The organism is Salirhabdus sp. Marseille-P4669, from assembly GCF_900240405.1.
Lineage (GTDB): Bacteria > Bacillota > Bacilli > Bacillales > Alkalibacillaceae > OEQK01.
Window position 1 is genome coordinate 173,014 of the sequence record NZ_OEQK01000001.1, and the last position, 115,343, is coordinate 288,356.

General features: G+C 38.1%; 103 protein-coding genes and 1 pseudogene (1 of these 104 running past the window's edge). 59 read left to right on the top strand and 45 right to left on the bottom strand.

What is annotated here, in order from left to right; all coding sequences use genetic code 11:
* A protein-coding gene (gene guaA / locus C1A05_RS00800) for a glutamine-hydrolyzing GMP synthase (RefSeq protein ID WP_102026272.1) crosses the window boundary here: on the top strand, positions 1–691 show its 3' portion. Its footprint begins 848 nt before the window's first position; only the last 691 of its 1,539 coding nucleotides appear in the window; the start codon falls outside the window, past its left edge; its stop codon occupies positions 689–691.
* 18 nt (positions 692–709) lie between these two features.
* Positions 710–1,180: a DUF3052 domain-containing protein gene (locus C1A05_RS00805; RefSeq protein WP_102026273.1), complete on the top strand. Its 471-nt coding sequence runs from the start codon at positions 710–712 to the stop codon at positions 1,178–1,180.
* 20 nt (positions 1,181–1,200) lie between these two features.
* Here the strand turns inward: C1A05_RS00805 and C1A05_RS00810 are convergent, their stop codons facing one another.
* Positions 1,201–2,691 (bottom strand): peptide MFS transporter, encoded by a 1,491-nt coding sequence (locus tag C1A05_RS00810; RefSeq protein ID WP_102026274.1) that lies wholly within the window; start codon positions 2,689–2,691, stop codon positions 1,201–1,203.
* Positions 2,692–3,001: 310 nt separating this feature from the next.
* Between C1A05_RS00810 and rlmN the strand changes: the two genes are divergently transcribed.
* Positions 3,002–4,075: a 23S rRNA (adenine(2503)-C(2))-methyltransferase RlmN gene (gene rlmN, locus C1A05_RS00815; RefSeq protein ID WP_102026275.1), complete on the top strand. Its 1,074-nt coding sequence runs from the start codon at positions 3,002–3,004 to the stop codon at positions 4,073–4,075.
* Between the two features lie 88 nt (positions 4,076–4,163).
* Here rlmN and C1A05_RS00820 read toward each other — a convergent pair whose 3' ends face one another.
* Entirely contained in the window at positions 4,164–5,057 is an 894-nt protein-coding gene (locus C1A05_RS00820; RefSeq protein WP_102026276.1) for a DMT family transporter, read from the bottom strand.
* Between the two features lie 204 nt (positions 5,058–5,261).
* On the opposite strand from C1A05_RS00820, the gene C1A05_RS00825 reads away from it, so the two are divergent.
* Positions 5,262–6,434: an iron-containing alcohol dehydrogenase gene (locus C1A05_RS00825; protein WP_102026277.1), complete on the top strand. Its 1,173-nt coding sequence runs from the start codon at positions 5,262–5,264 to the stop codon at positions 6,432–6,434.
* Between the two features lie 100 nt (positions 6,435–6,534).
* Here C1A05_RS00825 and C1A05_RS00830 read toward each other — a convergent pair whose 3' ends face one another.
* Both C1A05_RS00830 and C1A05_RS00835 read right to left on the bottom strand, forming a co-directional pair.
* Positions 6,535–6,924 carry an acyl-CoA thioesterase gene (locus C1A05_RS00830; protein WP_102026278.1) on the bottom strand — a complete coding sequence of 130 codons (390 nt, stop codon included), beginning with the start codon at positions 6,922–6,924 and terminating at the stop codon, positions 6,535–6,537.
* Positions 6,925–7,068: 144 nt separating this feature from the next.
* The gene (locus C1A05_RS00835) at positions 7,069–10,323 is read right to left on the bottom strand and encodes a DEAD/DEAH box helicase (protein ID WP_234998236.1); all 3,255 of its coding nucleotides are present in this window, start codon (positions 10,321–10,323) and stop codon (positions 7,069–7,071) included.
* Positions 10,324–10,853: 530 nt separating this feature from the next.
* On the opposite strand from C1A05_RS00835, the gene C1A05_RS00840 reads away from it, so the two are divergent.
* The 8 genes from C1A05_RS00840 to pyrE are packed head-to-tail and all read left to right on the top strand — an operon-like array spanning position 10,854 to position 20,265.
* Positions 10,854–11,777, top strand: coding sequence for an aspartate carbamoyltransferase catalytic subunit (locus C1A05_RS00840; protein WP_102026280.1), 924 nt, complete (start codon positions 10,854–10,856; stop codon positions 11,775–11,777).
* Entirely contained in the window at positions 11,734–13,020 is a 1,287-nt protein-coding gene (locus tag C1A05_RS00845) for a dihydroorotase (protein WP_102026281.1), read from the top strand. Before C1A05_RS00840 ends, C1A05_RS00845 begins: the two co-directional genes overlap by 44 nt.
* A complete protein-coding gene (locus C1A05_RS00850; RefSeq protein WP_102026282.1) occupies positions 13,013–14,110 on the top strand; it encodes a carbamoyl phosphate synthase small subunit in 1,098 nt (365 codons plus the stop codon). Before C1A05_RS00845 ends, C1A05_RS00850 begins: the two co-directional genes overlap by 8 nt.
* Complete coding sequence (gene carB / locus C1A05_RS00855; RefSeq protein WP_102026283.1) at positions 14,103–17,303, top strand: carbamoyl-phosphate synthase large subunit; 3,201 nt, start codon at positions 14,103–14,105, stop codon at positions 17,301–17,303. The genes C1A05_RS00850 and carB overlap by 8 nt, the downstream gene beginning before the upstream one ends.
* Positions 17,300–18,055, top strand: coding sequence for a dihydroorotate dehydrogenase electron transfer subunit (locus C1A05_RS00860; protein WP_102026284.1), 756 nt, complete (start codon positions 17,300–17,302; stop codon positions 18,053–18,055). Before carB ends, C1A05_RS00860 begins: the two co-directional genes overlap by 4 nt.
* A 2-nt stretch (positions 18,056–18,057) precedes the next feature.
* The gene (locus C1A05_RS00865; RefSeq protein ID WP_102026698.1) at positions 18,058–18,972 is read left to right on the top strand and encodes a dihydroorotate dehydrogenase; all 915 of its coding nucleotides are present in this window, start codon (positions 18,058–18,060) and stop codon (positions 18,970–18,972) included.
* Positions 18,969–19,667, top strand: a complete 699-nt coding sequence (gene pyrF / locus C1A05_RS00870) for an orotidine-5'-phosphate decarboxylase (RefSeq protein WP_102026285.1) — start codon at positions 18,969–18,971, stop codon at positions 19,665–19,667. The genes C1A05_RS00865 and pyrF overlap by 4 nt, the downstream gene beginning before the upstream one ends.
* Entirely contained in the window at positions 19,651–20,265 is a 615-nt protein-coding gene (gene pyrE, locus C1A05_RS00875) for an orotate phosphoribosyltransferase (protein WP_102026286.1), read from the top strand. Before pyrF ends, pyrE begins: the two co-directional genes overlap by 17 nt.
* A 255-nt stretch (positions 20,266–20,520) precedes the next feature.
* Here the strand turns inward: pyrE and uraA are convergent, their stop codons facing one another.
* Together uraA and pepT are read right to left on the bottom strand one after the other, a co-directional pair.
* Positions 20,521–21,801, bottom strand: a complete 1,281-nt coding sequence (uraA, locus tag C1A05_RS00880; protein ID WP_102026287.1) for a uracil permease — start codon at positions 21,799–21,801, stop codon at positions 20,521–20,523.
* Between the two features lie 1,029 nt (positions 21,802–22,830).
* Positions 22,831–24,063 carry a peptidase T gene (gene pepT / locus C1A05_RS00885; RefSeq protein ID WP_102026288.1) on the bottom strand — a complete coding sequence of 411 codons (1,233 nt, stop codon included), beginning with the start codon at positions 24,061–24,063 and terminating at the stop codon, positions 22,831–22,833.
* Positions 24,064–24,198: 135 nt separating this feature from the next.
* On the opposite strand from pepT, the gene gndA reads away from it, so the two are divergent.
* Complete coding sequence (gene gndA, locus C1A05_RS00890) at positions 24,199–25,608, top strand: NADP-dependent phosphogluconate dehydrogenase (protein ID WP_102026289.1); 1,410 nt, start codon at positions 24,199–24,201, stop codon at positions 25,606–25,608.
* 238 nt (positions 25,609–25,846) lie between these two features.
* Here gndA and C1A05_RS00895 read toward each other — a convergent pair whose 3' ends face one another.
* Together C1A05_RS00895 and zwf are read right to left on the bottom strand one after the other, a co-directional pair.
* Positions 25,847–26,461: a cyclase family protein gene (locus C1A05_RS00895; RefSeq protein WP_102026290.1), complete on the bottom strand. Its 615-nt coding sequence runs from the start codon at positions 26,459–26,461 to the stop codon at positions 25,847–25,849.
* A gap of 26 nt (positions 26,462–26,487) precedes the next feature.
* The gene (gene zwf / locus C1A05_RS00900; protein ID WP_234998237.1) at positions 26,488–27,996 is read right to left on the bottom strand and encodes a glucose-6-phosphate dehydrogenase; all 1,509 of its coding nucleotides are present in this window, start codon (positions 27,994–27,996) and stop codon (positions 26,488–26,490) included.
* Between the two features lie 184 nt (positions 27,997–28,180).
* Here zwf and C1A05_RS00905 point away from each other — a divergent pair, with 184 nt between their 5' ends.
* The 3 genes from C1A05_RS00905 (at position 28,181) to C1A05_RS00915 (ending at position 32,124) form a co-directional block, all read left to right on the top strand.
* A complete protein-coding gene (locus tag C1A05_RS00905; RefSeq protein WP_102026291.1) occupies positions 28,181–29,104 on the top strand; it encodes an ABC transporter ATP-binding protein in 924 nt (307 codons plus the stop codon).
* Positions 29,097–30,338, top strand: coding sequence for an ABC transporter permease (locus C1A05_RS00910; protein ID WP_102026292.1), 1,242 nt, complete (start codon positions 29,097–29,099; stop codon positions 30,336–30,338). Before C1A05_RS00905 ends, C1A05_RS00910 begins: the two co-directional genes overlap by 8 nt.
* A gap of 463 nt (positions 30,339–30,801) precedes the next feature.
* A complete protein-coding gene (locus C1A05_RS00915) occupies positions 30,802–32,124 on the top strand; it encodes an amino acid permease (protein WP_102026293.1) in 1,323 nt (440 codons plus the stop codon).
* Here C1A05_RS00915 and C1A05_RS00920 read toward each other — a convergent pair.
* Positions 32,107–32,739 carry a LysE family translocator gene (locus C1A05_RS00920; protein WP_102026700.1) on the bottom strand — a complete coding sequence of 211 codons (633 nt, stop codon included), beginning with the start codon at positions 32,737–32,739 and terminating at the stop codon, positions 32,107–32,109. The two genes, C1A05_RS00915 and C1A05_RS00920, sit on opposite strands and share 18 nt — an antisense overlap.
* Before the next feature lie 101 nt (positions 32,740–32,840).
* On the opposite strand from C1A05_RS00920, the gene C1A05_RS00925 reads away from it, so the two are divergent.
* Positions 32,841–33,098, top strand: coding sequence for a hypothetical protein (locus C1A05_RS00925; protein ID WP_145997273.1), 258 nt, complete (start codon positions 32,841–32,843; stop codon positions 33,096–33,098).
* A gap of 29 nt (positions 33,099–33,127) precedes the next feature.
* On the opposite strand, the gene C1A05_RS00930 is transcribed toward C1A05_RS00925, so the two are convergent.
* Entirely contained in the window at positions 33,128–33,394 is a 267-nt protein-coding gene (locus C1A05_RS00930; protein ID WP_102026295.1) for a hypothetical protein, read from the bottom strand.
* 200 nt (positions 33,395–33,594) lie between these two features.
* Between C1A05_RS00930 and C1A05_RS00935 the strand changes: the two genes are divergently transcribed.
* From C1A05_RS00935 to C1A05_RS00950, 4 genes are all read left to right on the top strand, one after another.
* On the top strand, positions 33,595–34,026 hold the full coding sequence (locus C1A05_RS00935; protein WP_102026296.1) for a hypothetical protein: 432 nt from the start codon (positions 33,595–33,597) through the stop codon (positions 34,024–34,026).
* A gap of 180 nt (positions 34,027–34,206) precedes the next feature.
* Entirely contained in the window at positions 34,207–35,109 is a 903-nt protein-coding gene (locus C1A05_RS00940) for an EamA family transporter (protein ID WP_102026297.1), read from the top strand.
* Between the two features lie 84 nt (positions 35,110–35,193).
* A complete protein-coding gene (locus C1A05_RS00945; RefSeq protein ID WP_102026298.1) occupies positions 35,194–36,006 on the top strand; it encodes a glycoside hydrolase domain-containing protein in 813 nt (270 codons plus the stop codon).
* A gap of 166 nt (positions 36,007–36,172) precedes the next feature.
* Positions 36,173–36,760 (top strand): DNA-3-methyladenine glycosylase, encoded by a 588-nt coding sequence (locus tag C1A05_RS00950; protein ID WP_102026299.1) that lies wholly within the window; start codon positions 36,173–36,175, stop codon positions 36,758–36,760.
* Between the two features lie 83 nt (positions 36,761–36,843).
* Here the strand turns inward: C1A05_RS00950 and C1A05_RS00955 are convergent, their stop codons facing one another.
* The 3 genes from C1A05_RS00955 to ectA all read right to left on the bottom strand — a co-directional run bounded on the left by C1A05_RS00955 (position 36,844) and on the right by ectA (position 39,123).
* Positions 36,844–37,236, bottom strand: a complete 393-nt coding sequence (locus C1A05_RS00955) for an ectoine synthase (RefSeq protein ID WP_102026300.1) — start codon at positions 37,234–37,236, stop codon at positions 36,844–36,846.
* Positions 37,237–37,258: 22 nt separating this feature from the next.
* Positions 37,259–38,536 (bottom strand): diaminobutyrate--2-oxoglutarate transaminase, encoded by a 1,278-nt coding sequence (gene ectB / locus C1A05_RS00960; RefSeq protein ID WP_102026301.1) that lies wholly within the window; start codon positions 38,534–38,536, stop codon positions 37,259–37,261.
* Positions 38,537–38,646: 110 nt separating this feature from the next.
* Positions 38,647–39,123: a diaminobutyrate acetyltransferase gene (gene ectA / locus C1A05_RS00965; protein WP_255398288.1), complete on the bottom strand. Its 477-nt coding sequence runs from the start codon at positions 39,121–39,123 to the stop codon at positions 38,647–38,649.
* Between the two features lie 504 nt (positions 39,124–39,627).
* On the opposite strand from ectA, the gene araD reads away from it, so the two are divergent.
* A complete protein-coding gene (gene araD, locus C1A05_RS00970; RefSeq protein ID WP_102026303.1) occupies positions 39,628–40,314 on the top strand; it encodes an L-ribulose-5-phosphate 4-epimerase in 687 nt (228 codons plus the stop codon).
* Between the two features lie 48 nt (positions 40,315–40,362).
* On the opposite strand, the gene C1A05_RS00975 is transcribed toward araD, so the two are convergent.
* The 3 genes from C1A05_RS00975 to C1A05_RS00985 form a co-directional block, all read right to left on the bottom strand.
* Positions 40,363–41,412, bottom strand: coding sequence for a DUF4179 domain-containing protein (locus tag C1A05_RS00975; protein ID WP_102026304.1), 1,050 nt, complete (start codon positions 41,410–41,412; stop codon positions 40,363–40,365).
* Positions 41,405–41,929 (bottom strand): sigma-70 family RNA polymerase sigma factor, encoded by a 525-nt coding sequence (locus C1A05_RS00980; RefSeq protein ID WP_102026305.1) that lies wholly within the window; start codon positions 41,927–41,929, stop codon positions 41,405–41,407. Before C1A05_RS00980 ends, C1A05_RS00975 begins: the two co-directional genes overlap by 8 nt.
* Before the next feature lie 143 nt (positions 41,930–42,072).
* A complete protein-coding gene (locus C1A05_RS00985) occupies positions 42,073–43,269 on the bottom strand; it encodes an MDR family MFS transporter (protein WP_102026306.1) in 1,197 nt (398 codons plus the stop codon).
* A 227-nt stretch (positions 43,270–43,496) separates the two neighbouring features.
* Between C1A05_RS00985 and C1A05_RS00990 the strand changes: the two genes are divergently transcribed.
* Positions 43,497–45,647 (top strand): type IA DNA topoisomerase, encoded by a 2,151-nt coding sequence (locus C1A05_RS00990; protein WP_102026307.1) that lies wholly within the window; start codon positions 43,497–43,499, stop codon positions 45,645–45,647.
* A gap of 82 nt (positions 45,648–45,729) precedes the next feature.
* Here C1A05_RS00990 and C1A05_RS00995 read toward each other — a convergent pair whose 3' ends face one another.
* A complete protein-coding gene (locus C1A05_RS00995) occupies positions 45,730–46,212 on the bottom strand; it encodes an NUDIX hydrolase (RefSeq protein ID WP_102026308.1) in 483 nt (160 codons plus the stop codon).
* A 146-nt stretch (positions 46,213–46,358) separates the two neighbouring features.
* Between C1A05_RS00995 and purU the strand changes: the two genes are divergently transcribed.
* From purU to C1A05_RS01030, 7 genes are all read left to right on the top strand, one after another.
* Positions 46,359–47,255: a formyltetrahydrofolate deformylase gene (gene purU, locus C1A05_RS01000; RefSeq protein WP_102026309.1), complete on the top strand. Its 897-nt coding sequence runs from the start codon at positions 46,359–46,361 to the stop codon at positions 47,253–47,255.
* A gap of 167 nt (positions 47,256–47,422) precedes the next feature.
* The gene (locus tag C1A05_RS01005) at positions 47,423–48,238 is read left to right on the top strand and encodes an ABC transporter permease (protein WP_102026310.1); all 816 of its coding nucleotides are present in this window, start codon (positions 47,423–47,425) and stop codon (positions 48,236–48,238) included.
* A gap of 22 nt (positions 48,239–48,260) precedes the next feature.
* Entirely contained in the window at positions 48,261–49,037 is a 777-nt protein-coding gene (locus tag C1A05_RS01010) for an ABC transporter ATP-binding protein (protein WP_234998241.1), read from the top strand.
* 38 nt (positions 49,038–49,075) lie between these two features.
* Positions 49,076–50,173, top strand: a complete 1,098-nt coding sequence (locus tag C1A05_RS01015; RefSeq protein ID WP_102026311.1) for an ABC transporter substrate-binding protein — start codon at positions 49,076–49,078, stop codon at positions 50,171–50,173.
* 376 nt (positions 50,174–50,549) lie between these two features.
* Complete coding sequence (locus C1A05_RS01020) at positions 50,550–51,683, top strand: hypothetical protein (protein WP_102026312.1); 1,134 nt, start codon at positions 50,550–50,552, stop codon at positions 51,681–51,683.
* A 77-nt stretch (positions 51,684–51,760) separates the two neighbouring features.
* Complete coding sequence (locus tag C1A05_RS01025) at positions 51,761–53,479, top strand: ABC transporter ATP-binding protein (protein ID WP_102026313.1); 1,719 nt, start codon at positions 51,761–51,763, stop codon at positions 53,477–53,479.
* Positions 53,480–53,702: 223 nt separating this feature from the next.
* Positions 53,703–55,103, top strand: coding sequence for an MDR family MFS transporter (locus C1A05_RS01030; RefSeq protein ID WP_102026314.1), 1,401 nt, complete (start codon positions 53,703–53,705; stop codon positions 55,101–55,103).
* Positions 55,104–55,477: 374 nt separating this feature from the next.
* On the opposite strand, the gene C1A05_RS01035 is transcribed toward C1A05_RS01030, so the two are convergent.
* A complete protein-coding gene (locus C1A05_RS01035) occupies positions 55,478–57,583 on the bottom strand; it encodes a hypothetical protein (RefSeq protein ID WP_102026315.1) in 2,106 nt (701 codons plus the stop codon).
* Positions 57,584–57,830: 247 nt separating this feature from the next.
* Between C1A05_RS01035 and C1A05_RS01040 the strand changes: the two genes are divergently transcribed.
* The 5 genes from C1A05_RS01040 (at position 57,831) to C1A05_RS01060 (ending at position 63,494) form a co-directional block, all read left to right on the top strand.
* Positions 57,831–58,751 carry a 1,4-dihydroxy-2-naphthoate polyprenyltransferase gene (locus C1A05_RS01040; RefSeq protein WP_102026316.1) on the top strand — a complete coding sequence of 307 codons (921 nt, stop codon included), beginning with the start codon at positions 57,831–57,833 and terminating at the stop codon, positions 58,749–58,751.
* A gap of 82 nt (positions 58,752–58,833) precedes the next feature.
* On the top strand, positions 58,834–60,180 hold the full coding sequence (locus C1A05_RS01045; RefSeq protein WP_102026317.1) for an MATE family efflux transporter: 1,347 nt from the start codon (positions 58,834–58,836) through the stop codon (positions 60,178–60,180).
* 149 nt (positions 60,181–60,329) lie between these two features.
* Positions 60,330–61,334: a pyridoxal-phosphate dependent enzyme gene (locus C1A05_RS01050; RefSeq protein ID WP_234998242.1), complete on the top strand. Its 1,005-nt coding sequence runs from the start codon at positions 60,330–60,332 to the stop codon at positions 61,332–61,334.
* Positions 61,331–62,311: a cyclodeaminase gene (locus C1A05_RS01055; RefSeq protein ID WP_102026318.1), complete on the top strand. Its 981-nt coding sequence runs from the start codon at positions 61,331–61,333 to the stop codon at positions 62,309–62,311. The genes C1A05_RS01050 and C1A05_RS01055 overlap by 4 nt, the downstream gene beginning before the upstream one ends.
* A 13-nt stretch (positions 62,312–62,324) precedes the next feature.
* Complete coding sequence (locus C1A05_RS01060; RefSeq protein ID WP_102026319.1) at positions 62,325–63,494, top strand: M24 family metallopeptidase; 1,170 nt, start codon at positions 62,325–62,327, stop codon at positions 63,492–63,494.
* 84 nt (positions 63,495–63,578) lie between these two features.
* On the opposite strand, the gene C1A05_RS01065 is transcribed toward C1A05_RS01060, so the two are convergent.
* Positions 63,579–64,061: a CarD family transcriptional regulator gene (locus C1A05_RS01065; protein WP_102026320.1), complete on the bottom strand. Its 483-nt coding sequence runs from the start codon at positions 64,059–64,061 to the stop codon at positions 63,579–63,581.
* 225 nt (positions 64,062–64,286) lie between these two features.
* Between C1A05_RS01065 and C1A05_RS01070 the strand changes: the two genes are divergently transcribed.
* From C1A05_RS01070 to C1A05_RS01085, 4 genes are all read left to right on the top strand, one after another.
* Complete coding sequence (locus tag C1A05_RS01070; protein ID WP_102026321.1) at positions 64,287–65,234, top strand: fumarylacetoacetate hydrolase family protein; 948 nt, start codon at positions 64,287–64,289, stop codon at positions 65,232–65,234.
* 182 nt (positions 65,235–65,416) lie between these two features.
* A complete protein-coding gene (locus C1A05_RS01075) occupies positions 65,417–66,175 on the top strand; it encodes a threonine/serine exporter family protein (RefSeq protein ID WP_102026322.1) in 759 nt (252 codons plus the stop codon).
* A gap of 24 nt (positions 66,176–66,199) precedes the next feature.
* Positions 66,200–66,655, top strand: a complete 456-nt coding sequence (locus C1A05_RS01080; protein WP_102026323.1) for a threonine/serine exporter family protein — start codon at positions 66,200–66,202, stop codon at positions 66,653–66,655.
* A gap of 65 nt (positions 66,656–66,720) precedes the next feature.
* Positions 66,721–68,223, top strand: coding sequence for an amidase (locus C1A05_RS01085; protein ID WP_102026324.1), 1,503 nt, complete (start codon positions 66,721–66,723; stop codon positions 68,221–68,223).
* Between the two features lie 41 nt (positions 68,224–68,264).
* On the opposite strand, the gene C1A05_RS01090 is transcribed toward C1A05_RS01085, so the two are convergent.
* The 3 genes from C1A05_RS01090 to C1A05_RS01100 all read right to left on the bottom strand — a co-directional run bounded on the left by C1A05_RS01090 (position 68,265) and on the right by C1A05_RS01100 (position 71,849).
* Positions 68,265–70,181, bottom strand: a complete 1,917-nt coding sequence (locus C1A05_RS01090) for a TRAP transporter permease (RefSeq protein ID WP_234998292.1) — start codon at positions 70,179–70,181, stop codon at positions 68,265–68,267.
* Positions 70,182–70,221: 40 nt separating this feature from the next.
* Positions 70,222–70,743 carry a DUF1850 domain-containing protein gene (locus tag C1A05_RS01095; protein ID WP_159461951.1) on the bottom strand — a complete coding sequence of 174 codons (522 nt, stop codon included), beginning with the start codon at positions 70,741–70,743 and terminating at the stop codon, positions 70,222–70,224.
* A gap of 131 nt (positions 70,744–70,874) precedes the next feature.
* Complete coding sequence (locus C1A05_RS01100) at positions 70,875–71,849, bottom strand: TAXI family TRAP transporter solute-binding subunit (RefSeq protein WP_102026327.1); 975 nt, start codon at positions 71,847–71,849, stop codon at positions 70,875–70,877.
* 348 nt (positions 71,850–72,197) lie between these two features.
* Here C1A05_RS01100 and helD point away from each other — a divergent pair, with 348 nt between their 5' ends.
* The 5 genes from helD to C1A05_RS01125 all read left to right on the top strand — a co-directional run bounded on the left by helD (position 72,198) and on the right by C1A05_RS01125 (position 80,586).
* Complete coding sequence (gene helD, locus C1A05_RS01105) at positions 72,198–74,528, top strand: RNA polymerase recycling motor HelD (RefSeq protein ID WP_102026328.1); 2,331 nt, start codon at positions 72,198–72,200, stop codon at positions 74,526–74,528.
* 105 nt (positions 74,529–74,633) lie between these two features.
* Positions 74,634–76,364, top strand: coding sequence for an ABC transporter ATP-binding protein (locus C1A05_RS01110; RefSeq protein ID WP_102026329.1), 1,731 nt, complete (start codon positions 74,634–74,636; stop codon positions 76,362–76,364).
* A complete protein-coding gene (locus C1A05_RS01115) occupies positions 76,354–78,177 on the top strand; it encodes an ABC transporter ATP-binding protein (protein ID WP_102026330.1) in 1,824 nt (607 codons plus the stop codon). Before C1A05_RS01110 ends, C1A05_RS01115 begins: the two co-directional genes overlap by 11 nt.
* Before the next feature lie 334 nt (positions 78,178–78,511).
* A complete protein-coding gene (locus C1A05_RS01120) occupies positions 78,512–80,086 on the top strand; it encodes a BCCT family transporter (protein WP_234998243.1) in 1,575 nt (524 codons plus the stop codon).
* Positions 80,087–80,250: 164 nt separating this feature from the next.
* On the top strand, positions 80,251–80,586 hold the full coding sequence (locus C1A05_RS01125) for a DUF2680 domain-containing protein (RefSeq protein ID WP_159461952.1): 336 nt from the start codon (positions 80,251–80,253) through the stop codon (positions 80,584–80,586).
* 131 nt (positions 80,587–80,717) lie between these two features.
* Here C1A05_RS01125 and C1A05_RS01130 read toward each other — a convergent pair whose 3' ends face one another.
* Complete coding sequence (locus C1A05_RS01130) at positions 80,718–80,897, bottom strand: small acid-soluble spore protein H (RefSeq protein ID WP_102026333.1); 180 nt, start codon at positions 80,895–80,897, stop codon at positions 80,718–80,720.
* Between the two features lie 125 nt (positions 80,898–81,022).
* Positions 81,023–82,207 (bottom strand): MFS transporter, encoded by a 1,185-nt coding sequence (locus C1A05_RS01135; RefSeq protein WP_102026703.1) that lies wholly within the window; start codon positions 82,205–82,207, stop codon positions 81,023–81,025.
* 227 nt (positions 82,208–82,434) lie between these two features.
* On the opposite strand from C1A05_RS01135, the gene cysK reads away from it, so the two are divergent.
* The 4 genes from cysK (at position 82,435) to treC (ending at position 87,237) form a co-directional block, all read left to right on the top strand.
* The gene (gene cysK, locus C1A05_RS01140) at positions 82,435–83,364 is read left to right on the top strand and encodes a cysteine synthase A (RefSeq protein WP_102026334.1); all 930 of its coding nucleotides are present in this window, start codon (positions 82,435–82,437) and stop codon (positions 83,362–83,364) included.
* Positions 83,365–83,588: 224 nt separating this feature from the next.
* Positions 83,589–84,083, top strand: a complete 495-nt coding sequence (locus C1A05_RS01145; RefSeq protein ID WP_102026335.1) for a PTS sugar transporter subunit IIA — start codon at positions 83,589–83,591, stop codon at positions 84,081–84,083.
* A 45-nt stretch (positions 84,084–84,128) separates the two neighbouring features.
* On the top strand, positions 84,129–85,541 hold the full coding sequence (gene treP, locus C1A05_RS01150; protein WP_102026336.1) for a PTS system trehalose-specific EIIBC component: 1,413 nt from the start codon (positions 84,129–84,131) through the stop codon (positions 85,539–85,541).
* A gap of 16 nt (positions 85,542–85,557) precedes the next feature.
* Positions 85,558–87,237 (top strand): alpha,alpha-phosphotrehalase, encoded by a 1,680-nt coding sequence (treC, locus tag C1A05_RS01155; RefSeq protein WP_102026337.1) that lies wholly within the window; start codon positions 85,558–85,560, stop codon positions 87,235–87,237.
* Between the two features lie 68 nt (positions 87,238–87,305).
* On the opposite strand, the gene C1A05_RS17910 is transcribed toward treC, so the two are convergent.
* From C1A05_RS17910 to C1A05_RS01180, 6 genes are all read right to left on the bottom strand, one after another.
* Positions 87,306–87,473: a hypothetical protein gene (locus C1A05_RS17910; RefSeq protein WP_159461953.1), complete on the bottom strand. Its 168-nt coding sequence runs from the start codon at positions 87,471–87,473 to the stop codon at positions 87,306–87,308.
* A gap of 106 nt (positions 87,474–87,579) precedes the next feature.
* On the bottom strand, positions 87,580–87,948 hold the full coding sequence (locus C1A05_RS01160) for a hypothetical protein (RefSeq protein WP_102026338.1): 369 nt from the start codon (positions 87,946–87,948) through the stop codon (positions 87,580–87,582).
* 131 nt (positions 87,949–88,079) lie between these two features.
* Positions 88,080–88,703 (bottom strand): YpmS family protein, encoded by a 624-nt coding sequence (locus tag C1A05_RS01165; RefSeq protein WP_102026339.1) that lies wholly within the window; start codon positions 88,701–88,703, stop codon positions 88,080–88,082.
* Positions 88,704–88,743: 40 nt separating this feature from the next.
* Positions 88,744–89,628, bottom strand: coding sequence for an SGNH/GDSL hydrolase family protein (locus tag C1A05_RS01170; RefSeq protein ID WP_102026340.1), 885 nt, complete (start codon positions 89,626–89,628; stop codon positions 88,744–88,746).
* A gap of 354 nt (positions 89,629–89,982) precedes the next feature.
* Positions 89,983–90,891, bottom strand: a complete 909-nt coding sequence (locus C1A05_RS01175; protein ID WP_159461954.1) for a DUF4097 family beta strand repeat-containing protein — start codon at positions 90,889–90,891, stop codon at positions 89,983–89,985.
* A gap of 254 nt (positions 90,892–91,145) precedes the next feature.
* Positions 91,146–92,012, bottom strand: a complete 867-nt coding sequence (locus tag C1A05_RS01180; protein WP_102026342.1) for a cell division protein FtsZ — start codon at positions 92,010–92,012, stop codon at positions 91,146–91,148.
* Positions 92,013–92,359: 347 nt separating this feature from the next.
* Between C1A05_RS01180 and C1A05_RS01185 the strand changes: the two genes are divergently transcribed.
* From C1A05_RS01185 to C1A05_RS01195, 3 genes are all read left to right on the top strand, one after another.
* Positions 92,360–92,560 (top strand): cold-shock protein, encoded by a 201-nt coding sequence (locus C1A05_RS01185; RefSeq protein WP_102026343.1) that lies wholly within the window; start codon positions 92,360–92,362, stop codon positions 92,558–92,560.
* Positions 92,561–92,754: 194 nt separating this feature from the next.
* On the top strand, positions 92,755–93,645 hold the full coding sequence (locus tag C1A05_RS01190; protein WP_102026344.1) for an NAD(P)/FAD-dependent oxidoreductase: 891 nt from the start codon (positions 92,755–92,757) through the stop codon (positions 93,643–93,645).
* 83 nt (positions 93,646–93,728) lie between these two features.
* Complete coding sequence (locus tag C1A05_RS01195) at positions 93,729–93,935, top strand: DUF1657 domain-containing protein (protein ID WP_102026345.1); 207 nt, start codon at positions 93,729–93,731, stop codon at positions 93,933–93,935.
* Positions 93,936–94,034: 99 nt separating this feature from the next.
* Here the strand turns inward: C1A05_RS01195 and C1A05_RS01200 are convergent, their stop codons facing one another.
* Complete coding sequence (locus C1A05_RS01200) at positions 94,035–94,439, bottom strand: DUF4363 family protein (protein WP_102026346.1); 405 nt, start codon at positions 94,437–94,439, stop codon at positions 94,035–94,037.
* Positions 94,440–94,515: 76 nt separating this feature from the next.
* Here C1A05_RS01200 and C1A05_RS01205 point away from each other — a divergent pair, with 76 nt between their 5' ends.
* Entirely contained in the window at positions 94,516–95,379 is an 864-nt protein-coding gene (locus tag C1A05_RS01205; RefSeq protein WP_102026347.1) for a DUF421 domain-containing protein, read from the top strand.
* A gap of 34 nt (positions 95,380–95,413) precedes the next feature.
* Here C1A05_RS01205 and C1A05_RS01210 read toward each other — a convergent pair whose 3' ends face one another.
* The 8 genes and pseudogenes from C1A05_RS01210 to C1A05_RS01240 all read right to left on the bottom strand — a co-directional run bounded on the left by C1A05_RS01210 (position 95,414) and on the right by C1A05_RS01240 (position 103,437).
* Entirely contained in the window at positions 95,414–96,949 is a 1,536-nt protein-coding gene (locus C1A05_RS01210) for an FAD-dependent oxidoreductase (RefSeq protein WP_102026348.1), read from the bottom strand.
* A 123-nt stretch (positions 96,950–97,072) separates the two neighbouring features.
* Complete coding sequence (gene rarD / locus C1A05_RS01215; RefSeq protein WP_102026349.1) at positions 97,073–97,999, bottom strand: EamA family transporter RarD; 927 nt, start codon at positions 97,997–97,999, stop codon at positions 97,073–97,075.
* A gap of 114 nt (positions 98,000–98,113) precedes the next feature.
* Entirely contained in the window at positions 98,114–98,932 is an 819-nt protein-coding gene (locus C1A05_RS01220; RefSeq protein WP_102026704.1) for a VanW family protein, read from the bottom strand.
* 30 nt (positions 98,933–98,962) lie between these two features.
* Positions 98,963–100,138, bottom strand: a complete 1,176-nt coding sequence (gene megL / locus C1A05_RS01225; RefSeq protein WP_102026350.1) for a methionine gamma-lyase — start codon at positions 100,136–100,138, stop codon at positions 98,963–98,965.
* 183 nt (positions 100,139–100,321) lie between these two features.
* Positions 100,322–101,005: a CPBP family intramembrane glutamic endopeptidase gene (locus C1A05_RS01230; protein ID WP_200816456.1), complete on the bottom strand. Its 684-nt coding sequence runs from the start codon at positions 101,003–101,005 to the stop codon at positions 100,322–100,324.
* A 224-nt stretch (positions 101,006–101,229) separates the two neighbouring features.
* Positions 101,230–102,810 (bottom strand): annotated as a pseudogene (abc-f, locus tag C1A05_RS01235) (ribosomal protection-like ABC-F family protein); the annotation flags it as partial.
* 172 nt (positions 102,811–102,982) lie between these two features.
* The gene (locus C1A05_RS18470; protein WP_304528539.1) at positions 102,983–103,093 is read right to left on the bottom strand and encodes an RAxF-45 family protein; all 111 of its coding nucleotides are present in this window, start codon (positions 103,091–103,093) and stop codon (positions 102,983–102,985) included.
* Between the two features lie 98 nt (positions 103,094–103,191).
* On the bottom strand, positions 103,192–103,437 hold the full coding sequence (locus C1A05_RS01240; RefSeq protein WP_102026352.1) for a stage VI sporulation protein F: 246 nt from the start codon (positions 103,435–103,437) through the stop codon (positions 103,192–103,194).
* 291 nt (positions 103,438–103,728) lie between these two features.
* Here C1A05_RS01240 and C1A05_RS01245 point away from each other — a divergent pair, with 291 nt between their 5' ends.
* Together C1A05_RS01245 and C1A05_RS01250 are read left to right on the top strand one after the other, a co-directional pair.
* Complete coding sequence (locus tag C1A05_RS01245) at positions 103,729–104,922, top strand: glycine C-acetyltransferase (protein ID WP_102026353.1); 1,194 nt, start codon at positions 103,729–103,731, stop codon at positions 104,920–104,922.
* 30 nt (positions 104,923–104,952) lie between these two features.
* Positions 104,953–105,888 (top strand): L-threonine 3-dehydrogenase, encoded by a 936-nt coding sequence (locus C1A05_RS01250; RefSeq protein ID WP_102026354.1) that lies wholly within the window; start codon positions 104,953–104,955, stop codon positions 105,886–105,888.
* Between the two features lie 55 nt (positions 105,889–105,943).
* On the opposite strand, the gene C1A05_RS01255 is transcribed toward C1A05_RS01250, so the two are convergent.
* The gene (locus C1A05_RS01255; protein WP_159461955.1) at positions 105,944–106,984 is read right to left on the bottom strand and encodes a peptidylprolyl isomerase; all 1,041 of its coding nucleotides are present in this window, start codon (positions 106,982–106,984) and stop codon (positions 105,944–105,946) included.
* A gap of 175 nt (positions 106,985–107,159) precedes the next feature.
* Between C1A05_RS01255 and C1A05_RS01260 the strand changes: the two genes are divergently transcribed.
* Positions 107,160–107,684 carry an acyl-CoA thioesterase gene (locus C1A05_RS01260; RefSeq protein WP_102026356.1) on the top strand — a complete coding sequence of 175 codons (525 nt, stop codon included), beginning with the start codon at positions 107,160–107,162 and terminating at the stop codon, positions 107,682–107,684.
* 40 nt (positions 107,685–107,724) lie between these two features.
* Here the strand turns inward: C1A05_RS01260 and C1A05_RS01265 are convergent, their stop codons facing one another.
* Positions 107,725–108,180, bottom strand: a complete 456-nt coding sequence (locus C1A05_RS01265) for a hypothetical protein (RefSeq protein ID WP_102026357.1) — start codon at positions 108,178–108,180, stop codon at positions 107,725–107,727.
* Positions 108,181–108,187: 7 nt separating this feature from the next.
* Positions 108,188–110,254, bottom strand: coding sequence for a glycosyl hydrolase family 18 protein (locus C1A05_RS18475; RefSeq protein WP_102026358.1), 2,067 nt, complete (start codon positions 110,252–110,254; stop codon positions 108,188–108,190).
* Positions 110,255–110,451: 197 nt separating this feature from the next.
* Here C1A05_RS18475 and C1A05_RS01275 point away from each other — a divergent pair, with 197 nt between their 5' ends.
* The 4 genes from C1A05_RS01275 (at position 110,452) to C1A05_RS18140 (ending at position 112,087) form a co-directional block, all read left to right on the top strand.
* Positions 110,452–110,892, top strand: coding sequence for a GNAT family N-acetyltransferase (locus C1A05_RS01275; protein WP_102026359.1), 441 nt, complete (start codon positions 110,452–110,454; stop codon positions 110,890–110,892).
* Positions 110,893–110,900: 8 nt separating this feature from the next.
* The gene (locus tag C1A05_RS01280) at positions 110,901–111,356 is read left to right on the top strand and encodes a DUF6884 domain-containing protein (RefSeq protein ID WP_102026360.1); all 456 of its coding nucleotides are present in this window, start codon (positions 110,901–110,903) and stop codon (positions 111,354–111,356) included.
* A gap of 33 nt (positions 111,357–111,389) precedes the next feature.
* Complete coding sequence (locus tag C1A05_RS01285; RefSeq protein ID WP_102026361.1) at positions 111,390–111,764, top strand: PH domain-containing protein; 375 nt, start codon at positions 111,390–111,392, stop codon at positions 111,762–111,764.
* Between the two features lie 149 nt (positions 111,765–111,913).
* Positions 111,914–112,087 carry a hypothetical protein gene (locus C1A05_RS18140; RefSeq protein WP_200816457.1) on the top strand — a complete coding sequence of 58 codons (174 nt, stop codon included), beginning with the start codon at positions 111,914–111,916 and terminating at the stop codon, positions 112,085–112,087.
* Positions 112,088–112,111: 24 nt separating this feature from the next.
* Here C1A05_RS18140 and C1A05_RS01290 read toward each other — a convergent pair whose 3' ends face one another.
* The 3 genes from C1A05_RS01290 to C1A05_RS01300 all read right to left on the bottom strand — a co-directional run bounded on the left by C1A05_RS01290 (position 112,112) and on the right by C1A05_RS01300 (position 115,335).
* Positions 112,112–113,821 (bottom strand): GGDEF domain-containing phosphodiesterase, encoded by a 1,710-nt coding sequence (locus C1A05_RS01290; RefSeq protein WP_102026362.1) that lies wholly within the window; start codon positions 113,819–113,821, stop codon positions 112,112–112,114.
* A 436-nt stretch (positions 113,822–114,257) separates the two neighbouring features.
* A complete protein-coding gene (locus tag C1A05_RS01295) occupies positions 114,258–114,440 on the bottom strand; it encodes an SE1832 family protein (RefSeq protein ID WP_102026363.1) in 183 nt (60 codons plus the stop codon).
* A gap of 121 nt (positions 114,441–114,561) precedes the next feature.
* Positions 114,562–115,335 carry a zinc ribbon domain-containing protein gene (locus tag C1A05_RS01300; protein ID WP_102026364.1) on the bottom strand — a complete coding sequence of 258 codons (774 nt, stop codon included), beginning with the start codon at positions 115,333–115,335 and terminating at the stop codon, positions 114,562–114,564.
* Between the last annotated feature and the right edge of the window lie 8 nt (positions 115,336–115,343).

Sequence of the window (115,343 nt, forward strand, 5' to 3'; positions counted from 1 at the left end):
ATTTTTGGATAAGCTAAAAGGGGTTTCCGACCCGGAACAAAAGCGTAAAATTATCGGAAATGAATTTATCTATTTATTTGAAGAGGAAGCAAATAAGCTAGAAGATATGGATTTTCTTGCACAAGGAACCCTTTATACAGATATTGTAGAGAGCGGAACAGCCACTGCACAAACGATTAAGTCGCACCATAATGTTGGTGGACTTCCCGAGCATATGAAAATGGAATTAATTGAACCATTAAATACTTTATTTAAAGATGAAGTGCGAAAGCTAGGCGAAGAATTAGGCCTTCCAAAAGAAATTGTGTGGAGACAACCATTCCCTGGCCCTGGACTTGGTATTCGTATTTTAGGTGAGGTTACGGAGGAGAAGTTAACCATCGTTAGAGATTCAGATTATATTTTACGCGATGAGATTGCGAAGGCTAATTTAACTGATTCCATCTGGCAATATTTCACAGTCCTGCCTGATATCCGTTCTGTTGGTGTCATGGGGGATGCAAGAACATATGATTATACCATTGGCATTCGAGCCGTTACTTCTATTGATGGAATGACTGCAGACTGGGCACGAATCCCTTATGATATACTAGAGAAAATTTCCACTCGAATTTGTAATGAAGTAAAGGATGTAAATCGTGTTGTTTATGATATTACTTCTAAGCCACCAGCAACGATTGAGTGGGAGTAGGCTTAAGGGAGGTTTCACGTGATGGATGTACATCCGATTTTAAAGAAGCTTCAGTTTAAAGATCAAGGACAGCCTGTTCTACTTATTCAAGCACCAGCTTCATATGAACAGGTTCAAAAAGCATTTCAAGGTGTAGTACACACAGAACCACGATTGGAAAGCTATGATTTCATTCAAGTTTTCGGTGCTACAAACGTAGCCTTACAAGATGCAGCAAAAGGTGCTGTAAAATACGTAGCTGAAGATGGTTTGCTTTGGCTCTGTTATCCAAAAAAATCATCGAAAAAGTATAAAGGCTCTGATTGTAGTCGAGATACTGTAACAGGAATGCTACGTGAGGAAGGCTATGAACCAGTTCGCCAGGTTGCGATTGATGAGGATTGGTCTGCCCTTCGGTTCCGAAAAGTAGAGCAAATAAAGAAAATGACTAGAAACTTTGCCGTGACAGACAAAGGTATCGAGCGAACAAAGAAAAATGGACAAGCATAAACGCTTGTCCATTTTGTTATTTACTTTATACCCTTCATGAATTTTTCAATTTTAGGGGAAATCGCAAATAATAGGATACTTAGGATAATGGCAATACCACCTATAATTCCAAAATAAAGAATTTCTGATTCTTCGTTATAAAACTTAACGATTTGTGCATTAATTGCTTGTGCTGCAGCACTTGATAAGAACCATAGACTCATGGTTTGAGCAGAAAATGCTGCTGGAGCAAGCTTAGTTGTTGCAGATAGTCCAACTGGAGATAGTAAAAGCTCTCCTAATACAACAATCAAATAACTTAAAACAAGCCATAAAGGACTAACCAATGAATCTGTTCCAGCAAGATAACCTGGGATTAAAATAACGATAAAGGATAGACCAGCTAATAGAATACCTAAGGAAAACTTTTTCGGTACAGATGGCTGACGATCCCCTAATTTCACCCACATACCTGCAAATACAGGAGCTAGGAGGATAATGAACAATGGATTTAACGACTGGAACCACGCTGGTGAAATATCAAATCCTAAAAAGTTTAAGTCTGTTCGATTATCTGCGTAATGGGCAAGAATAGTTGATCCTTGTTCTTGAATAGCCCAGAACATTACGGCTGCAATAAATAATGGAATATACGCGAGAACTCGTGAGCGCTCTTCAGGTGTCGTTTTTGGACTGCGATACATTAAAGTGAAATAGAAGATTGGTAAACCAATTCCTAATATACCAACTAATGCGATAAAGCTATCAAAGGTTAAAAAGCCTAATGGAATGAGGATAGCTGCTAAAATACCAATGACAATAACACCGATTGTTGCGATAGTATATACTTTTTTCTTTTCTTCAGGTGCCAACGGGTTCGGTACATACGTGCCTGCTAGACCAAGATTTTTCTTTTTCGTAACCACAAATAAGATTAAACCAATTAACATACCAAATGCCGCTATACTAAATCCTAAGTGGAAGCTATAATCCATTAATTCTCCAACGATTAGTGGAGAGATGAATGCACCTAAGTTTATTCCCATGTAAAAAATACTAAAGCCTGCATCACGACGATCATCTGTTTGACTATATAAGTCCCCAACGACACTAGAAACGTTTGGCTTTAATAAACCAGTTCCGATAATAATGAGAACCATGGAAACTAGGAACATGGTTAAATTTCCTGGGATTGCTAGAGCAATATGACCTAGCATAATTAAAATACCACCATAGAAAATAGCCTTTGAAGTACCAAATATCCGGTCTGCTAACCATCCACCAATAATACCAGACATATAGACTAGTGAACCATAAATAGACATAATGGAAAGAGCGGTTGATTCAGGAAGACCTAAACCACCTTCCGATACTTCATAATAAATATAATAAACAAGGATTGCTCTCATGCCATAGTATGAGAAACGTTCCCAAAACTCTGTAAAGAATAGTGTGAACAAACCTTTCGGGTGCCCAAAAAACCCTTTTTGTGGGACACTTTCTACGATCTTCTGTTTATCGATTGATGCCATACGTAAACCTCCAATGTTTAAACAAAACTTTAAATTATCAAAATATTTTCTATAAAACGTGTCAAAAAATGTCTAACACATAGTTTTTAATTATAAAACTTTTTTTATTCTTATGCATTAATTAAAAAATTTCAGAAATGTATACAGGTTACATAATTGTTAATTTAAGGGAATATAACTGGGAAATATTCGATTTGCTACATAGCGTTATTTTCAGTAATATAGAAGAAGTGAACTTTAATATTAGATAGGGTTTTTTATGCCCATTTATTTGGATAAAGGAATGCACATTAGGAAAGAAGGTTTTAAAATGACAAAACAGTCCATATATGGTCTTACCTTTGATCAATTAACAGATTGGTTAGTAGAACATGGACAAAAGAAGTTTCGGGCTTCTCAAGTGTGGGATTGGCTATATAAGAAGAGAGTTACCGATTTTCAAGAAATGCGAAATGTAAATAAAGAATGTATTGCTTTGTTGGAAGAACATTTTTATATACAATCGTTAAGCGAAGAAATAAAACAAACCTCAGCTGATGGTACGATTAAATTTTTATTTAAATTAGAAGATGGCAATTTAATTGAAACGGTTTTGATGCGATTTAATTATGGCTTATCTGTTTGTGTTACCACTCAAGTAGGTTGTAACATCGGCTGTACATTCTGTGCAAGTGGTCTTTTACGTAAAAATCGTGACTTATCAGGTGGAGAAATTGTAGAGCAAATTATGAATGTACAACACCATTTAGACGCCCAAGGCAAGGGAGAAAGAGTAAGTCATATTGTCGTGATGGGTATCGGGGAGCCATTTGATAACTATACGAACCTTACAAACTTTTTACGTGTGGTGAACGATCAAAATGGATTATCTATCGGTGCGCGTCATATTACCGTTTCTACTAGTGGTATTGTGCCGAAAATTTACGAATTTGCAGATGAAGGGATTCAAATTAATTTAGCGATTTCCTTACATGCACCAAACAATGAATTGCGTACAAATATTATGAAGATTAATCGTGCTTATCCAATTGAAAAATTAATGGATGCGGTAGATTACTATTTAGAAAAGACAAATCGACGGATTACGTTTGAATATATTTTATTAAATGATGTCAACGACCATAAGGAAGAAGCGATACAACTAGCAAAACTGCTTCGGAATAAGCGTCATTTATCGTATGTGAACCTCATTCCTTACAATCCGGTTGATGAGCATATTCAATATGAGCGAAGCCTGCCAGATAACATACAAGTTTTCTACGATACGCTGAAGAGTAGAGGAATTAATTGTGGGGTTCGTTTAGAGAACGGTACAGATATTGATGCTGCATGTGGCCAGCTAAGAAGTAAACAAATTAAGAAAGAAAAAGCTACTGCAAAATAACGTAGTACAAATAAAATCCGAACCTTGAATACGATCCTCTCCATCGAGGCATCGTATTGGTTCGGATTTTTTGCTTTGTAGAAATTTATTACAGTTTCTCAGCCGTTCGTTGGAGGCTTTTTGCTTTACTTTGCGCTCTTAAAAATAAAAATACGCCAACTAATACGAACAACCCACCTACCATTTGTAACCATTTCAAGCGTTCTCCTAACAAAAGGACTGCTAGTATTGTAGCGCCTACAGGTTCTCCTAATATACTCATGGAAATGGTTGTTGTATTAACATAGTTTAATAGGTGGTTGAAAATCATATGTGCAATGGTTGGGAAAATCGCTAATAATAGAAAAATACCCCATTCAGATGCTTCGTACCTAGTAATTGAGATCCCTGCAGTAAAGTTGTAAAGATGTAAAAATAGACCTGCAAACAAGAATACACAAAAACTATAAATCCAATGGGAAATCCTTTTTACCTTTGCTTGTCCGATTAACAAATAACATACTACTGCAATAACGCTTAGGAAAGATAGCAGATCCCCGATAATGACGGACGCATCGTTAAATTGAACATCTCCCCATCCAATTAGGACGACCCCAATAATGGAAATACATATGGTTACTAGAGAAGAAAGGGTTGTCCTCTCCTTGTAAATTAGAAAACCACCTACTAAGGCTACAATTGGTTGTAAGGCGAGTATAATGGTAGAGCTTGCTACTGTGGTCAATTTTAAAGAGCCAAACCATAAGGCAAAATGCAAGGCCAGAAAAAATCCGGATAAGGCTAAAAATAGCCAATCATTTTTTGATAGCTTGGCAATTTCCCTTCGTTTTATCCAAATGATTGGAAGTAGCAGAATACAGGCAAAATACATTCGGTACATACTTGAAATAGTGGCAGGTGCATCAGACCATTTTACAAAAATAGCTGCAAAGGATACGGTAATAATGGATATGGTTAAAAGTGTACCAACAGACGTTTTCATGTTCTCCTCCAAATGGTTTGGTTAAAAGTAGTTTGCAAATAGGTTTAAACGAAACATATTTTAATGTGAAATCCGAATTTGTACAACATAAATACTTGCAGGCGCTTTTTGTATTAGAATACTAATTATATAGATTCTGCGTAAACAAGGAAAACTCCCCCTTTACGTTTAATAGAATAAGTAAGTGAAGGAGGAGGGAATAATATGAATCCATTTGTATCGCCGCAAACGTTGATTACAGGTGAAGGTGTATTAACCGAAGTAGTGGAGCAAATACGAAAGTTTGGTGCATCTAAAGCGATGATTTATGCAGATCCTGGTGTAGTAAAGGCAGGTCTCGTTACTCGCTTAGAGCATACATTACAGCTAGGCGAGATAGATTATGAATTGTTTACTGATGTAGTACCAGAGCCACCGTTAAATATTGCCAATCATGCGGTTCAAGTATTACGAAAAAGTAATGCAGATATCATTATTGGAATTGGTGGGGGAAGTACATTAGATATTGCAAAGGCATGTGCCGTTTTAAGCAGTCATGAAGGAAAAGTAGAAGACTATTTAAACTTAACCGGTACAAAAAAGCTCGTGCATAAAGGATTGCCTAAAATCCTAATCCCAACTACAGCTGGTACAGGTTCAGAGGTAACCGATATAGCAGTTTTTTCACTTGATACGACAAAGGATGTCATCACCGATCCCTATCTACTTGCAGACACGGCAATTGTTGACTATGAACTCACCTACTCCCTTCCACCGCGAATAACAGCCTCGACAGGAGTTGATGCTTTAACACACGCCATTGAGGCCTACACTTCTATACGCGCTTCCGAATTAACAGACACGCTCGCATTAGATGCAATAAAAAGAATTGGCAAAAACATTCGAACTGCTGTATGGAATGGTTCTGATAATGAAGCCCGTAAACAAATGGCTTTAGGTAGTTTGCAAGCTGGTTTAAGCTTCTATAATGCGGGAGTTGCAGGAGTTCATGCGCTTGCTTATCCATTGGGAGGTTTATTTAAAATACCTCATGGAGAGTCGAATGCCGTTTTGTTACCTTATGTATTTGAGTACATATGGCCATCTTGTCTAGGTAAGATGGGAAATGTAGCGGAAGCATTAGGACTTAAAGTAGATCATCTATCTGATAGAGAAGCTGCTATCAAAGCAGTGGAAGAGTTATACAATATCGTTAAAGATGTAGGTATACCTACAACAATTAAAGAATTTGGAATTAAAGAAAGCGATATAGAACAGTTAACTAGAGATGCAGTAAAACAAACCAGATTACTAGCAAGAAGCCCAAAAGCATATACAGAGAAGGACATTCGAGCAGTATATGGAAAAGCATTTGAAGGAAAACTAAAACTAAACTAGAGAATAGAGCGGGTGCCAGGCATTTGCGCATTTTCCAAAGGAAAATCGACAAGTGCCTGGCACCCCCAAAAACTACAAGCACAAACAAACCAAATCAAAATCAAACCAAATGTCCGCTCATCCACTCTCGAATCTCCTCTGGAATCGGCTCTGTAGCTTGCTTATCTAAATTATAATTCACATACACTGCAGTGCTTTTCGCACATAAAGTGTTTTCTTGATAAAGTTCTTCATACAAAGTAAAACTTGTATTACCAATTCTTTTAACCCATGTCTTAATCTCAACATCTTTCCCGTAATAAATCTGACTAATAAATTCAATATTCGAATTAATAATAACGCATTTCCAATTGTTGAAATTATCGTCAGGTGTAAACCTATGAAAAATCTCTTCCCGCCCCGCCTCAAACCAAACCGGCAGCGTCGTATTATTTATATGCCCAACAGCATCCGTTTCCGAAACCCTCGGCCGAATACAAGTTTTAAGCACAAAACCCCCTCCTTTTACACCTAGTACGAAGCGCAGAATCAAAACCAAACTCCCTGCACTTAAAACTGCAAAGCTGCTTGTTTTGGTGCCAGTCACCTGGCGAATTTCCCGGACAGGTTGACTAGCACCCGTTCTTTGCCGTTTTTATACACTTAGCAGTTCACGTATATCTTCTTCGCTCAAACTATTAAACATTGTTTCGCCTGGCTGGATGATTTTTTCAATTAATTCCTTTTTCTTTTGTTGTAAGGCGTATATTTTTTCTTCAATCGTACCTTTCGCAATTAGGCGGAATACTTGAACGACCTTTTTCTGACCCATTCGGTGGGCGCGGCCTGTAGCTTGTTCTTCAACTGCTGGGTTCCACCATAAATCGTAAAGAATGACCGTATCGGCTCCAGTTAAGTTCAGACCTGTTCCTCCAGCTTTTAAGGAAATTAAGAAGATTTCCTTTTCACCATCGTTAAACCGATTCGCCATTTCTACCCGATCTCTAGATGGGGTGCTTCCGTCAAGATAGAAGGAATCAATTCCATTCTTTTGTAATACTTCTCGAATGAGCTTCAGCATGCTTGCAAACTGGGAAAATACAAGAATACGCTGGTCATTTTCTATGGCGTTTTCCACCATTTCAATAAGCTGTGTTAGTTTGCCGGATTCACCGTGGTAGTTTTCGATAAACAAGGATGGGTGACAGCATAGCTGACGTAGTCTTGTGAGTCCTGCTAGAATTTTCATCCTGCTTTTTTGAAATCCTTCTGTCGCAATCGCATCGGCAGCTTCCCCTTGTATTTTTTCAAGGTAACCCACATAAAGCTGTTTTTGTTCTTTTGTAAGGTCGGACATATGCACGGTTTCGATTTTATCAGGAAGCTCTTTTAATACATCCTGCTTCAATCGACGTAAAATAAAGGGACGACTCATCCGAGCAATTTGCTCTTGCTCTAAATTGTTAAAGGTCTTTTTATTTGGGAAAAAGCCAGGTAAAATGGCGTCAAATATAGACCAGAGTTCATTAAGAGAGTTTTCGATTGGTGTTCCACTAAGTGCAAATCGTTTTCCGGCGTTCACCATCTTTACTGCTTTCGAGGTCTTTGTCGCATCGTTTTTAATCGCCTGTGCCTCATCTAATATGAGTGAAGAAAATTCTATTGGCTCATATATTTCAATATCTTGACGAATAAGTGGATAAGACGTTACGAGTACATCAACTCCACTTAGCTCTTCAAGCTGCTTTGCACGTTCCTCTTTGCTTCCACTAATCACTTCTACATGTAAGCCAGGTGCAAACTTATCAAACTCACTTTTCCAGTTATAAATTAAGGAAGCTGGTGAGATAACGAGTGCTGGCAGCTTCTCGCCTTTATTTTCTTTATGCTCAGAAAGCAAATACGTAATGGTTTGTAACGTCTTCCCAAGTCCCATATCGTCGGCTAATATTCCGCCAAAACGATAATGACTGAGTGCTTTTAACCATTGAAAACCTACATATTGATATTCTCTTAAGTCCGCCTGTAATCCTTCTGGTAAAGGATATTCCTGTTCATCTGGATTTTTAATGTCCTGAATTAGCTGACGGAATGCCTTATTGTATTTTGCCCCAGTTTCTTTGTTCATGAATTCTTCCACTTGCAGGCCTCGGAAAGCTGGTAATTTGAGATTGCCATCTTTTACTGCATCGACATTTATGTTAAGCTCCTCGAAAAGCTTTGAAATAGGTGCAAAGGATTCCTCCTCTAATGGTACAAAAGCGCCATCAGGCAAACGGTAGTACCTTTTCTTTTCGGTTAAGGAACGAAAAATATTGGTGATTTCATCCTGATCAATATCGTCGAAGTCAAAATTGATTTCTAGGAAGTTTTCATGTGTATCCAAATCGATTTGAACCTTTGGATATTGTCTTTCTTCTAAAAGCATGGTTTTAACTTGATTTGTCATAAAAATATCAAGATGATTTTCAAGCTTTGGCAATATATCAAAAAGGAAAGAGAAGACTTCTTCCTCATCCTCGATATAAAGCTCACTACCATTGTATTTAAATGAGGCATTTTCAATTAAGTTCATAAATTCTTGCTCTTTTTCAATATCTCGGATTAAAATTTCATTTGTCTTTTCTGGACTATCTGTTTTTGTACCAAATGGGTAAAATACATAGTCATCGTAATGATACTCTAATCGAGCGAACAGCCTTTCCTCCGTTAAATCGAGATAAAGCTTCGCTTGTAACGGAGGCTGAATAATTTCATTAGACACCTCTTCAGATATTTTTAAATCCCCGAGCTTTTTTAGCCCAGGAATAACGTGAGAAAGGAAGTCATCAATACGCTGTCTCGGAATTGGAAGAGTACGGTGCTGGGTTTGGTTCACAATGGTTTCCATTTCCTTAATCATGTTATATTGGGTGTTATTTAACTTATAAAAATGATTATCGATTAATAGATACTTATATTCCTTAATCACGGTAACATTATTCAAGAAGTGCAAGTCTAATTGAAAGCTATCCTGATTATATTCCTCTAATTGGAAGGTAAAAGGTAAAGAGCCATTGCTCCAGTCAAAGCTCGGGAAATTTCGTCGCCCATGCTCTAATTTGCTATTTCTTGATTTCAATAAGTTTAATAAACGGTCCACAAATAATGGTGGAATGGTCAACCCTTTTTGCTTGCTTCCAGAATAAGAGGAGTAATACATTTGGCTGTGAAAAAACTGTTCGCTCTCATTGATGTCCATTAATAGGTCGATAATTTCCTTATCTTCTGGACTAAAGTAGTGTAGGGCTGGGTCGTAAATAAAGTTTTTCGTAAACTCTAATTCCTGCTGATGTTTGACATGTTTTACAAAATCCTTTGTATTCTTAACAACATAAAGCCGGTCCTCTCCAATTCTCATTTCCAGGTCAAGATATTTTGGCCAATTATAATCAAGCTTTAACGTATATTCGCATTTTAGAATTCTTTTTGAAAGACTAGATGCAGCAGGGGTTGTCATATCTGTTGTATCGATATAATTTGAAAATAGATTGATCATTTGTGCAGTTAAATCAGGAGTGCGATTTAATATATGCGCTGCTTCTGGAAAGTCAAACTGATTTAAAAAGGAATCCATTACCTCTTTTTTTGGTGTGTCTTTGATTTCATCTAGTATTTCCAGTGCCACTGCTATAACGTGCTTGCAGCCGTCGTACTTGGAGTGTGCAGGGCAATCGCAATAATGGGAAATGCCACTGTTTAATAGTTTAATATCGACCTCATATGTTTCACTGCCCATAACATCTGCATACCATTTATCTTCTTCCTCGTTATAATATAAATCACGAACACGTCCTTGGTTATAGTACGTTAAACCTCTTCTATATATAGTATCTCCAAACATCCCTTTTAAAGAATTTCGATTTATCATTTGGTACATCCTATCTATCCGTTTTTATAATACTAGCATTCTACTTTTTACAATAAAATATACAAGGATTTATGTATATTTTAAACCATTTGATTGTATGATGAAGTAGGAAAAAATGTTTATTCTTCCATCTTATCATGTTTAGCAAAATTGTTAAGTTTCAAAAAGATATTTAATTCCTATTCGATTTTCATTGACAGATGCAGAAGCGTTTGAAATAATAAAGCAAATGAATAAAGACCTTTAAGATAGCCCCGTGAGGCTAGCAAGGAACCGGTTAAGGATGTATTGGCATAACTATGCCTAATAACCCCCTTTTTTCCTCATGGAGAAAAGGGGGTTATTTTATTAGAAAATTAGTTTGAATCCGGTCCCGCTAATGGAGAACCTTTAATTGATATCCAGAGAGATACAAAAGGTTTGTGAATGAGCTTATTGTGTATATGTAAGTGTGATACTACATGTATGCCTCTTTGCAACCTTTTGCAAGGAGGCATTTTTTTATGCCCATACATGAAGGAGGTATGAGGATGAGGGATTTTATCTCGGTTCATCAGCTATCTGAAATGGAAATTTTCCAGCTTCTACGAAAAGCAGAATATTACCGCAAACAGGAAGTGCAATTTAATGAGAAGCTGTTTGTTGCCAATTTATTTTTTGAGCCTAGTACTCGTACGAAAATGAGTTTTACTGTTGCAGAGCAGAAATTAGGATTACATGTACTTGATTTTCATACCGAAACTTCCAGTGTCCAAAAAGGAGAATCTTTGTATGACACAGTCAAAACCTTTGAAGCAATCGGTGCTAATTTAGTCGTTATTCGTCACGAGTCTGATCATTGGTTTGAGGAGCTAAAAGGCAAACTATCGATCCCAATTATTAATGCTGGCTCTGGAAAAGAAGAGCATCCAACCCAATGCATGCTCGATTTACTTACCATTTATCAAGAGTTTGGTAGATTTGAAGGCTTAAACATCGTCATTGCAGGAGATATCAAGCATAGTCGTGTGGCACGCTCAAACGCCTATGCGCTTCAAAGGCTAGGGGCAAATGTATACGTTAGCTCTGCTCCTGGATTGGAGGATGAAACGTTACACATCCCCAATCTGCCAATGGATGAGGCGGTGGAGGTGTGTGATGTATTAATGCTCCTTCGAATCCAGCATGAAAGACATACGAATCAAGCAGAAACGGCAAATTACTTAACCAATTACGGCTTAACGAAGGAAAGGGAAAGCCGAATGAAAAACGAGGCGATTCTGCTTCATCCTGCACCAGTAAATCGTGGGGTAGAAATAGACTCCGATTTAGTAGAATGCGCGCGCTCGAGAATTTTTAAGCAAATGAACAACGGAGTTTATATGCGTATGGCCATCATTTCCGAATTACTACAAAACAGGGGGGTTAATCATGAAGACACTTTTAACAAACGCGAAACGGTTGGGGCTTTCTAAAGAAATGGAGGTTTGTGAAGTTTTAATAGATGGGCAATTTATCGAAACAATTGCTCCTTCCATTGGGGTAGAGGCAGATCAAGTAATCGACTGCCACGGAAATTTAGTATTCCCGGGATTTATTGATGTCCATGTTCACTTGCGGGAGCCTGGTGGGAAGCATAAAGAAACAATTAAAACGGGAACAGAGGCGGCAGCAAGAGGAGGCTATACCACCATTTGCTCTATGCCGAACACAAATCCAGTGCCAGATAACACGGAAACAGTGAAACAGCTATTGAAAAAAATAAATGAGGATGCTGTTGTCCGTGTATTACCTTATGCCTCTATTACAGAGGGCTTAAAGGGCGAAACATTAACAAATATAAAGGAACTAGCGGATATGGGAGTTTTCGCCTTTACAGATGATGGTGTGGGAATCCAAACAGCCGATTATATGCTGCAGGCAATGAAAGAGGCGGCAGCAGTTGGGGCATCGATTGTAGCCCACTGTGAAGACAACTCCATCGTTTATGGCGGAGTAATGCATGACGGTAAAGTGAGTAAACAGTTAAACTTACCTGGGATTCCATCATTAAGTGAGTCGGTACAAATTGCAAGGGACGTGCTACTTGCTGAGGCTGCAGGCTGTCATTACCATGTGTGCCACGTAAGCACGAAGGAATCGGTTCGTGTCATAAGGGATGCGAAGCGAGCTGGAATTAATGTGACGGCAGAGGTAAGTCCACACCATTTACTGTTAAATGAAGAGGTGATTTCAGAAGACGATGCAAACTTCAAAATGAATCCACCATTACGGGCAAAAGAAGATCAAGAAGCACTCCTAGCAGGATTATTAGATGGAACGATTGATTTTATTGCAACAGACCATGCTCCACACGCAGTAGAAGAAAAAGCAAAAGGATTTCTCGGAGCACCATTTGGAATTGTCGGGTTGGAAACAGCATTCCCATTACTTTATACAAATCTAGTAGAAGCAGGAAAAATAACACTATGCCAACTAGTAGAATGGCTAACGATTAAGCCGGCAAAAGTATTTGGTCTACCTTATGGAAGATTAGCTGAAAAAGCTTTTGCAGACATTACGGTCGTTGATTTAAACAAGGAATTTTTAATCGATAAAGAAACGTTTCGCTCAAAAGGTAAAAACACACCATTTCACAATTGGAAGGTTCGTGGCATGCCTATTTTAACAATCATAGAAGGAAAAGTAGTCTACCAAGAGGAGGATGTATATGCCTAAACGTCAGTTAATTTTAGAGGATGGCACCGTATTTAGTGGAGAAGGCTTTGGAAGTGAGCGAAACACTGTTGGAGAGGTTGTGTTCAATACGGGAATGACTGGTTATCAGGAAGTAATCTCCGACCCATCGTATTGTGGGCAAATCGTGATGATGACCTATCCTCTCGTTGGGAACTACGGGATAAACCGAGATGACTTTGAAACGGTAACACCATTTATTCATGGGTTTATCGCAAAAGAAGTGGCGGACGCACCTTCCAATTTCCGAAGCGTTGAGACGTTGGATCAGTTTTTAAAGGCTCATGATATCCCGGGGATTCGTGGGATTGATACAAGGAAGCTAACAAAGAGGATTCGAAAGCGTGGAACGATGAAGGCGATTATTACGTCTGTAGAACAATCCGCAGATGAAGTCGTAAAAGAACTGCGAGCAACAGCCTTACCAACAGATCAAGTAAAACAGACATCAACAAGCAAACCATACGTAGTACCAGGTAGAGGACACCACATCGTAATGGTGGATTTTGGTGTGAAGCATGGTATTTTACGGGAGTTAACGAGGCGGGATTGCCATGTTACGGTCGTTCCTTATCACTATAGCGCCGAGCAAATTCTACGTTTAAAGCCAGATGGCATTATGCTAACAAATGGACCTGGGAACCCAAAGGATGTTCCAGAAGCAATTGAAATGATTCAACAAGTTATTGGAAAAACACCAATTTTCGGAATCTGTTTAGGGCATCAGCTACTTGCTTTAGCTTGTGGAGCGGATACAGAAAAGCTAACGTTCGGACATCGTGGAGCAAATCATCCAGTAAAAGATTTACAAACAGGAAAAACATATTTAACATCGCAGAACCATAGCTACGCTGTTAACAAAGCTTCTTTAGAACATACAAGGCTTCAGTTAACACAAATTGCCTTAAATGATAAGACGGTGGAGGGTGTATCACACGAAGAACACCCTGCTTTCTCTGTCCAATACCATCCAGAAAGCTCACCAGGACCAGAGGACACGAACTTTTTATTTGATGCATTTTTACAAATGGTGAAAGACAACAAGGAAAAAGAGGTGGTTGCATATGCCTAAAAATACAGCAATTGAAAAGATTTTAGTAATCGGCTCTGGACCAATCGTAATCGGTCAGGCAGCAGAGTTTGACTACTCTGGAACACAAGCATGCCAAGCTTTAAGAGAAGAAGGCTATTATGTTATTTTGGCAAACTCCAATCCAGCAACCATTATGACGGACAATACCGTTGCAGATAAAGTTTATATGGAGCCGTTAACAACTGAATTTTTAATAAAAATCATTCGTAAAGAACAGCCGGATGCTCTTTTACCAACACTAGGTGGGCAAACAGGATTGAATCTTGCGATGGAGCTTGAGAAGACTGGCATTTTGGCAGAATACAATGTGAAGCTATTAGGAACCTCTTTAGAGGCAATTGAAAAGGCAGAGGATCGAGAGCAATTTAGACAATTGATGAAGGAACTGAACCAACCAGTCCCTGAAAGTAAAATCGTAACGTCCGTTGATCAGGCGGTAGCCTTTGCGGCAGAAATCGGCTATCCCTTAATTGTTCGTCCAGCTTACACTCTAGGTGGAACTGGTGGAGGTATGTGCTATAGCGAAGCGGAATTAAAAGAAATTACCAAGAACGGTTTAGCAATCTCACCTGTGCACCAATGTTTAATTGAGCGCAACATTGCTGGATTTAAGGAAATTGAATATGAAGTAATGCGTGACTCAAACGACCAAGCAATTGTGGTATGTAACATGGAAAATATCGATCCAGTCGGAATTCATACAGGAGATTCCATCGTAGTCGCACCATCTCAAACGCTTAGCGACCGAGAATATCAGCTTTTGCGTAATGCATCCTTAGATATTATCCGTGCGTTACAAATTGAAGGGGGCTGTAATGTACAGCTTGCGCTAGATCCGAATAGCTTTACCTATTACGTCATTGAGGTTAATCCAAGGGTAAGTCGCTCCAGTGCACTGGCATCGAAAGCAACAGGTTACCCAATCGCAAAAGTAGCCGCAAAAATTGCAGTAGGTTATACATTGGATGAAATCATCAACCCAGTTACAGGTAAAACCTATGCGATGTTCGAACCAGCGCTAGACTACATCGTAACCAAATTCCCTCGTTTTCCATTCGATAAGTTTGTGTCTGGGGACCGCCGTCTAGGTACACAAATGAAAGCAACGGGCGAGGTGATGGCAATTGGACGTAACTTTGAAGAATCGCTGTTAAAAGGAATTCGTTCTCTGGAAATTGGTACAGAAGAGCTTTGGCTGAAGAGCTTAGTTGAGGCAACAAATGAAGAATTGGAAAAACGATTAGTGAAAGCCGATGACGAGCGAATCTTTGTAATAGCGGAGTGCTTCCGTAGAGGGCGGACGGTGGAAGAGCTTTACCAACTGACAAAGATGGACCGTTTCTTCCTTGTAAAAATTCAAAAGCTTATTGACTTAGAGCGTGTACTTGAAGGGAACCCATTCTCAAAGGAGCTTTTGGAAAAAGCAAAGAAAACGGGCATTTCTGATTCGCAATTAGCAAGGCTATGGAACACAACAATCGACGAAATATATGAAATGCGTACGAAGGAAAATCTAACCCCAGTTTACAAAATGGTAGACACGTGTGCAGCAGAATTTGAATCGGAGACACCATACTTTTACAGCACGTATGAAGAGGAAAATGAATCCGAGGTTACGAGTAAAAAGAAAATTCTTGTCCTTGGCTCGGGTCCAATCCGTATCGGGCAAGGAATTGAGTTTGACTACGCAACGGTGCACTCTGTTCTGGCCATTCGAGAAATGGGCTATGAAGCAATTATTATGAACAACAATCCAGAAACGGTTTCTACCGATTTCAGCATTTCCGACAAGCTATATTTTGAGCCATTAACACTTGAAGATGTGATGCACGTAATGAATCTAGAGAAGCCAGAAGGGGTAATTGTGCAGTTTGGTGGACAAACGGCGATTAATTTAGCGGAGGGCTTGGAAAGACGGGGAGTGAAGATTCTAGGGACGAGTCTAGAAGCGATTGACCGAGTAGAGGACCGAGATAAATTTGAAATGCTACTAGAAGAATTAAATCTACTTCGTCCAGGGGGCAGAGGGGTGCGCTCTCAGGCAGAGGCTTTACAAGTAGCGAATGAAATTGGCTATCCCGTGCTAGTGCGACCATCTTATGTGATTGGTGGTAGTCGGATGGAGATTGTCTACAGCGATGAAGAGCTTAACAGCTATTTGGAAAAGTCAGATGAAATGAACGACAAGCATCCGATTTTAGTAGATAAATATATTACCGGAATAGAGGTTGAAGTAGATGCGATAAGTGATGGAGAAACGACAATTGTTCCAGGAATTATGGAGCATATTGAGCGATCTGGTGTTCACTCTGGTGACTCCATGGCTGTTTATCCACCACAACGTTTAAGTGAAAGTGTGAAAAATCAGTGCTTACATGCTGCAGTGAAAATTTCACAAGCTCTAAATGTAAAAGGACTTATCAATATCCAGTTTATCGTTTGTGGTGAGGATGTTTACATTTTAGAAGTTAATCCTAGAGCAAGTAGAACGATTCCGTTTTTAAGTAAAATTACTGGCGTTACGATGGCGAACATTGCAACAAAGAGTATTTTAGGCAAAAAATTAGTGGATCTTGGCTACGAAACTGGCATTCTTCCGGAAAACGATTATGTTTCCGTAAAAATCCCAGTATTCTCCTTTGAGAAGCTACGTAGTGTGGATACTATTTTAGGACCGGAAATGAAGTCAACAGGAGAAGCAATTGGCTATGACAGAACCTTAGAGAAGGCACTATACAAAGGACTTATTGCATCGAAAATTAAGGTGCCACAGGAAGGTGCCGTTCTTATTACCGTTGCGGATAAGGATAAAGAAGAAGCACTGGAAATTGCAGAGAAGTTTCATCAGCTTGGCTTCAAACTTTTTGCAACAAAAGGTACAGGAGAATTTCTGAGCAAATTCCGTATTCCAGTAACCGTCGTTGGAAAGGTTGGTACAAATGAACCAAACGTATTGTCCATCATTGAAAATGGTCATGTTCAAGTTGTCATTAACACCTTAACATCTGGGAAACAGCCAAGATCGGATGGGTTCTTAATTCGGAGGGAATCGGTTGAGCACGGCATTCCTTGTCTTACAAATTTAGATACAGCGAATGCAATCTTGAATGTGATTGACTCTACTACATTTAGCGCAAAGCCCATGCTGAAAAAAGAGGTTGTGTTTTCATGATGAAACGAGAGAAGGTACTGATTGAATCTTCCGAAGTGATAGCAAAAGATACGGTAGAAATGGTTTTGTATAGCATGTACATTAGTGACGTTGCAAAGCCAGGACAGTTTATCCACATTGCAGTTGAAGGTCATACATTGCGTAGACCGATCTCCATTGCAACTGTAGACCGGGAAAGGGAAACGATTACCATTCTGTTTAAAATCGATGGATCTGGTACGAAGCAGCTAGCGGAATATAGCGTTGGAAAAGAACTAGATGTGATTGGTCCGCTCGGAAATGGATTTCCTGTTAACGAGCGGGACGGTTCTACCATTTTGTTAATAGGTGGTGGAATTGGAGTTCCTCCTTTATACAACTTGGGTAAGTTGCTTGTTAAGGAAGGCTTTAACGTGAAGTCCATATTAGGCTTTCAAACGGGTGCGAGTGTATTTTATGAGGATTACTTTAAACAGCTTGGGGAGACATATGTTGTGACAAATGATGGTTCTTATGGGCATCAAGGCTTCGTAACAGATGTAATGTCAGAGGTGGGAGATTTTGATACGTACTATTCCTGTGGCCCGATTCCAATGTTAAAAGCTATAAAAGAACGACTTCCAGAAAAACATGGGTTTCTATCGCTAGAGGAGCGGATGGGCTGTGGTGTTGGTGCTTGTTATGCTTGTGTTGTTAAAACTCGTGACGAGCAAGGCTATAAAAAAATTTGCCATGATGGCCCTGTGTTTACGAGTCAGGAGGTGATTCTATGAGCATCGATTTGTCTGTAGAATTACCAGGATTACATTTGAAAAATCCAGTAATGCCAGCCTCCGGTTGTTTTGGATTCGGTAGAGAATATAGTAGATTTTATGACTTAAGTAAGCTCGGTGCCGTCATAATGAAGGCGGCAACTAAAGAAGCACGGTTAGGAAATAATACACCAAGGGTAGCCGAGACCTCTTCTGGTATGTTAAATGCAATCGGCCTTCAAAACCCAGGTGTGCACAAAATTATCGAAGAAGAGGTACCGTTTTTAGCAAGCTATGATACTTCTATTATTGCGAACATTGCTGGAAGCTCTATTGAAGAGTACGAGCTTGTTGCCCGCACCTTTAATGAAACCGAAAACGTACATGCACTTGAACTGAATATCTCTTGTCCAAATGTAAAAGAAGGTGGCATCCAGTTTGGAACAGACCTGAATATGGCTGCAAAGGTTACAGAAAGAGTAAAGCTTGCAAGTCGTCTACCAGTCTATGTAAAGCTATCCCCAAATGTTTCCAACATTGTAGAGATGGCTAAGGCTGTAGAGGCTGCAGGTGCCGATGGATTATCGATGATCAATACATTAACAGGTATGCAAATACATTTACCATCCAAGCGTCCACTCTTGGCCAATCGGACAGGTGGCTTATCTGGACCTGCAATTAAACCTGTTGCGATTCGGATGATTTATGAGGTGAGTCAGCACGTTTCCATTCCGATTATTGGGATGGGTGGCATTGAGACGGCTGAGGATGTGTTGGAATTTTTGTTAGCAGGAGCAAGTGCCGTTGCGGTTGGTACAGCAAATTTCCAAAATCCTTTTGCATGCCCTGACATTATTGATGCTTTACCAGCAACATTAGCAACATACGGTTTTGATTCCGTTCAGGATGCGATTGGGAAGGGGGTTCTTTCTTTATGATTTATGTAGCATTAGATTTTCCAACTTGGGAAGCTTCGAAGCAGTTCATAGAACAAAATGACCTTCACGGTATACCGGTAAAGGTAGGGATGGAGTTATTTTATCGGGAGGGTCCTAGTGTCGTAGAAAGATTGAAAGAAAGGGAACATCCGATTTTTCTAGATTTAAAGCTTCATGATATTCCAACAACAGTGAAGCGGGCAATGCAGAATCTAGGGAAGCTCGGTGTGGATCTTGTAAATGTGCATGCACTTGGTGGTCGTACGATGATGGAGGCTGCAAAAGAAGGGCTTTTAAGTAGTGGAAGTAATGCGAAGCTGATTGCGGTAACGATTCTGACATCTATGGATAAGGAAACGATGAATGGTGAACTGACACTTGGTGGAGACGTTACAGAGAAGGCTGTACATTTAGCGGGATTAGCAAGACAAAGTGGTGCTGATGGAATAGTTTGCTCGGTTCATGAAGCTCGTGCAATTAAGGAAGCCTGTGGACCAGCATGTTTATCGGTGACACCAGGTATTCGTTTAGCGGATTCAAAAGCGGATGACCAAAAGCGCGTTGCAACACCTGAATTTGCTCGTGAACAAGGTGTGGATACGTTAGTAATTGGTAGAAGCATAACGAAAGCAGAAAATCCGAAATCAGCATACAAAAGAGCAGTGGAGGAGTGGGGATATGACAATAAAGAGTGAGTTAGTAAGAGATTTATTAGCAATTAAAGCAGTTCAAATAAATCCAGAAGCTTATTTTACTTGGACATCTGGAATAAAGTCCCCCATTTATTGCGACAATCGACTGACAATGTCCTATCCAAAGGTTCGGGTTAAGATTGTAGAGGCATTTGTGGAAATGATGGAGGAGCTTAATGTTAAGCCGGACGTGATTGCGGGATGTGCAACAGCAGGAATCCCCCATGCAGCCTGGCTTTCCGCTAGGTTAGGGCTACCAATGGTTTATGTGCGCTCCAAGCCTAAAGGACACGGGAAAGGGAATCAAATTGAAGGAGAGCTTCATGATGGACAAAACGTCCTTGTTATAGAGGACTTGATCTCTACAGGTGGGTCGTCTATTGAATCGGCAAAAGCTATTCGAGCAGCTGGGGCAAATGTAATTAGTGTATTTGCGATCTTTACATATGGGTTGAAGAAGTCTGTTATGAATTTTGAAAATACGGATATTCCGTTTCGAACGATAACTAATTTTGATGCACTTTTGGAAGCTTTGATTGAGGATGGGAAACTGGATTCCAGTAAAAAGGCAGAGTTATTGGAGTGGCGTGAGCGGTTGTAAATCTATTAAAACAACCTACAAAAGCCACTTTTATCACAAAAGAAAAAGCTAATCTGATATAACCTCAGATTAGCTTTCCTTCGTTATTTAGGAAATTATAATTTTAAAAAACAATGGATAGCCTAACTAGTAAAAATGGACACGTCCAGCTCCAGCGCCTAGCCCATCGGGACATAATCCGATCTCAACGACGCGTCGGTGCTTGGCTTATGCCTTTTAGGGCTGACCAAGGCACTTCCGCTTTTGTTCTTAACCTTATTCATTTGATAGCTTTAATACATCTAATAGCTTAAAGAACAAGCTCAATACAATCGCCACGATGGAAGCAAGGCCCATCCCTTTCAATTCAACCTCTCCAATTTGAATCGTCGCTCCACTAATACCAATTACGAGCACGACACAAGTTAGTATTAAATTTTGGGAGCGATTATAGTCAACCTTTGCTTCTACCAGCATCCGAATTCCGCTAGCAGCAATGATACCGAAGAGAAGTAAGGAAACCCCACCCATTACTGCTGTTGGAATGGACGAAATAAGTGCTGCTAGTTTTCCGCAGAAGGATAGAATGACTGCAATTAATGCGGCTCCACCAATAATCCATGTAGAATACACCCTTGTGATTGCTAGAACCCCAATATTTTCTCCATAGGTTGTATTTGGTGTAGATCCAAAGAAACTGGAAATAATAGTAGAAATCCCGTTACCAGCCATGGAACGGTCAAGACCAGGATCCTTTGTCAGGTCTTTTTGTACAATATTGCCAGTTACATATAAATGTCCAATGTGCTCTGGCACCAATACTAGTACTGCTGGAAGAATGATTAATATATCAGCCCAATTGAATTTCATTTCATAAAACTGTGGCATTTGAATCCAAGAAGCTTCGTTTACTGCGGCGAAATCAACCATACCAAATGCAGCAGCTATTATATATCCACCGACAATCCCAATTAGGATTGGAATAATCTTTAAGAATCCACGTAAGGTTACCCAGCATACAACCGTAATGGCTAAGGTTAATAAGGAAACAATAACCGTATTCGTATCCATCGCCCAAGTATCTGCTGCATCGGCAGGCTTAATTAAACCAGCCATTTCGGCAGCTGTTGGTACTAGCTCAAGACCAATAACGGCAACGATTGCGCCCATTGCGGCAGGTGGGAAAATAACATCAATCCAACCGGTTCCTGCATATTTCACGATTATCGCAATGAGTGTTAAAACAATACCAACAACTAGGAACCCACCCAAAACATAACTGTATCCCTCGCCACCTGAATATTTACCCAACACGGCAAAGACTGGTGAAATAAAGGCGAAGCTAGAACCTAGATACGCGGGAATTTTACCCTTTGTAATAAAAATATAAAGGAGTGTACCAATTCCATTCATTAATAGAATCGTAGCTGGATCTACTCCAAACATAATTGGAACTAATACCGTTGATCCAAACATCGCAAATAAGTGCTGTAAGCTTAAAGGTAAGCTTTGAAGTAAAGGTAATCGTTCATCAACTTGAATTTCACGTTGTTTCATTTGCTTTTCTCCCCTTTTTAGATGAATAATGCGACGAGTAAGAACGGTTACCTAGGAAAAATAAAAAATGCATCTTACTAGAATACTAGCAAGATGCATGAAAGCACATGGTGATACACCTAAGTGTAAGCAAAAGTTTACACTAAGAGCCATCATTAAACACAGAACGCTTCTGTGTTCCACCTTGCCAGTCTCACAGGACTGAATTAAAGGTAACCCGTATTTACTTATCTTAGCTATTATTATCTTTTTTTGAACATATGTCAAGGGGTGTTATTATAGGATGTACCTATTAGGGATCGTTTAAATGTATATCATAATAATTCGAGCACTAATGAAGCCGATGCCGACTAAAATGATGAAAGTTATTACAACATTTAAAGGGATTTTTCAGTCATTTAAAAAAGCTTCGATTTAATTAACTCCCTCGTACCAACAGCGCTGTTATCTATGTAATATTCCCTATTTCGTTGGAGTAGATAGAATTAAAAGTCCACATAAGATAAAAATGCTGCTGATAAACAGTGACATGCTTTAACTTATTAAGTAGATTGTTCCCTTGCATGGAAAGTTGTTTCGGCATGTAAATTAAATGCAATGAAAAAACATTGATCACCGGTGTCAGCGACTTATTTTTTTGTTTACTCGTCTTTCTCTCGTACTTATTCGTTGAACTAATAAATTTATTCTTCGAGTTAAGGATAATATTCGTCTAAATCCGATATATTCGTCTAAATGGTTAAAATACTATTGAACTTAAATATTTGCTCGTATGTATTAGCATTTTATTCGCCCTATTAAAAAGTACTCGTGAAACTAGCAGAAATACTCGTCTATTTCGAAAGAATACTATACACACTCAATGCTTTATTCGTCTAAAAAAAACAAAAAAATAATTACTCGTTAATTTAATAGGAATACGAGTTAACAATCTTACAATATTCGTGTAATAAGGAATTTACTTGTATACTCTTCACACCATACCAATACAAAAAAAGAACACAGCCTAAGCCATGTCCTTCTTATAAATTATGCGCGTTCTTCAAATAGTTTTACAACCTCTACAATGGTGTTCGTAGCTTTCTCCATATCATCTACGGATACATATTCAAATTTACCGTGAAAATTTTCCCCGCCTGTAAAAATGTTTGGAGTAGGTAGTCCCATGAACGATAATTGAGAGCCATCTGTTCCACCGCGAATTGGCTTAACGTCCGGTTTTATACCTAGGTTTTCCATTGCCTGCTTAGCAACCTCGACAATTTCAAAAACAGGCTTGATTTTTTCACCCATGTTGTAATATTGATCCTTTAAATCCAGTAGTACGGTATCCGCACCATATTTGTCGTTTAGCTCCTTCGCGATTGCTTCCATCGTTGCTTTTTTAGCAGTAAATTTCTCACGATCGTGATCGCGTATGATGTAGTACATTTTTGTTTGCTCTACATCTCCACTCATTTCGAGTAAATGATAAAACCCTTCATAGCCCTCTGTATACTCTGGTGCTTCCTCAGCAGGTAATTTGCTATGTAATTCCATTGCAATTTTTGCGGAGTTTACCATTTTGTTTTTGGCAGATCCCGGGTGTACATTGCTACCTTTTACCGTAATTTTTGCGGCAGCAGCATTAAAGCTTTCGTATTGCAATTCGCCAAGTGGGCCACCATCAACGGTATAAGCAAATTCTGCATTAAATGCCTCTACATTAAATTTATGTGGTCCACGACCTATTTCTTCATCAGGTGTAAAGGCTACTCTTACTTTTCCGTGCTTTATTTCTGGATGTTGAATCAAGTAATCCATTGCCGTCATAATCTCGGTAACACCTGCTTTGTTGTCTGCACCTAAAAGGGTAGTCCCATCTGTTGTGACTAAGGTGTGTCCTTTATAGTTTTTAAGCTCTGGAAATTCACTTGGGGATAACACAACCTTTAATGCTTCATTTAAAACGATGTCTCCACCATCATAATTTTCAACAAGCTGGGGTTTTACATTTTTGCCAGTGAAATCTGTTGCCGTATCCACGTGTGCTAAAAATCCCATTGTTGGAACGTCTTTGTCTGTATTCGCAGGAAGTGTTGCGAATACATATGCATGTTCATCAATCGTTACATCTTCCATGCCAATTTCCTTTAGCTCTTCCATAAGCATTTTTGCGAGTTCCCATTGTCCCTCAGTAGATGGACAATTTTCATTTTCTTCATTTGACTGGGTGTCTACTTTAACATAAGAGGTAAAACGTCTAATTAAATCTTCTTTCAATGGATTCACCTTCTTTTATAATATATCGTTATTTTACCATATTACGGCTTTCACATATTCCATTTGAATTTTTACATACTATATAATAGGATTTGTATGACGTACATTTTTAGAAATTAGAAAGGTAGGAACAACATGGCAAAACAACAAATTGGTGTTGTAGGTGTAGGTGTAATGGGGAAGAGTATTGCCTTAAACTTTGAAAGTAGAGGATACTCTGTTGCGATATATGATATTTCTAAAGAAACGGTTAATAAAGTATTATCGGAACATCAAGATAAAAATATAACAGGCACAAGCGATATGGAGGAGTTTATTAATGCTTTAGAATTACCTAGAAAAGTATTATTAATGGTAAACGCAGGTGAAATTACGGACAAGGCCATTGAATCGTTGCTTCCATATTTGGACAAAGGTGATATTTTAATCGATGGTGGAAATACATATTTTGAAGATACGATGCGCCGAAACAAGTATCTTGAAGAGAAAGGGATCAACTTCATTGGTACAGGTGTATCAGGAGGGGAAGAGGGTGCATTAAAAGGGCCTTCTATTATGCCTGGTGGACAAAAGGATGCCTATGAAAAAGTAGAGCACATGTTAAAGGACATTTCTGCGAAGGTAAATGGCGAGCCTTGCTGTGATTATATTGGTCCAAATGGTGCAGGGCATTATGTGAAGATGGTACATAACGGAATTGAATATGGTGACATGCAGCTAATTTGTGAAGCTTACTTTTTCTTGAAAAACACATTGAATCTCTCAACAGATGAGCTTCATGAGGTTTTTGCAGAATGGAATAAGGGTGAGCTCGATAGTTATTTAATTGAAATTACTGCAGATATTTTCACGAAAAAGGACGATGAAACTGGCAAGCCGATGGTAGATGTGATACTAGATACAGCTGGCCAAAAGGGTACAGGCAAGTGGACAAGTAATAGTGCACTAAACCTAGGTGTTCCGTTACCAATTATTACGGAATCTGTATTTGCGCGATTCCTGTCTGCTCTAAAGGATGAGCGCGTGGCAGCGAGTAAAGTATTGAATGGACCGAAAAATGTGCCAGCTCTCACAATGGATAAGGAACAGTTAATTGAAGCTGTCCGTCAAGCATTGTACATGAGTAAAATTTGCTCTTATGCACAAGGATTTGCACAGCTACGTGCAGCATCGACGGAATATAATTGGGAGCTAGATTATGGTAACATCGCCATGCTATGGAGAGGTGGATGTATCATTCGAGCAGCCTTCCTTCAAAACATTAAGGATGCATATGATAACAATAAAAATTTAGCTAACCTTTTGTTAGATCCTTACTTTAAAGAGGTAACCGATAACTATCAAGCAAGCTTACGCCAAATTATTGCAACAGCAGTCGGACAAGGAATTCCTGTTCCATGCTTTTCTGCAGCACTGGCTTACTATGATAGCTATCGCACAGAGACATTACCTGCTAACCTTTTACAAGCACAGCGTGACTATTTTGGTGCACACACTTATCAACGTGTGGATAAAGAAGGAACGTTTCACACGCAATGGTATTAAAAAGAAAAAGAGTGATTGGACTTGGTCCAATCACTCTTTTTTGGGGTTGTGTAAATAATTGTGGAGTTTTTTGGAATATTTCAATAGATAATGGCATCCATTCACGAGGAATAGACGTGAATTCACTAGTGCATGGAGTTAATTCCACAGCATTCCAGGTTAATTCAACAATTGTGAGAGATAATTCAATAGAATGTCACAACAATTCCACAACATACGGATTTAGTCTTCTGAAACATTACTTCTCAAACAGCAAAACACGTGCTGGAGCAGCGTCAATACCGACTAACTTTAGAGGTGCAGCTACCATATGATAGGTTCCTGGCTCCACATCTTTAAAATTAAGTCCTTCAATAACAATAATGTTGTTTTGAAATAGTGTTTTGTGTGTTGGGTGTCCTTCTTGTGCACGCTCTACTCCAAGTGCATCGATTCCTACCCCGCGAACGCCTTTCTCTGCTAAATAGCGCGCGCCGCTTTCTGCCAAATAAATAAATTCAAAATTAAATGCTTCGTCAAAGGTATTTTTCGTTTTAAATAAAACAAAATCTCCTTCTTCAATTTGGAATTTTTCAAGGTCTTGAGCAGAAATTCCTGTTTCTACATCGGTTAAATCGAAAACCTTAGCGTCCCCGATTAGTTGCTCTAAATCAATGGATTCAAATGTTTCTCCATCATTGATCATGTGCAATGGAGCATCAATGTGTGTTCCTGTATGTGCATCCATACTCAATCTTGATTCAGTTACATGACCATTGGTAACAGTTTGGAATTCAGGTTGTTTTTCTGGTTTGTTTTTGTAAACTGGCATCCCTTTATATATGGGCAATGAAATATCATACATTTTAGCCATTTGATGTTCCTCCCTTGTGTTTCAGGTTAAATGGAATAATCGCTGTCTTCAATAACTGGCCACCAGTGGAAGCCATCCTCTTTTAATAGCTCATCCGCAGCTGTTGGTCCCATGGTTCCCGATTCATAATTTGGAAAATCCGAAGCCTTCTTTTTCTCCCAAGCATCATAAATGACATCTACGTACTTCCACGATAAAGCAACCTCATCCCAATGGGTGAAGTTTGTAGCATCCCCTAAAATAGCGTCATGTAGCAGCTTTTCATACGCTTCTGGTGTATTCATTTGATCCACACAATTCTCGCAATAGTCGAGTTTAACAGGTGCGGTGTTCAAAATATTTTCGGTTTTCTTTCCATTAATAACGATGGAAATGCCTTCATCTGGTTGAATATGAATAATCAATAGGTTCGGGTGCATTTTATCCTCTGTTCGATAATACAAATTCATCGGCATATCCTTGAACTGTACGACGATTTTGGTTGATTTTTCCGTCATTCGTTTACCGGTACGAATGTATATTGGCACACCAGCCCAACGGAAGTTATCAATTAACAATTTTCCAGCAACAAATGTCTCTGTATTGGACTGCGGATCAATATTTCCTTCGCTTCGATATCCAGGTACTTCGTTATCGTTGATTTTACCTGGACCATATTGACCGCGAACAAAATAGTTGTCTACCTCTCCTAATTCTAGAGGACGCAATGCTCGTAGTACTTTAATTTTTTCGCTTCTAATTTCATTTGTTGTCAATCGAATTGGTGGTTCCATCGCAAGAAGTGCAACCATTTGAAGCATGTGGTTTTGCACCATATCGCGCAACGCACCAGATTTATCATAATAACCACCACGTTCTTCTACTCCTAGTGACTCACTAGAGGTAATTTGGATATTTGCAATATAGCGATTGTTCCATAATGGTTCGAATATCGCATTAGCAAAACGGATTACCTCAATGTTTTGTACCATTTCTTTTCCTAAATAGTGATCAATACGGAAAATCTCATCCTCTGCAAATGCCTCACGTATTTCACTATTTAATTGTCGAGCAGAAGGCAAGTCATGACCAAATGGCTTTTCAATAATTAATCGGTTCCAGCCAGTTTCATTTGTAATACCTTCCGATTTTAAAAAGCTCGCAATCGTACCAAAAAATTGAGGAGCCATTGCTAAATAAAACATGCGGTTCCCAGGAATTTCATATGTATTTTCAAGAGTTTGCAGCAAGCGATTTAAATTCTGATAGGCCTCCTTACTCGTAACATCAAGGGGCGTATAATGAAAATGATCTAAAAACGACTCTAAATGAGATGGGTCTATTTGAATTTTCGAATCCCTTAAAGAAGCCTCAACATTTTCTCTAAAGGTTGTATTATCCCACTCGCGCCGAGCACAACCTATTACTGCAAAATGCTTGGATAAATGCCCTTTTTTAAAAAGGTTATAAATAGACGGATATAATTTTCTCTTTGCTAAATCACCAGTTGCTCCAAATAAAACAATTGTACAGTTTGTATCTGACTTGTTGCTCAAAGTAAATATCCTCGCCTTCATTTTAAATGTTGCTTTTAGTATTCCACGATTATTAAGTTTACCATTCATTTGTTTATTTAACATCAAAATCGAAATTGTAAAGTTTTTATAAAATAGTATGAACATTAAGGATAATTTTGGTAATATAATAGAAGTGTCTGTTTACAGAAAGGATGGAGATTGAGTGGGGACGATATTAACAGTTGAAAACTTAGGGAAATCGTTTAAAAATACACAAATCATCAAGGATATCTCGTTTGATGTTAAGCAAGGGGAAATTATGGCGGTATTAGGCCCGAATGGTGCAGGGAAGACAACAACCATTCGTAACATTATGGGAATTATGTATCCGGATGAAGGTTCGATTACCTTTCATAATCATGAGCAAAATGAAATACCGCGCCATAAAATTGGTTATTTACCTGAAGAAAGAGGTTTATATAAAAACGTAAAAGTAATGGATATCTTACTTTATTTTGCGGAGTTAAAAGACTATCCATTGCAAAAAGCAAAAGTAAGAGCACTTGAGTACTTAGAAAAGTTCGGACTAAAGGGCAAGGACAAATCCTCTATTGAAGAATTATCAAAGGGGATGGGGCAAAAAGTTCAATTTATTGCCTCCATTATTCATGAACCAGAGCTTCTTATTTTAGATGAGCCGTTTTCTGGTTTAGACCCTGTAAGTCAAGAGGTTTTTAAAGAGGAAATCATTGCGTTAGCTAAAAAAGGCACGGCGATTTTATTATCCTCGCACCAAATGAACTTAGTGGAGCAGCTTTGTGACCGATTGTTTATGATTCATCAAGGTAGAAAAGTGATTTATGGAACAATAGATGATGTTAAGCGTGAATATGCGAACTTTAAATGTACGATAAATGGCAAAAATGACCGTGCTACATTAGAAACCATTCCAAATGTTGTTCGAGTGGAGCAAAATGAGGATATTTCCATTCTCTATTTGTCTCATGATGTAGAAGCAGGAGCTTGGCTGAAGCAGCTGCCAGATCATCTGGAAATTAAGGAGCTCTCGATAGACCGTGTCTCCTTGCACGAAATCTTTATTGATATTGCTACAGGCAAAAAGGAAGTAGGTGTTCAAAATGCGTAATAGTATGAAGGTTGCAAAATGGGAATATCGCCGAAACATGAAAAACAAATCCTTTATTATTGGGCTTTTTGTTACACCACTACTTTTTCTACTGTTTTTCAATTTGCCTTCTTTATTCGATGATTCAGAGGAGGAAGAGGCACCGGTAAGTGTTTATGTATATGATGAATTAAATGTTTGGGATAGTGTACAATCTGCGCTTCCAGAAGATGAGCTTTCCAATTGGAGTTTAATGTCCGATCCAATGGAGGAAACGGAGATTCTAGATGAATTAGCAAATTCCGAAAAAACAGCTTATCTTTTATTAACAGAAGAAGCAATCCAAAATGGTAGTGTAAAGGTTTATATGTCTGAAGATGTGGATGAAAATTTAGTTTATCAAGCAAGGGTGTTTGAACAACCACTTGTAATCAAGCAACTAGAAAGCTTAGGTTTATCAGAGGAAGAAGTGGCAGTAGCATCTCAAGGAGTGACCTTTGAGTCTGTCGTACCCGGTGAAGAATCATCAGGTACAGCAATAGAGCTCGAAGAAGAAACACCAGAAGAGATGTTACAGCGTATCGTTCCAATTGCTTTTGGTGGTGTCATTTTATTTTCCATTCTGATTACAGGAATGATGATTTTCCAAAGTGCCTCACAGGAGAAAAAGGAAAAGGTAGCGGAAATTGTGTTATCCTCCTTAACCCCAGAGGAATTAATGAAGGGTAAAATTTGGGGCTATTTTGCCTTAGGAATTACTCAAGTGGCTGTATGGATGGCTCTTATTCTGCCATTCCTAATGTGGAAAATCGATCTACCGTTACTAGAATATATTCTTGTTCCAGAAACATTGCTGTCTGTCGCAATCGCAATCTGTGGATATTTGCTATTTGCGTCCATCTTTGTAGGTATCGGTGCAACAGTTGAGGACATTAGCAGCACAAGTAATTTCCAGGGTATTTTATTTATGTTTCCGTTTTTACCATTTGTTTTAATTGCACCAATTATGGGAGACCCGAGTGGAATTATTGCACAAGTAGGAACATTCTTCCCACTAACCACTCCAGGTGTATTGCTACTTCGGCTAGCGGTACTAGATACATGGCCTTGGATTGAAATTATTATTGCACTTGTTGTTTTAGTGATTACCATTTGGTTCTTTATGAAGCTGGCAGGAAAAATATTCAAAACAGGTATACTAATGTATGGTAAGGATGCTACACCAAAGGAAATTTGGAAGTGGCTCAGACAATAGATTATAGGGAATGGTCGACCTTTCGGGTCGACCATTTTTTTATTGTTGAGGGTGTGTGGTGTGGCGGTGTGGTGCAGTTGTGGTGGAACACAACTGCGGATTAATGGAACATAAGCAGCTATCTTTGGGACATAATGGGTGACTTTTGGAACATAAAATCCGGTTTGGAACATAAAACGTGAATCATGCAACAGAAAGAGACAATATTAAGACATACAAATTAAATTCTGGTTAATAAATTAAATAAATTGAAACATAACCAGGAAAATGTGCAACATAAAGCTCAGCTCTATAAAAAGCCCTTCCTTATGTTTCAATTGTTGAATCATAAAATGCTAAGTCTGGTTCATAATACAAGAGAAGTGAACGATAAAAACGAATTAAGGAGTTCCGTTCGACAAAAAAGCACAAAATTCGGGTGGTGCCAGGCACTCCTAACCCGGTCCACGGAGGAAATCATACAATGAGTGAAAACCAAAACAACATGAAATGGTGGCAGCTTTCTCTTTTTGGAATCGGCAGTACAATTGGTACTGGCTTTTTTCTTGCCTCTAGCTTAGGGATTAAAATTGCTGGTCCATCTATCCTTATCGGTTTATTATTTGCGGGACTTGCAACGTACACGGTTTTTGATGCATTAGCAAAAATGACTGTTAAAGATCCTCAAAAGGGCGCGTTTCGAATTTATGCACAAAAGGCATTTGGTCATTGGGCGGGATTTAGCGTTGGCTGGGCTTATTGGGTCTGTGAAACGCTGATTATGGGAAGTCAGCTTACCGCCTTATCGATTTTTACACAATTATGGTTTCCGAAACTGCCGCTATGGATGCTAGCCTCTGGATATGCCGTGTTAGGCTTGCTCGTACTGCTTCTTGGCAATAAACGTTTAAGTAAAGCGGAAAATATATTTGCGGTCATGAAGATTGCCGCAATTCTCATGTTTATTATCATTGGACTTACCTTTGTATTTGGTTGGATGGGGGATAATGTCCAAGTCAATACACCTAGTAGCATTGGTGACTTCTTCCCAAACGGGCTACTTGGATTATGGTCTAGTTTCATTTTTGCCTTTTATGCTTTTGGTGGTGTAGAGGTCATGGGGTTAATGGCGATTGAGCTAAAGGATAAAAAAGAAGCCCCTAAGGCAGGGTCATTTATGGTATTGCTCCTTGTCATTATCTATGTCGTCTCCATAGGTTTAGCCTTATTGCTTGTAAACTGGGATTCCTTTAATACAGACAAAAGTACGTTTGTCGTGGTACTTAATCAATTTGACTTGAATGTAATATCGAATATTTTTAATGGGGTCCTTATTATTGCTGGTTTTTCCACAATGGTTGCCTCCTTTTTTGGAGTCACGACTGTTTTGATCAATTTGGCGGAAGGAAAGGATGCACCAGCTATCTTTGCGAAAAAGGGCAGGCTTGCGATTCCCCTTGCTTCCCTTGGTTTGTTGATAGCTGGGCTGATTACTTCTATTGTGATGTCCCTGCTATTGCCAGATAAAATTTATGAGTATATTACAACAGGTGCTGGATTAATGATTTTGTACAATTGGTTTTTCATCATTCTTTCCGCTACACGAAATTTACAATTAAAGACCTTTGATTACATTAAATACTATGTAGGGATGGCGCTCATTTTACTAGGTGTAAGTGGGACATTGTTAGATAAATCGAATCGAATGGGATTCTTTATTAGCTTAGGGTTTGTTTTTGTTATCGGTGTGATTACGATTGTGATGTCCCGTATTTGGAAAAAGCAGGGTTTACGTGAGACCAATTAGCAATTTTAGTCCTTCCACGCCGAAATAGATTCCAAACCCAATTAGGGATAAACCAGATACAACGGATAGTAATTGCAATGCTCTGCTTTTCAAAAAGGTTCGGAAGCTACTAGATACGATAGCCATTGTAAAGTCCCAAGCAAGTAATCCTAGGAATATGGCACCACTATATAGGATGAGCTCCTTTGTCCCAAAAGAGGATGCTGTTTTCGCCAATACAGATCCATAAATCCCTAACCAAAATAAAATCGTTAGGGGATTTGTAATAGACATCATAAACCCAGAAAAGAAGGACTTCGATAACGATTCTGTATTTCTTTGCTTGGATAGCTCTATTTTCTTTGCGCTAATAATACTTTCCAAGCCCGTATAAACTAAAACGAAACATCCAAATAGCCAAAGAAACGTTTTGACAAAAGGTGTATCAATCATATGGAAAATACCAAAGTACACGATGAGCATATAAATACCGTCTGCTACAATCGCTCCTAGGCCAACAAACCATGCTGGGAAGAACCCACCTTTTATTCCTTTATCTAATTGTGCTGCGTTAATAGGACCAATAGGTATCGCTAAGGATAACCCTAATAATACGTAACTGAAAAAAATGCTCAACATCCATACCCTCCTAAAAAAAGCTTGTCTTAAAAATATCTATTCAGAATAGGGGACTTGTACTACTTTTTCCGAAATTTCTTTTTAAAAAGGTGGTTTTAATGATGAATGGCAATCCATATGATTCTGTTTTGCAGACTGTTTTTCGTGCGGAAGAAGCAGTTGTCCATGCCCAGGCTAATAACAATCCACAGCTGTTTCAGCATGCACATAATGCACTCCTACAGGCGCAGCAGGCTGTGAATGAAGTGCTACGAAACGATGGCTCAAAATCAGCAGAAGAAACACATCAATTGAAACGTGCCCAGGAACTCCTTAAGCACTTATTTGAAGCATACGATTCGATCCAAATAAAATAACTTCGGACAACATGTGTCCGAAGTTACAATCACTCTTGTGTTTTATTTTCAATCAGCAGCTCCTTAATGTGGCTATCATTGATTGAAATGGTTACTTCGTGCTTCATTGCCGCTGCTAGTAACTCCTGTAAATGCTCGATATCCTTCTTATGGTTCGCCTCTAAGTGAGATACCCTTTCTTCTAAATGTTTATATATTCGTTTACTATCTTGAACGGTTTCCTTTAGTTTCCTTGTTCGTTTCGTTAATTGTTTTATGTTTCTATTTATTTCATTAAGCACTTCGTGTTGGCTCAAAATAAGCACCCTCTCTATTAATAGATTCTATTCTATTAAATGCAAAGATGGTAAAAAACGTTAAGGCTATCCCTTGAAATAAGTAGTTTGTGGAATTCTATGAAAACTAGTCAAAACTCCATTCACCTTTTACGTATTCTCATATATTTAGTAGAGAAGATAGATAATATCTTCAAAAAAAATAGAGGAGGAGTTTGATTATGGCTTTAGGTAACGGTGGTGCAGCTCCATTTCAAGTCAACTTGCAATTTAAGAGAAACTTCATTGGAAAGCTTGTTGTAAACAATGCAGCTGCTGAAGAACCACTTGCTCCAGCACCGGCAGACATGGTAGCAGGTGCAGCTGTAGGTGATGATGCTGCAAATGCACTAAACGGTGGAAACGGAGGAAATGGTGGAGATACGATTCAGCTTAACCTAGCAAATCAGGAACAAATGCAAGATGTAACACAAACGAATGATTTAGTTGGTGTAATTGGTCAAGATTCTGGAGATGCCTTTTCTTTAGCGATTGACTTTGGTGGTGGAGATGCTATTGCTGTTTCTGACACTAGTCAAAGAGCTAGAATTAGACAGGATGCAGCTAATGTCAATGTTCAAGAGCAGCAAATAGATCAAGAAAACCGCAACTAAACCTAAAGGTATTCGGGGCTGGCATATGTCAGCCCCTTTTTTTATAAATGAAAAAATTCTAACAATTAGCATTGGTTTATGCTACATTTGTAATAAACTACAGCATGTAACATCTTGAGGAGTCTTCTACATGTTAATGTCACTGGGCGGTTATTTACAAAGCTACAAGGAGGATTAGGAATGAAACCAAAAGTACCATTTCTCTTCGTACTCATGGCAGCGGTTTTATGGGGAACAACTGGAACAAGCCAAACCTTTGCTCCAGCTAGTGCCCATCCAGTTGCGATTGGCACTATTCGGTTAGTTATTGGGGGAGTAACGCTTCTTGCCATCGTACTGAGCTTGAAGAAATTGTCGTTAACGAATTGGCCGTATAAACGTACGCTTATTGCCTCCTTGTGTATGGCCTGTTATCAACCATTATTTTTCTCAAGTGTAAGTATTACTGGAGTTGCTGTTGGAACAGTTGTTGGAATTGGCAGCGCACCAGTTTTATCGGGAATATTAGAGTGGCTTTTTTGGAAAAAGAACCCGTCAAAGGTTTGGTGGAGTGCCACACTTTTATCTATTTTCGGATGTGTTTTGCTTTTTGTAAATAAAGAAGCGGTGAGCATAAATCCGTACGGTATTATTATGGCAATCGGAGCGGGGTTATCCTTTGCTTTGTTTACATTAGTAAGCAAAGATTTAACAGCAGAAAAAGAGCCATTACCTGCCATGGCAGTCATTTTTACAATTAGTGGTTTAATGCTGGCACCGCTTTTATTTTTCTTTGATATAACATGGATTTTTGAAGCAAATGGTGCACTTGTAAGCTTAGAGCTTGGAATTTTTGCTACGGGTATTGCTTACTGGCTATATGCGAAAGGTCTTAAGAAAATCCCATCCTCCACAGCAGTCACTTTATCATTAGGGGAGCCATTAACTGCTACAGTACTTGGGGTCTTTGTAGTAGGGGAAGTACTTTCTGTTCCTTCATGGATTGGGGTCTTTCTCATTCTGTTAGGGCTATGTGTCCTATCTTTTGTAAAAGAAAAAACGGTCCAGCAGGTAAGTTATCGGGAGAATCAATTATTACCATAGTGTTTCAGGTTTCATCTCTAGGCGTATGTCTTACACTTTTTTACTACTAAAGAATAAGGTAGTTAAAAAAAGTGAGTGGACCTTATGTTTAAAGGGATTGCGCGTTATGTTATTACGGCACTAGCTTTCTTGCTCGTTATTGTTACTGGCTGTAGTATAGAAACAAATCAGAAACAGTCTAGTAATCAAGAAAATAAAAATGAGAATCATAAGCATATAAAACAGAAAGAAGTGGAGAAGCAGACGATTTACTGGGGAATTGACACGGCTAGTGTGGTGGAGGAAGAGCAATTAATGTGTGTTCGTGAAAATTATGGCGAGCCTTCCTATGTGGGAAGATATTTAGAAACGAAAGAGGATGTTTCCTTTGGATTAACTAAGGAGGAAGTGGATTTCCTTCGCAAGGAAAACCTAAAAATTGTTTTAATTTATAATCACTTTACAGAAGCAATTTCTAAGGAAAGTGGTAGGAAGGAAGCACAAGAAGCGATTTCCTACGCTAAAGACCTTGGTGTGCCAGAAGGTGAATATATATTTGCAGACATAGAACCAACCTATCCTGTTGATCCCCATTTTATCGTAGGCTGGACGGAGACAATCCAGGATTCTCCTTATAAACCAGGGCTATACGGTGTGTTTTCGGAAAGTACGGAGAACAACTTAGTAGAAGCCTATTTAAAATTTAAGGAAGATAACAGTGATGCAAGTAAACAGCTCGTATTATGGGTTAGTGAAGTAAATGTTGGTATCACATCAAAGGAAGAGTCGCCTACGGAATTTAATCCAGATATCCCAGATGGTATAACGGCACACATCTGGCAATATGGAATCGATGATGAGACTTGTAATATAGATACAAATTTAACGGAAACCGATATGTTTGAAAGTCTATGGTAATAGATCCTCCATGATGGGGATCTATTTTTGTAAAGGAAAGTAGCTGAAAAGGATTCAAATCGAATGCATGTTCTTGCCGGACTTGCCCAGTGAAATTGAAAATTTTCTAATCCAAAATAAATGTACTACCCCCAGGTTAATAATAATACAAAATAGGAGTGATTCAATGAAGCGTCAACCCTTAAATCCACCGTTTTTTGCTCAACCGACTCTGGAACTCGCTAAAAATTTGCTTGGTAAATTACTCGTAAAAGAGACCGATGAGGGCATAGCTGCTGGATGGATTGTAGAGACGGAAGCATATCTCGGCGCAATGGACCGGGCGGCACATAGCTTTGGCAATCGACGAACGAAGCGGACGGAAGTAATGTTTGGTAAACCGGGGCTTGTCTATACATATGTCATGCATACCCATTGTCTTGTGAATGTGGTAAGTGGGGAAGAAGGGATTCCAGAAGCGGTTTTAATTAGAGCAGTTGAACCATATATTGGCATTGACTTAATGTATCAGCGTCGTGGGGACAAGAAAAAAGAGATAGAGCTTACTAATGGTCCAGGAAAACTAACGAAAGCATTGGGAATTGTAAAGGAGGATTATGGCAGAACCTTCTTTGAGCCACCTTTGTATATTGCAGACGGGCCAAAACCAGATTCAATCTCAAAGGGTCCGCGTATTGGAATTGATAATAGTGGGGAGGCAAAGGACTATCCTTATCGATTTTGGGTTACGGGGAATCGGTTTGTGTCAAGATAGAAAGCCTCCAAAAAATATTTTGGAGGCTTTTCTTAGAGTTTCGGTAATGAGTATGATTTCATGTGAGGCTCCGATTTTGTTTGTCAATCCTCATCAACCGGATAGACTCCATTCTCATCATGTACTTCTTTCCCAGAAAGCGGAGGATTGAATACACAAACCATGCGCATATCTCCTTTTTCATTTGCGCGAAGAAGATGCTCATCATGCTGATCTAATGCATATAGAGTACCTGCCTTTATTGGCCATACTTTGTTGTCCTTTAATGTTACTACTTCCCCTTCTCCTTCAATGCAATAAACAGCTTCTAAATGATTTTGATACCAAATATGTGTTTCTGTTCCTGCCTTAATAATCGTATCGTTAACAGAGTAGCCCATGTTGTCCTTTTTTGTTAATAATCGTCTACTAATCCAAGTACCTCCGTCTACATCATGTTCTGTTCCAAGGATGTCTTCTAGTTTTACTACTTTCATTTTTAATAGCCTCCCCTAATGGTTAATTGGTAACTGGTATTTTTATTAATTTATTCACAGCATGTTCGATTATGTCAAAACCTTTTTTAAGTCCCTCTTCGTCAATGGTTATTGGTGGGAACAGTTTAAAAACTTCATCCTTTGGACCGGATGTTTCCATAATTAATCCTAGTTCAAATGCTTCAGCGGCAATTTTAGAGGCTAGGCCGTCAACATCACAGGCAATCCCGGCCATTAAACCACGACCACGAACTTCCCCTTTAATTTCAGGGAATTTCCTGCATAACGCTTGCAGGAACGCCTTCGTCATGTCTCCTTTGCGTTGAACCTCTTTTTCGAAGTTTTTATCTTCCCAATATGTTAACGCTTCTGTAGCGGTTACAAAAGCATGGTTATTTCCTCGGAATGTTCCATTATGCTCACCTGGGGACCATATATCTAAATCTGGTCGAATTAAGGTAATTGCTAAGGGTAATCCGTAGCCACTTAAGGATTTGGATAAGCAGACGATATCTGGCTTAATGTCCGCAGGCTCAAAGCTAAAGAACGTTCCGGTCCGTCCAACTCCTGCCTGTACATCATCAATAATAAGTAAAATTTCAAAGCTATGACAGATTGCTTCAAGTCGTTTTAGCCATTCAAAGCGAGCAACATTGATGCCACCTTCCCCTTGAACGGTTTCTACAATGACTGCTGCTGGTAAGTCTAAACCACTACCGCTATCTTCAAGGAAGCGTTCAAAGTAATCGAGTGTATCCAGATCTTCATGAACATAGTTATCAAACGGCATCGTAACGGTATTTTGTAGTGGGATTCCTGCTCCCTTTCGTTTGGAGGCGTTACCTGTTACAGACAATGAGCCAATCGTCATACCATGAAAACCATTTGTAAAGCTAACAATATTGGTTCGACCCGTAACCTTACGTGCTAGCTTCAAGGCACTTTCGACAGTATTTGTTCCCGTTGGTCCTGGAAACATCATTTTATAGTGAAGCCCACGTGGCTTTAAAATTACGTCATTAAATTTTTGAATAAATTCTCTTTTGGCATCTGTTGCTTTATCCAGGGAATGGGTAATGCCATCATGTTGGATGTATTCGATTAACTTCTCTTTCATTTTGTCATCATTATGTCCATAGTTCAGTGCTCCTGCACCGGAGAAGAAATCGATGTATTCCATTCCTTTCTCATCCCACATTTTATAGCCTTTTGCCTTCGTGAAAACGGTTGGGAAACTTCTTACATAGCTACGTACTTCCGATTCATATTTTTCAAAAACGTTAAGGTCTGTAAAATTCAAACCATGTCCTCCTTAATTTATATACCTTTTTTGGTATTGCAATGGTTTAAGACTCTCTCAAATTCTGTATAGTACATTTATTATTTGAAAAGTTGTATCTCAAATTTCCGTTACGTGTGAAAAGGTCCAACACGGAAACATAATTCTTCTTCATGCTCCTCACTTGGAAATAAATCCTCTGAAAAGCATTCTGATATAAAGCAATTTGTTTCTAACTTTCGTGCAAATCCTTTAAATAGAGCTTGAGACGCTTTATTAGATGGAGTAACAGTTGCTTCTAGGTAACGAACGTTACGGCAAGTGCTTCTATTTATTAATTCATGGAGTAGCTTTGATGCGATTTGTTTGCCTTGGTAATTGGGATTTACCCCAATTTGCCAGACGAACACAACATCTTGCTTTTCTGGAGGTATAAATGCAGTTACAAATCCGACTAGTTTTTCGTCTTCCTTTGCTACAACGCATGTGTTGGCAAAGTATTCACTCATCATAATGTACTTGTATGCAGAGTTTTGATCTAATGTGGATTCTTGCACGAGCTCCCACATGGATCTCCCGTCCTCAACCCTAGGCTTACTAAAGGTAATTTTACCGGTCTTGTCGGGATCGATGGTTACTTGACTACTAATGATAAAATCTCCTTTCACAAACTTGTTTTTTAATACAGTATTTATGTTAAAGTGGTCTGAAAATTAAGGCAAATGAGTTAATGGAGGATATGTAAGGATAAAACATCTTAATCATTGGTTAAACAAGTAAGGCCATAAAATCATTAAAAAATGCTCCGGTATTGTTAGTTTTTCTTCCGAATATTCAAGATTTGCTTTTTGGTCCCAATAAATAAAATTCGAATAAATCCTTATACATAAAGGGTTTTTCCTGTAAATAAAAATTTTATCGTAGAATAATGAAAATGGAGAAAACGGGTCAAAAGTAGCAGTGGTTGTTAATGGTCAGACTCTATATGGTCAATGGGGCAGGAAGGGGAGCCAGAAAAATAACCTTTCATCTGAACATTAGAAAAAGAAAAATAAGTCTAAAAATATGATAGAATGAATCTATAAAACCGTTAAAAGAGAGGAGAAATGAACATGTTGGAGAAATTAAAGCAAGAAGTACTGGAAGCAAACCAAGCACTTCCGAAAAACAACCTAGTTACGTTTACGTGGGGAAATGTAAGCGGTTTAGATAGAGAGAGTGGCCTGATGGTAATAAAGCCAAGCGGCGTACCTTATGAAGAGTTGAAATTAGATGATTTAGTTGTACTCGACTTACAAGGCAATGTTGTAGAGGGGAAGCTGAAACCGTCTTCCGATACTCCAACACATCTTGTGCTATATCGTAATTTCAAAGACATTGGAGGGATTGTTCATACCCATTCCCCTTATGCAACAAGCTTTGCACAAGCGGGAAAAGGAATACCGGCGTTAGGTACAACTCATGGTGATTACTTCTATGGTACGATTCCTTGTACAAGACCGATGACAGAAGTGGAGATAAAAGGGGACTATGAGTTGGAAACAGGCAATGTAATAGTGGAAACCTTTGAAAATATCGATCCAAACCAAGTGCCAAGCGTACTACTCCACAGTCATGCTTCCTTTAGCTGGGGTAAAAATGCAACCGATGCCATTCATAATGCAGTTGTATTAGAGGAAGTGGCAAAAATGGCGCTCTGGACCTATCAAATAAATCCAAATACACAAGCAATGGATCAGCAATTACTAGATAAGCATTATTTAAGAAAACACGGTAAATATGCTTATTATGGACAGTGATAAAAAGGAGCCTTAGAGTTAGGAAGATAGACTCTAAGGCTCTTTGTTCTATTTAATTTCCACCCCATCTTTACTATAAAACGTAATCGTGTAAGGTAGCCCATCAATATGTGGTTTAAACCGATCGGACTCAAATATAGCTACAATGTTCTCTTGGATTCCGTTAGCAAGCTCCTCAATAGATGAATCAGAGCTATTTAAATCCAGGTCAATCCTTAAATGTAAGGTGCCATCTGTGATCTTATGTCCAACATTTCGAACGTGGTAGTCTGTTTTGCCATACAATTCATTGCCAATAAAGGAAATTACTCTTGATTCCATCCATTTTCGTTCCGCTTCTGGAAGCTCCTTATGTGATATTACTTGGACAAGGGGTTCATCGGAATGCTTTACTTCTAGTTCTTCATAGATAAAGACGGTATCTTTCGTTGCGTTTGCTACGATTTCCTTCACGTCATCCTTAACCGATTTGAAATATTCCTCTGTCCCGATAATCCACACTTCCATACTTTTTTGTTCATCAATATAGCGAATCTCAATTTGTTCCTTATTGATATTTTCAGCACTTAAGGCTTGGTGTATTTTATCTAAATCCTTGCTATATTGTTCTTGGTATGCCAATTCTTCGTAATCAATCTCTATCCTATCTACAACTACTGTATAGGCGTCATACCCTTCCGAATGTAGTGCATTTTCAGCGATTGTTTTAATTTCATCTTGTACGGTTTGTAAATATTGTTCTGTACCATCCACTGAAATTTGTACTATTTTATCGGGTTGAAATTGCAGCCCTACAGAAGCAATTTGAAAGCCTTTTTTCTCTAGCTTTTCGGATATCATTTGAATCGGATCTTCTTTTTCAAATAAAGAACCGATCACCGGTAATTTGGCGAAGGTGCTTGCCATAGCAGGTGAGAAAAAGGCTGACCCAAACAAAATACTTAAACCAAGGATGGCTGCAGTAACAGCGTAAATAGCGGGCTTCTTAAGTCCCTTTTTTTCTTTGCCCTTGGCGGCCTTCATAGCTTTCGTAAGACGCTCCTTGGGAATTGCAATCTTCTCTATTTCTTTATGAAACTGTTTTCGAAAATCAGCCATTCATCCAATCCTCCTCTTTTAGCTCTTTTTTCAGTTGATTTGTAGCCCGATGAAGATATGTTTTTACCGTTCCTTCAGGGCAGTCTAGTATTTCAGCTATTTGTTTTACTGTGAAATCCTTATAAAATCGGAGAATAATTACTGTTTTGTAAGTAGCGGATAGCTTATCAATCGCAGCCATTAAATCCATTCGTGCCTCTAGGGGATTCCCCTCAGTTTTGGCGTAATCCTCTACATTTTCAAAAGGAATCACCTTTTGATTTCTTTTAATAAAATCTAACGATGTGTTGATTAAAATTTTTGTTAACCAGGTATGAAAAAAGTCAGGTTCTTTGAGGTTATGAATCGATTTAAAGGCTTTATAGGTGGTTTCTTGGAAGATATCAATTGCATCGTTTTCATTTTTTACATAAAGATAAGCAATACGATACAGCTTGTCTCGTTGCTCATCAATTAATTCGTAAAGGGCAGACCTATTGCCGGATATAGCTTTTTTAATTTTTCTCTGAAATGTCACTCAACCGACCTCCTTTCTAACCTTTAGACTGAAGTGAATAGGAAAACGTTTCAATTTTATTGGAAGCTTTAACAGATAAGTCTTAACTCTATTAAAACAAAAAAATGACGTGTGTCTATACACACGCCATTATACATCCTAATTTAACTCATGGAGACTTCTTCGGTTTGCTTCTGTTGTTGTATCAGCTTTCGATCGTAGCTGTAGGTTGTAACATATGGGATAAAATACAAAACAATTAAGATTCCAAATAAAACATGGATATTGGAGTAATCTACTACTAAGCCACCTAATACTGGTCCTGTCATTCTACCAGCTGCGCCAACACTGTTAATGATACCTTGATAAAATCCTGTTTTTCCCTTTGGAGCTAAATCATTGGCTAAGCTTGGGACCGCTGGCCAAACGAGTACTTCACCAATTGTTAAAATTGTCATTGCGATGACAAAGTCGATAAAGGTGTTTGCAAACAATAAGTAAACAAAGGAAATTAAAAAGATTGTATTTCCGATATAAATTTGTGTTTTCGTAGAAGGAATTTTGTTTCCAACAAATTTGACGATAGGTTGAGCTAGAATAATCAATAATCCATTAATGGTCCAAAGCAAACTGTATTGGCTGACCTCCATACCTAGGTCTTGTGTGTAGGAAGAAATCGTTCCTTGCCACTGGGAATATGCAATCCAACAAACTAGGAAGCCAATACTTAAAATGATGAGCGAGTACAAGGATGCTTTATTGGCAATTTTCTTACCTTGATCAATAACAGTCGTGTAGCTTTGAGCGTTTGCTAATTTATCCATTGGTTTAAATGCAAACACGACAACAATAAAGAATATAAAGAAGACACTCGCATTTCCAATAAATATATAATCAAATGAGTAGCTGGCAATAAAGCCGCCTAAAGCTGTCCCTAAGGCTACCCCTAAATTTTGGGCTACATACACCGCATTAAAGGCTCTTCGACCACCTTCTGGCCATAGAGATGCGGCCATTGCAAACATAGAAGGACCGATTACTCCTGAGCTAAATCCAATTAAAATTAATAGAATAATATATGGAACAATACTATGATGAAACGCTAGCGTAATAGTGAATACAATAGCAGAGGATGTTCCGAATAGTAGCGTTTTATAGCCGCCAATTTTATCAAATAAATAGCCACCAACTAAGTTTCCTAAGATGGCAAATCCTTGGTTGAACATTAACACGATGCCAGCAAATGTTAGTGATGTACCTAATTCATTATGCATATAGATCGTATTCAAAGGCCAAAGAAAGGAGCCACCTGTTACATTAATGGCAGTTGCAATAACTAATATCCATATATACTTAGGCACAAGCTGTCATCTCTTTTCTAGAGGTTATTAAAATTCTAATGAATCATATTACGAAACGTAAAAATTTGCAATCCTTTTGTATTGGATTGATAGTAAAACTCTTCCTATTTCGAAAAACAGACTTATCCGTATAAAGAAAACTGTGATATAATACTTCGGAACCTACCTTAAATGCTTCTTATTTTCCCTCTGAAAACCTCACTAATTTCACAAATGGAGTGATACATATGAGATTAATTCTTGCCGAAAAACCTTCAGTAGCAAAAAACATTGCCGATGCCCTAAATGTAAAGACGAAAAAAGACGGTTATTTTGAAGGAAATAACTATATTATTACGTGGGCGTTTGGTCATCTTCTCCAGCTATACGATGCAAAGGATTATGATCCAAAAATGCGAAGCTGGAAAATGGAGAACTTCCCCTTTATTCCGGAATCCTTTAAATATAAAGTGAAATCGAATCCCAGGAATCGGGACCAGGCGGATGGTGGAGCGCAAAAGCAGCTCAAAACAATCCATTATTTAATGAGTCGAAAGGATGTAGATATGATTATATCTGCATGTGATTATGATCGAGAGGGCCAATTAATTGGGGATAGTATTATTTATAAGCAAAAGCCTTCAAAGCCTGTATATCGCCTACTGTTAAATGAATGGACGAAAAATGGAGTATTGGAAGGCTTAGAAAACATGAAATCCAATCAAGAGATGCGACCTTTACTGGATGCTGGAATGAGTCGCCAATGGGCGGATTGGATTATTGGCATCAATTTAACATCTGTTGCAACGTTAAAGTATCAAAAAGGAAAAGGGAAAGCGCTCAATATTGGAAGAGTGCTGCTACCAACATTAAAAATCATTTACGATCGGGATAAGGAAATTGAACAATTTGTCCCAGAAGACTATTTCAAGTTAACTGCAACCTTTCAAACAAAAAGTGAGGAAACCTATGAAGGGGTATATGTAGAGGATGCGGTAGAAAAGTTCAAAAAGAAAGAAACGCTCGAGGCTATACAAAACCTATTAGCGAACCAAGCAGCTACAATAGTAGAAAAAGAAGTAGAGAAAAAGAAAGAATATGCACCACCTTTATTTAATCTAACAAACTTACAAGGTTTTATTACGAATAAATATAAAGGCTGGTCCGCAGATAAAGTACTAAAAGTAGCCCAAACTCTCTATGAAAAAAAGTTTATTACCTATCCAAGGACATCTAGTATCGCATTAGATGAGAGTTTAGTAGGGAAGATGGCGAATGTATTAAAGGCTGTTTCCGCGAATCTTGACTTTAAGGATGAGATTCGGTTCACGAAGTCTAAAAGGGTGTTCAACAATAGTAAAGTAGAGAGCCATAGCGCCATCACTCCGACGTATGTGTTGCCAAAATCCCTCAGCAGGGACGAGCAAATTGTCTATAATGCAGTAAAGAATCGATTTATCGCCCAGTTCATGCCTGTTGCGGAGTATGAGCAAACAAAGATTATGACGAAAGTAAACCATGAAGAAATAAAAGGGGTTTTTGTTTCGAAGGGGAAGGTACAGCTAGAAGAAGGCTGGAAAAAGGTGGAGAACATACAATCCAAGGATACCCTTTTACCGAATGTGGAATTAAAAGAGATCGTAAATCTAGTAAATTCCGATCTTTCTACCCATACCACCAAGCCACCGAAAAACCATACAGAGAAAACATTATTAAAGGTAATGGAAACGTGTGGAAAGAGCTATAAAGACAATGATACAGATGAGGAACTGCTGGGGAGCATATTAGCAGGCTTTAGTATAGGTACGCCGGCAACAAGAGCGGATACGATTAAAAAACTAAAGGATGTCGGCTATATTACGTCACAAAGCAAATTTCTAACCTGCACAGAGCTTGGAAAACGTCTAGTAGAAACATTCCCTGTAAAGGATCTGTTTGACTTAGAGTTTACCGGTAAATTGGAGAAGACGTTATACGATATTGAAAAGGGGCACGTGCCTAAAGTAGAATTTCTTCAACTAATTAACAGGTTCACGAACGAATCGGTCAAAAAAATAAAGGTAGAAAAAGACGTAATCCTAAAAGAAGTCCAAGCGACTCGAAGAACGAATGAAGTGCTTGGTAAGTGCCCTGCTTGTGGGAACAATGTTGTGGAGACCTCGAAAGGGTTCGGCTGTAGCAATTGGAAAAATGGCTGCACCTTTGTCATATGGAAAAATGATAAATTCTTAAAAGCACTCAAGAAAAAGCCAACTAAAACGATGGTAAAAGCAATTCTGAATCAAAAATCTGCTTTTGTAAAAGGACTTACAAGCAAAAAAGGCACCAAATTTAATGCTTACTTAAAATATGAGAAGAATTCAGAGAATGACTACTTTAGCTGGAAGATGGAGTTTTGAGTTGGGGGGGTGCAGGGTGCCTGTCACTCCCCGGATTATGTCGTATTATGTCGAGGGGTTTTTATAATCTGTCTCTAGCCCTCTACTCTGCAATAGAAACCATCCCACTTGCTACTTCCTTTATTTCCTCCACCGTATTCTCCTTAATTTGACCGGAGTCATCATAATAAAAGTGATGAACCTTTGGCGGCAAGGATAAATCTAATACAAATGGAAGAAAGTAGTGGATATTCCGAACGACTTCATGTGAAGTAAGAATCCAATCAATCTCCTTCCACTCAACATTCCCCTCATTTGAGGAGGCTAATTCTCCATCAAATTCATTGGAATAATAAACATACATCCCGTCTGTATTATTCCACTTTACAATCCCTCGAAATTGAATGTTATGTATCGTAAGGCTCGTTTCTTCTTCTGCCTCTCGTTTCGCGGCGTCGATAATTTTTTCATCTTGTTCAATTTTGCCTCCAACAAAATTCCATTTGTTTTTATTGGGGTGCTTCTCTCGAAAAAGCATCGCAAGTTTATTTTGCTGTTGGATGATGCAAAGCGTGTAAGATAGCATTCTATTATTTCTCCTCTCATTTTCAACGTTTACCTTAACCGATCCTTTATTTCGCACCTTTAATCTCTTTTTAACGAAAAACTCATTGCTTATGATAACCCGTATCCCTCATAATGTAAAAAACTATATATGGAAAGGGGTATGGTATGCATATTCAGGAACGCATTAGACAATTTAAAGAGCAACAAAAAAATCGAGGGAGGCTTTTAATTAGTTGTCCAGATAAACCGGGTATTGTTGCTGCGGTTTCTCAATTTTTACTGGAATTTGATGCAAATATTTTGGACTCCAATCAGTATTCCACTAATCCAGAAGGTGGGACCTTTTTTATTCGAATTGAATTTGAGTGCCCGCGGTTAGAAGAAAAGAAAAAAGCGATGCAAACCCGCTTTCATCCTATTGCAATGCAATTTTCGATGGAATATGAATTTAACTTTGTATATAACGTGAAAAAGTCTGCTATTTTCGTGTCAAAGGAGCTACATTGTTTACGGGAGCTATTATGGGAATGGCAATCAGGGGATTTGATGACGGAAATCGCAATTGTCGTTAGTAATCATGAGGATGCTAGAGAAATTGTAGAGTCTATGGAGATCCCGTTTTATTATATCCCTGCAAACAAAGATATTCGTAAAGAAGTAGAAGCACAGCAGCTCCAACTACTTCAAGATTATGATGTAGATGTCATTATACTAGCCCGCTATATGCAAATTTTAACCCCGGCTTTTGTAAAGGCTTATCAAAACAAAATTATTAATATTCATCATTCCTTTTTACCAGCATTTGTTGGAGCAAGGCCATACGAAAGGGCTTATGAGCGAGGGGTGAAATTAATTGGCGCCACCTCTCATTATGTGACAGATGATTTGGATGAAGGCCCAATTATTGAACAGGACATCATGCGGGTTAACCACCAGGATAATGTTCGAGATTTAAAGAAAATTGGGGCAAACATTGAGCGTGATGTCCTAACAAGAGCAGTAAAGTGGCATCTAGCCGATCGAATTATCGTACACGGAAATAAGACAATTGTTTTTCCGTAATCTAAGAAGCTTAGGAAAAGTAATCCTAAGCTTTTTTTTATTTCCCAAGCAAAACGAAGAATAAAATGGGTACTAATTTTCCACAAAATTTCTAGGCGAATTTCCTAAAAAATCGTTCACACCTTTTTGGGCAAACACATACTATGCCGTTGAGAGGTGGTTTTCGAATGGAAGAGAAACACGTAAATAAATCTGCATTATTAGTGGAAAAGGAAGATTGGAAAAAACGACAACGAAATAACCGACTGAAAAAGATCCTTACCATTTCATCTCCAATTTTCGTTTTGCTATTATGGGAAATTCTTTCGAGAACAGCAATCATTGATCCAAGATTTTTCCCGCCTCCAACCGTAATATTATCCACACTATATGATATGGCAGCAAGTGGAGAACTATTGGAACATGTAAAAATTAGTTTGTATCGGATTTTGGGAGGATTTTTACTTGGGGTAATACCTGCGATTGCCCTTGGTTTACTAATCGGAATGTATTCGCCATTTCGTCATTTCTTTCAACCACTTATTATGGCCTTAATGCCAATACCAACATTAGCGATGCTACCAATTATCATCATTATCTTTGGTATTGGAGAGTTTTCAAAAATCGCAACCATAGCCATTAGTGTCTTTTTCCCTGTCGTCATTAATACTGCAGCCGGAGTTATGAACATTGACAAAATTTATACCGATGTAGCTCGCAACTATGGAGCAAGTCCACGAAACTTTTTCTTTAAAATTGCGCTTCCAGGCTCTTTGCCAGTAATGCTGGAAGGAATCCAAATGGGGCAGGCCATTGCATTGCTAACGATTGTTGCGGCGGAAATGCTAGGTGCTAATTCTGGTATTGGATATTTGATTTGGATGAATTATAAAGCATTTCTACTTCCACAAATGTATGTAGGTCTCGTATTGATATCGTTCTTCGGATACTTATTCTCCCTTGTAATTCGAGGCTTACAAAGTAAATTAGTTCCATGGAAGTAATGTTTGGAAAGGTGGCGATTCTTTGAATACAAAAATTGAGGTAAACCAACTAACGAAGGTCTTTTTCAAACGAAACGAGAGTGTAGAAGCGATAAAAGATGTAAATATGAACATTACAGATGGGGAATTTGTATGTATTTTAGGACCGAGTGGATGTGGAAAGACGACGCTTTTACGAATATTAGCAGGTCTAGAAACACCTAGTACAGGTCAATTTACTATACACCAATCCAGTAAAGAGAAACCACTTCAATCCATGGTTTTTCAGGAACAGGGTGTTATTCCATGGTTAACAGTGGAGCAGAACGTTTCCTTTGGCTTAAAAATGCGGCATGTACCAAAGAAAATCGTAAAGGAACGGACAAATTATTATTTAGAAAAGGTAGGCTTAAGGAAATTTGCTAAGCTTTATCCGAAAGAATTATCTGGGGGAATGAAACAGAGAGTCAGTATTGCGCGAGCTTTTGCAAATGATCCGGAAATTTTACTTATGGATGAACCATTCGCCGCGTTAGATGAGCAAAACAAATTCATTCTACAAGAAGAATTACTTAGTATTTGGGAGGAGTCCAAAAAGACTGTTTTGTTCATTACACATAGCATAGATGAGGCAATTTTATTAAGTGACCGTATCTTCCTCATGAGCTCCCAGCCTGGTACAATCGTGCAAGAGAAGAAAATTGATTTGCCAAGGCCTAGAAGGATGGAAGAAGTTCGAGCCAATGAGGAAATGGCGAAAGAATTTGTGGAAATATGGCAGCATCTACAAACAGAAGTGCAAAGCTCGCGTTTGAAATAAATAGTATTAGAATCTATGAAAAAGGAAGATGATGGTTAATGAAAAAAGGCATTTTAAGGTGGGTATCTATTCCTTTTCTAGTATTTATCCTGATAATAGCAGGTTGTGCGAAGGAGGAGGAGCCAGCTGAAAAGGAAACATCAGAGGAGCCAACTACATCGGAAAATGGCGATCCTTTAGCACCACTTAAGGAAACGGCAACTGTAGTCATAGCGGAGGATGGCTCGGCATCTGGTGCAGGCTTTTATATCGCGGATGCTTTAGGATATTTTGAAGAATACAATATTGAAGTAGAATTTGCTACATTTGCCAACAGTGATGAAATGCTACCGGCTGTTGCAGCAGGTGAGGTGGATGTAGCAGGAGGAATTTCCTCTGCATCCTTCTTCAATTCCATCGCCCAAGGAATTGATGTTAAATTCATAGCAGATAAAGGACATAATATTCCAGGTAACTCCTATTTTACCTTTGTCATTCGAGAAGATTTACAGGATGAAATAGTAGATTATGCTGATTTAGAAGGGAAAAAAATTGCGGTTTCAACGCAAAATGCAGTAGATGATTATATTTTTGAGCAAATGTTAAACCACGCTGGGCTGACAAGAGATGATGTGGAATTTGTATTAATGTCAGACTTCGGTAATATGTTATCGGCGATGGCGAATAAACAGATTGATGCCGCTCTCCAAATTGAGCCCCTCATTACACAAGGGGAAAGTGAAGGGATTCATGTAAGATTTCATGATGCAACGGATTTTGCACCAGAGGCACAGATTGCGATGGTGTTAGGGTCACCAGTATTTTTAGAAGAGCGTCCAGAAGTAGCGAAGCGTTTTATGGCAGCTTATATTCGAGCAGTCCGAGACTATAATGATGCGTTTGTAAAAGATGGGGACAATAAAGATGAAATTATTGACGTGATGACAGAATATACTGCCTTAAAAGACCCTGAAATTTGGCAAGACGTCGGGGTAACAGGTTTAAATCCAGATGGTCAAATGTTCATTGAGGACATTCAAAAACAATATGAGATGTACAAAGCAAACGGTGCAATCCAAGGTGAAATTGATTTTGACAAAGTTGTAGATCTGTCTGTAACAAATGAGGTTGTAGAAATTTTAGGGGAATATGAGTGAAAATAGATGAAGGATGCTCACGAAATGGTGTGCATCCTTTTTTACGTTGGCTTTCTGTTCCATATAACGCTCCTTATGACTCGCAGCTTTATTCTTTTGTTCCATTTAATCGTGTTTCTGTTTCATGCAGCGATACATAAAATACCTGAAGTCCCTTCTGTTTCAAAATAAGCCCCTTCTGTTTCATGTGGATCGCTATAGGGTTCAAAACTCTCGGTTTCTGTCTCATGTCAGCTGTCTTCTGTTTCAGAACCAGCATTTTCTGTTCCAACAGTATAAAGCACTAGGGAAAAAAGACTTGTCCTAAATTTTAAAGGGATTATTAAAAAAGTCGATAATATAAATATAGGAAGGTGTTCATGGAAAGGAGAGAACAATGAAACTAGTAAAATACGTAATGATTGCAAGTCTCTCTTTAGTATTAGTTGGATGCTCGTTTGCGGATGAATACACTGCTAATTTTTTTCAGGATGCAGAAGAAGTACTGGAGGATATGCACGAAGCTGATGAGGGGGAATACGCATCTGAAATAGATCCAAAAGTACATACGGACAATAGTATCGGGGAAGAGGAACAGGCGGATAAGGAACGACAAGAGCCAGTGGCAGAAGAAGGTTTCTGTCTTGGGGAAATGGGTACGTGTGAGGAAGTGGGGAATCGATACTTAGAGGAATTGGGACTGTACGCCTCTTCTATTTTGGAAGGACCGGTATCGGACGGACTTACGAAAAGGCAGTTCTATGAACCAATCGTTTCGTATTTAGTAGATGGAGAACAAATTGTAGATCCGATTCCAGAGACGGATGATACTGCATACGATACGTTTATTGAGAACACCGCAGAGCATGAGCGTATTTGGGAGCAGATCAATGCAGTTATTCCAAAAGATAAACGGGATATGTTAGAAGTGCTTATCTTTTACACGGATGGAAAAATGAATGAATTGGCGTCTGTAGAACCAACGGAATACGATCCAACGAAGTGGATGCTGAACATAGATATAAAAGATGTGGATGATCCATACATTTTTATTAATACAATTGTTCATGAATATGGTCATCTCGTAACATTGAATGACTCGCAAATTGATACTATTGAGGATACTTATTTAGCTACTAACAATCCTGACCAATATGAGGCGCTACAAAGTAGCTGTCCAACCTACTTCACGGACTTTGGTTGTGCACGGCAAGGGTCGTATCTTCATGATTTTTATGAACAGTTTTGGCAAGGAGAAATAGAAGATGAATGGTTAACCCTAGATCCATTTAATGAATGGGAAGTATATGATTTTTTTGAACGCTATTATGATGAATTTTTACATGATTATGCCGCAACAAGCATTTATGAGGATATTACCGAATCGTGGACCTTTTTTGTGTTTTCGGAGAAACTGTATTATCCAACTGAGGTTTGGGAGGAAAAAGTCAATTTCTTTTATCAATATCCTGAATTAGTACAATTAAGGGCAGAAATTTTAAAAAATGTAGCGGAACTATTATCTACTTAATGAATATGAAAATAGTAAACGACTGCTTCTCTTTTTGGTATAATCGAGAATAGTTTAATGAAAGGGAGAAGCTAGCAATGATCAAACGTTTTTTATCCTATTATATTCCACATAAGAAACTATTTTTAGTAGATTTCACTAGTGCAGTAATTGTAGCAATATTAGAATTGGCTTTTCCACTAGCGGTTCAATGGTATATCGATGAGCTGTTGCCAGATGAAAACTGGTCGATGATTGTTTCTGTTGGGGCAGCATTACTTGTGCTGTATTTGGTTAGTACAGGGCTACAATACGTCGTGAACTACCTAGGGCATAAGCTCGGCATTAATATTGAAACAGATATGCGGAAAGAGTTATTTGTCCATGTGCAAAAACAATCTTTTCGATTTTTTGATAATACCAAAACGGGCCACATTATGAGTCGGATTACAAATGACTTATTTGACATCGGAGAGCTTGCTCACCATGGTCCTGAGGATATGTTTATTGCGTTTATGACATTTATTGGCGCCTTTTGGATCATGCTTTCGATTAATGTCCAATTAGCATTAACCATTATTTTAATCGTGCCTATTTTAACTTGGGTTATCGTCGTATGTAACATGAAAATGAATAAGGCTTGGCGGAAAATGTACGGTAAAATAGCCGATGTAAACGCCCGAGTAGAGGATAGTGTATCTGGAGTTCGTGTTGTTCAATCCTTTACAAACGAAGGCTTTGAAATTGACCGTTTTACGGTTGATAACAATAAGTTTCGTAAAGCCAAGCTTGGTGCTTATAAAGTGATGGCTTATACGAATTCAAGCATTTATATACTAACCCGTTTGATAACACTTATTGTACTAGTATTTGGTGCTTGGCTAACATTTAATGGTGAGCTGAAATATGGGGAATTAGTAGGATTTGTCCTGTATGTGAATGTACTGCTAAAGCCAATTGATAAAATTAGTGCCCTTATGGAATTGTATCCGAAGGGGATGGCGGGCTTTAAACGGTTCACTGAATTACTAGATGCAGAACCAGAAATTAAAGATACGAAAGACGCGGTGGAAGTTGCAAATCTTCAAGGAAATATCCATTTCAACGACGTGTCCTTTCATTATGAACCGAATAAACCAGTACTTGAAAATATTCATTTGCAAATTAAGGCTGGGGAAACGGTTGCTTTTGTCGGGCCTTCTGGTGCTGGGAAAACAACCATTAGTTCCTTAATTCCAAGGTTTTATGATGTGAATGATGGAAGTATTACGATTGATGGTATCGATGTTCGAAATATGACGCAGCAATCGTTAAGGTCCCAAATTGGAATTGTGCAGCAGGATGTCTTTTTATTTACTGGAACCATCCGAGAAAATATTGCGTATGGGAAATTGGATGCAACAGATGAGGAAATTGAAGAAGCGGCACGACGAGCGCATTTGCAATCCTTTATTGAAGGATTAGCAGAAGGGTATGAAACCCAAATTGGAGAGCGAGGGCTTAAATTATCTGGTGGTCAAAAACAACGGTTAGCTATTGCTAGAATGTTTCTGAAAAACCCACCGATTCTTATATTAGACGAGGCAACCTCAGCGCTTGATACGGAAACGGAAATGATTATTCAGAAAGCATTAACAGAGCTTTCCCAAAATCGGACGACATTGGTGATTGCCCACCGATTGGCTACGATTCGAAATGCCGATCGAATCGTAGTCGTGACAGAGGATGGCATTGCAGAAGAAGGAAAACACGATGAATTAATTGCACGAGGCGGCATTTTCGCAGGCTTGCACCAAGTGCAGTATCAGCATCAGTAATTAGGAAGAAGAATGTAAAAGCTCTCATTTACATTCTTCTTTTTTTTCGATGAGGAGAACAAATTAGGATAAAGTAACTATCGTATTTCCAACCCATTCCCTAATGCATAGTTGATATCGATTAGGATACATTAATTAATTGACATGGGTACTTAGAGTGGTAGAATATGTTTTATGCTAAAAAATAACAACTTGTGGATTTTATAAAGAAAGAAGGATACAAATGGAGGGAACTGCACAACAAAATAAACCTGCTTTCAATCGAACGACATTAGTAGCAGTGTTATTATCCGGAGCATTTGCTGCGATTTTAAATCAAACGCTACTTGCAACAGCACTTCCGGAAATTATGGCAGATTTACATATAGATGAAAATACAGCCCAATGGCTACAAAGTATTTTTATGCTCGTGAATGGAATTATGATCCCAATCACAGCCTTTTTAATTGAAACATTTACGACAAGAAGACTATTTTTAACGGCAATGGGGCTGTTTGCACTTGGGACATTGCTATGCGCTATTGCTCCTAGCTTCCTTGTTTTATTAGCTGGTAGAGTGGTTCAAGCTGCCGGAGCGGGTATCATGATGCCGTTAATGCAAACGGTTTTTCTTTTCATCTTCCCATTTGAAAAGCGTGGCTCTGCAATGGGAATGGTAGGGTTGATTATTGCCTTCGCACCAGCTATTGGCCCAACTTTATCAGGCTGGGTTGTGGAACATTTTGACTGGAGATATTTATTCTATATCATTTTACCAATCGCTATTTTAGATTTAATTATTGCTTACTTTGTATTGAAAAATGTTACAAAACAAACCTTCCCTAAAGTAGACGTTCTATCCATTATCCTATCTACATTAGGCTTTGGTGGTATTTTATACGGATTTAGTATTGCAGGTAATGCAGGATGGTCTAGTGTAGAAGTATTGATTGGTATGGTTGTAGGAGTCCTGTCGTTAATCTGGTTTATTATTCGCCAATTTCAATTGGAGCAGCCAATCCTGGAGTTTCGAGTATTTAAATACAATATCTTCACATTAACGACGATTTTAGGCTGTGTTGTGTTTGTATCAATGATTGGGGCAGCGGTAATTCTTCCGTTGTATATGCAAAATATGCATCACTTTACGCCATTGGAATCAGGGTTAATGTTGCTACCAGGAGCCATTATTATGGGAGCCATGTCCCCAATTACAGGAAGGATTTTCGATAAGGTAGGAGCAAAATGGCTAACCATCGTTGGGTTATCCATTGTAACGATTACGACATTCCTATTTACGAATCTCTCAACAACAACATCCTTTACATTTCTGACGATCGCACATGCTTTTCGGATGCTTGGTATTTCCATGGTAATGATGCCTGTAACAACAGCTGGACTTAACCAATTACCAAACCGTTTAATCCCTCATGGTACGGCAATGAATAATACGATGCGTCAAGTTGCCGGTTCAGTGGGGACTGCGCTCCTTGTTACAATTATGACAACAGGAGCAACGAGCCAAACACCTGAAGGAATGATTGATGGGGTTAATTTATCCTTTATTGTAGCAGCAGCCCTATCCGTTATTGCGTTAATCATGGCATTCTTTATTAAACGCACGACACCTGAAGAGGAAAAATAAATAAAAGTAAAAAAATCAAACGAACACTATGAAAAAAGTGTTCGTTTGGATTTTTTGATTAAAGCATTTAATTTACTATAGTGGAAGAGGTGTTGTTGGGTTGATAGTTAAGATCTATGCACCCTATTTTAAATCATTTGCTCAATAACGGAAAGATAGCAGTCGCTATGTGCCCGAATTGATTTCATTTACTCAATAACGGAAAGATAGCTCACCCCTATGTGCCCGATTTTATCTCATTCCTACAGTTTCAGTCTGATAACTCCCCGCTATCTGCCCAATTATCCACTAGGGAACTGAGGACGTGCCCTAAGGTTATGCGAAGCATTTTGCGACAGCGATTTTCGCACCCACAGACTATGAAAGTACATATTTTATACGCTGTTTGACGAAAAGGCTCGCTCACTCCATTTTTTACCGTTGTATGTCAACAACGTATTGCTTATTTCATTCGAGGAGATGGTCACGATTCCGATATTATTGTCCGTTTCTACAACATTTCCGTTATCCGTGCTTTTATATTGAATGGTTTCCTTCCAACGAACACCCTTTGTATTAACTAATTCCTTTTTGCTTTCTAATAAATGATAGTCCTGATTGCAGGAGCGATAGAATATTTTCTTTTTCTTACGTAAGGCATTAAACCAGATAGCGCTTTTTAATAAAACGCCAAAGAAGCCTGAGAAACTCATGTTTTTAATGGGACTACTTGTGAATTGGTGGATGTTAAATTTTCGCTTGCGTTGATACTCTATTTTAGAATGTACATTGGACGCTAAATGAGTATCACCAGATAGGATAAAGTAATTGTCGCCACCCCATTCTTCTAAGTGCTCCATAAAGGTGTGGAACCCCTTACCGTTAAATTTCCATGCCTCCATATCGAATTGATAATGAACGGGTATTCCAAAGCTTCTCAATGGTTCCACATATTGTAATAACACCGATTCAATTAGATCTATTCCATATAAAGGTACAGGGGAAATTATAAATAAAGGCTCCTTCTTATCCCAGTTACTTGATTGTAAAAGGTTGGTTATTCGTTCCCAAGCTTCGCCTCGTATTAGTTCTGGGCTATTAGGAGTTTCTTCTATTTTCCTGCCTATTTTTACTGGCTGTGGAGCAGTGCTGAAATGACGCATTGTTCGTGTATCTAAAAATAAACTTTCCGGTTTTGTTGGAACAATATAGAACCAAGAGTCAAAACTCCACATATTTTGGTTCCACTCTTTATAAATCGTCTCGTTAACCAATGGAATCTGGTCTTCTAATGCCATAAAATAGGCGGATGTACGATCGAGGAATTCTTGATCAAAAGCAGTTGGATCATTTCCCCATCCTTGGAAGGCCCAATAAGCCGTTAAACCATTTGCAATGACATGGGATCCTAAGGGAGATGTCTGAACAAGGCTTCGCCAGTTTTCTGATAAATTCCAGTCATCGGTAATGTCATGGTCATCAAACATCATATATGTTGGTGTATTTGCCATGATGCGCCTCGCGCAATACACTCCTTTTTGAAACTGTTCGATCATTTCCACTTGCTTTCGGTACCGAAGCTCATGCTCTTCTAACTCTTTAATACGCTCTTCTTCATTGTGATTTATATCCTTATAGATAAAATAAATCTTATCTTCTTCACGGAGTTCTTCAAATGTAGGTATCTTTGTTTCTTTCCATACCTCAGGGCTCCAATTTAAAATATACATGGCTGCATATTCCCCAAATGTAAACAGGTGATTACCTGCATTGTTCGATGTGAATTTACAAAACTTCTCCGATATATATTGCCTTCCCTGGAGCTGATGAAGTGCATCATCAAACGGCTCTTTCTCTAGCCGTTTATCGATATGTGAAAGGTTTTCCTGCCAATTTCCCATAATCTTTTCTGCTAGCTCATGGACTACAGAAAACATTGGATCAGCCACATCATCTGCATATATTTGGTCGCCTAATAAAAATAGATTACTAGGGCGTTTTGCTAGATTGTCATAGTGTTGGTTCATATAAAGGTCCGCACCTATAAATAAATCTTCTCCTTCACCATGGGTTTTTCGACAGGAGCCATACAGTCTTTGATGTTCTGCCGAATCTGCTATGAAAAAGGTAGGATAGCGATGATTTCCATATACAATGGACTGAAGGTTATTTTGCATAAGTAAATCAAAGGAACCTAAATCCATTACGCCACTCTTCGTTTCAAAATATAGGTTATATGCTAACAGCGAGTTCGTTGGAAAAGAATCGGTTTCCGGTAGGAGCATAACCAGACTAATATACAAATTTTCTCCTAGCTGAATGGTGTTGGTTTTGGAGTACTCGCTTATTATTTTGTAGTTATATCCATCTTTTTGGTTAAAGGTGGCGTTAAACAGCACCCCATTTATATCCATTCTTTCGCTTGTTGCAATCCAAATATGAATTTGGTGCTTACTTACTCTACGGAGAATAGGCCCCGCTAATAGGACTGGGATCTTCATGAAAACACCCCATTTTTGTGGATTGTATGAGGTAGTGTATTCATTAAGACGCCTATCTGTTAGTAGAGGAAAATAGTAGAGTAACATATGGAGATAGTACCTTTGTTTTAGAGGTTGTGATTTTAGAAGCTTCATGCCCAAAATCTACTTGTAATAAAATGCATAAAAATATGGTATGATGTTACGTGGTAATTATCTTGTATACTAAGAATGTGAAATAAAATAGATTTGTTGGAGGAGCGATTTTATGGGTAATACAATGAACCAATCTGACCAACAAAGTATGGGTAAGGTTTTATGGCAACTAACGAGACCGCATACGTTAACTGCCACTTTTGTGCCTGTTTTAATAGGAACAGCGTTAGCCATGCATTATGTTGAAATTGATTTAGGGTTGTTTTTCGCGATGTTATTTGCTTGTCTTTTGATTCAAATTGCAACCAATATGTTTAATGAATACTATGATTTTAAACGTGGATTAGACACGGAGGAATCGGTTGGTATTGGTGGAGCGATTGTCCGAGACGGCTTGAAACCGAAAACGGTATTACAGTTAGCACTAGCGTGTTACGGTGTTGCCCTACTGATTGGCATCTATATTTGTATGAATAGTAGTTGGATTCTTGCTCTCATTGGGCTTGCTGGTATGGCGGTAGGTTATCTTTATACAGGTGGACCACTTCCGATTTCTTCAACCCCATTTGGAGAACTAATGGCTGGTTTGTGTATGGGTTCTGCATTCATTTTAATTTCATTTTTTATACAAGCTAAGGAAATCAATGTAGATAGCATATTAATTTCGATACCTGTTGCGATTTTAGTTGGAGCGATTAATATGTCGAATAACATAAGAGATCGGGAAGGAGACCAAAAATCCGGTCGTAAAACATTGGCGATTCTACTTGGTCATGACAAAGCGGTTAGTGCCTTAGGTGTTATGTTTGTTATTGCTTATTTATGGATTGTAGGGCTCGTAATCATGGGAGAGATAAGTCCTTGGAGTTTAATCGTATTTTTAAGTGCACCTAAGCCAATTAAGGCAATCAAAGGTTTTATCGGCAAAAGTGTGCCGATGCAAATGATGCCGGCTATGAAAGCAACGGCGCAAACGAATACGATTTTTGGCTTCTTGCTAACAATCGGTTTATGTATTAGTTATTTTTCTTAATTGGATAAGTAAGCTAAAATGGGATTGCAGTCGTGCATCCCATTTTCTTATAAAGTGTACTTAATATAAAGGAGTCTTTGTTATGCGTAAGGCCAAGCAAGCGGATTTTACGAGTGGAAATATACTGAAGCAGCTTTTCTTTTTTTCCACACCGATTATTTTTGCGAATCTGTTGCAAACCTCCTATCAATTTATCGATAGTCTGTGGGTTGGTAATTTAATTGGAGCGAATGCTTTAGGAGCAGTCGCAATTGCCAGTACCGTTATCTTTACGATGTTGTCTTTCATTATTGGGATTAACAATGCAACGTTAACCGTCATTTCGCAACAAAAGGGTAAGAAAGATGAAGAAGGGTTAAAGCGGTACATTAATGCCTTTGTGATTGTATTAACATCGATTAGTCTAATATTAGGGATGATTGGATTCTTTTTTGCAGAAGCAATCTTGTCATTTCTTGGTACGCCGGAAAGTATGATGGCTAGTGCAAAGGCTTATTTGCAAATCAACGCAACTGGTATTCTATTCCTAATGGGCTATAACTTTATTGGAACTATTTTGAGAGCACTTGGGGATAGCCGTACCCCGGTTCAGTTTGTAGTCCTAGCTGTGATTCTCAATACGATTTTAGACCCACTCTTTATTGAAGTATTTCATCTTGGGGTAGAGGGTGCGGCCTATGCAACCATCACTTCTCAAGGTATCGCTTTTCTGTATGGTTTCTTTCTAGCGTTAAAACGAAAATTAATTCCTTTCACCGTTCCAACGATGCCGAAATTGGCGGAAGTAAAATTAATCTTAAACCTAGGAATTCCAGCTGGATTGCAAATGGCTGTTATTTCGGCAGGCTCTGCAGCAATTCTAAGTGTGGTGACATCCTTTGGGGAGGACGTTGTAGCGGGGTTCAGTGCTGCACAAAGGTTGGATAGTGTGCTCATGCTACCTGCACATGCCTTAGGAACTGCTGTAAATAGTATGGCAGGTCAAAATATCGGGGTAAACAAATGGGGGCGGGTTTCCAAAATTGCTAAGTATGGATTTTTCTATAACTTGATTTTTATGTTATCTATTGCATTGATTCTCGTTCTATCTGCGGAGTATTTGGTTCGACTCTTCATTCAAGATGAACAATCGGTACAGTTTGGAACGGAGTATTTGAAAATGATTGGATTTTTCTATCCGTTTTTAGGTATTAACTTTATTCTTAATGGAATTGTTCGAGCATCTGGGGCAATGTATCAAGTATTGGTTTTAAACCTTATTTCATTTTGGGTGCTACGTTATCCGTTAACCTATGTATTCTCATCCTTTATAGGAGATAAAGGGATTGCGCTTGGAATGGGCGTAAGCTTTGTCATTAGCAGTGTATTTGCGTTTTTATATTTTCGATATGGAAAATGGCGTAACAAGGAAATATTCGCAAGCAAATAGGAAAAAGAACACAATCGAATGGTTGTGTTCTTTTTTAATCTAAAAGTGAAATATAGTTTGGGAGATACCTTTTTGCTTTTGTACTTTTCTGAATGAAAATGACTTTTTATACATATTTTTTAAAAAAGCATTTTCAGGAGGGATCCTTTTTGGCGACTTGGAAGGAATGGGATATGCATAACATTTGGGAAGCAAAGCATCGGTTGTCCACAATTGTGAATAAGACGCCACTTATCAAATCTCACAAATTATCAGCGTATACGGGACGGAACATCTATTTAAAATTGGAAACAGCAACAGATATTGGTTCATTTAAAATCCGTGGTGCAGCCAATAAGATTTTATCCTTATCCCAATTAGAGCGGAGTAGAGGGGTAACCACGTTTTCTACAGGGAATCATGGATTGGCAGTTGCGTACGTAGCACAAAAGTTAGGGATAAAAGCGGTTGTTTGTATTTCGCATAATGTTCCAAAAAACAAGCGACAAGCATTAGAAAACATGGGTGCGGAAGTGAAAATAGTTGGGGATAGTCAAGAAGAAGCTGGGGAGTTTTGTGAGAATTTAAAGGAAACATATGGAATGACGATTATCCATCCTTTCGATGATTTATATGTCATTGCTGGTCAAGGTACAATTGGTCTTGAGCTGCTTGAGGATTTACCAGAGCTAGATCATGTAATAGTACCTTTGTCTGGAGGTGGTTTGCTTTCTGGAATTGGGATCGGGTTAAAAGGTGCAAGTGAGCATATTCGAATTTCTGGTATTTCCATCGAAGGTGCATCGGCAATGGAGAAGAGCTTACAGCGTGGTGTGCCAGTGGATACTCCTGAAAAAGCTACATTAGCGGATAGCTTACTAGGTAGTATCGGAAGGGAAAATCAATATACATTATCCATAGTATCGGAAGTAATGGATGATATGACATTGCTTGATGAGGAAGCCATAGCTAAAGGGATGTTGCATTTACTGAAAGAGGAGCGCCAAATTGCGGAAGGTGCGGCAGCTGTTGGGGTTGGTGCTATTTTGAGTGGGAGGTTCAGCCATCTAGGGCAAAATGTAGTGTTGATCATTACAGGTAATAATGTAGATCCAACAATTTATGAAACTCTTTCCCTTACCGAATTGGATCGTATTAAGGGTGCATGCCTATGAGAATTTTCACAGAAAAAGAGATTAAGAGCGTCATAAAAATAGATCAGGAGATTATTCGAGTTGTAGAAGAGGGTTTTACGAGTCTTGCGACAAAGCATGTGCAAATGCCCCCAATTATGCGTATAGACATTCCAGAATATAAAGGGGAGTTGGATGTTAAAGCAGCTTATATACCAGGGTTTAATCAGTTTGCGGTTAAACTATCTTCTGGCTTCTTTCTAAACCAACAGCTAGGCTTGCCAAGCGGAAATGGAATGATGATTTTAATCAACAGTAAAACAGGAATTCCAGAAGCACTCTTACTAGATAATGGGTATTTAACCCATGTAAGAACAGCAGCTGCTGGAGCAATAAGTGCGAACTATTTGGCAAAGAAAGAGATCCATAAAGCTGGAGTGATTGGGACAGGAAGTCAAGCTAGATTTCAAATGCACGCATTATATTTAGTCCGGCCGTTTCAAAAACTATTCGTTTATGGGAGGGATGAAAAACGATTAGAAGCATTTATACAGAGGAGAAAAAGGGAACTACCAGTAGAAGTAATTGGTTGTACAACAGCCAAAGAAGTAGTGACGAATGCGGAAGTTGTTGTCACCACAACACCATCCGAGGAGCCAATTATTCAAAAGGACTGGCTGCATCCTGGATTGCATATTACAGCAATGGGATCGGATGCAGAGCATAAGCAAGAGATTGATGTAGAAGTGTTCCGTGAGGTAGATAAAATTGTTTGTGATGTAAAGAACCAATGTGCGCGCTTAGGGGAACTCCACCATGCCTTTGAGCAAAACGTCTTGAATTCCGGTACAGACATTATCGAGTTAGGTCACCTAACGAGTATGAAACGTAGTGGGAGAGCAACTGAAGAAGAAATTACCATATGTGATTTAACTGGTACAGGAGTTCAAGATACAGCCATTGCACTTGTTGCTTATGAAAAGCTAGTAAATGTAGGAGCTGGAATCGTCATGGAATAGAAAGGGAGGAGGGATGGCGATGTTTCCAATTATGGAGTATAAAGAGCGGATTAAAAAAGTGAAAGAGAAGATGGCGCTGGAAGGGTTGGAGGTTCTGTTCATTACTAATCCTTCCAATATCAATTATTTATCAGGCTATGATGCCTGGTCCTTTTATGTCCATCAAATGCTCGTTGTCCAATTGGAAGAGGATCAACCGATATGGATTGGACGTAAACAGGATGCAAATGCAGCCAAGGCTACTACTTGGTTAGACCACGGTAATATTTATTTTTATAGCGATGATTATGTTCATTCTATTTTAAAGCACCCAATGGATGAAATAGCTCGAGTGTTAGCTGGAAAGGGACTTGATAAAAAAACAATAGGGGTAGAAAAAGAAAATTACTATTTTACGGCTAAGGCATATGAGCAATTGCAAAAGGGGCTCCCAGATGTTCTATTTAAAGATGCGACATTGCTCGTGAATTACGTACGTTTAATAAAATCTCCATTAGAGATTGCTTTTATGAAAAAGGCCGGTAGAATAGCAGAAATTGCAATGAAACGAGCAATTGAAGAAATTAATGAAGGGGTTCGGGAAAACGATGTTGTTGCTAGTATTTATCAAGCTCAAGTGCAAGGTACAGTCGAATTTGGAGGAGATTATCCTGCGATTGTACCCCTTCTTCCTTCTGGTGAAAAAACATCTTCCCCGCATATTACATGGTCTGATCAAAGATACAAAAAGGGAGATACTGTCATTATGGAGCTAGCAGGCTGCTATAAACGATATCATGCTCCATTAGCAAGAACGTTAGTAATAGGCGAACCAGATCAAAAGGTAAAGCTACTTGCTGAGGTAGTGTTAGAAGGGATAGAAGAGACATTAACCTTCATTCAACCTGGTGTAACGTGTGAAGAAGTGGAAGAAGTATGGCGTACTTCCATAGCAAAATACGGATTTATGAAAGACTCAAGAATTGGCTACTCCATGGGTTTAAGCTATCCACCAGACTGGGGAGAGCATACTGCTAGTTTGCGCTATGGAGATAAAACCATTTTAAAACCAAATATGACCTTTCATTTAATTCCAGGAATATGGTATGACGATTATGGGGTAGAAATTAGTGAATCGTTTATTGTTACCGAGGACGGAATGGACACATTATCGAAATTTCCTCGACATCTGTATGTGAAATAGATGTATCTGCCGTTATTTTTTGGCAAAATAAAAAACTGTTACATTTTATATTTATCCGTAACAGTTTTCATGTAAGGAATTTACCTATTGATTTATTACTTGGTCTAAATATTGTGTTGCTTGATCCTCATTCATATTTTTAGCCATAGCCAATTCGCTAATTAAGATTTGCTCGGCATTGGCTAACATATTTTTATCAGCAGCACCTAAATTTTTCTCCTTACTAATGCGCTTTAGGTCACGAATGACTTTTACGCCTTCTAAAAAATCCCCGCTCTTAATTTTGTCTAAGAATATCCGGTGTCTTTGATTCGGATGCACCGGTTGGTCTTCATCTCTCATTGCTAATAAGGATGAAATAAGATTTTCAAAACTGTCAGGATCTATAACTTTTCTAAGGTGTAATTGGTCTTCTTTCCCTTTAGGTACCATTACATTCATATTTTTGCTTGGGATGTTTACAATGTAATATGGTCTTTTTTCTCCTAAGAAGTCCTTGTCCTCGATTGCTTCAATGATACCGGCTCCATGCATTGGATAAAAAATCTTATCGCCAATATGAAACATTCATTCACCCCCAAGTAATATCATACATCTCCATTATAACATATTGAAAAAATAAATCAAAATTTATATTTTATAACACATTAAAAACCATGTCAACAATAAATTATGCTGTAATTTTAGGGGATTAGCATCATTTGTCTGAATTTTCCCATAAATGGATTGACATGGACCAGCTTTTTCGTTAGATTAAGGACAAAATCATGTTTCTAGGGAAGAGGGTTTAAGATGAGACTGGTTGCGTATAAGCAAAAAAACACATTGGGTCCTTATCGGATGGGTGTGGTGCACCATGAAAATGTTTTGGATTTACAGGAAGCATATCGCCTTTATCTTTTGAAAAGAGATCAAGTAGACTTAGCCAATGCAATCGAACATGTTCTACCTAGTGATCTCACTTCATTTTTTAAGCTAGGAGAGCAATCGATTCAACATGCCCAAGTTGCGCTGAACTTTGCAGAGGAACATGACGTGTCCGCTATTTCATTTTTATTTCATGATGTGACGTTAGCTCCGCCTGTTCCGAATGGCGCTAAGGTGATTTGTATTGGTACGAATTATAAAAATCATGTAGCTGAAATGAAAGCCAATATTCCGGAATATCCTGTGTTGTTTTCAAAATTTTCCAATGCGTTAATAGGTGCGAATGATGATATTCAAAAATCTCCTTACACAGAAAAGTTGGATTATGAAGGAGAATTTACCGTTGTTATTGGAAAAGAAGCGTCCCATGTTAAAAAGGAAAATGCACTGGATTATATAGCAGGGTATACAATTGGCAATGATATATCCGCTAGAGATTTACAAAAACGTACACCACAGTGGTTACAAGGAAAGTCGTTAGATAAAAGTACACCAATTGGACCGTGGATTGTAACCGCCGATGAATTAACAGATCCTTCCAATGTACAAATTGAAACGTATGTGAATGGGGAAAAAAGACAATCTTCCAACACAAAGCATCTTATCTTTAATATTCCAACTTTAATTGAATTTATTTCAAGTCTCATTACATTGCAGCCAGGAGATGTCATTTTAACAGGAACGCCTGATGGAGTAGGATTTGCAATGGACCCACCACAGTTTTTAAAAGCTGATGATACGATACGGATTGAAGTTGCTGGTGTTGGGGTATTAGAAAATAAAGTAGTAGACATGGAGACGCCGGACCAATAATGGTTCGGTGTCTCTCTGTTTTGATTAGGCGTTTACTAGTAGGAATGGCGTCTAGCCCTAGCGCCTAACCTCTAAGCGCTGACCAAGGTGCTTCCGCTTTTGTTCTTCATTGAGGTTAGAGTTGATTATTGTCTTTTCATTCCTTTAAACTATAGGATATTACAATGACATGGAGAGACAAGATGGAAAGAAATGAATCGAAAACCTATGACGTGATTGATGTGTGTTTATTAGCAGGGAAAATTATGCTTATGTGTGGTGCAGAAACGTATCGGGTTGAAGATACAATGATGCGTATGGCTGCTGCATACGGTATGGAGCATTCCCATAGCTTTGTAATGCCAACAGGAATTATTTTTTCGATTGATGGCAAAGATCCAACAAAATTGGTTCGTGTAACGGAACGGTCTACCGATTTAAGTAAAGTGACAAAAGTAAATAGCATTTCTAGGCAAATTACGGCAGGAAGTATATCTGTTCAAGAGGCTTATCAACAACTCAAGGCTGTTGATGAGAAAAAAGAAATGTATGCGGGTTGGATTCAGACTACAGCGGCTGCTATATCTAGTGGATGCTTTCTCATTATGTTTCAAGGTCAATGGCAAGATTTCTTTAGTGCTGTATTAGCAGGTGGGTTCGGATTTATCTGTTTCCTATATATGAGTAAATTGCTACAGCTAAAGTTTTTTGCAGAGTTTTCAGCGGCTTTTGTTATTGGAATCATATCGTTACTTTTGGTATATGTTGGGTTAGGAAATCAAATAGATAAAATAATCATTGGTTCAGTGATGCCGTTAGTACCTGGACTATTAATAACGAATGCTGTACGAGATCTACTAGCAGGTCATCTTATATCTTGCTTATCGAAGGGAGCAGAGGCTTTTTTGACTGCTTTTGCTATTGGTGCAGGAATTGCGCTGGCCATTGGTTTTGCAATATAACATAAGGAATTGGAGAGGAACAGGATGCTACAACAACTCTTTACAAGTTTTATCGCTGCTGCGGCTTTTGGCATTATCTTTAATGCTCCGAAGCAATCGTTGTGGAAATGTGGCGTTATTGGCTCAATTGGATGGGGTGTGTACTACTACTTGTACTATTTTCAAGAGCTCAATATTATTGGTGCGACTTTTATTGCCTCGTTTATGATAGCGGTAATTAGTCAATTCTTTGCAAAATGGTATAAGACTCCTATGATTATTTTTAGTGTTGCAGGAATTATCCCACTTGTGCCAGGAGGCTTATCCTATGATGCAATGCGAAAGTTTGTAGAAAACGATTATAATCAAGCGACACAGCTTGCAGCGAAAGTATTTATGATTTCTGGTGCTATTGCAATGGGACTCGTATTAGCGGAAGTAATCAATCAAGTTGTAAAACAATCGACGATTCAGCGATATAAGCAGAATGTAGGGGACTAAAAAGGGTTTTATCAGACTTTGAAGAATATCTAAACCATAACGGATATTGTAAATGGAGTGGAGATATGAAGACGTCTGAATACAAACGTTACGATGGTTTAGGTTTAGCGGAATTGGTTCGCAAAAAGGAAGTAAAGCCCATTGAACTTGTCGATGCAGCAATTCAAGTTATTGAGAAGGAAAACCCGACATTAAATGCAATCATACATAAAAGGTATGAGCAGGCTAAACAACAAGCTAGGGAACAATGGACAGGGCCTTTCGCAGGGGTGCCTTTTGTACTAAAAGATATTACCCAAGAAATAAAAGGGGAGCCTTTAACATCTGGCTCAAAAGCATTGCAAAATTATCGATCAAGTGAGGACTCCAATTATGTAAAGCGGATAAAAGAATCTGGCGTAATCATTTTAGGGCAGACGAATGTACCGGAATTTGCGTTAATGGGAATAACAGAACCAAAGCATTATGGACCAACGAGAAATCCATGGAATCAAAAAGTTACGCCCGGTGGCTCAAGTGGTGGTTCTGCAAGTGCTGTGGCATCAGGGATGGTGCCAATAGCAGGAGCAAATGATGGCGGGGGATCGATTCGAATTCCTGCTGCCTATACAGGATTGTTTGGATTAAAGCCGACACGAGGAAGAACCCCAGTTGGACCTAAATTCGGTAGGCATTGGCAAGGCGCATCAGCTGAGCATATTTTATCCAAAACCGTTCGAGACAGTGCGGCGATGTTAGATGTATTAAAGACATATGAAAAAGGAGCTGCTTTTCACGCATTACCATACGATCAAGATTATTTGAGCATCATTCAAACACAGAATTCGGATAAAAGGTACCGATTCGCATTTTCTCTTACCTCACCTTTAGGGACAGAGGTAGACGAGGAGTGTAAACATGGTGTGCTTAAAACGGTGAAGCTATTAGAAAGTATGGGTCACATAGTAGAAGAAAAAGAACCGTCTATAGATGGTAGTAAACTAGCTGCTAGCTATTTAACCTTGTATTTTGGCGAAGTGGCAGCTAGTATTCAAGAACTATCACCAGTGCTTGGAAGGCAGCCAAAATATAAGGATGTAGAGCCAACGACATGGCTATTAGGTTTACTAGGGAACTCCGTATCTGCAAAGGACTTTGTTTTAAGTATAAGAGAATGGGATGTTGCTGCCTATAAAATGGAGCAATTCCACGAGGAGTACGACTTTTTTATTACGCCAACAACTGCCTTTTTGCCGTCTCAGATTGGAGAGCAGGATATAACAGCGATGGAAAAACTACTTATCTCCTTAACAAGTAAATTGAAGTTAGCGGGTGTGTTAAAAAGGGTTGGGATGGTAGATCAAATTGCAAAAGCAAGTTTAAAAAGAACCCCATTTACTCAGCTAGCCAATTTAACGGGGCAACCTGCTATGTCTGTTCCTTTACATATTACAGAAGCGGGATTGCCGGTAGGAGTGCAATTTATGGCTGCTAGAGGACGAGAGGACTTATTACTTGAACTAGCTACCTGTTTGGAGCAAACCGATAACTGGATAGGTATGCGCGAAAATCCATATATGAAAGAATAAAAAGAGGGAAGTCTATTTGAGACTTCCCTCTTTATTCATTGTTACGCCTGAAGCGGCTTTTGGGTTTTGTCATTTTTAAAGAAAAACTGACAAGCGAAAAGAATAGCTAAAAGCGCTCCACCAATTAAATCTGTGTACCCTCCTGGAATTAAAAGCATAATTCCGAATACAATGGCCAAAATTCGTTCAAACCAATACGCTTTTCTCATCCAGAAACCAATCATACCTGCCCCGATTGCAATCATACCAATCAACGAAGTTATGATAATCATAATAACCTCTAATGTATTCGTGTCTATTAACAACATTTGAGGTGAATAGACAAAAATGTACGGTATGATAAAGGCGGCAATGGCAAGCTTAGCAGAGTTGAGTCCTGTGCGAATTGGCTCGCCGCCAGAGACCCCCGCGGCAGCAAAAGCAGCCAAAGCAACAGGTGGTGTGATATCTGCAACAATACCAAAGTAAAATACAAACATATGCGCAACTAATTCTGGCTGTCCTAATGCTATAATTGCTGGTGCAGCAATGGTTGATGTAATAACATAGTTTGCAGTTGTAGGAGATCCCATTCCTAAAATGATGGATGCAATCATCGTAAAGAATAGTGTTAGGAACAGCTTTTCATCGGCTAAATCAATTAAGCCGTTAGCAAGCTTTAATCCTAAGCCAGTACGTGTAACAACCCCTACAATCATACCTGCAGCAGCAGTTGCAACGGCAACGGCTAAAGCAGTTCTAGCACCATCCACTAAAGCGCCTATAATATCTTTAAATCCGAATGTTGATTTTGGATCAACAAGTCGGTTTACAAATCCAACTACAACAGTAAGTAAAATGGACAGTAGAGCAGCTCTCGTAATCGTCATTCCGCTCATAAGGAATAATACGACACCAACGAGTGGAAGAAGTAAGTAAATTTTCTTTAATGTTTCCTTCTTATTTGGCAACTCTTCTTTAGTTAAACCACGTAATCCCAACTTTTTCGCTTGGAAGTGAGTCATTATCCAAATTCCAGCAAAATAGAGGATAGCAGGGATAAGAGCAGCCATAGCGATTTCCCAGTAGGAAACCCCTCCAATAAATTCTACCATCAAGAACGCTGCAGCCCCCATAATAGGTGGCATTAGCTGTCCCCCAGTAGATGCGGCAGCTTCAACAGCACCTGCAAAGTCCTTGTTATACCCAAGTTTTTTCATCATTGGAATCGTGAAGGAACCAGAAGTAACGACGTTTGCTACGGAACTTCCGGAAATGGTTCCTTGTAATGCGCTAGAAAAGATAGCAACCTTCGCAGGTCCACCAACACGTCTACCTGCTATTAGTAAGGCGAGATCATTAAAGTATTGTCCTACACCAGTCCTTACTAAAAATGCCCCAAATAGTAAGAATAAGAAGATAAAAGTAGAGGATACCTTTAATGGTGTTCCTAATATACCTTCAGTTGTGAAGAACATGACGTTAATAATATCATCCATATTCATACCAGCATGCTGTAAAAATCCAGGCATGTAATATCCGTAATAGGCATAAGCAATAAATGCTGTAGCTATGATTGTAATAGGTAAACCTACTGCTCTTCTAACAGCCTCGAGCACTAATACAATAGCTAAACCACCTATCACAATATCAAGGGCTTGAAGCTCTCCACCGCGTGTCACGAGCTCCTCATAGAATAACGGCCAATATGCACCTACGCCAATACTTAGTACCGACAATACAACATCTAACCAGGTTACTTTGTTATTGCCTCGATTTTTCTTTCTAGCTGGGAAAAATAGAAAGACTAAGGTTAAAGCAAATCCTAGATGGATTGTACGTAAAATTTGGGCAGGAGGCGGTATTGCGATCGATGTATATAATTGAAAAATAGAAAAAGCTAGTAAACCAATAACGGCAATGCGACCTATAAGGCCACCTAATTTTCGGAAGCCGGCCTCAGGGTCATACTTCGTCATAAGTTCGTCTAATTCTTCTTGTGTTAACGCTTCTTGAGTTTTATCCGCCACTGATTTCATCTCCTCTCCAGTACTGTAATGCAGTTAGCTTACGAAATTTGATTCTCACCCATGTTCCGGGTTCGACAAAGTTATGAAATGGTATTACCTTATCATTCATGATTAACCGATGATTGGCGACGATTTCTCCAACGCTTAAATCAATGAATGGGAAACGTCTGTCCATATTTTTAATGTGAAATTTCCCATTTTCCTCCACGAACTTTTCGCCTTCTTCTACGTTGGAAGGCATTCCTACATTGTAGCTTTCATAAATGAGCTCATATTGCTTAATTGTATGTTCGTCAGTCATCACATATTTCTCTTGAACGGGAGTTAAATGGACGGAGTGTGTGTATAGTATATCGAATTTTTGCTTTTTTTCTATTGGTAAAAAAGCAAGGATTTCCCCAGTGTTTTCAAACTCAAAACTTAACGTAGGGAACAAAGGAATGAAAAGAAAAGACAACAGAAGTGTCAATAGGAAGATTGGCAAAAGGACAAATTTTCGTAATCGTTTCAAAAGGAACACTCCATGTTAAAAATACTTCATTCGAAGCTTTAATAGATTGTTGTTTTTTGCGATAAAAAAGTGAAACGTAGCCGAGGCATCTACCTCGGCTACATGAATGAAACAATCATTTAATTTGGTTGTTATTCACCTAGTAAACCTTTTTCTTCAAAGTACTTTTTAGCACCTGGGTGGAAGTCAATACCTACACCTTCTACTGCTGCCTCAGCAGAAATCTTTTCACCCTTGTCGTGAGTGATGTCCCCTTCATTATCAAAGAATGCTTTTGTAAGCTCGTAAACTTGATCTTCAGATAAATCGCCATTTGCGATCAACATTGCAAGAACTGCAACTGTTTGTGTGTCTTCAGCTAAGCCATACGTGCCAGCTGGAATCACTTCTGTAGTATAGTATGGATACTTCTCGATTAATGCATCAATTTTATCATTTGCAATTGGAACAATTACAACATCAGATTGAACAGATAATTGCTCAACAGATGCAGTTGGAGCACCTGCAGTTACAAATGCAGCATCAATTGTTCCGTCTTGAATGGAATCCGTAGACTCATCAAATGGTAGATATTGCGCATCTAAGTCCTCTAAAGTTAATCCGTGAACTTCAAGGATTTGTTTTGCGTTTTCTAAAGTACCACTACCAGTATCTCCTACAGATACAACCTTACCCTTTAAATCTTCAACGCTTTCAATACCACTATCAGGAGTTGTTACGATTTGGATTGTTTCTGGGTAAAGAGCCCCAACAGCTGTAACTTTATCTAATTTTTCTTCAAACATTTGTGTACCTTCCACACCGTAGCTTGCGATGTCCGTTTGTACTAATGCAAGATGTCCTTCACCACTTTGAACTTTATTCATGTTTTCCGTGGATGCTCCAGATGTAATACTAGATACTGTGTAATCGGTATGTTCTTGCATAATACCAGCAATTTCTCCACCTAATGGGTAGTATGTACCACCAGTACCACCAGTAAGTAATGTTAAGGCATCTGTTTCTCCACCTTCACTATCTCCGCCGCCTTTTTGACCACCACAAGCAGCCAGGAATGCAGCTAAAATCATAATGAAAGCAAAGGCTAACATTTTATTTTTTTTCATGTAATTTCCCCCTTTATATAATATGTACATGTAAATATTAACACACAAGTTACAATTTTCGGAATCTTTTTTAACATTTTGGATTAAATTGTTAAAATGGTTAATGAAATGGTAAAATTTTAATAACGGTTTTGGAAGGGTAGTGGATAGAGAAAGCGCATACTCCTATATTATATAAATAAAGTCCAATGTTGTAAATCAAAAAATACAAGCCAGAATAGAATAGCTTATTACGTATACATAATAGACTAGTAAGGAATAAGAAACATAAGCGAAGTACAGGTTTTGTTTCGACATACGGAATGAAAGTAACGTATCTTAAAAATGTAAAATCAAGGTGTGAGATGTATGGATGAAAATAGTAAAGAGTGGCAGGATGAGCAACAAAGAGTCAATGAAGTAAAAGAGGAAATTAAAAGGAAGAAAAGAAAGCTTGGCGAAAATGTACAATCGGTGAAGCGTAAAGTCATTGAACTACGTAAAAATTTCTGGGAAGATGTGACGGTCAACCTTGATGAACCGGATGACGTTATTGAAACAGAAGCAAGTATAAAACAGCAAGCGGAGCTATTGTCTGAACGGGAGAGAAGTCATCGCCAACTAAGCGAACAATTAAAAGTGTTAGACCGATTACAGGATTCTCCTTATTTTGGAAGAATCGATTTTTTAGAGGATGGGGAAACAGAAGTTGACCGTATTTATATTGGGATTGGATCTTTAATGGATGCAGAAGAGGAAAACTTTCTAATTTACGATTGGAGAGCACCGATTTCTAGTCTGTACTATGATTATCCTCCTGGACCGGCTGAGTATGAAACAGTAGATAGTACTATTACAGGGGATATGAAGTTAAAAAGACAATTTATTATCCGTGATGGCCAAATTAAGGGAATGTTTAATACAGGGTTAACGATTGGTGACCATCTTCTTCAAAAAGTGTTAGGGCATAATGCGAACACAACGATGAAAAATATTGTAGCTACGATCCAAAAAGAACAAAATCAAATTATCCGAAATGAAAAAGCGAAAGTGCTTATTGTTCAAGGAGTAGCAGGAAGTGGGAAAACATCAGCAGCGCTACAACGTGTAGCCTATTTACTTTATCGATATCGCCAAAGCCTTTCCAGTGAGAATATTATGTTGTTTTCACCTAACTCCTTATTTAATAGCTATGTATCTACTGTACTTCCGGAACTAGGTGAAGAGAATATGAAACAAACCACCTTTGAAGAGCACGCGGAGGAAAGGTTGGGGAAGGAATTTACGATTGAGACACCATTTGACCAAATGGAATATTACTTGACCAAATCCAATGCTCCGGAATATCCAGCTAGAATTGCAGGTATCCGTTATAAAGCAAGTCCAGTCTTTAAAGATCATATAGACCAATTTTTAAAATCCCTTAAACAGGATGGCTTACTATTCCGGAATATTACATTTCGAGGAAAAAAGCTTATATCAAAGGAGCAAATTCATGATTTCTTTTATCGTTTTGAGCCATCTACCTCTATTCCAAATCGGTTAGAAGAAGTTAGTCGCTGGCTATTGGAAGAGCTTCAAAAAATAGAGAGAGCAGAACGAAAAAAAGATTGGGTATTAGAAGAGGCGGCTTTACTGAAAAAAGAAGATTATGTCAAAGCCTTTGAAAAATTATCGGAAAGGGATTCTTTTTCAGAGGATTCATTTGATGATTTCGACCGAGAAGAATATTTGTTACGTAAGCTTGTTGTTGCAAGAAGATTCAAAGGGTTGAAACGAAAAATTGAAAAACTTCAGTTTGTAAATATAAAAGCGACATATGTCCATTTTTTCGCGGATTACGCACACCAGAATGGTTGGAATGTTCCAGAAGAATGGAGTGAAATATGTAACCAGACGGTAGAGACAATTCGAAATGGTAACATCTTTTACGAAGATGTTTCGCCATATTTATACTTTTTAGATCAAATACAAGGCTTTACCATCAATCGAAATATAAGACATGTGTTTATTGATGAGGCTCAAGATTATTCGCCATTCCAGTTTGCGTATATTAAGGAAATGTTTCCGTATAGTCGTATAACGTTATTAGGTGATTTTAATCAAGCGATTTATGCACATACATTTGAAACGGGTACAATCCTAAATGAACAGAACGAATCCAATACGGAGCGTATTACATTATTAAACAGCTATCGCTCTACGGAAGAGATTGTGGAATTTACGAAGGATCTCATTGAGAAGGGTGAAGAAATCCGACCATTTAATCGGGAAGGCTCAAAGCCAAAACTATTTTGTGTCGATAGTGATGAGGAATTGTACACGGAGATGGAAAATACAATCCATGCGCTTAAGGAAAAGGGATATGAAACCGTAGCGGTAATATGTAAAACAATGGAGGAAAGTGAACGCGCTTATCGTGAGCTCGCTCCATTGGTAGATGTAAAATTGGTTGGACCAGAAGCGAAGACGTTCCAAAAGGGCGTGCTCATTATTCCGGCATATTTAGCAAAAGGGATTGAGTTTGATGCTGTTATCATTCATAATGCCTCACAAAGGGCATATCACATGGAGTATGAGCGCAATCTCTTTTACACAGCTTGTACGAGAGCAATGCATGAGTTAATCCTTTATTCTGTTGGCGAAATAAGTCCATTTATAAAAGAGGTTTCTACAAATAAATACGATCAAGTAAAATAACAAAAAATGCTATTAGCGGTCAGCTAGTAGCATTTTTGCGCTATAATGATAAGACTAGTTGAGCTTGTTTTGTACAGTTAAATTCCTACTATAAAGGTGATTCTATTGAAAAGAGTACTAGCTTACGTTTTCTCTTATAAAAAAGCGACAACAATCGCATTATCATTGATGCTCTTTGAACTAATGGTAGAGTTAGTGCAACCCATCATTATGGCCCGGATAATTGACGAAGGTGTCGTGAAGCAAGACTTATCTATGGTCATGACGTGGGGGAGTGTATTATTGGGACTTTCCTTACTTGCTTTTGTTGGGGGAATTGTCAGTTCCTTCTTTGCAGCCGAGGTTAGTCAAGGTGTTGGCTATGATGTGCGACGGGATGTATATACAAAGATTCAGACGTTTTCAACGACCAGGTTTCAGAAATTTTCTACATCGTCTTTAATCATGCGCTTAACGAACGACGTTACACAAATACAAGGCTTTGTTTTCATGGGGTTAAGGATAATGCTTCGCGCTCCATTATTTATTGTGTTTGGTGTTGCTATGGCTTTTTCCATCCATACTGGTTTAGCAACAATTTTAGCAATTGCTGTACCTACTTCCATTGTGGTCATGCTCTTTATTGTTTCTAAAGGGGTTCTTTATTTTACAAAGGTCCAAGAGAAATTAGATTCGGTTAACTCTGTTATTCAGGAAAATTTAGTAGGAATTCGTCTCATTAAAGCGTTCAATCGTGGAAGCTATGAAGAAGAACGATTTAATAAAGAGAATCAATCCCTACAAGCATTTAATGTGAAAGCCTTACGTTTTATGGAGCTCGCGATGCCAATTATTATGCTAGGTATGAATAGTAGTCTTGTCATCATGTTATGGTTTGGCGCCCTAGAATTGAATGTAGGTGATGCTCAGCCTGGAGAGGTTGTCGCTTTAATAAATTATGGAACGAGAATACTAGGATCCATAGGGATGTTTGCCTTTTTAATGATGAACTTTACGAGAGGACGAGCTTCAGCACATCGGATTGACGAGGTGTTACGAGAGGAAGAAGATGAAGAATGGAGTAGGAAAGATAAGAACAGGCAACCTGTAGAGGGTGCGGTTGATTTTCAGAATGTATCTTTCTACTATGATTCTAGCAGTACTCCTGCCTTGCGAAATGTGACTTTTCATGTCAACCCTGGAGAAACGTTAGGAATTTTAGGGGAAACAGGTTCGGGGAAAAGCTCCTTAATTCAATTAATACCGAGGCTTTTTGAACCGACATCCGGCGAAATATTCATTGATGGAAAGAACATGAAGGATATAGAAATCGATTCTTTACGTTTAGCGATAGGGTTAGTGCCACAAGAAGCACATTTATTTACAGGTACGATACGAGATAATATTTTGTGGGGAAATGAACGTGCAACGATGGACGACATTATTCAAGCTGCAAAGGCTGCGAATATACATGACTTTATTATGACTTTGCCGGAAGCGTATGAAACGAAGATTGGCCAACGGGGTGTTAATTTATCTGGTGGTCAAAAGCAACGACTATCCTTAGCAAGGGCTATTGTTCGGAGACCAAAGATCCTTTTGCTAGACGATAGCACGAGTGCATTAGATGCGAATACAGAAGCAAGTGTCCTACAAGCTTTGAAACAAATGCGTTCGACAACTTTTATTATAGCCCAAAAAATAAGCTCTGTAGCGGATGCGGATAAAATCCTTCTATTAAACCAAGGAAGAGTAGTAGCGAGTGGTTCACATGACGAACTTTTAGAACAAAATGCACTCTATCAATCAATCTATTACTCTCAAGTACAAGAGGATGTGCTCCAATATGACGAATAAACTAGAGGGAAAAACAAATTCAGCTCCACCAATGAATCGGCATATGCGACCACCAAAGCCTCCAAAAGTAAAAAATATGAAAGCAACACTCAGCCGTATTTGGGGTTATATGGAAAATCAAAAAATGCTGTTTTTTGCAGTTGTTTCATTCGTTATCATGAGCTCGGTAATGACACTGATCGGACCATATGTTTTAGGGAAAGCGGTAGACCTTTTAATAGAGGATTTTAATCAATCTGTATTATGGAAAATGCTTGCGTTACTAGTAGGTATTTATATTGTTCAGGCAGTTGCGGAATGGTTTCAAAACTTTTGGATGATACAAATAGCACAAAACACAGTCTATTCGATGCGTAAGAAATTGTTTGGACATTTACAACTGCTGCCGATTGCCTTTTTTCAAAAACAACAGCATGGGAATTTAATGAGTCGATTAACAAATGACATGGAAAACGTTAGTAGGACCTTAAACTCATCTATTATACAAGTTGCAACAAGTGTCATCACACTAACAGGTACACTAATCATCATGCTATTGTTAAGCCCATTATTAACAGTTTTAACATTGACTATTGTGCCAGCGATGTTTTTTGGATTGAAGTGGATCACAAACCGTACGGGAGTATATTTTAAAAAGCAGCAAAGTGACTTAGGAGAAATGAATAGCTTTATTGAAGAAACTCTATCAGGACATAAAATGATCAAAATATATTCGAAAGAAAAACAAGTCATTGAGAACTTTCATCACAAGAATGAAGCGTTGCGAGAGTCTGGATATTGGGCGCAAACCTATTCAGGTTTTATTCCTAAACTGATGAATATGTTAAACAACGTAAGTTTCACGATTATTGTTGGGGTTGGTGGAGTTCTTGCCTTAAGAGACATTATTTCAATAGGAGTTATTGTTACGTTTACTACTTACTCCAGACAATTCACAAGGCCACTGAATGATTTGGCAAACCAATTCAATACTATTTTGTCTGCTGTTGCTGGTGCAGAACGTGTATTTGCCATTATGGATGAAGAGAAAGAGCAAGGATCACCGAAAGAAAAACATGTTTCCAATTTGAAAGGGGAAGTCATTTTTAAAAATGTATCCTTTTCATATGATGAAGGTCAGAATACATTACGCAATGTTCACTTTCATGTAGAACCAGGAAAAACTGTTGCATTAGTTGGACCTACAGGTGCTGGAAAAACAACAGTAATTTCCCTGTTATCTCGGTTTTATGATCCAACGGAAGGAGAAATTCGATTGGATGGCCAAAAGTTAACAGAGATAAGTAGAGAATCGTTGCGCAATCAAATCGGAATTGTTCTTCAAGACTCTGTTTTGTTTCACGCGACCGTTATGGAAAATATACGGTACGGGAAATTAGAGGCGACGGATGATGAGGTTATACAAGCTGCTAAGGCAGCAAATGCCCATGACTTTATAACGAAATTACCTAAGGGCTATGAAACAATATTGCATTCAGATGGACACGGAATTAGCCATGGACAAAGGCAGCTGCTTTCCATCGCAAGAGCAATGGTAGCGGAGCCTTCCTTATTAATACTAGATGAAGCGACTAGTAGTATTGATACGATTACAGAAATAAAAATCAACGAAGCGCTAGCAACATTAATGGATGGTCGAACAAGTTTTGTAATTGCTCATCGATTAAATACGATTCAAAAAGCGGATCTCATTTTAGTGTTACAGAAAGGTCAAATCATAGAGCAAGGCGGTCATGAGGAATTGCTTGCTCAGAATGGATTTTATGCAGATTTATTTCATACACAAAGAAGGAAAAAGGATGCCTCGCCATAAGCATTCTTTTTTTCTTTTTCATGAGTTAAAAAAATTAGAAAAGGGGTCTCGTAAACGATTGGTATCCCTTTTCTTGGGAAATAAACTGTTCTTCATTGCCGATATCGATTTGACGTTATCGTTCGTTACACCTATAATGTTAAACTGTTGTTATTTATTCGGTAGATAGGGTATTAAAAAAATAGGAACGACAGGAAGGTAGGTGTAATTCATCGACGACGACAATAATAGGTGCTTCATCCGTTTTCGAAAAAGGGCAAGTGGCACTTCAGTTCCGTAATCCTTTCCTCTAATTCATAAACATCAACAGGATTAAGATGGGGAGGAAATGAGATTGAAAAAATCACGATTTAAAAATACGGACTGGACTACATTTGCAGTAAGTGGAGGATTTTTACTCCTTTTTGTAATTATTTCATTAATTGATATAGATTTAGTTGGGCGATTGGTAAATGAATCGTTCAATTGGTCAGCTACGTTTTTCGGTGCTTATTGGCAGTTGCTTTTATTTGGTACTTTTGCAATTGGATTGATGTTAGCACTATCCAAATATGGTAGGGTTCGGTTAGGGAAGAAGGATAAACCAGAGAACACCTATTTTAAATGGATTTCAATGATATTATGTACACTATTAGCTAGTGGTGGTGTATTTTGGGCAGCAGCAGAGCCTTTACAACACTTTTTAACGACTCCGCCATTATTTGCTGATGATGCAATGTCCGCAGAAAGAGCCGTAATGCCTGCGTTGGCACAGAGCTTTTTCCATTGGGGCTTCCTTGGATGGGCGAGTTTAGGTACATTAACAACTATTGTCCTCATGTATGCACACTATCATAAAGGATATCCACTAAAGCCACGTGCTATTTTATACCCAATTTTTGGAGATAAAATATTTAAGAAAAGTATAATTGGATCAACCGCAGATATTGTTTCAATCATCGCTGTTGCAGCGGGAACCATGGGACCTATCGGATTTTTAGGTTTGCAAATTGGTTATGGCTTGCATTCTTTATTTGGTATTCCCAACACGTTAACGATGAGTATTATAATCGTAAGTGTACTAATTGTAATAGCTGCTATTTCTGTAGCTAGTGGTGTTGATAAAGGAATTCAATTCCTTAGTCGATTAAATGTTGGAATGGTTGTAGGTTTAGGAATCATTATGTTAATAATTGGTCCAACAATGTTCTTAATTGATTCCTTTATTGGCGCAGAAGCATTTCATTTACAAAATATGATTGAAATGTCTTTATATCGAGGGGATGAAGGCTGGTTAAGCTATTGGACAATATTCTTCTGGGGCTGGTTTTTAGGCTATGGTCCTATGTTGGCAATCTTTATTAGTAAAATATCAAGAGGGCGCACGATTCGGGAGCTAATCGTAGCTGTTTCTATTATCGCACCTTTAGTAAGTAACTTCTGGTTTACCATTGTAGGTGGTACAGGATTATCAAAAGAAATTGGCAATCCTGGCTCAATCTCGGGCCCGTTTGAAGAGGGTGGTATGCCGGCTGCTGTCATGGCAATCATGGATCAGCTTCCTATGGGGTTATTATTAAGCTTAGGATTCCTGCTTGTAACATTAGTTTTTGTTGCAACAACGGTCGACTCCATTTCCTATACAGTAGCGGTAACGCTTCAAGGCACAGATAATCCGAATCGATGGATGAGAGTGTTTTGGGTTATTCTTTTCGGTATTCTTTCCATTGTTTTATTAACAGTTGGGGAAGGAAGTATTCAGGCGCTACAAAACTTCATTGTAGTTACTGCTGTTCCCGTGTCAATCTTGTTATTACCACCACTATGGATTGCGCCGAAAATAGCGAAGCAGCTCGCTTATGAACAAAAGGTTTATGGAGTAAATACAGCTGGTGAAAGGAAAGACGATTCCAAAAAGGCGGCAAGTTAAGGTTTTTTAAAAGCATCTTATAGAAATGATAACCAAACGATGTACGACATTCTGAACAAGAATTCGTATTCGTTTGGTTTTTTTCTAGTAAAAAAACTTTTGTGCATAATTTTACAAAATATAAGGATACTAATTAGGAATAAATGATGAAAGGAGTGTATGTAATGAAAAGACTGTTGTTAGTAACTTTAACCGTTTCCTTTAGTCTGGCGTTCATGACAGCCGGTCACTTATTTGCGGAAGATGAGGGACAGGTTCATAAGCCGAATCAAGATGTAGAGCTTAATGACGACCAAATGAAGGAAATGGAAGATCTACATAATGAGCTTTTTGAAGTTCATAAAAAAATACTTAATAAGTACGGGGAATATGGTGTTCTAACCGATGAGCAAGTGGAAAATAAAATAGAACACATGGAAAAATACCAAGAAAAATTGAAGGAAAATGGTTACATTCCCGATTGGCACCATAAAAAAGATAAAATGAGAGAAGAAGAGTAAAGCGAAAGAGAGGACGGATATTATTCAGTCCTCTCTTTTTATACGCACTCTAATTTGGGTAAGGATAGCATAAAAATCCAATGTACTTTCATCAAAAGCGCCTAACTCTCATTTGGAAACACGCTTATGTATTAATGCTCTTCTAACTTTTGTACAGGCACATCCTCTTCATGAGTTGGTTCATCTAATGGATAAATTCTCGCCATATTGCTTTGCTCATCAACGTGCTGAATGTAAATGGGCTTACCATTATAGGTAACATGTATCATTTCACCAGAATCCACTATCTCCTGAGCTCGTTGCCTGTTCAATTTTACACCTCCTTTTTCGGATGGCCACATTCTTTATCTTTCCAAAGTATTGTTAAATAATTCCCTTTTTTGAAACAAAATAAAAAAGATCGCACCATTAAAATCGATACGATCTTTGTGTAACGCTAATTTAGTTGAGCCCTTGTTTTCGGTTGAAGCTGCCTCGTTAAGAAAAGGCTTATTCCACTTATGAATAATAGTCCACTTGTAAAAAAGAAAACGGATGAGATTCCGTACAAACCTGAAATGAATCCACCTAAGGCAGGACCGATGATGTTTCCTAAAAAGCGAAGACTCGTGCTGTATCCAAGAACTTCCCCTTGAATGGAAACAGGAGCTTCTTGTCTTACATAAGCTGTACGAACTGGGATGATTCCTCCTAAAGTAACTCCAAGTAAAAACCTTAGTATGACGAGTTGCCATATATCGGTGACAAATGCCCCCGGAAAATAAACGATTGCCGAAGCAAATAATAGAAATATAATAATTTTTTCATACCCATATTTATCGGCAATAGAGCCCCATTTTTTCGCCATAAGTAAGTTTCCTAGACCAGTTATCGAAAAAGCAATTCCAGAAAAGAATGCTAGATTAATAGGTCCATGAAGCTCTGCAACATAAAGAGACAATATAGGTTGAATACTAAAATGGGCAATTTGCACGAACATCGAGATGATCATCGTTGCGAGTAGCATAGGATGTCTTACGATTAATAAAATAACTTCCTTGCTTGAATAGTTTCGTTGTGTTGTTTCATTAGTTGATTCTTCTAGTTTATATTCCTTTAAACCAAAGATGACAAACAATCCAGCAATAACTAATGTGATAGAGGTTATATGAAAGGTTGTGGAAAAACCAACCGAGTCAGCTAGCATACCTCCAAGCATAGGCCCCATTAAACTTCCGGTAACATTTCCGGTTTGCAAAGTTCCGAGCACACGACCTGCCATATGCTTTGGTGTTTGCGTGGAAATTAACGCCTGAGAAGTAGAGATAAATCCGGTGAAAATTCCCATGAAAAATCGTAAAATAAATAAGGCCATAACAGAATTTACCGATCCCATTAAAAAAACACTAACACTTAAACCAATAGCGGCTGCGATTAAAAAAGGTTTCCGACCATACTTATCTCCGAACCTTCCCCATATTGGTGATGCAATAAAAGCTGTAACAAATGTAATGGCAAATACCCAACCAGACCAATTCTGTACATAAGCTTTTGAATAATCTCCAAACGACTCAATGTAAAGAGATAGAAACGGAATTACCATTGTCATGCTACCTGCTATAAAGAAATTAGCAAACCACATAATCGCTAAGTTGCGTTTTGCTAATTTCACCTGTTTATCTGATTCTTCGATGACCAAAACCTTCTTTCTTTTATTTCGTGTTCCTAAATATATATAATAGCGAACTTTTCGAAAAAATCCAAAAGAATGATTTACATAAATGGTTTGACGAGGAATACAGGTATGGATATGTTAGGATAATCTTTGGAATTGTATATATTGAGGAATGAAAAGAAGGATGTGTAATGATGAGAGTAGTGAATAATGTGGCGGATTTAATTGGGGAGACGCCTTTAGTAAAGCTAAATAAGATAAGTCCGAAAGATGGGGCAACGGTTTACGTAAAGCTGGAAATGTTTAACCCTAGTGGTAGTGTGAAGGATCGTGCGGCTTTTAATATGATAGTAGAAGCAGAGAAACAAGGGCATATCAAGCCGGGGGATACCATTATTGAACCGACAAGTGGAAATACAGGTATTGGGCTTGCCATGAATGCAGCTGCAAGGGGATATAAAGCGATTTTTGTTATGCCAGATAATGCCACAAAAGAAAGAATAAGACTGATGCAAGCTTATGGGGCGAAGATTGTCTTAACTCCAAGTAGTGAAAGAATGCCTGGTGCAATCAAAAAGGCAAATGAAATAGCGCGGGGGATTCCGAATAGCTTTATTCCAATGCAATTTGAAAATGCAGCTAACCCTGATGCCCATCGTGGTACAACAGCCCTTGAAATAAAAAAGGCGATGGATAGTATTAATAAAAGCTTATCGGCTTTTGTTGCGACTGCAGGAACCGGTGGAACGATTACGGGAACAGGGGAAGAGCTAAAAATGCTGTATCCGAATTTAACCGTTCATGTTGTAGAGCCATTTGGATCACCAGTTCTTTCTGGTGGAGAAGCCGGAAAACATAAATTAGTCGGAACAAGCCCTGGATTTATTCCAAGTATTTTGAATCAAGATGTATATGATGAAATTATTCAAATACAAGATGAACAAGCATATGACATTACTCGGAAACTGGCGAGGGAAGAAGGGATTTTAGTAGGACCATCTGCCGGAGCATCTTGTTATGCAGCGATACAAGTTGCCAAACGTTTATCAAATGAAGATGTAATTGTGGCGATTGCACCAGATACTGGCGAACGATATTTATCAGGAGACTTATTTGACTTTTGATTAGAATGCAGATTGTTGATAGTAGAATAACGGCATGGATCCAATGCTTTGCAGATATTCCATTAAAGATGCGTATAGGACGCATCTTTTTTTGCTTACGGTTGATAAGGTTTCAACACGTTATCGACGTGTTCCAAGCAAACCTTGGATAAATGGAGTGGTTTCAGTAGAAATTAAAGGATAGAGTAACCGAATTGTACAAACCTTTGAAAGGAGGGGATTCTATGTTAAAAAAGCTATTTGGAAAACAACATAAGCCAACAGAAGAAATCATATATGCTGTAGTTGATGGCAAATTAGTAAACATAGAGCAAGTTCCAGACCCAACCTTCTCACAGAAAATGATGGGAGATGGAGTTGCTATTATTCCTGTTAATGGGAATGTAGTGTCTCCAGTGGACGGTGAGGTTTTGCAAGTATTTCCGACGAAGCATGCAGTTGGTTTAAAAGGAAAAACTGGAGTCGAAATATTGATACACATAGGGTTGGAAACAGTAGGAATGCAAGGGGAAGGCTTTGAAGCACATGTTCAACAAGGATCAAAAGTAAAGGTAGGAGATCCACTTGTTACATTTGATTTAGCGTTAGTGAAGGAAAAAGCGAACGACAGTATTACTCCTATTGTAATTACAAACAATGATCTTGTCGACGTAACAGTGGAAACGGAAAAGGATGTACAAGGTGGTCGTACAGAAATAATGAGTATAAAAGTAAAGTAACCTGTTTTAGTAACCTCAAATTTTTTAGAGGGAGGTAAGCAGTTTATGGATTTAGAAAAACAGACAAAGGAAATAATTGAAGCGATAGGTGGTAAGGACAATGTTGACGTTGCTACTCATTGTGTAACTCGACTACGATTAGGGCTAAAAGATGAGGGGCAAGTTCAAAAGGATCGCCTCGAACAAGTTGACCTGGTGAAGGGGTCTTTTTCATCCAATGGGCAATTTCAAATTGTAATTGGCCAAGGCACTGTAGATAAGGTGTACGATGAGTTTATTAAACAAACGGGTACGGGTAGAGCTACGAAAGAAGAGGTAAAAGCGAAAACAGCGGAAAAACAAAACCCCCTTCAAAAAGCAATTAAGACATTAGCAGATATTTTTATTCCGATTCTGCCTGCGATTGTTACGGCAGGTTTATTAATGGGAATCAACAATATATTAGCAAACCCTGATATTTTCTACGATGACCAATCCTTTATTCAAGTTCATCCGGAATGGGCTGGAATTGCAGATATGATTAACATCATCGCAAATACAGCATTCACCTTCCTTCCCGCTTTAATTGGATGGTCAGCGGTTAAGCGGTTTGGTGGAAATCCGTTACTCGGCATTGTGCTTGGCTTAATTCTCGTACATCCAGATTTATTAAATGCTTGGGCGTACGGAGAAGCGTTAAAGGAAGGTACAATTCCAGTTTGGGATTTATTTGGCTTTGAGGTACAAAAAATAGGGTATCAAGGACAAGTACTACCTGTACTATTTGCCTCTTATGTATTAGCAAAAACAGAAATATTTCTTAAAAATAAGGTACCAGATGCTTTTCAGCTATTGTTAGTAGCTCCAATAACATTACTTATTACTGGTTTTTTATCGTTTATTTTGATTGGACCAGTCATGTTTGCAATTGGAAATTGGATTACAGATGGGCTTGTCTCCATATTTGATAACTTTGCATTGTTAGGTGGCCTTATTTACGGAGGGTTATATGCTGTCTTAGTTGTTACAGGAATGCACCATACATTCTTAGCTGTAGATATTCAATTAATCGGAAGCACCGGTAGTACATTTTTATGGCCTATCCTTGCTCTTTCCAATATTGCACAAGGGTCTGCAACATTAGCGATTGCACTAGCTAGTAAAAATGAAAAATTTAAAGGTTTATCCTACACATCTTGGGTCTCTGCTTGGCTTGGTATAACAGAACCAGCAATGTTCGGTGTGAATTTAAGATTAAAATACCCGTTTTATTGTGCGCTCATAGGTTCTGCCGCTGCTGGTTTATTTATCGCCACCCAGCAAGTGCGTGCATCTTCGGTTGGTGTAGGAGGAGTGCCTGGGTTTTTATCGATTTTACCTGAGAAATATATTCCGTTCTTTATCGGAATGGCCATTGCGATTGTCGTTCCATTTCTTTTAACCTTTGTATTTGCAAAACGTAGAGGTACTGAAGTTTAAAAAGGGGTTGAAAAACGTGAATATCCCATGGTGGAAAAAGGCAGTTGTTTATCAAATCTATCCGAAAAGCTTTAAAGACACAACTGGAAACGGGGTTGGTGACCTACAAGGAATCCTATCCAAATTGGATTATGTAAAGGAGTTAGGCATTGATGTAATATGGCTAACTCCGATTTACAAATCTCCACAAAACGATAATGGCTATGATATTAGTGATTATTATTCAATACAAGAAGAATACGGAACGATGGAGGATTTTAATAAGCTGCTTGATGAAGCCCATCAACGAGATATTAAAATCATAATGGATATTGTCGTAAATCATACGTCCACCGATCATGATTGGTTTTTGGAATCCAGGGCATCAAAAGATAATGCTTATCGGGACTTTTACATTTGGAAGGATGGAGCAAAGGGCAATCCCCCTACCAATTGGAAGTCTAAGTTTGGGGGATCCGCTTGGGAGTTTGATGAAAATACAGGACAATATTATCTCCATCTCTTTGATGTCACACAGGCAGATTTAAATTGGGAGAATGATACAGTCCGAGAAGAAGTATATAACATGATGAATTTTTGGCTTAACAAAGGGGTTGATGGCTTTCGCCTCGACGTAATTAACTTAATCTCAAAGGATCAACGTTTTCCTAATGATGATGGTTCAAATCCCCCTGGTGATGGAAGGAAGTTCTATACCGATGGACCGAAAATTCATACGTACTTACAGGAAATGAATCGAGAGGTTTTTCAAAGGCATAACGAGATACTAACCGTTGGAGAAATGTCCTCCACAACGATTGACAACTGTATTAAATACACAAGACCAGACCGTAATGAGCTTAGTATGACCTTTAACTTTCATCATTTAAAGGTGGACTATCCGAACGGTGAAAAATGGGTGAAGGCAGATTTTGATTTTCTTGAGTTAAAAAGGATACTTTCAACCTGGCAAAAGGAAATGCATGATGGCGGAGGATGGAATGCACTATTTTGGTGTAACCATGACCAGCCAAGGGTTGTTTCTCGTTTTGGGGATGAAGGGCAATATTATAAAGAGTCGGCAAAAATGCTAGCAACGACCATTCACATGATGCAAGGGACACCGTATATTTACCAAGGCGAAGAGTTTGGGATGACAAATCCGAATTTTAATAAGATCGAAGCCTATCGTGATGTGGAATCGTTAAATATATATCGTATGAAAAAAGAAGAAGGAATGACCGATGACGAAATAATGGAGATATTAAAACAGAAGTCCCGTGACAATGCAAGAACTCCGGTTCAGTGGAATAGTGAAGAGCATGCAGGTTTTACAAAGGGGACACCTTGGATTGATGTAGCACGCAATTATAAGGAAATTAATGCAGAACGAGCCCTCCAAGATAAAGATTCGATTTTTTATCATTATAAAAAGTTAATCGAGCTTCGCAAACAATACGATGTAATTACAACGGGTGATTATACATTACTATTTGAAGACCATCCCCACATCTTTGCCTATTTACGAAGGAATAAGACAGAATCGTTATTGGTACTTAATAATTTTTATCGATGCCATATCGACGTTACCTTACCTAACGAGCTTCCGTTTACAAAGACGGAGCCAGACATACTCCTATCTAACTACAAAGACTCGCAGAAAAACTTAGATCGTATTCAGTTAAGACCTTATGAGTCTGTTGTTTACTATTTGTAGCTTGTGTTGGGTGCCTGTCACTCCCCGAATTGTGTCGAATAAAGGCGAATGACAGGCATATCCTCTTTTTAGTCCTCTTCGTATAATATGTGATCTGCTATTGATTCGACCTGTTCTATTTCTAATTGTTGGAATTCCTCTAGCATTGTATTTGTTATACTTTCCATTTCTCTTTTGCTATAGCCTAACTTTTTCATAGCGATTGTTGTATATGCCATGGCATGCTTAATTTCCATTTGGATACCTCCATAAATGTAGGATATAACCTTAGTATGAGCTATTGTAAGCATAATAAAAAACCTTCCGTTAACGGAAGGTTTTTTATTATCGCTAAGTTGAAACTTAAGCTTCTTTGTTTTTAAGGAATACACCAACAACCAAAATGATTGTTGCGACTAGTCCAATGTATAAGCCTGTGCTAGAATAGTTCCCGAATAATTCATCGTTGTTTGAAAATAGGAAAACAAACATTAATGCAACACCGATGATGGAGCTAACAAGTCCTAGCATTGGGTTCATAGGCTTTTCTGCTAGTGTAGCATATAAAGGATATGCATAAAGAATCAATACTAGGAAGCCTAATTGCTGCCAACCATTTTCAGAAATAGATCCGAAAAAGCTTACCTCAACCCATGGTAAAAATAATGAAATAAAAAATAATAGCGTAGCAGCTACAATTGCTGTGCCACCTTTACCCCACTTTTGCAACATATTCTCATTCCCTCTCTTTCGTAGTAATGCATATATAGACACCTTTATTTTAATCGAAAAACTAGGAAAATCCTATCATTATTTTAAGAAATTTGTCGATTAACGTAAAAAAGCACTCTCAAGAGTGCTAGTTAAAAGGCTTTTCTAAAATCAAATGCCTTATTTGGAACAGTGATTCGAAATGCTAAATCATCCTTTTTCAAATTAAAGCTTTCTACACGAACGTTAAAATTACTTCGCATTTCCATTTGTGTAACCGCTACATAAATGCTTTCATCAGCAGGGTTAACCATTACCCATTTCGGAATCGTATAGTTTTTCTTAACATATTCTAATACCTTTTTATTAGGAAGCTCCATTCGACCTAACGAAATCGATTCAATATTTAGCTGTAGATCACCATTTTTTTGAACCTCAGGGGAAAAACGTGCAGTTAATGGAATATCCCGATCAAATGCGACGATTGTACCGATAAGCGTAACATAGTCATCTATCGTAACCGTATATTCTATATCGGTTAGCTTTGATAGCTCCTCTAAATACGTATTCACCAACTTATTTAAGTTATCTCTCGAGGAGGAAATGGTAAATTGCGCAACCTCTTCACCTGTTTTTGATGTTGCTCCTTTATAATCATCAACAGATAGAGGGAGAAAAATGAGCATAGCGAGCCAAATAATTATGACAATATTTAAACCAAGTAGGCCCAAAAAAAGTATTTTCCATTTATTTTTCTGTTTGAGTTTGTTCTCCATGTCGTATCCCCTATCCCATTTCATTCTAAAAACTGATGAGTTATTCCTCTCCTTCAGTCTGACCAAATCCTTTTAAGAGATAGTCCAACACTTGCTCGCCTATTAACTGATACCCCTTTTCATTTGGATGGAAATTGTCCTCCGATAATAACTGTTTGCTTTTATCCTGAAATAAATTCTTGATTGGGACAAAGGTTGCGCCTTGTTGGGCTTTTACAACCATCTGACCGATCCAGTTCCAATCATCAATGATTCGCTCAAGCTCTGGTATATCTCCAAAGTACTCCTCAAAAGGGTTATAAAGTCCAATTAAATAAATATGAGCATATGGATTTTTCTCACGGATGTTACGAAAGATACGTGTTAATCGATCCTGATACGCTTTCTGTTCAACTGTAAAATCGTCATAGCTAAGGGATAGAATATTTTCTTTTGTAATCTTCATAATGTCATTTGCGCCAATTGTAATGAAAACCACATCCGCTTTTTTAATAGAATCTGTAATTTCCTTTTGGTTCATTCTTTCCAACAGCTGATCTGAGCGATTACCGACTTTGCCAAAATTATCGATTGTATAATCTGTTTGAGCGTTTTCGGATAAATAGTTTTCAATTACTTTTAAATAGCCACCGCCAGACTCGTCACCTAACCCTTGTGTTAACGAATCCCCAATAGCTGTAATATGCAGGTTGCCGTTTTCGATAAATATTTTCGCATGTTCTACCACTTCTGTGACAGCATCTGTGATTTTTTCTTTTGCGTTTTCTTTATCTGATGTCTCTTTTTGACTAGTTGTTTCTTCTTTATTATTAGAAAGTATACGCTCTCCGTTTGTGTTCGAATTATCATCACTTATTACGAGAAAAGACATGGTGAATGTTATTAAAATCAGTATGAATAAAGATAAAAATATTCCTTTTTTCATAGAAATCACACCTTTTATGATGGGGGCTAGAACGTACTGCTTTGATCTTTTTCATAAATATAGTTTAAGATAATTGTTTCATAATTATGATACACATTACCACCATTTATTTATAACATATGATAAAAGACAGTAAATTTATCCTATTTCGACCTCAAAAGTTTCGAGAAGAATGGAAATGAAAGAAAACTCGCCAAGTGGCGAGTCTTTATTTACAGATTGTAGTATTTGGTCATTTATAGGGAACTAAAATATTCTAAAGCTTTTTCATCTTTTTCCTTAAAAGCAAAAACAGAATCCATTATTAAATAATCTTCGAGGCAACAAGTAAATTTATGTCGTTTTTTCGGTCATCTACATATCAAATTCAAAATCACCTGAGCTTGTTTTCACAGATAATGAATGTTCTCCACGACCATATACCTTTTGAAATTTCTTTTGCTCGAATGTATTTCCGTTCTCATCTGTAAATTCACCAGAGCTTGTTGAAAAAGATAATCGAATGGATGGATTTTGCTCGGTTCTTACAGTAACATCGCCACTTGATGTATGAATAAATGTTTGTGGACTTATTTCTTTAAAGTAGAAATCCACATCTCCAGAGGATGTGTTTGCTTGTACATTTCCGATTATGTACGTTCCTTTTATTTCACCTGATGTCGCCTTTAAAGTTATGTTTTCTCCTATGAAGTGATTCAATTCAATATCCCCAGAAGTAGACTGAGCTGAAAGGTCTTGACTAAAAACATTCTCAACCGATATTTCACCAGATGTTGTCCGAAGAGAGAGCTGCTTGCTTTTTCCTTCTTGAAGGTCGATATCTCCGGAAGTAGTATTTATGGATAAGCGATTGCTATTTATATGTATTGCCTCAATTTCTCCAGAGGTAGCTTCAAGCTTCACTTGTTCGCAATTGATTTGATTTAGGTGAATATCCCCACTAGAGGTTTTCATATGTAATTGTTTAAAAAGTTTTGGGGGCAAAAGGACATCAAGGTGTGCATCAATAAATACAATTCCAAATCGAATCATTGGTATTTGCTTTATCATGATGGATAATGCAGATGCCTGTTGCTGGATGGTAAAATCATTTCCTTCTATTCCTTTATCATTCCCATGGCCATAGTAATGGACGATGACTTGGTCATTGGTAGATGGTTTTATCGTTACATCTGTACTACTTGTATCAATATGTATCGTTTCAATTTGTGATCCGTCTAAAGTCTTCTCTTCATCAAATTTAAACTTTTCTGTTAATTTCAAGTTGTTGCCTCCCTTTCCTGTTATCTTACTACTATAATCATACCGTTTCTTGGACAAAAGGAAAACTAGGCTGAAAAAGTATTTTTATCTAAGTCTCCAGACGGATTTCTAAACGTAATTAATTAGTATCTTGCTTTATTCCGTTTGGCAGAATCATAAGAGGTCCATCTAGGAATTTTTGCACCATAAAAAAAGGCATGGAGTCGGACAGAACTCCATGTACTTCGTTTCGATTTGGTAATTATTTTTAACGTTTATGCATTTTTACTTGAAGAAAATAGCTTTATATTCTTCCCTTTCTTTAACATCAATTCCCATTTTCGTTTGATCCAAAAAGGGGAAGAATGAGTGGATTTGAAATTTTCCGGTTGTGGAAATGGGTCATCGATTCCATTCACAAGCATTGTAATGCGAAAGCGATTCCCAGGCTCATTCATTAAATAAGTACCCAATTTCACTAAATCAGCTTTATGAAACATATCGTTTAAGCGGAGATTAATATTTTTAAATGCCTCCATATGTACTTCCTTTGTATACCCAATATTCATAATCATTTGCTTGCCATCGGTATAATTATCAGGTAAATACGGTGCAGAGATTAAGTATTTTAATGGCTCATCAAAGGAGTCCCCATCAATCGTATGAAGAAAGAGTGGACCTTTTATTCCTTTTATAAAGGTTTTAACATCTTGTGCATCTATATTCATCACACCAGTTTCACAGAGCATGTCCTCTAAAGACTTAACAGCTTTATTTTCGTATGACTCAAAAATCTCATTAGCATTAACGAAGGAAGTAGTTGTATCTATGCTTTCTAACATACCATCCCCATGAAAGAAAATAACCGAATCACAGATTTCTTTCATCCAATAATATTGATGAATCGCGGTTTGCATCCGTTTTTTACCTTCAAAGCGAAATGGAAACCGAAAAATACCGAGTAAAAGACATTTCTTTTCCTTTAATTCGTCTAAGTGGTGTATGAAATCCTCTGTTTCACTAGAATTTCCCCCAATGAAACGGTAAAAGCATATATCATCTCGTTCCATTTCATTGACTAAATGACATTGATTTTCATAATCGGCATGCTTTATGTTCCATATTTGGACGTTTTTTCCCACATTAATCACCACTTCTCTTTATACTTTTCTAACCCCAATAACATCGTTGTAGTGATTATAACGAATAGCAATTAAAAAGCTTGTCACTAAATGTCCTTTTGGCTTGACTTGTTTTGTAGAAAAACATATTTTTTCGTAATAATTCCTTATATGGAGGGTTTCCGTTCTTGTGGATGATAAATTTTGACAGATTAACTAACAAATAATCTTGTTGATTTTACATAAATTTAAGAGAAATTTAAAATATTTTTTGGAATCCTTGAATGTGATTTGTCATTTGTACACATATTATAAGTGTAGTGATACAAATTACGTATCACATTTAGCAAAGATTCAGGAGGAATAAAATGGCAACTGGAACGGTAAAATGGTTTAACGCAGAAAAAGGTTATGGTTTTATTGAAGTAGAAGGTTCAGATGATGTATTTGTTCATTACTCTGCAATTGAAGGTGATGGTTTTAAAACCTTAGAAGAGGGACAAACAGTAAGCTTTGATGTGGAAGATGGACAAAAAGGTCCTCAAGCAGCAAATGTAAAGAGGATGTAACAGATATAGGGAAACTTCCGAAAAGAAGGGGATCATCCCCTTCCAACAGCAATGGTTAGTTTAACTTATCGACTTTAATGGATAACCTATTAAAGTAGGATAGAAAGGTTCTAGCGAAATATCGTTAGAACCTTTTCCTGTATATAAGGAGTATCCCGATGAAACATAAATAGAACATCAAGGGATTGGTTTACATGATATATGATTGCATTATTATTGGTGGAGGATTTGCTGGGATTCAAGCTGCTATCCAATTAGGTAGATATAAGCATCGTGTTCTTGTAATTGATGCGGATTTTGGAAGGTCTACCATTTGTAGGAGCTATCATAATATATTGGGATACCCTGATGGAGTTAGTGGCTTGGAACTTCGTCAAATAGGAAAAAAACAGGCGGAAGTATTGGGTGTGCAATTTCATATCGATAAAGTGGAGCATATTAATCCGAATGAAGAAACCTTTCAATTAACCACTAAAAAGGGGAATCGTTTTTCTGCTAAGCGTTTATTGTTAGCAACAGGAATTATGGACCGTATTCCGATTTTTAAACAAGTAGAACCTACACTTGGTACGTCCGTATATGTTTGTCCTGATTGTGATGGATATGAAGTAAAGGATAAAAAAACAATTGTTATGGGTTCTGGTGACGTTGGGGCGAACATGGCTTTAACGTTAACCTACTGGACAACGGAACTAACCTATATCAATCATGAACAAAAACCTATATCAGAAGATAATTGCAGAAAATTGGCCCAACACAACATTCAGTATCGCACAGAACCTATAAATGAAGTGCAGATTGAAGATAACCTTTTTCAAGGGGTGACACTTGAAAGTGGTGAAGAAATAAGAGGAGAGCGTGGATTTGTTGCATTTGGAGGAAATAAAGTGGAATCGGACCTAGCAAAGCAACTTGGTGTAGAGCGGTTGGAAAACAAACATATCGTTACCGATCCAAGAACGAAAATGACGAATGTCAAACATGTATGGGCGGCAGGGGATGTAGTAGCCCATTCGGAACAAGTAACCATCGCGTTAGGTGAAGGATCACAGGCAGCGATTTGGATTCATAAAAGTTTACAATAACTTACAATGATCTTCGTAAATAGATGGGGGTTCTTTACAAATAATAATCATGTACCTTACTTCTCTTTATGGAGGGATAAAATATGACAGTATCTGCTCAAGTAAAACAAACGCTTGCAGGCTTAAAAAGTGCACAAGCGAGCTTAGAACAATTTGCTTTGCAAACACAAGATAAACAAGCAAAGCAAATGTATGATAGCGCAGCACAGCAAGCGAAAGCAATCGTACAAAGCTTAGAGCCACGTGTTACTCAAATTGAGCAAGAGGAACCAGAATATAAAGGGTTTTAAATATATATAAAATAACGAAAATCCAAACCATCACATCTTCTTCCGGTAAGAATTTGTATTGGTTTGGATTTTTTATGAGCCTGCTTCTCTTCTATGGCTTTAGGATTCTTTTTTCTTTTCCTTTTTCTTTCCCTCGTCCGGTGGATTATCTGGATCGTAGTTGAAGATTGAGGATAAATAAGAATTTATAGTCGCTAGATGTATGGAAACTTGTGCTTCGTCCTTGGATAGAATAGCTGCTTTTAATTTACTTATTTCATGCTTTAAAGAGCCGTATTCAATTTTGTTTCCTAATAGTTGCATCTTCCATAAATGATCCTCATATTTCTTTCTTATCTTATTTGCTTCTTTTTCTAATTCGCCCCAATCCGCAGGGCTGACCATGGATTCTTCCATATTTTTGAAGGAATCATGAAAGCTTGTAACCGTTTCCTTATTAGCAGAACATGCAGAAAGTATGAATACCAACATGAACACCATAAAACGTATTCCTATCCTTTTCATAAATTTGCTCCTCCTACTTTTTTGCTACTCATATTTTCTTCTAATTTGGAAAAAGTATGTATGGGAGGTAGTGCGTATGCCAGAGTATTTATTGATATTCGTTCGAGCATTAATAGCTTTTATCGTATTATTTGTTTTGGCCCGAATAATGGGGAAGAAGCAAATTGCCCAGTTCACGTTTTTTGATTATGTTGTAGGCATAACAATAGGGAACTTGGCAGGCACCATAACATTAGATGAAAACACAAAGATTTTAAATGGAGTCTATGGTCTAATATATTGGTCTGTGTTTTTACTAATTGTGAGCTACATAACCTTGAAATCATTTGGGTTTCGCGAACTTGCGGAAGGTAGCCCGACGGTTTTAATCGAAAATGGAAAAGTGCTAGAGGAAAATTTGAAAAAAGTACGTTTCACCTTTGATGACCTTATGACAAAACTTAGAGAAAAAAATGCATTTAAGCTGGCGGACGTAGAACTTGCTGTGCTAGAAACGGACGGACAAGTAAGTGTCATGCAAAAAGCAGCTAATCAACCGATAACTCCACAAACGTTAGGGTTATTAGTTGAAGATGAGCATCGGCCTCAATTAGTAATTATAGATGGTAAATTAATCGAGAAAAACGTGAAAAAATATGGTTATACAAAAGAATGGCTATTAGGGGAAATTAATAAGCAAGGAGCAAGTGATTTTAAAGATGTGTTTCTTGCCCAAATTGACTCTAAAGGTAATGTTTATGTAGATTTATACGTGGATGATTCGGAGGACCCTCAAAACATACCTGCAAAACCATTGCTAGCAGCCCAATTGAGGAAAATACAAGCGGACTTAGAAGGCTTTGCATTGCAAACGAAGGATAAAGAAGCAAAACAGCTCTATTATGAGCAGTCAAAACAACTACAGGATTTAATTAATACGTTAAATCCACTGTTAAAATGAAAGGAAGCTGCATTCGAATGCAGCTTCCTTTTTATTATTCAAGGTCAATTTTATCGAGTGGTCTTTCTGCTGGACCTTCCATGACCTCCCCATCAATAGAGAAGCGGGATCCATGGCATGGGCAATCCCAGGAATGTTCACCATTGTTCCACTCTAATTCACAGCCCATATGGGTACAAGTAGTATCTACTACATGTAGCTTTCCTTCTTCATCAACATATGCTCCAGCCCGTTTGCCGTTCACTTGTACGACCGAGCCTTCACCTGGCTTTAATTCCTGCACTTCTTTATTCGGCAAGAAGATTTTCCCTTTAATGAAATGTCCTGCTACATCTAGGTTTTGACCGATAAACTGCCTGATACTAGGGTCAGCATGAAAGCGGGCTGGGTCATATAACGTTCGATATGAATTATCTTTCTTCATCAAAATATCTCTAAATAATAAAGCTGCAACTGTGCTTGATGTCATTCCCCACTTTCGAAAGCCTGTAGCTACATATATGGAGGAGTCATTCGATTTGATTCGGCCAATATACGGAACTTTGTCTAAGGTTGTTAAGTCTTGGGCGGACCAACGATATAAAAATTGTTCTACACCAATCGTTTCTTTGGCAAAACGCTCCAGTGCCTCATAATGCTTCAATGTATCTTTCTCATGGCCGGTTTTATGGCCTTCTCCACTTACTAAAACAATTTCTTCACCATCTACTGTTACAGAACGTAAAGAATGGGTTGGCTGATCGGCGCTTAAGTACATTCCACCAGGGAAGGGCTCTTTCGGCTTTATACCAATTACATAGGAGCGGTCCACCTTCATTCGAGCAAAGTACCCACCCTTAAAGTCATAAAAAGGAAAATGGGAGCAAGAAATGACGTAATGACTCTCTATTTTATTTTTGTTTAATGTAATCACCTTTGGCTTTAATGCTTCCTCTACGTCAATGGCTGTTGTGTTTTCATAAACCGTTCCGCCATCCTTCAAAAATGTATCTAAAAGATGCTTTAAATAGTGAAGCGGATGGAATTGTGCTTGGTTTTTCATGACGAGTGCACCATTCGCTTTTATGCTTTCAATAGGAATATCATCTAAAAACTCATGCTCAATCCCTAATTTCTCATAGGCTTCTTGCTCTGTCTTTAAGGTGTTAAGGGATTGTTCTGTTGTCGAGTATATAATGGCATCCTGTTCTTTAAAATCACATTCGATTCCATTTTCCTTTATGATTTTGCTGATAAACTGTTTTGCTTCCATATTGGCATCATAATAGGCTCTTGCTTGCTCTTTTCCAAGGTGTTGAATAAATTCATTATAAATTATGTCATGTTGGGCAGTAATTTTCGCTGTGGTATGTCCAGTAGTTCCTTTTAAAATACGTCCTGCTTCTATTAAAACGACTTTAAAGCCTTCCTTTTGTAGCAAATATGCAGTTGTGATACCTGTAATTCCGCCTCCAACAATTGTGACATCAGCAGTGATATCTTTATCTAGAGCATCAAAGGTTGGTAAGTCTACCGAGTCTCGCCAATACGATTTTGGGTATGTAGGCATCGCTTGATTTGAATTTTCCATACCATAGCCTCCTTATATGTATTCCTTACTAATATTTTCCTAATCACAGGAATACATACATGGGAGTGATGGAGATATAAGTGTCCATATGAAAAAAAAGACACGGGAGTGAGACCCGTGTCTTTAAACAGCTTTCTTTTTCGGAATCAACTTCATTTCCGCTCGAACAAATAACTTTGTACGCGACAATGTATACACAACACATGCTGCCCAAATGAACGAGAACGTAACGAAGTGGTCATGCGTGAATGGTTCATGATAAAGCACAACGCCTAGAACTAACATGAGACTTGGTGCAATGTATTGTAGGAATCCAACCATCGATAATGGAATTTTGGTTGCTCCAGCACCAAATAACAGAAGTGGTACTGCAGTTACAATACCGGACAGTAATAGTAATCCGGTTGTACTTGATAGAACGTCAATCGTATGAAAATTACCTATATTCGTTTGCACGAGAAACAGGAGTGCAATTGGTGTCACAATCATAGTTTCAATTGTTATACCAAACATCGAATTCAAAGGGACTAATTTTTTTAACAGACCATATAGTCCAAAAGTGAATGCTAGAATAATAGATAGCAATGGGAATACACCTGCTTGCCATGTCATATAAATAACGCCGATTGCTGCTAATGCAGTTGCGACTATTTGCCATAGCGTAAGTTTTTCTTTTAGAAAGAGAACACCAAGTAGAATACTTACTAATGGATTGATGTAGTATCCTAAGCTTGCTTGTAGCACGTGTCCATCATTAACGGCAATAATAAAAATTAACCAGTTCAGACTAATGAGTAACGATGCAGCAGTAATACCAATTAATTTTTTCCTTGCTTTCATAATGCGTTTGCACTCTTGTATAAAACGAGTCCAATTTTTCGTGAAGATCAACAGCATAAGCATAAAAATAAAGGACCAAACAATTCGATGGGCCAATATTTGACCTGCAGATATGTGATCTACTTGCTTCCAAAATATTGGAAGAAACCCCCAGAGTAAATATGCAGAGGCTGTATACATAATACCTATTTTCATTTCATCCCGTTTCATTCCTATTCCCCAATTCTATTTATATCTAAATAATAAAAACAATTATAATCCTGCTAGGGGTTGTCTGTCACTAGTTGTGCCTATAATTTAAAAAAAGCCGAACACTTAAAGTGTTCAGCTTTCGTTCTCTAATAGGGGCTCATACATCATAAGTGCATGATTTTCCGTAATGTATTCATCATCAATTTGTTCATTTTGGGAATTAAATACTTTTCGGTAGATGGTGTTATGTCTAATATAGCCACCCCAATGCTCAAATGTAAATTTTTGATCTTTCTCGTAAACCTCATAAGATGTAATGGGCGGAGTAGATACTCTCCATTCGCCAACTAAATGTGTATCCGTTAAATAGAGTTGTAGTTGATATGGATGGTCTGTATTATTTTGAATCTGTAAATCTAAGAAATTATAAGCACATGTGGCACCACTTCCAAATGGTTGCTTGCGATTGGCATCCGGAAAAACGTCATAACTATGTCGGTGTCGCTCGGTAACTGTTAAAGGTGTGTGCAGGGTTATCCAGTAAATTAGATTGGATAATTGACATAGTCCGCCGCCAACCCCTGGCTTAAAGCTACCATAATATAAAAGCATTCCATCCACATATCCTTTTCTTTTGGTTGGTTTTCCAATTAGTCGCCAGTAAGAGAATGTTTCTCCAGGCTGTAGGATGATTCCATTTAACGGTTTAATGGCAATGTTTAAATTCTGTACTTTGTTTTCTTGGTACCACATTTCAACATCCTTTAACCTACGATAAAGAGGAGTCTGGTGGGTGAAATATACGTAGGGTAATGGTTGTTCGGCTATTTTCCTAGAATAGGTTTTACTAGTAGTTAACCATTCGGTATAGCGTTTTAGTCGATAATATTGAATTCCTAGGAAGCCACGTAGCTTGGAGCGCTTCTTCGGCTTAAGTGCTAAACTTCGAATCCATTCCATGTACCTCTTCCTCCTATAGGACTATAGAATGTTTAATGCTTTCTCTATATCATCCCAAATATCCTCCCAATCCTCTAAGCCCACGGATAATCGTAAAAGAGAATCGGTAATTCCCATCTTGTGACGTGCTTGCTCTGGTACAACGGCATGTGTCATCGAAGCTGGGTGCTGAATCAATGTTTCCGCATCGCCTAAGCTAACTGCAATTTTTACAAATTGTAATGCATTTAATACCTTTTGCGCATCCTTTTTATTTCCTTTAATTTCAAATGATATCAATCCACCGCCTTGCCTCATTTGTTTTTTCGTAATGTAATAGTCTTCGTGCTCCGCATCACCTGGGTAATATACATTCGCAACATTTGGATGGTTTTTAAGTCTTTCTACAATTTTGTTAGCATTAGAGGAATGACGATCCAGTCGTACGGATAACGTTTTTAAGCCTCTTAGCAATAACCAAGCATCAAACGGTGATAAAATGCCACCAATATCCTTTTGAGTTGTGATGGCAACTTGAGATAGAAAATCCTTCTTGCCTACAACTAATCCGGCTACCACATCTCCATGTCCCCCAATGTATTTTGTTGCACTATGAATGACGAGATCGCACCCGTGTTTTAACGGTTGTTGTAAGTAAGGGGAAGAAAAAGTATTATCCACAATAACAGGTATGTTATGCTCTTTTGCAACACGTGCGACTAGCTCTAAATCTATTAATCTCATTGTTGGATTTATAGGTGTTTCCATATAAATGCAAGCCGTTTCGGGTTTGATTAAAGAGCGTATTTCTTTTTCACTTCGCATCTCACTAAAATCGGTTTGAATGTTATACTTTTCTTTCATTAAGGATAAAAGGCCAAATGTACAGCCATAGATTCCTTGAGAGCAGATAATGTGATCATTCATTTTTGTTAATGCGACTAATATTGCGGATACTGCAGCCATACCAGAACTAAATGCAAGCCCTGCTTCTCCACCCTCTAGCTGTGCAATACGTTCTTCTAACACTTTTACAGTAGGATTTCCTAAACGTGAATAAATAAAGCCATCTTCTTCACCAGCAAAGCGCAGCTCCCCAAGTTCTGCAGAGTCAAAAGTAAATGTAGAAGTTTGATATAACGGAGTAGTGAGGCTCCCTAAGTGTTCCTTGGAATCATAACCACCGTGAATGACCATAGTGTCAAATTTTTGTTTCATCGTATCGACCTCCCGTAATTTAAAATATGTCCCTACTAATATCTTATGTTATTTGACACACAAATGAAAGCGCTTTCTAAATGGGGCGCTGCAATACAAACCCAAGCTCCTACAAAAAATATAGTGGAACGAGATCTAAGTAATAAAATATCCAAACGCCAAACATAAGGACGCCCTTATTATTCAAGAAGCTTGGAATAAATAATATCCAATAGAAACAACTGCGATATCCGCTAAGATATGTAAGAGCCAGGAGTTTAAAAAGTTGTTCGATTTTGTATTTAGCCAGTTAAAAATAATACCAACGATAAACAAGCCAACGAGAGCTAATAGAATTAGCCATCTATTAAACCATGTTGCAAAAATAGCAACATGATACACTGCAAACAAGGCAGCAGAAAAAAGATAAGCAAACCACTTGTAATTGGTTTGATAGATATTTAGGAAAATAAATCCACGAAAGTAAAACTCCTCTAGCAATGAATTTCCAAATGTGATGTAAGCTGCAATAAACAGATAAATTTCAGGAGTAATATGTAAGCGAGTCTTTAAATCAGATATGATGTCATCTGTATTTATGTAGTCTTGTAGAAGTAGAAAGGTCGTAATAACAATGACAATTGCGGCAATCCCAAAAAGAAAGCCTAATCGTAATCGTTTCAAGTCCACGTGCTTTACATTTAAGAAATCTAGAATATTCTCTTTTAAAACAAAGCGAATATATGCGATTGGAATAAAAAGAAATACAAAGATTTTGGCTAGAGTTTTTACAAAATACGTGGTTTGTAAAACTTGCTCTATCACAAACATAAGAATACAACTAATAATCGCTAAGCAAACAATGGTTGTTATGTGTTTTTTATTCAAATGAATCACCTAGTATTAATATAAGGTTATTCGAATAAATGTGCAATTACAATTTCTATTGCTGGGCAACCTTGTGTTCATGACGAATAAATCGAATTCAGTAACATATGCAAAGAGAGAAAAGTAAAATCCGAACGAAGGTGTGGATGAAACGGATTCCTTCGTTCGGATTTTTTAAAACCTGTATTTACCCTTTAACTACTCATGTTGTCCTTTGTTTCATCATAATTTCCATAAAACCGCTCCAGCTTGCCATTTGACAGGTAGGCTGTTTCCTGGAAGCACTGGTTTAAGAAGTAGCGGTCGTGGGATACGCAAAGAACGGTGCCGTTAAACTTCTCAATCGCATCCTCCAATACTTCTTGTGAGTCTACGTCTAGATGGTTCGTTGGTTCGTCTAAGATGAGTAGATTGATATTTTGGTGCATAAAGACGGCAAGCTTTAGTCGCATACGCTCTCCACCACTTAATTGACTAATTTTATGAAAAACGGAATAACCATAAAACATGAATCGAGCTAAAATTTCTCGTGCTTGACCTTCTGTGACACGGATATGTTCTCGGAAGTAATCCATTACTTTTGTATTTGCATCCACCTCTTGTAAAGCGTGCTGAGACAAATAACCGATTTGTAGCTGTGTTCCTGTTACGACATTACCAGAAGATGGGGGGATTTCACCCATTATGATTTTTAGTAAGGTAGATTTGCCACTTCCGTTTGGACCTACAATAGCAAGGCGGTCTTTGTATCGTATGTGTAAGTCTAATTCCGATAAGACGAGATGCTCACCAAACGTTTTGGAAACCTGTTCTAATCGTACTACATCTTTACCACTTCGTTTGTCACTAGTAAAAGCTAAATTCATCTTCTTTGGATCCATTATAGGCTTATCGATTTTTTCCATTCTTTCTAGAGCCTTTTCCATACTTCTAGCCCGTTTGTGCAGTCCTTCATTTGGTGGATTCGCTTGGTTAGCCCACTCTTTTAATCGTTTAATTGTTTCTTTCATCTTTTTTATTTTCTTCTCTTGTTCTTGATATGCTTTAAATTCTGCGAGCAATTTTTCTTCCTTTTGCTTTACAAAGGTCGAATAATTGCCAGTATATAAAGTGATTTCTCCGGACTCTAAATCGGCAATTTTGTTGACAACTCGATCTAAAAAGTAACGGTCATGAGAAATAATGCAACAAGCCCCGTGATATTCCTTAATGTATTGCTCCAACCATTCAATCGCATGTAAGTCGAGATGGTTTGTCGGTTCATCTAATAAAAGAACTTCAGGCTCTTCTAATAATACCTTTGCAAGCCCAACCTTTGTCTTTTCTCCTCCACTAAGAGTTGAAAATGAAGAGGTAAGCAAGGGATGTATGGACAATCCATTTGCTACCCTTTCCATTTTGGAATCCATTTCATAGCCCCCTAATCGAGCGAATTGCTCTTGAACCTCTCCATATTGCTGTAAGGCTTTTTCAAAATGGTTTGGGTCTTGCATCTTTTGTTCCAATTGAGACATACGGACCTTTATTTGCGTAAGCTCTTTAAAGCTAGATTGAAGAAATTGTAGAACACTACCTTCAAAGGATGGAATCTGAGCGAGGTAGCCTACTTTCACATCCTTTTTAATAAATAATTGTCCACTATCTAACGATTCTAGCTTTGTTAGTAGCTTAAAAATGGTTGTTTTCCCACTTCCGTTCCGTCCAACTAAGCCAATTCGTTCTTTCTCCTTCATTTCAAACGTAATGTTTTCAAAAATGATATCTCCACCATAAATCTTTTTTGCTTCCTTTAACGTAATTAACATTGATTCTTCCTCCGATTCCATCTTAATAAAAAAGCCTAGGGAAAGATCTACTTACCCTAGGCAAAAATACGCTTAAATATAGAAAGATCCACACTAAAATAGTGTGGATCTATCACGTAATTCTCTTTATTTACCGTAATAAGGATTTAGAGATCCAACACATGTTCATGATTTAGTTGCTAAAAAAGGGCATACGTATCCCGTTAGCAGTAAAATCATGAGTAATCGCACGATAAAAATACAAGCAATTTGTATCAAGAGCGTGCGCACATGTGTTCATCATCTAAATCCCTCCTCATCGTAATTTAGTAATAGTATAGCACATCATCATGGACTTGGAAAGAAAAGGATGCATTACCACTTGGGTGGAATAGGAATTATTTATCTGAAGTTTTTCTTAATTTGGTCTAGGCTTGGGATGTTTTTCCTCACAATTGCATCTACTAGTTTGTTTTCCAATTGTTTGGATACAGGTTTGTTGGCTACCTTCGCAACATTCCTTATTACATTTCGAACTGTTTTTTCATCACTAAAATTAGCGTTTTGAAAGGATTTTACAACTTTCATTATTTCTTCTGTTTTTACCCCTGTTGATTTTTCTATGTTATCTAGCAGGTTTCTATCCATTTCTGTCACTCCTTTCTTAATCGATGACATAACATACTCATAGTCACTGTATTCAATCTGTTTGAGGAGGAGTAGGTTAATGGGAAGATAAGCACTAAAATGATACATTCGTGGAATACTAGAACATATTGCAAATAAACGTAATAAATATGTCTTTATGAAGTGAACATATTTCATAGTTATGGTAGAATATCCTTTAAGTAATAGGTTTTGCATCATGTGTATGTGCATATGAGGTGAACATTTGTGTTCCCTTGAAATATATATAAATCAAAAAAAGGAGTGTTTGGAATGACTAGTAAAAAGCTTGATGCATTTTTGACGGAGAATATCGAGGATTTACAAAGTAAGGGACTGTATAACGAGATTGATCCTGTACAGGGAGCGAATGGTCCAGTTATTACGATTAATGGTCAAGAATTAATCAATTTATCGTCTAACAACTATTTAGGATTAGCGACGGATGAGCGACTAAAGGAAGTTGCAATAGAAGCGGTAAAATCCCATGGTGTTGGTGCAGGGGCTGTTCGGACCATCAATGGAACTTTAGATCTTCATATTGAGTTAGAGAAAAAGCTTGCGGCATTTAAAGGCACAGAGGCTGCAATTGCTTATCAATCTGGCTTTAACTGCAATATGGCAGCTATTTCTGCTGTAATGGATAAAAATGATGCGATTCTTTCCGATGAATTAAATCATGCATCCATTATTGATGGGTGTCGTCTATCTCGCGCAAAAATTATTCGTTTCAATCACTCTGATATGGATGACTTACGTTTGAAAGCTAAGGAAGCAGTCGAGTCTGGCCAATATAATAAAATAATGGTTATTACTGATGGTGTATTCTCTATGGATGGAGATGTTGCAAAGCTACCTGAAATTGTAGAGATTGCTGAAGAATTTGATTTAATTGTTTATGTTGATGATGCACATGGTTCAGGTGTATTAGGTAAAGGCGCTGGAACCGTCAAACACTTTGGATTACAAGATAAAGTAGACATGCAAATGGGAACCTTATCGAAAGCGATTGGGGTTATTGGTGGTTATGTCGCGGGGAAACAGAAGCTTATTGATTGGCTAAAGGTACGTAGCCGACCATTTTTATTCTCCACTGCAGTGACACCGGCTGATGCTGCTGCGAGTGCAAAGGCAATCGACATTTTAACGGAAAGTACAGAACTACAAAATAAAATGTGGGAAAACAGTGAGTACTTGAAAAAAGGATTAAAGGGCCTTGGTTATGATATTGGTAATAGTGAAACACCAATTACCCCGGTTATTATTGGGGAAGAAAAGCTTACACAGCAATTTAGTAAGCGGCTTGTGGAAGAGGGAGTTTATGCGAAATCCATCGTTTTCCCGACTGTGCCTCAAGGGACAGGACGTGTGCGTAACATGCCAACTGCAGCTCATACGAAGGAAATGCTCGATCAAGCAATTGGTATTTATGAAAAAGTAGGAAAAGAGCTAGGGTTAATTAAGTAAACAGAATGAGCTCGTGCGGGAGGGATTGCGATGAAACGAATTTTAGTAACAGGTGCTTTAGGACAAATTGGTTCGGAACTAGTCACAAAGCTTCGGGAAGAGTATGGGGCGAGTAATGTAATCGCTACAGATATTCGTAAAATAGATAGTGAAGTCGTAGAAAGTGGTCCATTTGAATTGCTAGATGTAACCGATGGAAAGTTAATGAGTGAAATTGCGAAAAAATACGAAGTAGATACGATCATGCATCTGGCTGCATTATTATCCGCGAAGGCAGAGAGTAATCCGTTTTTCGCATGGAATTTAAATATGGGTGGACTCGTAAATGCACTAGAAGTGTCTAGAGAGCTAAATACACAGTTTTTTACACCAAGTTCTATTGGTGCTTTTGGACCTTCTACACCAAAGGATCAGACACCGCAAGACACGATTCAACGACCTACTACGATGTATGGAGTGAACAAGGTATCTGGTGAGCTACTTTGTGACTATTATTATCATAAGTTTGGAGTGGATACGAGAGGGGTACGGTTTCCAGGTTTAATCTCATATGTAACACTCCCGGGTGGTGGTACTACCGACTATGCTGTTGAAATTTATTATGAAGCGGTGAAAAGGCAAGCCTATACCTCCTACATTCAAGAAGGTACGTATATGGATATGATGTATATGCCAGATGCTTTGGATGCGATTATTCAACTGATGGAAGCAGACCCGAATAAATTAAAACACCGGAATGCATTTAATGTGACGGCGATGAGCGTTGCGCCAGAACATTTTGAAGAGGAAATTAAGAAGCATATTCCAGCGTTTACGTTATCCTATAATGTGGATCCAATCCGACAAGCGATTGCAGATAGCTGGCCGAATGCTATTGATGCAACAGCAGCAAAAGAAGAGTGGGGCTTTAAACCGAAGTATGATTTATGTAGTATGACGAAGGATATGTTATCGAAATTAAGTTAAGGCAAAAAACACCTTAATTATTCGCTTCTACACGAATAATTAAGGTGTTTTCATTTTATTCTTCGTTTGTTTCTTTTTCTTCTTCTTTATTATCAGTAGCTTTAATGCTTTCGTCTACAGAACGAATCAAAGTTGGAACTTTCCGAGTTAAATAGTCGTTTGTTTTTTGATAAGCGATTTGTTGGATTACTTGATCTCTTACATCTTCTAATGGTACAACGTCACGCGCATCTACTTGAATGATATGGTAACCATAAGCTGTTTTTACTGGTTCGCCAATAACACCAATTTCTTGGTCTAAAACAGCAGCTGCAAAGTTTTGCTCTAATGAACGCACAGCCATATTCTCATATAGACCAGAAGTTTCTTTACTACCTGGGTCTTCATTATATTCATCGGCAAGCTCTTCTAGTGATACACCTTCATCCAATTTTGCTTGAATTTCATCGATGATTTTTTGAGCTTCTTCCTCGGAACGAACCTCTTCTAGACCACCCTCTGCACTAGCAGTGTGTGTGTTTACAAGAATATGACGGAACGTAGCAGTAGTTAGACTACCTTTTGCTTTCTCGTAAAATTGCTCGATCTCTTCGTCGGTTATATCATCATTAAAATAATCTTGAACTAAGTAATAGTTCAGAGCGTATTGTTTCACATCTTCTTCTGAAATGCCTAGTGTTTCGTACCCTTTTTCTCTCGTTTCCTCGTCAAAGGTTTGTACAATTTGCTCCCATAAAATATCTGCTTGCTCTTGAGCCCACGTATTGTCTTTCACCTCTTTGGTTACTACGCGCTGCATAACTAAGAACTGTAGCTCTTGATTCAGATAGCTTTTATCCTCAACAGGAGCATAAGGATTCATGAAAGCAGTAACAGCCACATGATTAGCAAAATCCTCACCGGAGATTGTTCCTCCATCATACTCCGCAATCGTTTCAATATCTACATATGCGCTTTTATCAAATTCGGGAAACTCTATTTGGTTCATTGCTTGTTCTTGTTCTTTCTCTTTATCCTTCTCCTCATCATCTGAGCATGCTGTTAGGATAGTAAAAACAGCAAAAATAGATAATAATAAAGTAAATCTCTTCATCATAGAATCGAACTCCATTCTGTATAAGTTTACAACATTTAGCCTTCGAACCATGTTCATTGGAATGTTATTATTGTAACAAACAAAAACAGTATGGTCGAATTTTGTATTATGATACATTGAAAAAAAGGTGAGTTCAAGTTTTGGTCTACTTAATCAAAGAAAGTGGGGATGAAAAATGAGTGAAAAGAAGCCTTGTCGAGCCTCTTTAGCAATCAAAACAGCACTGGTTTTACCACCAGATACGAATTCACATGGTACGCTATTTGGTGGAAAATTGATGGCATATATGGATGATGTAGCTGCCATTGCTGCCAGTCGCCATTCAAGAAGGGAAATTGTCACAGCTTCAACAGATTCCGTTGACTTTATTAATCCTGTATACAAAGGGAACACCATATGTCTTGAAGCCTTTGTAACCTATACCCATCGAACATCTATGGAGGTCTTTGTTAAAGCAGTTACCGAAAATATAAAGACTAGTGAACGGAATATATGTGCTGCTGCCTTTTTGACAATGGTTGCTTTAGATGAAAAGAATAACCCAACTCTTGTCCCAGAAGTTTATCCAGAAACAGAAGAGGAAAAATGGCTACATAAAGGCGCGATTAAGCGTGCCGAATATCGAAGACAAAGGAGAATTACCTCAAAAGAGATGGTCGAAAAGTTTAGTACGGAACTACCGTGGTTAAGAGGCGATTAGATAGACAAACACCCCTTCCTGCATGGTCGGGGTGTTTGTACTACTTTACAAGAGCATTTTTAAAATGGAATGTAATTGGCTTTTTTTCCGTTGATAGTACAAATAGATCAAGCTGGGCCGTTTGTTCATTGATTGTAATGGGTAACGGATAGGTTTGCCAGTCCTTAGAAAGGGAGAAGGGTTTTGAAGTATGCTCCTGTATAAATTTCCCTCTCGGATCGGTCTCTTCTACTTTTAAATAAACCTGATCATTTGGCTGTCCTCGCAGCTCAACCTGAAAGTGCATTAGATTCGAATCTTTACTAGCTTGTACTGTAAATACAAACCCTTCATTCGCATTTACGCCTTTGGTTTCTACCTGGAAGCTATTATTCGGCAATGGGTCAATCTCTGCTCCAACCCCAAAATAAGGGGGATGTTTTTCGACAGCTTCCACGGCTGAATCTGGAATGAGGAGCATGACGAAAAGTAATATACCTAATAATCGTTTGAACATATTATCCCTACTTCGTTTTTAAAATGGCATCAAGCTTTGTAAAAGTAGCCTGTCCTGCAATGCCATCTTGCTTTAGTTTATATTTTTGTTGAAATTTTACTACTGCTGCCTTTGTCGCTTTATCATAAGAGCCGTGTGCCTTCCCTTTATATACCTTTGCTTTTATGAGTTTATTTTGCAGGTCTTTCACAGCCGTTCCTTTGGAGCCTAGTTTTAAGATTGGATATTTCTTTGTGGCTACTACTGTTGCTGGCTTTTGCTTTAGCTGTGAGGCGTACACCCATCCAGTTGTATTCCCTATTTTGACTTTTAGCCATTCCTTTTTGGTAGAATCGGTATATTGTTGGATAACCTTGACTGTGTCTTTCGTAGTAAGCTTCTTTACTATTTTATTTTTGGTAGATGCGGCACTTCTCATATACGTATTATTTACCTTTGGAATCATGCTTTTGTTTACTAAATTCGTCTTTTGGACAACGGTCGTTTTTGGTGCTGCTGTCGGTTTTTTGATCGTAGATGGAGTTGGTGCTGAAATGGCTCCAGGCGTGCTTGATGGTGGCTTCGTTACAATAGGCTGTTGCTTAACTGGTGCTGCAGGTGTAACGACGACAGGATTTGGAACTGGTAATAAGTTTAACTTTTGTCCCACATAGATTACATCGGATGATAGACTGTTATATTGTTTCAGTTGATCTACAGATAAATGATAATTCGATGCGATTTTCCATAAGGAGTCACCTGATTGCACAACGTGTATTGTAGGCTCAACATCCCCTGTGCTTTCCTTCGGTTGGTATGGATTTGTCGGTGTGACGACTAGTTCGCCACTGTGGGACATCCATGTTCGATAGTGCTGCCATATGGAGGTGCTTTCTTGTCCCAAGCTCCAGCTCCCAGATCCCTTTAGGTTATATTTGTGAATAAGCTGTAGCTTTGCTTTTATGGAATCATGATTTTCAAACCAAATATGATACGTTCCAGGTCCGAATACTTTTCCAGCAATGGTTGTGGTAGGCTGGCCTTCTTTAATGGTTATCGTTGCTTTAGGAGACTGGGATATGTTATCGAAGGTTACGGTCCCACCATACTTCGCTAACAGTTCATCTACACGTTTATTGGAGATGCCATCCCCACCAGATGCAGCACCTTCTTTCCAATACCGACCATAAAATGGAATACCTAATACGATTTTTTCACCTGCTACTCCTTGATTTAATGCGTATTGAATAGAACGCTCCACCCATCCATAGCTTGCCACAGGTCCCTCTGGTCCACCTGTATAGCTTTCGTCATATGCCATAATCATTAAGTAATCTGCGTATTTTCCTAATTCTTTATAGTCATAAGAGCCATGCCATCCCTTTGTCCAGTTGTTGGGGTTCGCTGCGACGGCCACAGATACTTCCTTTTCTTTTGGTATTTTTTCTGTTAATAGCTTAACAAACTCTGTATAGTTACTTCGGTCAATATCTGTTACGTTTTCAATATCTACTTGTACACCATCGAGGTTGTTATCCACAATAAATTTAGCGATTTGGTCTGCTAGCTCTTCACGGTTTGCAAGTGCGGCTCTTCCAAGACTGCGATCCCAGTGGTTACTTAAAAAAGGGACAACTTTTATTCCACGATTGTGCATTTCTTTCACAAAAGTAGGATCGAATTGAGATGTAATTTTTAGGGAGCCGTCTGTATTAAGATCAAAATAGCTAGGGGATACATGATTTATATTCCCGTATGTTTGATCAATTTGGGAAATATAGGTTTTTGTATTACCAAAATATAGATAGGTCATATTAAAGTCCACTTCATGGGCGGATGCTTTTTGTAGGGGAAAACTACCTAATATAATGGACCCCGCTACGACAACGATGGTTGCTAGCTTTAATTTTGGAAGATGTTTTTTAACAAATTGCCGAGCCTTCGAGTTTAGTTCGTTTGGGTTCTTATCCAATGAACCCAATTCGGAAGCAAATTCTGTGTAGTAGGACTCTAATTGTGGCTTAGCATATAAAATAACTTTGAGTTCACCGTTTTCTTCTATCACTTCATATCGATCGAATTGAATAGTAGACACAATTTCACCACCTTACATCTAGTATGTATGGGTAACGGCACCCACTATTCACTTTTAGGCATTAATCATATTTTTTATGAAGTGTATATCGTGACAAAAAATCAAACTTTTCTAAAAAATTAACCGGAATACAAAATAAAGGATAGCAAGATTTTACAATTTGTGAGAAAATAAATAACTAAATTAAGGTAGGTGATATGGTGCGTAATGTGTTTATTGAGGAATTAAAGTCAGAGGAAGAAATTTTAGCTGCTTACCCGGTTGTACATCAGTTAAGAAAGCATTTGAATGAATCGACATATTTATCATTAGTAATGGAAGCGCAGCTCAAGGAAGGATATAAATTATATGCTCTACTTGTAGAGGAGCGTATTGTTGCTGTAATAGGGTTTATGCCGATGATTACATTATATAATGGGCGGTTTGTTTGGGTATGTGATCTAGTAACGGATGAAAAGGAACGGTCGAATGGATATGGGGAAACCTTACTGAAGTATGTGGAAAATTGGGGAATGGAAAATGGATATGATTGCATTTCTTTATCATCTGGGCTGCAAAGACAAGACGCCCATCGCTTCTATGAGGATAAAATGAATTATACTAAAGTAAGCTATGTGTTTAAAAAGGATTTTAAGTAGGTGCATGCATGGAACAACTCTGTATCATACCATCTGGGAAACCAAAAATATGGGACAAGTCTCCGGAAATCGGAGCGGTTAAGGCAAGTGAGGCGTATACCGGAACCTTTCACCGTCTTTGTCAACAATACGCAAAGATGCATTATTCTAATTGGGTGATTTTATCCCCAAAGTACGGATTTTTAAGACCAGACGATCGTATTGAGAAAACCTATGATTTGTCTTTTTCCAATAAAAACGATCCAAATGTAATTAGCATTACCGAGCTCAAGGAGCAAGTCCAAAGCTATAGATTGCACGATGTAAGGGAAGTGGTTATGCTAGGGGGTAAAAAGTTTAAACCTATTGTGGAGATGCTTTTTGGTGATCCCATTAAGCGAACATTTCCATTGCATGGATTAAAAGGGATTGGCTATATGCAGCAACGATTAAGGGATGCTATACATAATAAGGAAATTCTTTGAATACGATAGGAAGGAGGATAGGAGGGGTTCAAAATAGGTATTTTTGATGGTTTAATGGGCAATGCTTCTCAAGTTGATGCGAAAGAAATAGAAAAAGAGTTCCAGGAGCTGCTTGCACAAGGCGAAAGTGTGGACCGAGCCTATAAACTAATACGGGATTTAATTGTGTTTACAAATAAGCGGTTAATTTTCGTGGATAAGCAAGGAGTTACTGGGAAAAAGATGGATTATCATTCCATTCCTTACAGAAGTATTTCACACTTTAGTATTGAAACAGCAGGACATTTTGATTTAGATGCTGAAATGAAGATTTGGATTTCAAGCTCAACCACACCTATTCAAAAAACATTTAATAATAAGCTAAACATCTATGAAGTACAACGAGTATTAGCTTCGTATGTCATGTAATACAACCATTCTTCTTCTCACAGCCTACAAATAAGAGTAGGGGGTGGGATTTTTATTTTTTTGGAAGCATTTTATGTAAAGTGTAATTGGCGTATATAGGTGTATGTTTTCCCTTCCTCGGTTAAAAATATCCGTAAAGGAGGGATAACATGACAAAAAGAAAGACGGCTTATAAATCAGCGAATCAAAACAACAAACCCCCTACAGAGTCGATGCCTGATATGGAGTTCGCTGCTGAGTATACAGATGAAAATGTAATGAAGGGCTTTAATCGGAATTCGAAAAAGGGTCGACAAGGCACAGGTGCTAGAGGAAAAGAATAAAAAGAAAGGCTGATTTCATCGGAATCAGCCTTTCTTATTCGGAAATAAAGTGGATGAGTCTGCTACCCATTCCTCCATCTTTTGAACAATTTTGTCTAAAGGAATTGGCTTACTTAAGTAGTAACCTTGTATTTCATTACAATCCATTTTGGAAAGCAATTCTACATGCTGCCACTTTTCGACACCCTCGGCGGTCACTTCTAAATCTAAGTTTCTTGCAAGCTTAATGATCATTTGCACAATCTGTTGATCTTTTTGAAGGAAATCCATATTCATAATAAAGGATTTATCAATTTTTATTTTTTGAACAGAAAGCTCCTTTAAGTAATTTAAAGAAGAATAACTAGTACCAAAATCATCGAGCACAATATGGAATCCAGCTTTCGCTAATTGCTCAAATTGCTTTTGTGCAGCGGATAAGTTTAATAAGTCACTTTCCGTAATTTCAATTTCAATTTTTGCTGGATCAACCTGATATTCATTTACTATTCTCTTAATATCATAAACAAAGTTGGCATCATTTAATTGGACAGGTGAGACGTTAATACTCGCCTTAAGATTTGGATTAATACAATGGAACCTCTTTATATCTTTACATACTTGTTCAAACACCCACTTACCAATTACCTTAATCGACTGATTTTTTTCAGAAACTGGAATGAAATCATTCGGTGGGATTAGACCAAATGTAGGGTGATTCCATCTTAATAATGCCTCGACATTTAAACTATTTCGATTAATATCTAGCTTCGGCTGATAATACACTTCAAATTCTTGCTTAGACAAAGCATATGGTAGGTCTCTCTCAATAGTATATTTACGACCATCATCAGACCAATACGTATCATATGGCAACACGATTTGCTTATCAACTTTCCCTTTTGCACGCAGCATGGATTCAAATGCATTCGTCATGGCGTGTTGGATATTAAGAGTTTCGGAATGAATAATGGAAACACCAATTGCCGGGTTAACCGTAAGCTCATAATCGTCATTTTTATACGGATAGATTAAGGATTCATACATTTGATTTGCCAAGTCTTTACATTCATTTACATTATTTACACGGATGGCTAAAACAAATTCGTTTCCAGAAATCCGACTAATCATATCTTCACTTTTTAAAATACGTTGTAAGCGATTTGCGATTTCCTTTAAAAGGGTAGCTTCTGTGTTTTGATTCGTGTATTGAACGAAAGACAATTGGGTTATGGAAATATAAAACAAACTCCAAATAGACCCTTCATATTCCTTTAAATGTAACGTTTCATTTAAGGTCCGCGTGAAATTCTCGGCAAAGGGAAGTCCTGTGATGGGATCCTTTGCGCGGTTTTTCTCTAAATGGACAACATTCGTGACATCACGAGTAAGTCCAATTACATAGGATTCTCCATTATGCTTAAATGGAATGAGTACCGACTCGCCATACTTTTCTGCTTCTGAAGTATTCATTCGATCGCGAAAAGTAATAGGCCCATTTGATTTTACTGCTTCAGAATAATGGTTATTTAAATGTTCAGCCATGTGATGGTTAAACAGTTCCGAAATGGTTTTCCCAATATCATCATCTTGCATTGATGCTAGCTTTTTGGCGCTTTCGCTTACTTTAATATATTGAAAATCGTTCGGTGGAATATACTTCATAATAAAGATGATGTCGAATAACGTTGTGAAAATATCGAACATGTCGTCTTCGCTAAAAGTTATTTTCTTTGTCTGTGGGTTATTGTTCATAATTGTTTGATCACCTTAAGAATAAATATGGTTTTTTGACAAAATGTGATACTTTTTGACAATCATAGTACCATTATACACGAAAATTAGGAATAGTTCTTTTTATTCAAGTTATTTTACGAAGGGAAATTATAGGTAAAGACGAGGGCAGCTTTTGAGTAGATGACCATTCGCTTAGGGCCGAAATCTTAGATAAAAACCAAAAAAACTATAAAAAGGCATCCGTATCCATGATGTACGATTTCAAACTAACATAATACAAGCCGAAAAGGAGAAATACGCTTCCTGTTTCGGCTTTTAAAATAATGTTCGCTCTTTAACTAGTTACATACATTAGTAGCGTTTTATTTCATGAACAGCTCCCTAAAACACCATGCATTGCGACTTCCTCCCTAAAGGATAACGAAGTGTATGCGGGATGCCATAGGATATCAAATCATTCTTTCGTATTTGCTAGTTGCGTTCTTAGCCTGCTTAGCTCTTCTTCCATTCTAGCTAAAGTTTGTTCAAGCTTGGAGACATTGCCCCCAACAGACTCTAGTTTATCTAAGTCCCCTTGTATGCGCATATAATCCATTTTTAATTGTTGAATTTCTTCTTCTATTTCTTTGCGGGTCATTTTCTACACTCCAATAGCTTTTACTACTATCATATAAAACTTAAGCGTTCTTGAAAAGTTTCACAATAAAAAAGCCAATCCTCTACTATAGAAGATTGGCTCTCGTAAACGTTAAACATACTTATCCAAATATGTCATCTAAATCGTTAAACATGTCATCATAAGATGGTGTTGGAGCACCAGAATACATTCCACCAATTAAATCGTTCACTAATAGAACAAGTGCAACAACGATAAAGATTACATAAATATAATCTAGACTTGCTGCAGAATCCTTTAGGTTATGATAAAGAATTAATGCAGGAACAATTAGCATCACACCAGTATCTCCGATGGTATGACCGATATAAGCTAATGTATGTACATCTAGAAGATCGAAAATATCTCCAACCAAGTAAACGGCAATAAATGGAATCAAGTATGATCCAAATTGAGCAATTACAGATTGGATGCTAGTATCTGATTTTAATAGTGTTAGAGCACCAAAAATCAGGACTGGTATAACAGCTAGTAAAATCAGCTGAGCTAGAAGTGGCATCACGAAGTAATCTAAAAAAGAAACCTTCATACCACTGTAGTCTTTTAGACAATTGAAGTAGTAGAATAATGCATAAAGTATTACATAAATACCAACTGAGATGATTCCAGATATGAAGTCTTTGTCGGTTGCTAGTTTTGCGCTAGACGGTTGTTTGAAAATTTGTAGTAAATATCCACCATAATGTTGACTGGTAGCTTTCAGCTTTTCTACCGTTTCATTTGGTGCTTTTGGAGCTTGATCTTGAAGCGTGCTGGATTCTACAGTAGAGGCACTTTCTTGATCAAGAGGTGTTCCGCAATTTGAGCAGAACTTCTCGTTCTCTCCCTTCGTGCCACAATTCGGGCATGTTACCATGTAAAACA

What these genes read in the sequence shown, in the direction of transcription:
- C1A05_RS00810 (WP_102026274.1), bottom strand. Translation starts at nt 2,691, where the DNA reads ATGGCATCAATCGATAAACAGAAGATCGTAGAAAGTGTCCCACAAAAA.
- rlmN (WP_102026275.1), top strand. Translation starts at nt 3,002, where the DNA reads ATGACAAAACAGTCCATATATGGTCTTACCTTTGATCAATTAACAGAT.
- C1A05_RS00820 (WP_102026276.1), bottom strand. Translation starts at nt 5,057, where the DNA reads ATGAAAACGTCTGTTGGTACACTTTTAACCATATCCATTATTACCGTA.
- C1A05_RS00825 (WP_102026277.1), top strand. Translation starts at nt 5,262, where the DNA reads ATGAATCCATTTGTATCGCCGCAAACGTTGATTACAGGTGAAGGTGTA.
- C1A05_RS00835 (WP_234998236.1), bottom strand. Translation starts at nt 10,323, where the DNA reads ATGATAAATCGAAATTCTTTAAAAGGGATGTTTGGAGATACTATATAT.
- C1A05_RS00840 (WP_102026280.1), top strand. Translation starts at nt 10,854, where the DNA reads ATGAGGGATTTTATCTCGGTTCATCAGCTATCTGAAATGGAAATTTTC.
- C1A05_RS00845 (WP_102026281.1), top strand. Translation starts at nt 11,734, where the DNA reads ATGAAGACACTTTTAACAAACGCGAAACGGTTGGGGCTTTCTAAAGAA.
- C1A05_RS00850 (WP_102026282.1), top strand. Translation starts at nt 13,013, where the DNA reads ATGCCTAAACGTCAGTTAATTTTAGAGGATGGCACCGTATTTAGTGGA.
- carB (WP_102026283.1), top strand. Translation starts at nt 14,103, where the DNA reads ATGCCTAAAAATACAGCAATTGAAAAGATTTTAGTAATCGGCTCTGGA.
- C1A05_RS00860 (WP_102026284.1), top strand. Translation starts at nt 17,300, where the DNA reads ATGATGAAACGAGAGAAGGTACTGATTGAATCTTCCGAAGTGATAGCA.
- pyrF (WP_102026285.1), top strand. Translation starts at nt 18,969, where the DNA reads ATGATTTATGTAGCATTAGATTTTCCAACTTGGGAAGCTTCGAAGCAG.
- pyrE (WP_102026286.1), top strand. Translation starts at nt 19,651, where the DNA reads ATGACAATAAAGAGTGAGTTAGTAAGAGATTTATTAGCAATTAAAGCA.
- uraA (WP_102026287.1), bottom strand. Translation starts at nt 21,801, where the DNA reads ATGAAACAACGTGAAATTCAAGTTGATGAACGATTACCTTTACTTCAA.
- gndA (WP_102026289.1), top strand. Translation starts at nt 24,199, where the DNA reads ATGGCAAAACAACAAATTGGTGTTGTAGGTGTAGGTGTAATGGGGAAG.
- C1A05_RS00895 (WP_102026290.1), bottom strand. Translation starts at nt 26,461, where the DNA reads ATGGCTAAAATGTATGATATTTCATTGCCCATATATAAAGGGATGCCA.
- C1A05_RS00910 (WP_102026292.1), top strand. Translation starts at nt 29,097, where the DNA reads ATGCGTAATAGTATGAAGGTTGCAAAATGGGAATATCGCCGAAACATG.
- C1A05_RS00915 (WP_102026293.1), top strand. Translation starts at nt 30,802, where the DNA reads ATGAGTGAAAACCAAAACAACATGAAATGGTGGCAGCTTTCTCTTTTT.
- C1A05_RS00925 (WP_145997273.1), top strand. Translation starts at nt 32,841, where the DNA reads ATGATGAATGGCAATCCATATGATTCTGTTTTGCAGACTGTTTTTCGT.
- C1A05_RS00935 (WP_102026296.1), top strand. Translation starts at nt 33,595, where the DNA reads ATGGCTTTAGGTAACGGTGGTGCAGCTCCATTTCAAGTCAACTTGCAA.
- C1A05_RS00940 (WP_102026297.1), top strand. Translation starts at nt 34,207, where the DNA reads ATGAAACCAAAAGTACCATTTCTCTTCGTACTCATGGCAGCGGTTTTA.
- C1A05_RS00945 (WP_102026298.1), top strand. Translation starts at nt 35,194, where the DNA reads ATGTTTAAAGGGATTGCGCGTTATGTTATTACGGCACTAGCTTTCTTG.
- C1A05_RS00950 (WP_102026299.1), top strand. Translation starts at nt 36,173, where the DNA reads ATGAAGCGTCAACCCTTAAATCCACCGTTTTTTGCTCAACCGACTCTG.
- C1A05_RS00955 (WP_102026300.1), bottom strand. Translation starts at nt 37,236, where the DNA reads ATGAAAGTAGTAAAACTAGAAGACATCCTTGGAACAGAACATGATGTA.
- araD (WP_102026303.1), top strand. Translation starts at nt 39,628, where the DNA reads ATGTTGGAGAAATTAAAGCAAGAAGTACTGGAAGCAAACCAAGCACTT.
- C1A05_RS00975 (WP_102026304.1), bottom strand. Translation starts at nt 41,412, where the DNA reads ATGGCTGATTTTCGAAAACAGTTTCATAAAGAAATAGAGAAGATTGCA.
- C1A05_RS00990 (WP_102026307.1), top strand. Translation starts at nt 43,497, where the DNA reads ATGAGATTAATTCTTGCCGAAAAACCTTCAGTAGCAAAAAACATTGCC.
- C1A05_RS00995 (WP_102026308.1), bottom strand. Translation starts at nt 46,212, where the DNA reads ATGCTATCTTACACGCTTTGCATCATCCAACAGCAAAATAAACTTGCG.
- purU (WP_102026309.1), top strand. Translation starts at nt 46,359, where the DNA reads ATGCATATTCAGGAACGCATTAGACAATTTAAAGAGCAACAAAAAAAT.
- C1A05_RS01005 (WP_102026310.1), top strand. Translation starts at nt 47,423, where the DNA reads ATGGAAGAGAAACACGTAAATAAATCTGCATTATTAGTGGAAAAGGAA.
- C1A05_RS01015 (WP_102026311.1), top strand. Translation starts at nt 49,076, where the DNA reads ATGAAAAAAGGCATTTTAAGGTGGGTATCTATTCCTTTTCTAGTATTT.
- C1A05_RS01020 (WP_102026312.1), top strand. Translation starts at nt 50,550, where the DNA reads ATGAAACTAGTAAAATACGTAATGATTGCAAGTCTCTCTTTAGTATTA.
- C1A05_RS01025 (WP_102026313.1), top strand. Translation starts at nt 51,761, where the DNA reads ATGATCAAACGTTTTTTATCCTATTATATTCCACATAAGAAACTATTT.
- C1A05_RS01030 (WP_102026314.1), top strand. Translation starts at nt 53,703, where the DNA reads ATGGAGGGAACTGCACAACAAAATAAACCTGCTTTCAATCGAACGACA.
- C1A05_RS01035 (WP_102026315.1), bottom strand. Translation starts at nt 57,583, where the DNA reads ATGAAGATCCCAGTCCTATTAGCGGGGCCTATTCTCCGTAGAGTAAGT.
- C1A05_RS01040 (WP_102026316.1), top strand. Translation starts at nt 57,831, where the DNA reads ATGGGTAATACAATGAACCAATCTGACCAACAAAGTATGGGTAAGGTT.
- C1A05_RS01045 (WP_102026317.1), top strand. Translation starts at nt 58,834, where the DNA reads ATGCGTAAGGCCAAGCAAGCGGATTTTACGAGTGGAAATATACTGAAG.
- C1A05_RS01055 (WP_102026318.1), top strand. Translation starts at nt 61,331, where the DNA reads ATGAGAATTTTCACAGAAAAAGAGATTAAGAGCGTCATAAAAATAGAT.
- C1A05_RS01060 (WP_102026319.1), top strand. Translation starts at nt 62,325, where the DNA reads ATGGCGATGTTTCCAATTATGGAGTATAAAGAGCGGATTAAAAAAGTG.
- C1A05_RS01065 (WP_102026320.1), bottom strand. Translation starts at nt 64,061, where the DNA reads ATGTTTCATATTGGCGATAAGATTTTTTATCCAATGCATGGAGCCGGT.
- C1A05_RS01070 (WP_102026321.1), top strand. Translation starts at nt 64,287, where the DNA reads ATGAGACTGGTTGCGTATAAGCAAAAAAACACATTGGGTCCTTATCGG.
- C1A05_RS01075 (WP_102026322.1), top strand. Translation starts at nt 65,417, where the DNA reads ATGGAAAGAAATGAATCGAAAACCTATGACGTGATTGATGTGTGTTTA.
- C1A05_RS01080 (WP_102026323.1), top strand. Translation starts at nt 66,200, where the DNA reads ATGCTACAACAACTCTTTACAAGTTTTATCGCTGCTGCGGCTTTTGGC.
- C1A05_RS01085 (WP_102026324.1), top strand. Translation starts at nt 66,721, where the DNA reads ATGAAGACGTCTGAATACAAACGTTACGATGGTTTAGGTTTAGCGGAA.
- C1A05_RS01090 (WP_234998292.1), bottom strand. Translation starts at nt 70,181, where the DNA reads ATGACGAAGTATGACCCTGAGGCCGGCTTCCGAAAATTAGGTGGCCTT.
- C1A05_RS01100 (WP_102026327.1), bottom strand. Translation starts at nt 71,849, where the DNA reads ATGAAAAAAAATAAAATGTTAGCCTTTGCTTTCATTATGATTTTAGCT.
- helD (WP_102026328.1), top strand. Translation starts at nt 72,198, where the DNA reads ATGGATGAAAATAGTAAAGAGTGGCAGGATGAGCAACAAAGAGTCAAT.
- C1A05_RS01115 (WP_102026330.1), top strand. Translation starts at nt 76,354, where the DNA reads ATGACGAATAAACTAGAGGGAAAAACAAATTCAGCTCCACCAATGAAT.
- C1A05_RS01125 (WP_159461952.1), top strand. Translation starts at nt 80,251, where the DNA reads ATGAAAAGACTGTTGTTAGTAACTTTAACCGTTTCCTTTAGTCTGGCG.
- C1A05_RS01135 (WP_102026703.1), bottom strand. Translation starts at nt 82,207, where the DNA reads ATGTGGTTTGCTAATTTCTTTATAGCAGGTAGCATGACAATGGTAATT.
- cysK (WP_102026334.1), top strand. Translation starts at nt 82,435, where the DNA reads ATGAGAGTAGTGAATAATGTGGCGGATTTAATTGGGGAGACGCCTTTA.
- C1A05_RS01145 (WP_102026335.1), top strand. Translation starts at nt 83,589, where the DNA reads ATGTTAAAAAAGCTATTTGGAAAACAACATAAGCCAACAGAAGAAATC.
- treP (WP_102026336.1), top strand. Translation starts at nt 84,129, where the DNA reads ATGGATTTAGAAAAACAGACAAAGGAAATAATTGAAGCGATAGGTGGT.
- C1A05_RS17910 (WP_159461953.1), bottom strand. Translation starts at nt 87,473, where the DNA reads ATGGAAATTAAGCATGCCATGGCATATACAACAATCGCTATGAAAAAG.
- C1A05_RS01160 (WP_102026338.1), bottom strand. Translation starts at nt 87,948, where the DNA reads ATGTTGCAAAAGTGGGGTAAAGGTGGCACAGCAATTGTAGCTGCTACG.
- C1A05_RS01165 (WP_102026339.1), bottom strand. Translation starts at nt 88,703, where the DNA reads ATGGAGAACAAACTCAAACAGAAAAATAAATGGAAAATACTTTTTTTG.
- C1A05_RS01170 (WP_102026340.1), bottom strand. Translation starts at nt 89,628, where the DNA reads ATGAAAAAAGGAATATTTTTATCTTTATTCATACTGATTTTAATAACA.
- C1A05_RS01185 (WP_102026343.1), top strand. Translation starts at nt 92,360, where the DNA reads ATGGCAACTGGAACGGTAAAATGGTTTAACGCAGAAAAAGGTTATGGT.
- C1A05_RS01190 (WP_102026344.1), top strand. Translation starts at nt 92,755, where the DNA reads ATGATATATGATTGCATTATTATTGGTGGAGGATTTGCTGGGATTCAA.
- C1A05_RS01195 (WP_102026345.1), top strand. Translation starts at nt 93,729, where the DNA reads ATGACAGTATCTGCTCAAGTAAAACAAACGCTTGCAGGCTTAAAAAGT.
- C1A05_RS01200 (WP_102026346.1), bottom strand. Translation starts at nt 94,439, where the DNA reads ATGAAAAGGATAGGAATACGTTTTATGGTGTTCATGTTGGTATTCATA.
- C1A05_RS01205 (WP_102026347.1), top strand. Translation starts at nt 94,516, where the DNA reads ATGCCAGAGTATTTATTGATATTCGTTCGAGCATTAATAGCTTTTATC.
- C1A05_RS01210 (WP_102026348.1), bottom strand. Translation starts at nt 96,949, where the DNA reads ATGGAAAATTCAAATCAAGCGATGCCTACATACCCAAAATCGTATTGG.
- rarD (WP_102026349.1), bottom strand. Translation starts at nt 97,999, where the DNA reads ATGAAACGGGATGAAATGAAAATAGGTATTATGTATACAGCCTCTGCA.
- megL (WP_102026350.1), bottom strand. Translation starts at nt 100,138, where the DNA reads ATGAAACAAAAATTTGACACTATGGTCATTCACGGTGGTTATGATTCC.
- C1A05_RS18470 (WP_304528539.1), bottom strand. Translation starts at nt 103,093, where the DNA reads ATGATGAACACATGTGCGCACGCTCTTGATACAAATTGCTTGTATTTT.
- C1A05_RS01240 (WP_102026352.1), bottom strand. Translation starts at nt 103,437, where the DNA reads ATGGATAGAAACCTGCTAGATAACATAGAAAAATCAACAGGGGTAAAA.
- C1A05_RS01245 (WP_102026353.1), top strand. Translation starts at nt 103,729, where the DNA reads ATGACTAGTAAAAAGCTTGATGCATTTTTGACGGAGAATATCGAGGAT.
- C1A05_RS01250 (WP_102026354.1), top strand. Translation starts at nt 104,953, where the DNA reads ATGAAACGAATTTTAGTAACAGGTGCTTTAGGACAAATTGGTTCGGAA.
- C1A05_RS01255 (WP_159461955.1), bottom strand. Translation starts at nt 106,984, where the DNA reads ATGATGAAGAGATTTACTTTATTATTATCTATTTTTGCTGTTTTTACT.
- C1A05_RS01260 (WP_102026356.1), top strand. Translation starts at nt 107,160, where the DNA reads ATGAGTGAAAAGAAGCCTTGTCGAGCCTCTTTAGCAATCAAAACAGCA.
- C1A05_RS01265 (WP_102026357.1), bottom strand. Translation starts at nt 108,180, where the DNA reads ATGTTCAAACGATTATTAGGTATATTACTTTTCGTCATGCTCCTCATT.
- C1A05_RS01275 (WP_102026359.1), top strand. Translation starts at nt 110,452, where the DNA reads ATGGTGCGTAATGTGTTTATTGAGGAATTAAAGTCAGAGGAAGAAATT.
- C1A05_RS01280 (WP_102026360.1), top strand. Translation starts at nt 110,901, where the DNA reads ATGGAACAACTCTGTATCATACCATCTGGGAAACCAAAAATATGGGAC.
- C1A05_RS18140 (WP_200816457.1), top strand. Translation starts at nt 111,914, where the DNA reads ATGACAAAAAGAAAGACGGCTTATAAATCAGCGAATCAAAACAACAAA.
- C1A05_RS01290 (WP_102026362.1), bottom strand. Translation starts at nt 113,821, where the DNA reads ATGAACAATAACCCACAGACAAAGAAAATAACTTTTAGCGAAGACGAC.
- C1A05_RS01295 (WP_102026363.1), bottom strand. Translation starts at nt 114,440, where the DNA reads ATGACCCGCAAAGAAATAGAAGAAGAAATTCAACAATTAAAAATGGAT.
- C1A05_RS01300 (WP_102026364.1), bottom strand. Translation starts at nt 115,335, where the DNA reads ATGGTAACATGCCCGAATTGTGGCACGAAGGGAGAGAACGAGAAGTTC.